This is a genomic window from Enterococcus sp. LJL51, assembly GCF_054871795.1.
Map to the genome: position 1 here is coordinate 57,672 of NZ_JBTXLW010000011.1, position 82,638 is coordinate 140,309.

At 38.6% G+C, this 82,638-nt stretch carries 78 protein-coding genes and 1 other annotated feature (1 of these 79 cut by a window edge); of the genes, 62 read left to right on the forward strand and 16 right to left on the reverse strand.

All coding sequences use genetic code 11. The features are described from left to right. The 3 genes in view from ACYSNQ_RS11195 to ACYSNQ_RS11205 are tightly spaced (at most 17 nt apart) and all read left to right on the forward strand, a layout consistent with a single transcriptional unit that may run on beyond the window. On the forward strand, window positions 1–771 hold the 3' portion of the coding sequence (locus tag ACYSNQ_RS11195) for a carbohydrate ABC transporter permease (protein ID WP_426083345.1). The gene continues 144 nt to the left of window position 1, outside the view; 771 of the gene's 915 nt are visible here — the last part of the coding sequence; its start codon lies beyond the left edge, outside the window; its stop codon occupies window positions 769–771. 2 nt (window positions 772–773) lie between these two features. Continuing rightward, window positions 774–1,610, forward strand: coding sequence for a carbohydrate ABC transporter permease (locus tag ACYSNQ_RS11200; RefSeq protein WP_426083347.1), 837 nt, complete (start codon window positions 774–776; stop codon window positions 1,608–1,610). Window positions 1,611–1,627: 17 nt separating this feature from the next. After that, a complete protein-coding gene (locus tag ACYSNQ_RS11205) occupies window positions 1,628–2,953 on the forward strand; it encodes an ABC transporter substrate-binding protein (protein ID WP_426083349.1) in 1,326 nt (441 codons plus the stop codon). Between the two features lie 139 nt (window positions 2,954–3,092). Here the strand turns inward: ACYSNQ_RS11205 and ACYSNQ_RS11210 are convergent, their stop codons facing one another. Beyond that, a complete protein-coding gene (locus ACYSNQ_RS11210) occupies window positions 3,093–3,527 on the reverse strand; it encodes a VOC family protein (protein WP_426083351.1) in 435 nt (144 codons plus the stop codon). A 359-nt stretch (window positions 3,528–3,886) separates the two neighbouring features. On the opposite strand from ACYSNQ_RS11210, the gene ACYSNQ_RS11215 reads away from it, so the two are divergent. Continuing rightward, complete coding sequence (locus ACYSNQ_RS11215; protein ID WP_426083353.1) at window positions 3,887–4,432, forward strand: helix-turn-helix domain-containing protein; 546 nt, start codon at window positions 3,887–3,889, stop codon at window positions 4,430–4,432. A gap of 132 nt (window positions 4,433–4,564) precedes the next feature. Here ACYSNQ_RS11215 and ACYSNQ_RS11220 read toward each other — a convergent pair whose 3' ends face one another. Together ACYSNQ_RS11220 and ACYSNQ_RS11225 are read right to left on the reverse strand one after the other, a co-directional pair. Continuing rightward, on the reverse strand, window positions 4,565–5,665 hold the full coding sequence (locus tag ACYSNQ_RS11220) for a mandelate racemase/muconate lactonizing enzyme family protein (protein ID WP_426083355.1): 1,101 nt from the start codon (window positions 5,663–5,665) through the stop codon (window positions 4,565–4,567). A gap of 152 nt (window positions 5,666–5,817) precedes the next feature. Continuing rightward, on the reverse strand, window positions 5,818–6,249 hold the full coding sequence (locus tag ACYSNQ_RS11225; RefSeq protein WP_426083357.1) for a GNAT family N-acetyltransferase: 432 nt from the start codon (window positions 6,247–6,249) through the stop codon (window positions 5,818–5,820). 592 nt (window positions 6,250–6,841) lie between these two features. Between ACYSNQ_RS11225 and ACYSNQ_RS11230 the strand changes: the two genes are divergently transcribed. The 3 genes from ACYSNQ_RS11230 to ACYSNQ_RS11240 all read left to right on the forward strand — a co-directional run bounded on the left by ACYSNQ_RS11230 (window position 6,842) and on the right by ACYSNQ_RS11240 (window position 11,278). Continuing rightward, a complete protein-coding gene (locus tag ACYSNQ_RS11230) occupies window positions 6,842–8,140 on the forward strand; it encodes a protein kinase family protein (protein WP_426083359.1) in 1,299 nt (432 codons plus the stop codon). Between the two features lie 284 nt (window positions 8,141–8,424). After that, on the forward strand, window positions 8,425–9,537 hold the full coding sequence (locus ACYSNQ_RS11235) for an AI-2E family transporter (RefSeq protein ID WP_426083491.1): 1,113 nt from the start codon (window positions 8,425–8,427) through the stop codon (window positions 9,535–9,537). Window positions 9,538–9,898: 361 nt separating this feature from the next. Next, window positions 9,899–11,278, forward strand: a complete 1,380-nt coding sequence (locus ACYSNQ_RS11240) for a hemolysin family protein (protein WP_426083361.1) — start codon at window positions 9,899–9,901, stop codon at window positions 11,276–11,278. A gap of 162 nt (window positions 11,279–11,440) precedes the next feature. Here ACYSNQ_RS11240 and ACYSNQ_RS11245 read toward each other — a convergent pair whose 3' ends face one another. Further along, window positions 11,441–12,907, reverse strand: coding sequence for a helix-turn-helix domain-containing protein (locus tag ACYSNQ_RS11245; RefSeq protein WP_426083363.1), 1,467 nt, complete (start codon window positions 12,905–12,907; stop codon window positions 11,441–11,443). Window positions 12,908–13,221: 314 nt separating this feature from the next. Between ACYSNQ_RS11245 and ACYSNQ_RS11250 the strand changes: the two genes are divergently transcribed. Continuing rightward, window positions 13,222–14,799: a peptide chain release factor 3 gene (locus ACYSNQ_RS11250; RefSeq protein WP_426083365.1), complete on the forward strand. Its 1,578-nt coding sequence runs from the start codon at window positions 13,222–13,224 to the stop codon at window positions 14,797–14,799. Between the two features lie 55 nt (window positions 14,800–14,854). Here the strand turns inward: ACYSNQ_RS11250 and ACYSNQ_RS11255 are convergent, their stop codons facing one another. Both ACYSNQ_RS11255 and ACYSNQ_RS11260 read right to left on the reverse strand, forming a co-directional pair. Next, a complete protein-coding gene (locus tag ACYSNQ_RS11255; protein ID WP_426083367.1) occupies window positions 14,855–15,172 on the reverse strand; it encodes a DUF1827 family protein in 318 nt (105 codons plus the stop codon). 263 nt (window positions 15,173–15,435) lie between these two features. Continuing rightward, the gene (locus ACYSNQ_RS11260) at window positions 15,436–17,685 is read right to left on the reverse strand and encodes an ATP-dependent Clp protease ATP-binding subunit (RefSeq protein WP_426083369.1); all 2,250 of its coding nucleotides are present in this window, start codon (window positions 17,683–17,685) and stop codon (window positions 15,436–15,438) included. Window positions 17,686–17,915: 230 nt separating this feature from the next. Between ACYSNQ_RS11260 and ACYSNQ_RS11265 the strand changes: the two genes are divergently transcribed. The 11 genes from ACYSNQ_RS11265 (at window position 17,916) to ACYSNQ_RS11315 (ending at window position 28,801) form a co-directional block, all read left to right on the forward strand. Then, on the forward strand, window positions 17,916–18,098 hold the full coding sequence (locus ACYSNQ_RS11265) for a hypothetical protein (protein WP_426083371.1): 183 nt from the start codon (window positions 17,916–17,918) through the stop codon (window positions 18,096–18,098). 167 nt (window positions 18,099–18,265) lie between these two features. Then, window positions 18,266–18,532 (forward strand): phosphocarrier protein HPr, encoded by a 267-nt coding sequence (locus ACYSNQ_RS11270; RefSeq protein WP_086349025.1) that lies wholly within the window; start codon window positions 18,266–18,268, stop codon window positions 18,530–18,532. Continuing rightward, a complete protein-coding gene (ptsP, locus tag ACYSNQ_RS11275) occupies window positions 18,532–20,259 on the forward strand; it encodes a phosphoenolpyruvate--protein phosphotransferase (RefSeq protein ID WP_426083373.1) in 1,728 nt (575 codons plus the stop codon). Before ACYSNQ_RS11270 ends, ptsP begins: the two co-directional genes overlap by 1 nt. Before the next feature lie 180 nt (window positions 20,260–20,439). Beyond that, the gene (locus ACYSNQ_RS11280) at window positions 20,440–21,408 is read left to right on the forward strand and encodes a DUF1002 domain-containing protein (protein WP_426083375.1); all 969 of its coding nucleotides are present in this window, start codon (window positions 20,440–20,442) and stop codon (window positions 21,406–21,408) included. Window positions 21,409–21,672: 264 nt separating this feature from the next. After that, the gene (locus ACYSNQ_RS11285; RefSeq protein ID WP_426083376.1) at window positions 21,673–22,074 is read left to right on the forward strand and encodes a DUF1398 family protein; all 402 of its coding nucleotides are present in this window, start codon (window positions 21,673–21,675) and stop codon (window positions 22,072–22,074) included. Window positions 22,075–22,223: 149 nt separating this feature from the next. Then, window positions 22,224–23,507 carry a trigger factor gene (gene tig / locus ACYSNQ_RS11290; protein WP_426083378.1) on the forward strand — a complete coding sequence of 428 codons (1,284 nt, stop codon included), beginning with the start codon at window positions 22,224–22,226 and terminating at the stop codon, window positions 23,505–23,507. Between the two features lie 274 nt (window positions 23,508–23,781). Beyond that, window positions 23,782–25,116 carry a hypothetical protein gene (locus ACYSNQ_RS11295; RefSeq protein WP_426083380.1) on the forward strand — a complete coding sequence of 445 codons (1,335 nt, stop codon included), beginning with the start codon at window positions 23,782–23,784 and terminating at the stop codon, window positions 25,114–25,116. A gap of 360 nt (window positions 25,117–25,476) precedes the next feature. Next, window positions 25,477–26,169 carry a response regulator transcription factor gene (locus tag ACYSNQ_RS11300; protein WP_426083382.1) on the forward strand — a complete coding sequence of 231 codons (693 nt, stop codon included), beginning with the start codon at window positions 25,477–25,479 and terminating at the stop codon, window positions 26,167–26,169. Window positions 26,170–26,171: 2 nt separating this feature from the next. Beyond that, window positions 26,172–27,089 carry a sensor histidine kinase gene (locus ACYSNQ_RS11305; RefSeq protein WP_426083384.1) on the forward strand — a complete coding sequence of 306 codons (918 nt, stop codon included), beginning with the start codon at window positions 26,172–26,174 and terminating at the stop codon, window positions 27,087–27,089. A gap of 61 nt (window positions 27,090–27,150) precedes the next feature. After that, on the forward strand, window positions 27,151–28,077 hold the full coding sequence (locus tag ACYSNQ_RS11310) for an ATP-binding cassette domain-containing protein (RefSeq protein ID WP_426083386.1): 927 nt from the start codon (window positions 27,151–27,153) through the stop codon (window positions 28,075–28,077). Next, the gene (locus tag ACYSNQ_RS11315) at window positions 28,070–28,801 is read left to right on the forward strand and encodes an ABC transporter permease (RefSeq protein WP_426083388.1); all 732 of its coding nucleotides are present in this window, start codon (window positions 28,070–28,072) and stop codon (window positions 28,799–28,801) included. The genes ACYSNQ_RS11310 and ACYSNQ_RS11315 overlap by 8 nt, the downstream gene beginning before the upstream one ends. A 440-nt stretch (window positions 28,802–29,241) precedes the next feature. Here the strand turns inward: ACYSNQ_RS11315 and ACYSNQ_RS11320 are convergent, their stop codons facing one another. Genes ACYSNQ_RS11320 through ACYSNQ_RS11330 form a run of 3 tightly spaced genes read right to left on the reverse strand, consistent with a single transcriptional unit; the run spans window position 29,242 to window position 32,840 of the window. Further along, entirely contained in the window at window positions 29,242–31,167 is a 1,926-nt protein-coding gene (locus ACYSNQ_RS11320) for a PTS fructose transporter subunit IIABC (protein WP_426083390.1), read from the reverse strand. Between the two features lie 12 nt (window positions 31,168–31,179). After that, complete coding sequence (pfkB, locus tag ACYSNQ_RS11325; protein ID WP_426083391.1) at window positions 31,180–32,091, reverse strand: 1-phosphofructokinase; 912 nt, start codon at window positions 32,089–32,091, stop codon at window positions 31,180–31,182. Then, the gene (locus ACYSNQ_RS11330) at window positions 32,088–32,840 is read right to left on the reverse strand and encodes a DeoR/GlpR family DNA-binding transcription regulator (RefSeq protein WP_426083393.1); all 753 of its coding nucleotides are present in this window, start codon (window positions 32,838–32,840) and stop codon (window positions 32,088–32,090) included. Before ACYSNQ_RS11330 ends, pfkB begins: the two co-directional genes overlap by 4 nt. Before the next feature lie 310 nt (window positions 32,841–33,150). Here ACYSNQ_RS11330 and ACYSNQ_RS11335 point away from each other — a divergent pair, with 310 nt between their 5' ends. The 19 genes from ACYSNQ_RS11335 (at window position 33,151) to ACYSNQ_RS11425 (ending at window position 56,316) form a co-directional block, all read left to right on the forward strand. Further along, the gene (locus ACYSNQ_RS11335; RefSeq protein ID WP_426083395.1) at window positions 33,151–34,347 is read left to right on the forward strand and encodes an EpaQ family protein; all 1,197 of its coding nucleotides are present in this window, start codon (window positions 33,151–33,153) and stop codon (window positions 34,345–34,347) included. A gap of 183 nt (window positions 34,348–34,530) precedes the next feature. Next, the gene (gene pcrA / locus ACYSNQ_RS11340) at window positions 34,531–36,774 is read left to right on the forward strand and encodes a DNA helicase PcrA (RefSeq protein ID WP_426083396.1); all 2,244 of its coding nucleotides are present in this window, start codon (window positions 34,531–34,533) and stop codon (window positions 36,772–36,774) included. A gap of 12 nt (window positions 36,775–36,786) precedes the next feature. Then, complete coding sequence (gene ligA, locus ACYSNQ_RS11345; protein WP_426083398.1) at window positions 36,787–38,823, forward strand: NAD-dependent DNA ligase LigA; 2,037 nt, start codon at window positions 36,787–36,789, stop codon at window positions 38,821–38,823. A gap of 174 nt (window positions 38,824–38,997) precedes the next feature. Next, window positions 38,998–39,303, forward strand: a complete 306-nt coding sequence (gene gatC, locus ACYSNQ_RS11350; protein ID WP_426083400.1) for an Asp-tRNA(Asn)/Glu-tRNA(Gln) amidotransferase subunit GatC — start codon at window positions 38,998–39,000, stop codon at window positions 39,301–39,303. After that, window positions 39,303–40,772, forward strand: coding sequence for an Asp-tRNA(Asn)/Glu-tRNA(Gln) amidotransferase subunit GatA (gatA, locus tag ACYSNQ_RS11355; RefSeq protein ID WP_426083402.1), 1,470 nt, complete (start codon window positions 39,303–39,305; stop codon window positions 40,770–40,772). Before gatC ends, gatA begins: the two co-directional genes overlap by 1 nt. Then, window positions 40,772–42,202 (forward strand): Asp-tRNA(Asn)/Glu-tRNA(Gln) amidotransferase subunit GatB, encoded by a 1,431-nt coding sequence (gene gatB, locus ACYSNQ_RS11360; RefSeq protein ID WP_426083404.1) that lies wholly within the window; start codon window positions 40,772–40,774, stop codon window positions 42,200–42,202. The genes gatA and gatB overlap by 1 nt, the downstream gene beginning before the upstream one ends. Before the next feature lie 18 nt (window positions 42,203–42,220). Continuing rightward, the gene (locus ACYSNQ_RS11365) at window positions 42,221–43,294 is read left to right on the forward strand and encodes a diacylglycerol kinase (protein ID WP_426083406.1); all 1,074 of its coding nucleotides are present in this window, start codon (window positions 42,221–42,223) and stop codon (window positions 43,292–43,294) included. A 463-nt stretch (window positions 43,295–43,757) separates the two neighbouring features. After that, complete coding sequence (rlmD, locus tag ACYSNQ_RS11370) at window positions 43,758–45,122, forward strand: 23S rRNA (uracil(1939)-C(5))-methyltransferase RlmD (protein WP_426083408.1); 1,365 nt, start codon at window positions 43,758–43,760, stop codon at window positions 45,120–45,122. A 368-nt stretch (window positions 45,123–45,490) separates the two neighbouring features. After that, complete coding sequence (locus ACYSNQ_RS11375; protein WP_426083410.1) at window positions 45,491–46,165, forward strand: response regulator transcription factor; 675 nt, start codon at window positions 45,491–45,493, stop codon at window positions 46,163–46,165. Next, entirely contained in the window at window positions 46,150–47,061 is a 912-nt protein-coding gene (locus ACYSNQ_RS11380) for a sensor histidine kinase (protein WP_426083412.1), read from the forward strand. Before ACYSNQ_RS11375 ends, ACYSNQ_RS11380 begins: the two co-directional genes overlap by 16 nt. Before the next feature lie 115 nt (window positions 47,062–47,176). Next, window positions 47,177–47,887, forward strand: a complete 711-nt coding sequence (locus ACYSNQ_RS11385; RefSeq protein WP_426083414.1) for an ABC transporter ATP-binding protein — start codon at window positions 47,177–47,179, stop codon at window positions 47,885–47,887. Next, a complete protein-coding gene (locus tag ACYSNQ_RS11390; protein ID WP_426083416.1) occupies window positions 47,868–50,456 on the forward strand; it encodes an ABC transporter permease in 2,589 nt (862 codons plus the stop codon). The genes ACYSNQ_RS11385 and ACYSNQ_RS11390 overlap by 20 nt, the downstream gene beginning before the upstream one ends. Window positions 50,457–50,669: 213 nt before the next feature. Next, the gene (locus tag ACYSNQ_RS11395; RefSeq protein ID WP_426083418.1) at window positions 50,670–51,074 is read left to right on the forward strand and encodes an SRPBCC family protein; all 405 of its coding nucleotides are present in this window, start codon (window positions 50,670–50,672) and stop codon (window positions 51,072–51,074) included. Between the two features lie 557 nt (window positions 51,075–51,631). Next, complete coding sequence (locus tag ACYSNQ_RS11400) at window positions 51,632–52,456, forward strand: HAD-IIB family hydrolase (RefSeq protein ID WP_426083420.1); 825 nt, start codon at window positions 51,632–51,634, stop codon at window positions 52,454–52,456. Window positions 52,457–52,568: 112 nt separating this feature from the next. Then, on the forward strand, window positions 52,569–53,651 hold the full coding sequence (locus ACYSNQ_RS11405; protein WP_426083422.1) for an endonuclease/exonuclease/phosphatase family protein: 1,083 nt from the start codon (window positions 52,569–52,571) through the stop codon (window positions 53,649–53,651). A 148-nt stretch (window positions 53,652–53,799) separates the two neighbouring features. Further along, window positions 53,800–54,114: a rhodanese-like domain-containing protein gene (locus ACYSNQ_RS11410; protein WP_426083424.1), complete on the forward strand. Its 315-nt coding sequence runs from the start codon at window positions 53,800–53,802 to the stop codon at window positions 54,112–54,114. Next, complete coding sequence (locus ACYSNQ_RS11415; protein WP_426083426.1) at window positions 54,114–55,766, forward strand: FAD-dependent oxidoreductase; 1,653 nt, start codon at window positions 54,114–54,116, stop codon at window positions 55,764–55,766. The genes ACYSNQ_RS11410 and ACYSNQ_RS11415 overlap by 1 nt, the downstream gene beginning before the upstream one ends. Continuing rightward, on the forward strand, window positions 55,766–56,065 hold the full coding sequence (locus ACYSNQ_RS11420) for a rhodanese-like domain-containing protein (protein WP_426083428.1): 300 nt from the start codon (window positions 55,766–55,768) through the stop codon (window positions 56,063–56,065). Before ACYSNQ_RS11415 ends, ACYSNQ_RS11420 begins: the two co-directional genes overlap by 1 nt. Then, a complete protein-coding gene (locus ACYSNQ_RS11425) occupies window positions 56,062–56,316 on the forward strand; it encodes a metal-sensitive transcriptional regulator (RefSeq protein WP_426083430.1) in 255 nt (84 codons plus the stop codon). Before ACYSNQ_RS11420 ends, ACYSNQ_RS11425 begins: the two co-directional genes overlap by 4 nt. Before the next feature lie 399 nt (window positions 56,317–56,715). On the opposite strand, the gene ACYSNQ_RS11430 is transcribed toward ACYSNQ_RS11425, so the two are convergent. From ACYSNQ_RS11430 to ACYSNQ_RS11440, 3 genes are read right to left on the reverse strand one after another with little or no spacing between them, the layout of a single operon-like run. Then, the gene (locus tag ACYSNQ_RS11430; RefSeq protein WP_426083432.1) at window positions 56,716–57,510 is read right to left on the reverse strand and encodes an ABC-2 family transporter protein; all 795 of its coding nucleotides are present in this window, start codon (window positions 57,508–57,510) and stop codon (window positions 56,716–56,718) included. Beyond that, entirely contained in the window at window positions 57,510–58,295 is a 786-nt protein-coding gene (locus ACYSNQ_RS11435) for an ABC transporter permease (protein ID WP_426083433.1), read from the reverse strand. The genes ACYSNQ_RS11430 and ACYSNQ_RS11435 overlap by 1 nt, the downstream gene beginning before the upstream one ends. Next, window positions 58,279–59,262, reverse strand: a complete 984-nt coding sequence (locus ACYSNQ_RS11440) for an ABC transporter ATP-binding protein (RefSeq protein WP_426083435.1) — start codon at window positions 59,260–59,262, stop codon at window positions 58,279–58,281. Before ACYSNQ_RS11440 ends, ACYSNQ_RS11435 begins: the two co-directional genes overlap by 17 nt. A 785-nt stretch (window positions 59,263–60,047) precedes the next feature. Here ACYSNQ_RS11440 and ACYSNQ_RS11445 point away from each other — a divergent pair. The 9 genes from ACYSNQ_RS11445 to ACYSNQ_RS11485 all read left to right on the forward strand — a co-directional run bounded on the left by ACYSNQ_RS11445 (window position 60,048) and on the right by ACYSNQ_RS11485 (window position 67,403). Beyond that, entirely contained in the window at window positions 60,048–60,935 is an 888-nt protein-coding gene (locus ACYSNQ_RS11445) for a helix-turn-helix transcriptional regulator (protein WP_426083437.1), read from the forward strand. A gap of 61 nt (window positions 60,936–60,996) precedes the next feature. Beyond that, a complete protein-coding gene (locus tag ACYSNQ_RS11450; protein WP_426083439.1) occupies window positions 60,997–61,398 on the forward strand; it encodes a GyrI-like domain-containing protein in 402 nt (133 codons plus the stop codon). Between the two features lie 358 nt (window positions 61,399–61,756). Then, the gene (locus ACYSNQ_RS11455; RefSeq protein WP_426083441.1) at window positions 61,757–62,188 is read left to right on the forward strand and encodes a hypothetical protein; all 432 of its coding nucleotides are present in this window, start codon (window positions 61,757–61,759) and stop codon (window positions 62,186–62,188) included. A 133-nt stretch (window positions 62,189–62,321) separates the two neighbouring features. Next, complete coding sequence (locus ACYSNQ_RS11460) at window positions 62,322–62,711, forward strand: MerR family transcriptional regulator (RefSeq protein WP_426083443.1); 390 nt, start codon at window positions 62,322–62,324, stop codon at window positions 62,709–62,711. Between the two features lie 85 nt (window positions 62,712–62,796). Then, entirely contained in the window at window positions 62,797–63,378 is a 582-nt protein-coding gene (locus ACYSNQ_RS11465) for a DJ-1/PfpI family protein (protein ID WP_426083445.1), read from the forward strand. 105 nt (window positions 63,379–63,483) lie between these two features. Then, window positions 63,484–63,750 carry an ACT domain-containing protein gene (locus ACYSNQ_RS11470; RefSeq protein ID WP_426083447.1) on the forward strand — a complete coding sequence of 89 codons (267 nt, stop codon included), beginning with the start codon at window positions 63,484–63,486 and terminating at the stop codon, window positions 63,748–63,750. 234 nt (window positions 63,751–63,984) lie between these two features. Further along, window positions 63,985–65,328, forward strand: coding sequence for a PFL family protein (locus ACYSNQ_RS11475; protein WP_426083449.1), 1,344 nt, complete (start codon window positions 63,985–63,987; stop codon window positions 65,326–65,328). Window positions 65,329–65,404: 76 nt separating this feature from the next. Beyond that, on the forward strand, window positions 65,405–65,797 hold the full coding sequence (locus ACYSNQ_RS11480) for a DUF1149 family protein (RefSeq protein WP_426083451.1): 393 nt from the start codon (window positions 65,405–65,407) through the stop codon (window positions 65,795–65,797). 217 nt (window positions 65,798–66,014) lie between these two features. Then, on the forward strand, window positions 66,015–67,403 hold the full coding sequence (locus ACYSNQ_RS11485; RefSeq protein WP_426083452.1) for an L-cystine transporter: 1,389 nt from the start codon (window positions 66,015–66,017) through the stop codon (window positions 67,401–67,403). A gap of 80 nt (window positions 67,404–67,483) precedes the next feature. Here ACYSNQ_RS11485 and ACYSNQ_RS11490 read toward each other — a convergent pair whose 3' ends face one another. After that, on the reverse strand, window positions 67,484–68,293 hold the full coding sequence (locus tag ACYSNQ_RS11490; protein WP_426083454.1) for an MBL fold metallo-hydrolase: 810 nt from the start codon (window positions 68,291–68,293) through the stop codon (window positions 67,484–67,486). A gap of 98 nt (window positions 68,294–68,391) precedes the next feature. On the opposite strand from ACYSNQ_RS11490, the gene ACYSNQ_RS11495 reads away from it, so the two are divergent. Next, on the forward strand, window positions 68,392–68,766 hold the full coding sequence (locus ACYSNQ_RS11495) for a VOC family protein (protein ID WP_426083456.1): 375 nt from the start codon (window positions 68,392–68,394) through the stop codon (window positions 68,764–68,766). 305 nt (window positions 68,767–69,071) lie between these two features. Beyond that, window positions 69,072–70,013 (forward strand): oxygen-dependent tRNA uridine(34) hydroxylase TrhO, encoded by a 942-nt coding sequence (gene trhO / locus ACYSNQ_RS11500; protein WP_426083458.1) that lies wholly within the window; start codon window positions 69,072–69,074, stop codon window positions 70,011–70,013. Window positions 70,014–70,608: 595 nt separating this feature from the next. Here trhO and ACYSNQ_RS11505 read toward each other — a convergent pair. After that, a complete protein-coding gene (locus tag ACYSNQ_RS11505) occupies window positions 70,609–71,085 on the reverse strand; it encodes a hypothetical protein (protein WP_426083460.1) in 477 nt (158 codons plus the stop codon). 258 nt (window positions 71,086–71,343) lie between these two features. Next, window positions 71,344–71,605 (forward strand) — a binding site (T-box leader). Between the two features lie 172 nt (window positions 71,606–71,777). On the opposite strand from ACYSNQ_RS11505, the gene ACYSNQ_RS11510 reads away from it, so the two are divergent. Both ACYSNQ_RS11510 and ACYSNQ_RS11515 read left to right on the forward strand, forming a co-directional pair. Next, window positions 71,778–73,049, forward strand: coding sequence for an O-acetylhomoserine aminocarboxypropyltransferase/cysteine synthase family protein (locus tag ACYSNQ_RS11510; RefSeq protein WP_426083493.1), 1,272 nt, complete (start codon window positions 71,778–71,780; stop codon window positions 73,047–73,049). A gap of 3 nt (window positions 73,050–73,052) precedes the next feature. Continuing rightward, a complete protein-coding gene (locus ACYSNQ_RS11515) occupies window positions 73,053–74,003 on the forward strand; it encodes a homoserine O-succinyltransferase (RefSeq protein ID WP_426083462.1) in 951 nt (316 codons plus the stop codon). A 69-nt stretch (window positions 74,004–74,072) separates the two neighbouring features. Here the strand turns inward: ACYSNQ_RS11515 and ACYSNQ_RS11520 are convergent, their stop codons facing one another. Further along, complete coding sequence (locus tag ACYSNQ_RS11520) at window positions 74,073–74,231, reverse strand: hypothetical protein (RefSeq protein ID WP_426083464.1); 159 nt, start codon at window positions 74,229–74,231, stop codon at window positions 74,073–74,075. Between the two features lie 460 nt (window positions 74,232–74,691). Between ACYSNQ_RS11520 and ACYSNQ_RS11525 the strand changes: the two genes are divergently transcribed. From ACYSNQ_RS11525 to ACYSNQ_RS11575, 11 genes are all read left to right on the forward strand, one after another. Further along, on the forward strand, window positions 74,692–74,997 hold the full coding sequence (locus ACYSNQ_RS11525; protein ID WP_426083465.1) for a TIGR04197 family type VII secretion effector: 306 nt from the start codon (window positions 74,692–74,694) through the stop codon (window positions 74,995–74,997). 4 nt (window positions 74,998–75,001) lie between these two features. Further along, a complete protein-coding gene (locus ACYSNQ_RS11530) occupies window positions 75,002–75,373 on the forward strand; it encodes a hypothetical protein (protein ID WP_426083467.1) in 372 nt (123 codons plus the stop codon). Beyond that, on the forward strand, window positions 75,363–76,775 hold the full coding sequence (locus tag ACYSNQ_RS11535; protein WP_426083469.1) for a T7SS effector LXG polymorphic toxin: 1,413 nt from the start codon (window positions 75,363–75,365) through the stop codon (window positions 76,773–76,775). Before ACYSNQ_RS11530 ends, ACYSNQ_RS11535 begins: the two co-directional genes overlap by 11 nt. A gap of 11 nt (window positions 76,776–76,786) precedes the next feature. Beyond that, window positions 76,787–77,119: a hypothetical protein gene (locus tag ACYSNQ_RS11540; RefSeq protein ID WP_426083471.1), complete on the forward strand. Its 333-nt coding sequence runs from the start codon at window positions 76,787–76,789 to the stop codon at window positions 77,117–77,119. Between the two features lie 280 nt (window positions 77,120–77,399). Then, window positions 77,400–77,693, forward strand: coding sequence for a hypothetical protein (locus tag ACYSNQ_RS11545; RefSeq protein WP_426083473.1), 294 nt, complete (start codon window positions 77,400–77,402; stop codon window positions 77,691–77,693). 170 nt (window positions 77,694–77,863) lie between these two features. Further along, the gene (locus ACYSNQ_RS11550) at window positions 77,864–78,217 is read left to right on the forward strand and encodes a hypothetical protein (protein ID WP_426083475.1); all 354 of its coding nucleotides are present in this window, start codon (window positions 77,864–77,866) and stop codon (window positions 78,215–78,217) included. Between the two features lie 11 nt (window positions 78,218–78,228). After that, on the forward strand, window positions 78,229–78,744 hold the full coding sequence (locus ACYSNQ_RS11555) for a hypothetical protein (protein ID WP_426083476.1): 516 nt from the start codon (window positions 78,229–78,231) through the stop codon (window positions 78,742–78,744). Window positions 78,745–78,777: 33 nt separating this feature from the next. Next, entirely contained in the window at window positions 78,778–78,954 is a 177-nt protein-coding gene (locus tag ACYSNQ_RS11560; protein WP_426083478.1) for a hypothetical protein, read from the forward strand. Window positions 78,955–79,525: 571 nt separating this feature from the next. Beyond that, window positions 79,526–79,894 (forward strand): hypothetical protein, encoded by a 369-nt coding sequence (locus tag ACYSNQ_RS11565; RefSeq protein ID WP_426083480.1) that lies wholly within the window; start codon window positions 79,526–79,528, stop codon window positions 79,892–79,894. A 142-nt stretch (window positions 79,895–80,036) separates the two neighbouring features. Next, a complete protein-coding gene (locus tag ACYSNQ_RS11570) occupies window positions 80,037–80,567 on the forward strand; it encodes a hypothetical protein (protein ID WP_426083482.1) in 531 nt (176 codons plus the stop codon). A 608-nt stretch (window positions 80,568–81,175) separates the two neighbouring features. Further along, window positions 81,176–82,273 carry a glycerol dehydrogenase gene (locus ACYSNQ_RS11575; protein WP_426083483.1) on the forward strand — a complete coding sequence of 366 codons (1,098 nt, stop codon included), beginning with the start codon at window positions 81,176–81,178 and terminating at the stop codon, window positions 82,271–82,273. Window positions 82,274–82,333: 60 nt separating this feature from the next. Here the strand turns inward: ACYSNQ_RS11575 and ACYSNQ_RS11580 are convergent. Continuing rightward, window positions 82,334–82,638: transposase (locus tag ACYSNQ_RS11580; protein WP_426083485.1), on the reverse strand; the 305-nt coding region annotated here is incomplete at its 5' end.

The window sequence follows — 82,638 nt, forward strand, 5'->3', positions numbered from 1 at the left end:
CAAAATTATGATATTTCGGCACCTTTTTACGATTCATTTGCCGGTTTCGATAATTTTGTGAAGATTTTTACAGAAGACAAATATTTTATTCCCAGTTTGATTAATAGCTTGAAATGGGTTGTATCTCAGGTAGCCTTGCAGTTAGGTCTGGGAATGGGTGTTGCCTTGCTTTTAAACAAAAAATTTAAGTTTAGAGGACTGACAAGAGGGTTTGTCTTTGTGCCTTGGGCAATTTCCGGAGTACTTACCTCTGTAATGTGGAGTTTGATGTACAACGAGCATATGGGGGTTTTCAACGATATACTGATGAATTTGGGAATCATTAGTGAACCTCATGCTTTTCTGGCTAGTACCAATAGTGCGTTTATTTCAGTAGTTGTTGCAGAGCTGTGGCGGGGGGTTCCGTTCTTCGCTGTTACTATTCTGGCTTCCCTGCAAAGTATTCCAGATGAGCTTTATGAAGCAGCCGCAATGGATGGATCAAACCGCTGGACATCATTTTTAAACATCACTTTACCCCAGCTGAAAAGAACTATCGTACTAACGACGCTGTTGAGAACAGTTTGGGAATTCAACAATGTGGATTTGATGTACAACTTGACTAACGGCGGACCAGCCAATTCGACAATGACCTATGCCATGTATATCGCAAAAACAGCGGTACATGGAAGTGATTTCGGTTACGGTTCTGCATTAACTGTTGTTGCATTTCTGATTTTAACCATCATTGCCTTAGTTTATCTGAAAATTTCTAAATTCGAGGAGGAATAGTCTTGTATAATAGACAGGGGAAACTAGACAAAACATTAACTTTTTATATTCCATTGGCCTTGATGTTGGTATGGACATTATTTCCAATCTATTGGACATTGAATACTGCATTGAAGCCAGAGGGCGATATCATCAAAACACCACTGCAGTATCTGCCTTCCAGTCCGACTTTCCAGAATTTTATTAATGCTTGGAATGATGTTGGTTTTGAAAAGTACTTTTCAAATAGTGTGCTGGTTGGTGTAGGAACAGTTCTGCTAACGCTGGTCTTGTCTGTATTAGCAGGCTATGCATTAGCTCGATATAATTTTAAAGGAAAAAGAATTTTCATGTTGATTCTTTTAATGACACAATTTATTCCACGCTCTATGCTGATTATCCCATTGTTCGTTATGTTTAGTAATATTGGGATGATTAGTAATCCGATTTCTTTAATGCTGGTATATTCAGCAGTGCAGATTCCGTTTTCAGCTATTTTGATGAGCGGATTCATCTCGGGAATTCCTTCGGAGCTGGAGGAAGCGGCTGCGATTGATGGGGCAACAAGAATGCAGGCGATTCGCCAGGTAATCGTTCCATTGCTGCTGCCGGGAGTAGTAGCTACAGGAATTAATATCTTTGTATATGCATGGAATGAGTTTTTGTTAGCGCTGATGTTGACAAATAATCAGGCGAAGTTTACTTTGCCGGTTGGATTGAGTTTCATGATGGGTGAGTTTAACGTTAATTACGGAGCATTGGCGGCAGGCAGTATTATTGCTTTGATTCCATCAATTATTCTCTTTATGTTTGCACAAAAACATTTAGTGAACGGTATGGGCGGAGCTGTTAAAGGATAAATTAGGAGGAATAGAAAATGTCAAAGAAGTTTCTTAAAGTGGCAAGTGCGCTGGCACTTACTGGACTATTGGTTGCTGGATGCGGTTCAGGAAAAAGCTCTTCAGGAGCAGCGAAAAGTGGATCATCCGAAGGAAAAGAAGTTAAATTAATCTTCTGGGATGAAAACTCAGGACCAGATAGAACACCGATATGGGAAAAACTAATCGATGATTTTGAAAAGGAAAATCCTACTATTAAAGTTGAATATGTAGGATTGCCAAAAGATGAAGCGAAATCAAAACTCGATGCAGCGATTGCAGCCAATGATACACCGGATGTAGCCTCCCTTCAGTCAAGCTGGCTGCCAGAGTTTTCAATTCGCGGAGCACTGCTGCCGCTGGATGATTATTTAAAAGATTCTGATTTAAATGATTTAATCAACGAAGGAGCTATTGAGTTCAATAAAGAAATTGTACAAGATGGGAAGCTATATGGTATTCCGTATACACAAAATTTAGACATTCTATGGATTAGAGAAGATGTATTTGCAGAAAAAAACTTGAACGCACCTGAGACATGGGATGATTTCTTTACAGATGTGGATAAACTGACAACTGATGACATGTATGGTTATACAATTCGTGGTGGGGCGGGCGGCTCACTACAGCTGCAGCGTTTAATGTATGCGTACTCAGGTCTGACAGAGTATGTGGATAAGGATGGCAAAGCAACTGTAAATGATCCAAAGCACGTTGAATTTTTAGAAAAATACTTTGCATTGTATCAAAATAATACACCGAAGAGTGATATCACGAACGGCTATAAAGAAATGGTTGCTGTATTTGATACAGGAAAAGCGGCAATCCTGCACCATAACATTGGTTCTTTTGGGGAACACAGTAAATCGTTGGAGGCAGATCAATTTGAAGCAGTACCGCTGCCTAAATCAGAAAACGGAAACTATGTTGCAGAAGGCGGTAATACGATTGGTATCTCAGCATTTGCTAATTCTGATCATCCAGAAGAAGCATGGAAGCTGGTTGAATATTTGAATTCTGCATCCAGTCAAAGCTACTGGAATCAAAATATCGGACAAATTCCAACGAACTCCGATGTTTTAAACGAAGATTGGATTAAGGATGCGCAGCACATTAAAGCCGCCTTCGAAGTATATGACAACCCGGAAACAGAACTGTATCAACCACCATTCTACTTACCTGATTATCGTTCAATTCTGGATAATAAAGTGGATCCTGGAATTCAGGCAGTAATGAGCGGGGATACAACAGTTAAGGCATTTCTTGATGAATGGGCAAAGGCCATTGAAGATTCTAAAGTGAAGTATGACGAGGCTATGAATTAAGCCAAATCAGGAAATGAAGAGTGAGCTATAGTTTGACAAAATATATGGTGAAGTGAAGATAAAAAGCTGCTGGCTATCTGTAAGAAGATGGCCAGCAGCTTTTTAAGCCTCTTATAGAGCGGGGACTTGATAAATTAACTTATTCATTTGGATAATGAAATATTTCAAAGCGAATACCATCTGGGGCTTCAAAAAATAGTGCATAATAGTTTGGTGCAATTCTTTCTGTATATTCTTTAGGTTTGCCATGAAGTATTTTAACGTCTAAATGACTAATTTTATTGAATATTTCGTCAACCTCTGCTCTAGAATCTGCTTTGAAAGCGATGTGCTGTATAGCACCTGGTTTTCGTGGATGTATTTCTTCGTTTTGAAAAGCGGCGGCTGGGGAGCAGATACCAAAATCAAAGCCATCACCAAGATACTCCACAACATGCATATTCGCATGTTCCAAATACCCTTTGTACTTTTTCTTAAGATCATAGCCAAGAAAAGAAAATAACTGATCATAAAATATTTCTGATTCTGCAATATTAGCAACAGTGACTTGAACATGATGAAAATGATAACTCACTGACGCCCCCTCCTTTCGATAAATTTATTCTACTATATCAAGCTGTTCAAAGAAACTATCTGTTGGTTCATACTATTTAGAGCAACGAAAGTAAACATATTTTGTTTTAGCTTCAAAGCTGTCGAACGGCTACGTGCTATACTAATGGTACCAGTCAGAACTGTCAGGGCTCGATTGCTGATTTTCACAGGATTTAAAAAGTAGCTGTTATTTCTTGAAAAGCTTTAATTCTACTGCAATGCAACGATAAGTTGCTTTTGAAAAGGCAAGCGGGCAACGAAAAAGTGACAAGAAATTTAGATTTTACAATTGATAAAAAATAAAAAAAAGTTATGGTTGATTTATGGGAGGAAGCTATTATGACAGATATTGGCGCCAATATCCAAGTATATCGAAAATTGAAAAAAATGACTCAAAATGATTTAGCGGAGAAAATGCATGTCTCAAGACAAACGATTTCCAAATGGGAGTTAAACAAAAGTACCCCAACTATCGATTATCTTATCCAGCTAAGTCAGGAGCTGAAGGTTACTTTGGATCAGCTGATTACGAGTCAAAAAATAGTTGAAAAAGATAGGAAGGAGAATATCATGAAAAAAGGACTTCTATTCGTTCAAAATTATACACCGTCTAATGACACTACCTGGGGAAATGAAGCGAAAGACTATGGAACCAGGGACTTTCTTGCCAATCTGGCACATGATTACCCTGAAATTTCCTGGCGTCCGGTAAGATTCAATGAGCTGGATGCCGTTTTAGCAAAGGCGCAAATAGACTTTATTGTTGTTACTCCTGCAGTAGAAAGATTATTAAACCAGCTGCAAGAAAAATATTCAGGAAAAATTAGAGTACTAAAACCAAATGAATATGCTCAAATCACACTAAACCGTATTTTAGAGAAATAATTTTAGAAAAGATAGGTAGACATTGGGGAATAACGAAGTAGCATCTGTGAATATAAACAAACTAATTGAATAGTTAAACAAGCTAGAAAGCGGCAGTAATACCAGTTTTCTAGCTTGTTCAGCAGTCTGTAATTAGAAGTTCATTTTATGAGGAGCCAGCTTCTCCCAGTCAAAGGTCACACCAATACCTGCCTCTTCTGATGCAACAGCAAGTCCGTCTGCCTTATCAATGACCAGAGGGCGCATAGTATACTGATCGATTGGGAAGCTGTGCATTTCGAGATAGCCTGCATTAGGCATAGCTGCTAAAAGACTTACATGAAGCTCCTGCATACCATGAGTGGACACACTAAGATTGTGAGCCTGAGCTAAATAAGCCACCTTTAGCCAGCCGGTAATACCACCAACATTCGAAGCATCCGGTTGTGGAAAGTCTACATGACCATACTGTAGCATGTGTCGAAATTCAGTCAGGGTCCTTAGATTTTCTCCTCCGGCTACAGCAATATGCCCTTCTTCTGCAATTCGCGCGTACCCTTCATAGTCTTCAGGGATTGTCGGTTCTTCCAAGAAGAAAATATCATAGGGCGCCATTGCCTTAGCTGCTTTAATGGCTTTTTCGACTGACCAGCTCATATTGGCATCTACCATAAATGTTGTTTCGGCACCAATCAAGTTGCGGACCGCAGCGATTCGTTCAATATCTTCTGTCAGTGTTGGCTGTCCCAATTTGATTTTGACAGCTTTTAGTCCCATATCCAAATACTTTTGATTATTACTTAGCAGCTTTGTCAAAGGAAAATTTAAATCAATCGCTCCTCCATAGCACTTCACTTTGTTGCTGATACCGCCCAGCAGCTTGTAAAGAGGTTCGTCTGCTTTTTTTGTACGTAAGTCCCATAAGGCAATATCACAGGCTGCAATGGCGAAGCTTGCCAATCCTCCCCGGGCGACATAGTGAATTCCCCAGTTCATCTCATCCCAAAGAGCCTCCACACAGCTAGCATCTTTTCCGAGAAGAATCGGTTTTAGTTCGTTTTCAATCAGCGAGCAGATTGCCCGGCCGCCAAATCCGCCTGTATATGTGTAGCCAACACCTTCACGACCATCATTTGCCTGGATTTTGACGATAGGTACCTCAAAATGAGTATGCAGACCATGTTTCGCATCTTCCATCAGTTCAGGTAAAGGGATACGATAATATTCAGTAGTAACAGCAGCAATTTTGGACATGATAATTCCTCCTAATTCAATAAATGTTAACGTGTGCATTTTTTCGTGTAAAAAGAATTCGCTTACATATAGTGTAACAGAATCTAGAAAAGGGGTCAACAGAACACGATAAGGCTTTGGTATTCTGTTGACTAAAAGACTAAAAATAACGTCTAAAAATGTTTTTCCATCTGGAAATGGGGAATATTTGCGTCCATGAATTGTTCGCCATGTTTGATATAGCCAAGTTTTTGATAAAATTCTACAGCGGTGAGCTGTGCCCCCAGCGTAATCGTATTATAGCCCTGCTTTTTAGCTAAATCCTCTACAGCATCAATTAGTAGTTTGCCATAATTTTTCCCTCTATATTGACTTAAAACAGCCATTCTCTGCAGTTTGAACACACCATCAGTTAATGGCAGCAGTCTACAGGTTGCTACGGGATCCTTATTCTCATAGAGCACAAAATGAATACAGGCGGCTTCATTTTTATCGATTTCGATATCTTTTGGAACGCCCTGTTCAATCATAAATACTTGATGACGAATACGAAGAGCATCCAAATAAATATCACTCATTGTGTCTTTTGTATGAACAATTTTCATATAATTCCTCCTAATGCAATTTCTATGTGATTGATTAATTATACTATAAATTTAAGTAACAACTAAAAGCAAACAATTAGTGTTGTTTTAAATAGTTTTCGAATTGTCATTTTCACTGTTAAACAGAGCAGATAATTTCAGAAATTAGTAAAAATATAAAATTTTTATTTAGAATAATTGTAATTTGTCTGAATTTTCTATTTTCAGAATAAAGAACAGAAGTAAATAATTAATTTGATGGTATAAATAAAAATAAATTAGGTAGAAATATAATTAAAAAAATATAACGAATGTAATTTTATGCGTATATCATTCTATAGATATGAATTTTGGAAAGTATATATATTAAGATTTTAACGATATAGAACAAGTGAAAATAATAATTTTAAATGCTCTTTTGTCCATAAAATAAAGATTGAAAGTGTAGATATTATCTGTTTGATATCTGTTTTTTATAGAGTTTACACCTTCTATCATTTTTTTAAGATTCTACATGAAAAAGTTGATAAAAAGAAAAAAATAAAGGTGGTATCATTAGTAGTGACCAATCAAATAAAAAACAAATAAAGAAAGAAAAGAGGGCTTAGGAAAAATGAAAACTTGGACAAAGACAGTGATGTTTTCTGCAGCAGTTTTAGGATTTAGTTTATTGGGCGCTGTTGAAGGAGAGGCTGCATCAGTTTTGACGTCTAGTACAGACTTGAAGGGCTACGATACAAAGATTACAACAAAGAGCGATGGAACGAATGTTTTGACGAACAAATTAGGTGAGTTCATTTTAAATGAGGATTCAGCAATTTATAGTTCAAAGTCAATCAAAGTTACGCTTAACAATTCTGTACCAGTGACAATCAATTCCATTAATGCTAAAAAGTCATTAGAGTTTGTTGGTAAAGGTGAAATAAACGTTGAAACAAATGGCGATGTCGGAATTAATGTGGGAAATCATTTTAAAGCTTTTAAAACAACAAAATACGGTGTTGGTAAAGTAACAACAGAAGGGTCTAAAATTGGACTACGTGTTCATAACGAGATTCAAATGGAAGGCGGTTCTGTGGAAGCAGAGGGAGCTGAGTACGGTATTTATTGTGAAAATGATATCAAACCTTACTACAGTTCTGTTTTGAGAGGGATTAGTTCTAATGGTACTGGTATCTGGGCATACCGTGATATTTATTCTTGCAAAGGCGCTACAGTATACGGTGAAGGAAAAGTTTCTGGTGCCCGTTCAATCATTGCGCATATTCAGGCGGATGGTGCTGGAAGTTCTATTACAGGAGTTTCATATGATATTAACAGTTCATTGTCTGCATTACATGCCGATAAGGAAATGCTAAGAGCATATTCAGGTGCTGTAGTACGTGAAGAATACAAAAACCCTGGTTTTGTAGTTACAGATGACGACCCGCTAAACCTAGTTAAAAACTATAAGACAGTTGCCCGTAATATGAGCAACATGGCAAATTACTCTTGGTCATCTAATCCGGAAAGCGTATTTTATGGTAATAATGGATTACTGGGTAATGTTGAAAATCCATTTAAAGATGGAACAATCAGAGGGGTACGTGTTGATAAATCTGTCAGAAAAGATGAAGTAACACAGCTGAAGAAAAATGGCATGCATGAAGTTCTTTTCTCTGGCGTAGACAGCTACTTTATGGTTCCAGTTATTACTCGTCACTATGTAAATAACTACGAAGGTAATGAGTATCCATTGTATGAAGAAAAAATTCATATGATCGAAGTTGGTAGCTTACTGAAAGTGGATGACTTGCAAATTGATTTGTCATTTACAGAATATGAGTACAAAGGCGCTGATAAAGAAGATTTTGTAGTTGTAAAAGATGGAAACGACATTGTTATTAATTACTACTACAGAGCAGATATCTAATATCTAATTAAATTAGTAGAGCATTACAAGGCTAGTGAAGCAGTGGTCTTGTAGTGCTCTTTTATTTTGAAAAGTGAAAATAGATATTTCTGCATCAAGTGTAGATAATAAACAAGTAAGACAATAGCCATACATAGGAATAATTGGAGTAATTATTCAGTATTTTATAACATAGTCAAAATGATATTGCTATCCTTAGGAATAAAAGATATGCTAAAATCTAAAAACAAGCTTTATTGTAGGGAGGGAATGTATTGTTTGATAAATTAAAGGAGTCAAAATTGATGTTCTGGTCTGTTGAGCTATTGGTTTTAGCAACGTTGATTTTTGTTTCCACAAAGATAAATTTTCTGTTTGAGCCAATCGGGACGTTTTTCTCAACGCTGTTTGCACCAGTTTTAGTTGCAGGTTTTCTTTATTATATTTTGAACCCGTTAGTTAAACTGCTGACCAAACTGAAACTCAAAAGAATTTATGCTATTATGCTGGTTTTCATATTATTGATAGCTTCATTAATTCTAATTTTAGTTAGTGTGATACCAAGCTTAGCAAATCAGCTGGCTAGTTTGGCAGCCAGTATGCCTACCGTGTTCAAAAATATCGAAACATGGGTATACCAAATGGCTGAGCTACCAATTTTTAAAGATTTAGATTTAACAAGCTATGTTGATCAGCTGGATATTTCATATGGCAATATCATTCAGCAGTTTCTGAGCGGGCTGTCAAGCAGTTTGGGCTCATTAGTGTCTACGGTTGCTTCAACAACAATTGTGATTGTTACAGCACCGTTTATTCTGTTCTATATGTTAAAGGATGGAGACCGGCTGGTTCCGGGAATTCAACGCTTTATGCCGGAAAAACGTAAAGCGGATATTGTTACACTGCTGGATAAGCTGGATAAAACCTTATCGAATTACATTAGCGGACAGGCAATTGAGTGTTTATTCGTCGGCACATTTACAATTATCGGCTATTCATTAATTGGTGTACGCTATGCCTTCCTTTTCGGTGTTATCGCTGGATTGACCAACCTTATTCCATATTTGGGACCCTATCTTGGCTTGGCACCAGCAGTTTTAGTAACCGTTTTTGATGAACCATTCAAGGCGTTGCTATGCTGTGTGGTGGTTTTAATTGTACAGCAGCTGGATGGAAACATTATTTATCCTAATGTAATCGGGAAAACATTGAAGATTCATCCACTAACAATTATTTTGATTTTACTTGTTGCTGGAAATATCGCAGGTTTATTAGGAATTTTTCTAGGGGTACCTTTTTATGCGATTTGCCGGACAATTGTTCTGTATGTCATAGAAATGGTTCGAAAGAGCAAAACAGAAGAGCGGACAGCCTTAGTTTTGGAGAATTCAAATGAGACGAAAAACAGTGGACAATGATTGAAATAATTGTCCACTTATGATACGCTTTTATCGTGACTACTGGGAAAAGTAGTCACGTTTTTTATCATCTTTTCCAGGGTTGGTATTTTCAGTGAGTTGGACATAAACGACCTCGGAAATAGTGATAAGAAAGTAAGCCCTTATGATTGGAAGAAGTTTGGTATTCCGGTTGATTTCACAACCTAGGATTAACAAGCAGCGGACCAGGAAGAAGGAGAGCCGCTATTCTAGCTGCTTTAGCAGTATAGAGATAGAGGACATCGGACCACGAAGAAGAAGGAGAGCCGTTATTCTAGCTGCTTTAGCAGTGTAGAGATAAGGGACATCGGACCATGAAGAAGAAGGAGAGAACACAATTATGAACAATGCTGACCCCGAGAGTCAGTCGCTTATCGCACAAATTTTATTGCTTGTCGTACTAACATTAATCAATGCATTTCTAGCGGCGGCTGAAATTGCAGCGGTTTCTGTAAATAAGAACCGCTTGGAACAAAAATCAGAAGAAGGAGATACAAAGGCTAAGAAGCTGTTGAAAATTTTGGAAGATCCCAATAATTTTCTTTCAACAATTCAGGTAGGGATTACACTGGTAAACATTTTATCAGGGGCCTCTCTAGCAGATAACTTAGCAACCAAACTAGCACCAATTCTAGGTGGTGGTGCCTTTGCTAAAAATCTGGCGAGCATCATTGTTTTAGCTTTACTGACCTATGTATCGATTGTATTTGGTGAATTGTATCCGAAACGAATTGCCATGAATAAGTCGGAAGAAGTAGCGAAGTTTACTTCTGGACCCGTTCGTTTTCTGGGAATGATTGCCCGGCCATTTGTTTGGCTGCTTTCTGCTTCTACAGATTTAATTTCACGACTGACACCAATGAAATTTGATGATGGAGATTCTAAAATGACAAGGGACGAGATGCGCTATATGCTTGAAACAGAGGGCGTCTTGGAAAATGATGAGTTGGAAATGCTGCAGGGAGTTTTCTCATTGGATACAAAAGTAGCCCGTGAAGTAATGGTTCCCCGAACAGATGCGTTTATGATTAACATTGAAGACAGCGTAACTGACAACATCAACCTTATTCTTTCAGAGAATTACTCCAGAATACCTGTTTATAATGATGATAAAGATAAAATTGTTGGTGTCCTTCACACAAAGAATCTTTTAAAGGCTGCTCACAGCCAGGGGTTTGATCATCTTGATTTATTAGATATTGTGCAGGAGCCATTATTTGTCCCGGAAACTATTTTTATTGATGATCTACTGTATGAATTGAAGCGAACACAAAATCAAATGGCTATCTTATTGGATGAGTATGGTGGCGTTGTGGGTCTAGCAACATTGGAAGATTTGCTGGAAGAAATTGTTGGAGAAATCGATGATGAATCCGATGAGATTGAAAATCTCTATTCTAAAGTCAACGACCACGAATATCTGGTTCAGGGACGGATGCTGATTGATGAGTTTAATGAAGCCTTTGATACAGATCTTCACATGAGTGATGTAGACACGATGGCTGGTTATCTGATTACTGCTCTTGGAACAATTCCTGATGAAGGCGAGAAGCTTTCTTTTGACATTGGAAATATCACGCTTATTTCTGAAGAAATGGAAGGTGCAAGAATATTGATTCTGCGGGTGATTTTCCATGATGAAGAAGTGGTAGATGAAGAACCGGAAGAAGGGCGCCGTCTTTTCCGAAAAGATGTAGAAGACGATGAGCCAAGAAGATAAATAGGCATAAAAAGAGAGAGCCAGCAATTGTGGCTCTCTTTTCTTATGTAGTCAACGAGCATAGAAATAAAATGTTGCAAGACATGTGTGAAATAAACTGTTGCGCCAATAGATGTCACCGATTAAGGACTATAGCTTCTTCAACAAAAAAGATTACTTTGTTCATTCATTTTTTGTTTGCTGGACTTCTTTTAATGTTTGATACAGCTCAGTAAATTGCTTTTGATTATCAAGAGAGTATCTAAAAACAAAAGCTGGCAGTGAACAGTTTGGCGGCAAAAGATAAGAAGATGTGGCGATAATTAAATCAAAATCCGTACAATTATCGTTCAATGCATCTAGTTCAACAAATACCAGTTCATCAAGAAAATTAATCAGCTGCTGTGTTAGTAAATAATTGGACTCAGCAATCAAACCAATTTTTATAACTTTATTTTTCGTCATTGTTTCCCATGACGGGAATAAGAGCAGTGCAAGAGTGATTGATAAGGGTTTGACTTGCTCATTAAGCCAGCTAAAATGTTTTCTTTTGGCTATTTTTCTGAAAAAAGCTTTAAATGATTTATGCAGATCAAGAAAATATTTATTCTGCAGCAGACTGGAGCTCTTATTTAGTGTGAGAATTCCCGGCATTGATTTTTTTAAGACAGCAATTGGGAAGATGATATTTGCCACATTACCATAAAGAATTTTATGTTTTTTTTGAGTGAATCCGTAAACATCGGATAAATAGTCCCAGAACTCATTCAGCAATGTAGCAGCCTGATTATTTTCCCGCTTAAGATAATTTTCCAGAAACCTAAAACGTATATCCTCCTCATCATAATAATTTGGTGTGATTACAAGTAATAGTGCTGAAAACTGTGATTCTGCTTCAAGGACTTTTGCATCTGTAACAATTGGTTCTAGAAAGTCCTTTCCTAGTTCGACATCTGTGGGAACGTAAGAAGAGATTTTTGTTTTTTCCGTTAGGAAATAGCCATTAGTAATCCGCAAATAAATGATGTCCAGCATTAATTTAATTTGGATAGTGCCGGAATAGCTGTGGTGTTTTGGAAAGCATGAGCTTATATTATTTCGAATTTTTTCATAATCCAAGCGGATATCGGTATTCGGCAGATTCATACTTTGAGAGGTAAACCAAATTAGCGCATACAAAACAATGCGAATCAGCCGCTCTTCTCCAGTCAGCTTTAACTGAGAAATGTTTAGTTTAATATTGAACTGCTTAAAGTAGTCATTAAGCGGTTTCGCCTTTCTGATGACTGAGGCTTTACTCAAAAAATTTTTCCTGCAGAAATCATCCAAATTGTCTTTAGGATAGTAGACAACGGATAGAATGAGTAAATATGGAATACTTTGTGTTATTAAATACTGGTAATACTGATCGTAAGAAACTGAACGATCATAGTGAATCCCCTGATCAGTGATAAACTCGGCAGAGGTCTGTGTAAGATCATCAAGATCTTGTTGAATTAGTTCTAGAAGATACGAGACCCGGCTATAAGAATAATCCAGATTGCTTTCAAGGAAATTAATACTGTAATAATCATCCGGCAGCTTTGCCAGAAGATTAAACAAGGTCAGCTTCCTTTTCGTTATATCTTCCAGAATTAGCTCTTCAAACATGAAAAGTCCCTCCTTGTATTGTGTTATTCCAAAAATAATTCTGACAATTCGATTGGCTTTGTGTTGTCAAATAACTACTCCCCATACAAGTAACATGTCTAAAACAACTATGTGATATAACGATTATATATTATTTTGAAAGAAATTGCTTCACAAAATAAGTTTTTTATAATTTTGAAATTATGCCCTGTTCCATGATATACTACACTAGTTGAAATTTATTTATAGGAGAAACGCGATGTAAATCATAATTATTACTGCTGAAAAACAGAAAACATAGACAATTTTTGAAGAAGAATGGAGTTAAAATGTATATGAACAATCCAAATTTAGAAGAGCAGGTGGATAGCCGCCGTACGTTTGCGATTATTTCCCATCCGGATGCCGGAAAAACGACAATTACAGAGCAGCTGCTGCTCTTTGGCGGAGCGATTCGTCAAGCAGGAACAGTTAAAGGAAAGAAAACTGGGAATTTTGCGAAATCAGACTGGATGGAAATTGAAAAGCAGCGGGGAATTTCTGTAACAAGCTCTGTTATGCAGTTTGATTATGATGGAAAAAGAGTAAATATTTTGGATACACCTGGCCATGAGGACTTCTCTGAAGATACTTACCGGACATTGATGGCAGTGGATAGTGCAGTGATGGTTATTGATAGTGCGAAAGGGATTGAGGCACAGACCAAGAAGCTGTTTCAGGTTGTAAAAAAAAGAGGAATTCCGATTTTTACATTTATTAATAAGCTGGATAGAGATGGACGTGAACCTCTTGATTTGCTGGAAGAGCTTGAAGAAGTTTTGGAGATTGAATCTTACCCGATGAACTGGCCGATTGGCATGGGTAAAGGTCTAGAAGGACTGTATGATATCTATAATGAACGGGTAGAGCTGTACCGTTCAGAAGCACATGGGCAAGACAAATTTATCCCGCTAAAAGACGGTGAAATTCCTGATAATCACCCATTGAATGAAAATAATCTATATCATCAGGCATTAGAAGATGTGGAACTGCTTTTGGAAGCAGGGGATGCATTTGATGAAGGAAAAATCGCTCAGGGAAATCAAACGCCGGTTTTCTTTGGATCAGCCTTAACAAATTTTGGTGTTCAGACTTTCCTGGAAACATTTTTGCAGTTTGCGCCTGCACCCTATGCACATCGAACAGAGGATGGGGAAGAAGTCAGTCCTTATGAAGAAGAATTCTCTGGTTTTGTTTTTAAAATTCAGGCGAATATGAATCCGGCCCATCGGGATCGGATTGCTTTTGTACGTATTTGCTCAGGTACGTTTGAACGGGGAATGGATGTTACTCTTGAAAGAACCAGTAAAAAAATTAAGCTTAGCAATGTGACTCAGTTTATGGCAGATGCCAGAGAAAACGTTGAAGAAGCGGTTGCTGGAGACATCATTGGGGTCTATGACACTGGGAATTACCAGATTGGAGACAGTCTTTACGAAGGTAAGCTAAAGGTTAAGTACGAAGAACTGCCGTCATTTACGCCAGAGCTGTTTATGAAGGTTACAGCAAAAAATGTCATGAAGCAAAAATCATTTCATAAAGGCATGTATCAGCTTGTTCAAGAAGGAGCTATTCAGTTATACAAGACATATCTGACAGAAGAATATATCATCGGGGCAGTCGGACAACTGCAGTTTGAGGTTTTCCAGCATCGAATGATGAATGAATACAATTCTGAGGTGATAATGACACCAATGGGATCGAAAATCGCCCGGTGGATTAAACCAGAAGATTTGGATGAACGCATGAGCTCAAGTCGGAATATTCTGGCCAAGGACCGTTTTGATCAGCCGCTGTTCTTATTTGAAAATCAGTTTGCTATGCGTTGGTTTGCGGACAAATATCCAGAGGTCGAGTTAAGTAGTCTATTATAAGCAAAAACATCCGGCAGCTGTTGAGCTGCTGGATGCTTTTTTGTTTTAGTTCATTTCAGGAGCTTCTGATTAAAGCACCGGCTAAAGGAATTGAAATTTCTGTGATGCCCTTCAGTTCAATAACTTCTATCTTATCATTTTGAACCAATTCTTTCGGCAAGCGTTTCAAAAAGAATTTCAAGATTTCGTTGGCCTCGGCTTTTCTAATTGCCCGCTTTTGGTTCAAAATTAGAATCTCTACATGGCTTTCTGCTTCAGAGTAGACTACTGTAGTATTCCCTGCGGAATATACTTTGACAAATTGAGCGTCTGTATTTTCCAGCTGCTTATTTACCAAGTTTCTGTGACTGTTGGTAACATTAACTAATTTCATACATCTCACCTCTATTTCTTTCCTATTTTTCTTCGAAATATGTAAACTATAACGCACGTTAATTATAAATGGCTTTTTTTCAAATAAAAAGAATTATGCTTAAATTTTACCATAAAACTTGGGTCAGGTATAAAAAATTGGTTTATTTTTTTGTTTTTTTATCCATTTCCTTTAATTTGTAAAAAAACCCCAATCAGTCTTGTTTATGGACAGGTTGGGGCTTAGTATATTCTTTTCTAATAAACGGAGCTGTTATTCTTTATTTACTCAGTTTTTGTATCGACAGCATCATCTGCTTTAAGTTCTTCAGCAGCAGACTTTTGTGTTGTCACAATAATCTTGTCTTCATCTGTTAATTCAGCTGCTAGAGCTGTATCTTCGGGATGGTCCAAATAGTACTCTGCGATACCATCTTCTATTTGTTCCTGAATGGTCCGTCTTAATGGTCTAGCACCCATTGCAGGATCATAGCCAAGGTCAACGAGTTTTTCCTTCACCTCGATTGGCACCTCAATATGAAGCTTTTGCGGAGCCAATAGCTGGTTCACTTCGTTCAGCATTAATGTGACAATTTTCAACAGGTCTTCTTTGCTCAATGCACTGAATTCTACAATGCCGTCAAATCTGTTTAAAAATTCTGGTGTAAAGAAATTATTCAGCTGACCAAGAATAGAGCGGGTTACGCCTTCACGGGCAGCACCAAAACCGACATTAGCTTCAATTTTTCCGCTTCCGGCATTACTAGTCATAATGATGATAGTATCCTTGAAACTGACTGTTCGTCCCTGAGCATCTGTCAAACGGCCATCATCCAAAATCTGTAAGAACATATGCAGAACATCCGGATGGGCTTTTTCAATTTCATCCAATAGAATCAGACTGTAAGGATTCCGACGGACTTTTTCAGTCAGCTGACCGGCTTCATCATAGCCGACATAACCTGGAGGAGAACCAATCAGTTTTGATACACTGTGTTTCTCCATGTATTCACTCATGTCAAAGCGGACCATCGTATCTTCTGAACCGAATAATTCAAAGGCTAACTGTTTAGCCAGCTCAGTTTTACCCACACCAGTTGGTCCAACAAAAAGGAAGGAGCCAATTGGACGGTTCTTTTTGCCTAAGCCTACCCGATTTCTACGAATCGCTTTCGCTACTTTATCAACAGCCGCATCTTGCCCGATTACATTTGCTTTCAAATCATCAGACAGATTTTTCAGCTGTGTTTGCTCTTTTTCTTTCAGCTCGCCGACTGGAATTCCTGTCCGCTGCTCAACAATCGCTTCAATAACTTTTTCTGTGATAACCGGCATTTCATCATCGCTGACTTGTTTTTCCTTCATAACCTGCAGCTTGTTAATCTGATCACGGTAGTAAGCAGCTTTTTCAAAATCTTCTTCGGCAGAGGCTTGTTGTTTTTGCTGTTCTGCTTCCGCTAATTTCCGCTCAATGGTTTTTGGATCAGCAATCTGAATTGTTAGGTTCATTTTTGAACCAGACTCATCAAGCAAGTCAATTGCTTTATCAGGTAGAAAACGATCTTGAATGTAACGGTTGGAAAGATAAGCAGCAGCCTTAATCGCTTCATCAGTGTATTTCACATGATGATAATCTTCATAGCGCTTTTGAAGTCCTTGCAAAATTGCAATAGTTTCCTCTACTGAAGGCTCGTCTACACGAACTGGCTGCATTCTACGTTCTAATGCGGCATCTTTTTCAATAATCCGATATTCGGTTAATGTAGTAGCTCCGACCATCTGCAGCTCACCTCTAGCAAGTGCCGGCTTCAGGATATTTCCTGCATCCATATTTCCATCACCAGCTGCTCCGGCACCAACTAATTCATGAACTTCATCAATAAACAGGATAACATTTTCCGCTTGTTTGATTTCCTCAATCAATTTTTGCATTCTTTCTTCAAACTGACCTCTGATACCTGTTCCTTGAACAAGAGAAGCAACATCTAAGCGAATCACTTCTTTTTCAAGCAGCTTTTGAGGAACATCGCCATCGATTATTTTTTGGGCTAGTCCTTCTACAACTGCAGTTTTACCAACACCAGGCTCACCAATCAAAACAGGGTTATTTTTGGTTCTTCTGTTTAGGATTTCAATTACACGTTTGATTTCGTCATCACGTCCGACTACGGGGTCGATGTCGCCTTTTCTGGCAGCTTCAGTTATATTGATGCCATACTCGCCTAGTAAGCCGGAAGCTTGTCCTCCTCCTCGCGGCGGTTGTCCGTTAAAGCCGTTGCCATCGCCAAATTGTGTTGGCGGCGTCTGCTGACCTAAGCGGTCTCCCTGCTGCATTTGCTGAGAAAGAGAGCGGTATAAATCATCTAAGCTTCCAAAGCCAAACGGGTCCTGAGACATCGTAGGGGAAGTATTATTTGCTTGTGCTTTTAATTTTTGATAGCAGCTTTGGCAATAGTCCAGCTGTTTCCTTTGACCATTGACATTTGCATATAAGTGAATCGTAGCTTCATTTTGCTTACAGTTTTGACAAATCATCTACTAAAACACGTCCTTTCACTTTTAAAAGAAATCAGTCAAATAAAAGGTCAAAAAAACAACTGACCTTTATTGACCTTTGAGATTATTATAGCATGTTTTATTGAAGAATCAAGTATTTCAACTCGTTATGTATAAGTAATAAACCTTGCTAGAATCTCAAGTTTAGACAAATCAGCGGCTTTCATTTAAAATAATAGAGATTTCAAAAAGGGAGGTGGAAATTTCCTATGTTCGAAAACCCGTTTGAGGAACGAATTCAGCAGCTGAAAGAGGGGGAAATCAGCGAAATAGTCGTTGAGAGAAACGATTTCAATCTATTCAGAGAGGCCTGGAAAGTTCTTCCTGATCGGACTAAAATTATCGGGGAAGCTGGGCTGAACGGAGAAATTATTTACCGATTCGTTAAATAGTTTGAAAAGGTTTACGTGATTCCTTAAAAAATCGTTGAAAACAGTTGTAACAATATCAAAAAAATGGTAATCTTAAAAATTGAAAGGGTTGTTCCAAAGGCGCTTTTGTGTTGTTAAGAAAACCCTAACATAAAAAAATATTTTACTTACGAAGGAGACCGATTCATATGGAAAAGAAAGACTTTCACGTTGTAGCAGAAACAGGGATTCACGCACGTCCAGCTACATTACTAGTACAAACTGCAAGCAAATTTAACTCTGATATTAACTTAGAGTACAAAGGTAAATCAGTTAACCTTAAGTCAATCATGGGAGTTATGTCTCTTGGTGTAGGCCAAGGCTCTGACGTAACTATCACTGTAGACGGTGTTGACGAAGCGGACGCAATTGCTGCAATCGTTGAAACAATGAAAAAAGAAGGATTGTCTGAATAATGTCTGAGATGCTTAAGGGAATTGCCGCAAGTGATGGTGTTGCAATTGCTAAAGCCTATCTTCTTGTACAACCAGACCTTTCTTTCAGCAAAACTTCTGTAGAAGATACTGCAGCTGAAGAAGCTCGTTTAGATGATGCATTAGCAAAATCTACAGTAGAACTTCAGGCTATCAGAGAAAAGGCAGCACAAAGTCTTGGTGAAGAAGAAGCACAGGTTTTTGATGCACACTTAATGGTTTTGGCTGATCCGGAAATGATCGGACAGATCAAACAAAATATTCAAGATAACAAAGTAAATGCTGAAGCCGGTTTGAAAGAAGTTACTGATATGTATATCGGTATGTTCGAAGCAATGGACGATAATGCGTACATGCAGGAACGTGCTGCTGATATCCGCGACGTAGCAAAACGTGTTTTAGCACATTTACTAGGGGTAACTTTACCAAACCCTTCAATGATCAACGAAGAAGTAATCGTCGTTGCTCATGACTTAACTCCAAGTGATACAGCTCAGTTGGATAGAACGTATGTAAAAGCCTTTGTTACCGACATTGGCGGACGTACATCGCATTCAGCGATTATGGCTCGTTCACTGGAAATCCCTGCAATCGTGGGAACAATGGAAATCACTGCTAAAGTTAAAGCCGGCGACATTTTAGCTGTTAACGGTATTGATGGAGATGTGATTTTAGATCCTACAGATGCAGAAAAGGCTGACTTTGAAGCTAAAGGGAAAGCATACGCTGACCTGAAAGCCGAGTGGGAAAAGCTGAAAAATGCAAAAACAGAAACTGCTGACGGCAAACATTTTGAGTTAGCTGCCAACATTGGTACACCAAAAGATTTAGAAGGTGTTCATAATAATGGCGGTGAAGCGATTGGTTTATACCGTACAGAATTCTTGTATATGGATTCACCTGATTTCCCAACAGAGGAGGATCAGTACGAAGCATATAAAGCTGTTCTTGAAGGCATGGATGGCAAGCCAGTTGTTGTTCGTACGATGGATATCGGCGGAGACAAAGAGCTTCCTTACCTGCAGCTGCCTCATGAAATGAATCCATTCTTAGGTTACCGTGCATTGCGTATCAGCTTATCTGAACAAGGAGACGATATGTTCCGTACACAAATGCGTGCGTTGCTTCGTGCTTCAGTTCATGGTAATCTGCGAATCATGTTCCCAATGGTTGCTACTCTGAAAGAATTCAGAGCAGCGAAAAAAATCTTTGATGAAGAAAAACAAAAATTAGTAAGTGAAGGAAGCACAGTTTCTGATACGATTCAAGTTGGTATCATGATTGAGATTCCTGCAGCAGCAGTGATTGCTGACAAATTTGCTAAAGAAGTTGACTTCTTCAGTGTTGGAACAAATGATTTGATTCAGTATACAATGGCTGCTGACCGTATGAATGAACGAGTTTCTTACTTGTACCAACCATATAACCCATCAATTCTACGTTTGATTAAAAACGTTATTGATGCAGCACACGCTGAAGGAAAATGGGCTGGTATGTGTGGAGAGATGGCAGGAGATCAAACAGCTGTACCTCTATTAGTTGGTATGGGACTGGATGAATTCTCTATGAGCGCAACATCAATCCTGAAAACTCGCAGTTTGATGAAACGTTTGGATACTACTAAGATGGCTGAACTAGCGGATCGTGCTCTTAACGAGTGTGATACTATGGAAGAAGTCGTTGAATTGGTTGAAGAATACACAAAATAAGTCATATTTAAATCATTACCTAGACAGATTCACTCTGACTAGGTAATGATTTTTTGTATTCAATTAGAGCGATTTTTAAGATTCAACACAATAAAATTTTATTAAAATGATTTATTCTTAACAAATAACTAATCTTCTTGCTGTATAGTGAAAGCCAGTAAAATTTTTAGGAGGACTACTATGAAACGTAAACAAAAAATCAGTGCAATCGCTTTGGCGATGCTTTTATTATCTGTCGGTTTATATAACGGAAAAACGGCTTTAGCAACAGAAGAAAGTACTGGAGCAGCAACAGAGAGCTCAAGTACGACTGAGACCTCCAGCAGCTCTGAAGAAGCGCTGCAGATTAATGCTGTTGCATTGGGAAATGCTCTGACAAAGGAACAGCAGGACTACACACTGGAGAAGCTTGGTATAAAAGGAGAAACCCCAATCTATACAACTAATGGTCAGGATTTGATGAGCTTTATTCCCGATGGGGGATTCAATGCGGAATGGGCTGTTTATAGTTCTGTGCGTATGGAGACGGAGCAGAAGGGCTCGGGGATTACTGTGGATATTGCCACACCTGAGAATATCACTAGAATTACTGCTGCACAGTATCAAAATGCCGCTTTAACAGCAGGAATTTCTGATGCGAAACTGACAGTTGCTTCGGCCGTGCCAATCGACGGTTCCGGCGCGTTAGCCGGCGTCTATAAGATTGTTGAAGAATCAGGCGGAATAATCAACAGAGACCGTGTAGAGGTCGCTCAGGACGAAATGGACGTACTCTCTAAAATCACTGAAGAAAATAAAGAAAAGGACGGCTATACAGATGAAGCGTTAAATGCTGCACAGGAACAAGCCAAAACGGAATTGGCAGCTAAAACAGCCGATGGTCAGACGTTAACTCAAAAAGATATCCAGGAAGCTGTAGAAAAGGCTTTGAAGAGTCAAGGAATAGAAGATGTGATGACCTCAGATCAGGTAACTGAGTTGACTACCTTAATGAGCGACATGAAAGACAAGAATATTTTTGAGGATTTCGTAGGAGAACTGGACTTAACCAAAGCTAAGGAACAGCTCCAAGAGAAATCAAAAGGTGTGTGGGAGCATATTAAGAGCTTCTTTACTGGGATTTGGAACGCTATTACTGGCGGGGAATAGCAAGCCTAATTAAGCTCAATGAAGTGAAGAACAAAGTAGATATATGGCTGCAGAGGTTGTTACAAAAGTGTTCAGCTCCGAGAAAGCTGCTTTTGGAATACCGTTTATTCGGTTTTAGGGATGTCAAAAGTCTGGGATTTTGTTTATGTCCCGGACTCTTTTTTTCGGATAAAACGGCAGCTGGATAATTGGTTTTAATACGGAATAATTGCTGACAAAATCAAAATATGCTTCAATAGGATGAAAAGCATCGGAGGAGTAGCAATGACATTGAATTATCAAGATATTGAAAATGCTGTGAATCAAGAGGAAAATGCAGGAGGTTTTGCTTTGTTGATTCAGCGCTTTAAGAATCTAGGGGTCAAGCGATATGATTACTTTGTAGAAGAAGGAGTCTACCGCTACTATGATGAAAATTCAACTATTGATTTGCGAATGAACGGTGTTGCTAAAACTGTTGCAGAACAGCCTTCAGCTTCAGGCATAAAGGCAGCTGTGACAAAGGCTCAGGCAGGTATGATTGATTTTGAGGGCTTCTGTCAGCTCGCCGGAAAAGCGGGGATTAGTTATTGGATAACTGATTTAGAGCAGATGGTAGTTTCTTATCGGGATGTTAAAAAAAATGAGATACTAGCTGAGCCGATTCCGCTGATTACTGAACAATAATTGAAGAATTGTCTTGAATCATAAAAAAACAGAAATTCTTCTGATGGATATCATCTAAAATATTTACATTTATCCAGTGATAGTGTACTATTTAAAGGTATGCATAAAGCAAATATGATGTATAAATAATGTTATTCGGAGGGAATTTAATGTCTGCGAAATGGGAAAAAAAGGGCACGAATGATGGTGTGTTAACTTTTTCAATCGATAGCCAAACAATCGAAAAAGGCTTAGTACAAGCTTTTAACAAAGTAAAGAAAAACCTGAATGTTCCAGGTTTCCGTAAAGGGAAAGTATCTCGTCAAGTATTTAACCGTATGTATGGTGAAGAAGCATTGTACGAAGATGCATTGAATGCTGTTTTACCAGAGTCATATGAAGCAGCGGTAAAAGAAGCAGCTATCGAACCAGTTTCTCAACCTAAAATTGACGTTGAAAGCATGAATAAAGGTGAAGACTGGGTTATCACTGCAGAAGTAACTGTAAAACCAGAAGTAAAACTTGGTGAATACAAAAATCTGACAGTTGAAAAACAAGACCGTGAAGTAACAGAGGAAGATGTTGATGCACGTTTGAAGCGTGAACAGGAATCTTTAGCTGAACTGGTTATTAAAGAAGATGAAGCAGCTGTAGACGGCGATACTGTAGTTATTGACTTTGAAGGCTTCAAAGATGGTGAAGCATTTGAAGGCGGAAAAGGTGAAAATTACGCTCTTGAGTTGGGTTCAAACTCATTTATTCCTGGCTTTGAAGCACAGCTGGTAGGTAAAAAAGCCGGTGAAGAAACAGAAGTAAAGGTTACTTTCCCAGAAGATTACCAAGCTGAAGATTTAGCTGGTCAAGATGCTGTATTCAATGTTAAAATCCATGAAGTGAAAGCAAAAGAATTACCTGAACTGGATGATGATTTTGCAAAAGATGTAGATGATTCAATTGAAACATTAGCTGAGTTGAAAGAAAAATACCGTACAGAGCTGACTGATGCTAAAGTAGCAGCTGCTGAAGAAGCGAAAGATGAAGCAGCTATTCGTTTAGCCGTTGAAAATGCTGAAATCGTTGATTTACCACATGTGATGGTGCACGATGAAGTTCACCGTTCGATGGATGAATTCCTAAACAACATGCAGCGTCAAGGAATCGCTCCTGATATGTACTACCAGTTAACTGGTACAACTGAAGCAGACCTGCATAAGCAGTTTGAAGGGGAAGCGGAAACTCGTACAAAAACCAATCTTGTGATTGAAGCAATTGCAGATGCAGAAGCTATTGAAGTATCTGAAGCAGATATTGAAGCTGAAATCAAAGATTTGGCTGAACAATACAATATGCCGGAAGATCAAGTTCGCCGTGTGCTGACTGAAGATATGCTGAAACATGATATCCGCATGAAGAAGGCTGTTGAAGTAGTAACTGAAACAGCGACTGAAAAATAAACCAGGTATGCTGAATTGAAAATGAGGTCGGGCTTCGTCCGGTCTCATTTTTTGTTTCATTCATACAAGTCAGCATAAATAGCATAATCGATAACCGTATGCTATAGTTTAATTATGTAGTTTTGCTTGTACAAGTTGTTTCGGCACATTTAATTATTTGTTATAGTACTTTTTTGAAACAGATTGATAGACTAAACAAAACCAATGAGATAGTCACTGTCTGATAGAGATTGCTATCGATAATTTACTAACTAATGATGAAGGAGGGGATAGAATGAAAAAAACTGGAAAAATGTACATGATGGCTCAATTGAGAAGCAGCTCTTCTGAAGAATTAACAGAGCTGTTGAAAGACTGGCTAAGTTTTATAAGAATTCTGACAGATCCCCAATACTATCGGATAGACGATGATGATACACAGCCGTTTGATTTATTCGCAATCAAGGATCGATTTGAACAATTGACAGAAAAGGATAATCTCTGGCTGAAGCTCCACGCAGATGGTGGAGAATTTCAAATACATGTTTCCGGTTTATCTATCATGGAGCGAAATATTCTTGATGCTGAGGTATTCTCAAAGTATCAAGGAATGATAGAGAACTATTGTGACACTAGAATGGAAAAATGTGGTATTTACGGGTATGTACGCTCTTTGGATGAGTATCTTTACAATAATGTAGAACGTCCGGATAAACGTGATTTTGAGACTGCAGACGAGCTTAGGCAGCTGCCGAAAAGATACAACAATAACAAAGAAGTGGTTGTTGACTGCAATCAGCTAGCCGGCTATGATATATTTTTTAAAGGTCTTTGTCTGACTTCTTGTTGGAAAATGTATTACTCCAGCTTGTATTATCAGATTATTCCCAAACAAATTTTTCAGGAAGTACAACGTGTCCAGACGATTGAAGAATTGAAAAACGATGTAGTGAAAATCTCATTGTTTATCAATCCGTTCAAATGGGATGCAGAGGTCAATCAAGATTTTCAGCAATTCTATAGAGAACAGATTGGCGTGGATCAGCTGGTTTGGAATAACGGCGTAGGAATCCTGAAGGCACCGGTTATTGAATTTGCTTTTATTGACCAGGTTGTTCAGACTGTTCAATATCAGAACGATCAGCTCCAGCCTGTTGAAAAGAAGAAGGCTACTTTTTTTGTAACACGCAGCAGCGATTACCTGCGGAATCTTTATTCAGAAAATCGAACAAAGGGGATTTTAAATGTTCAGGCATACTTCCCTTGGATTGATCATCCTGGTAAGAAAATGATGAATTATCGTGTAGTTAATCCTGAATTGGCTCTAGATAGAGGCGTTTCAGCGTATGAATTCTACATAAGACAATATCTGGAAATCAAGGTAGTAGATGAGAAATATGAATCTTACTTAGCAGTTTTACGCTTTTACTTGCCGGATGATGCACTTAAAGAGCTTCCGTTGGATGAGCTTCAGCATAGATTGTTTGATGCGAATATCAGTAATATGAATCAGAAAGAAGAAGCTGTGTATTTTGATTTGAAAAAAGCAGAAAATCATCTGAGAGTAGCGTTTTTAAGCGCAGATCAGTTAGATCCGGATGAGTTAAGTCTTGTACACAGAGAAGAATAATTGCATGATTAGAGATAAAAGGCTAGGATAAAAGTGCTTTATTTTAAGAAATAGACCGTTTATTTGGATTTAGGCAGACTAAGGGTTTGGGAATTTGTTATTATCCCAAACTCTTATTTTTTTATTTATTTATATTATGAGTATTTTATTTGGGAGGTTTCCCAAGTTGGTTTCGTGATTTGGCTAAGGTCAATTTGAGTTTACTAAGCAGACTTTATATAATAAAAGTGAGCTTGTCTGAGAAAATTTTGTAAAGCAGCATTTTTATCGATTATTATGAATGAGGCTGGTTGCTAAAACTTGCAAATATGGCAAGAATGTTAAAAACTTGATAATTTAAAACAGGAAGAAGAGGATTTGATGACAAAGAACATTTTGATAGTAGACGATGATAAAGAACTTTGTCAGCTCTTGAAAAGGCAGCTACAGCTGGAAGGCTACCATGCAGTCGTTAGTTATGCTGGTCAAGAAGGTTTGACTGCGTTTCGTAAAGGTCGTTTTTCTCTAGTTTTACTGGACGTAATGCTGCCGGATAAAAGTGGTTTTGAACTGTTGACAGAGATTAGAAAAACCAGTACAGTTCCAGTTTTGATGCTTACAGCAAGGGATTCCGAGATAGATAAGGTATCTGGACTACGCATGGGGGCTGATGATTATTTAACGAAGCCTTTTCTGCTTAACGAGCTGATTGCCAGAGTTCAGTCGATGATTCGCAGGTATACAGTTTTCAGTCAGCCGGATGAAGGAGAACAGCTGCATTTTCCTGGTCTTATACTAGATTATTCTAAGCGGCAGGCCAAGCTGAATGATTCTCTGCTGCGGCTCACTGCAAAAGAGTTCGAGCTGCTCTATTTTCTCGCCTCTGAACAGGGACGGGTTTACACAAAAGAACAAATCTATACCTATGTGTGGAAGGGGACTTATGCTTACGACGACAGCAATATTATGTCGTTCATTAGTAAACTGAGGAAGAAAATTAGAAATGAACAGCTTCAGCTTGATTATATTGAAACGGTGCATGGTATTGGCTACAGATTTAACCCGGAGGTATAAGGATGATTTTATATACTATGTTGATTGGCTTGTGCGCAATTATCGTGCTTCAGTACCTGGCAGCTGGAAAAACGAAGAAACAGCTAGCGGCTATTTCTGAAACACTGGATGATGTGGCAGCTGGTAATCTTGACCGCAGATTATACGCTTGTGAAGGGGATATAACGAGTGAAGTCGTTTATAAAATCAACGAAGTTGTTATTCAAGCTAAGATACGGGCGGTAGAACTAGACAAAGCGGAAGCAGCTTATAAAAAGCTGGTTACAGGTCTATCTCATGATATTCGGACACCGTTGACTTCATTAATGGCTTATTTGGATGTTTTAAGCAGTGAACCTCTTTCACATGAACAGCAGCAGCTTTTTGAAACTGCTAAAAATAAGGCGATACATTTAAGCAAGTATGTAGAGACACTGTTTGAATGGTCCAAGTTGGAATCTGGCGAAGAGGTTTACACGTTTGAAAAGGAAAATTTGAGTGAATACACCAGACAGGTAGTAGCGGATTGGCTGGCAGATTTTGAGGCTGGAGGACTGCAGCTGCAGTTTGACATTCCTGAAGAGCCCATTTTCATATGGACAGACAAGACAGCATATCATCGGATTTTGAGCAATATTTTTTCCAACATCCTTCATCACAGCGAAGCAAGCTGCTTGTCTCTATCAATCGGCAATCGTTCCGATTCAGTTGTAATAAAAATATCAGATAATGGAGTAGGTATAGCGGCAGAAGAACTGCCGCATATTTTTCAAAGATTATATAAATGCGATAATGCCCGCTCCGTTCATAGTAACGGCTTGGGACTTTCAATTGCGCAGGAGCTTGTTTATAAATTAGCTGGGCAGCTTTCTGTCGAGAGTGAGCAGGGGACAGGGACGACCTTTAGTATCGTATTTTCAAAAAGTATGATTAAGTCATGATTTCAGCAAGGTTTTAACAAGGTGTGTTTGCTATGATTTGATTGAAGGGAGGAAAAACAATATGGAAAAACCTCTTGTACTATCAACAAGTCGTCTTACCAAAAAATATGGAGATCAGGTAGTTATAGGCGGTATTGACATGTCTGTGAAAAAAGGTAGAATTTATGGTCTCATAGGAAGGAACGGTGCAGGAAAAACAACAATAATGAAAATGATTCTAGGCTTGACGGCTGTTTCATCGGGGGATATCTGGTTGTTTAACCAGCCACTTAAACAGAATGAAGAAAAACTGTATCCAAGAGTTGGTTCAATCATTGAGACGCCTTGCTTTTACGCACATCTAACAGGCACAGAGAATCTGAAAATATTTGCCCGGCTTCGTGGAACGATTAGCAAATCTGCAGTAGAACAGGCATTGACAGTGGTGGGACTGCCTTTCGAGGACCAAAAACCCTTTTCAGCGTATTCTATGGGGATGAAGCAGCGGTTAGGAATTGCTAATGCTATACTGAATGACCCAGAGCTTTTGATTCTTGATGAACCGACCAATGGACTTGATCCAATTGGAATTGCTGAGATGCGCGTCTTTTTAAAAGACTTGAGCCGAGAACAGGGCAAAACTATTATTATCTCCAGTCATATTCTTTCAGAAATTACTTTGCTTGCGGACGATATAGGGATTGTTCATAACGGTGTTTTACTGGAAGAATGCTCAGTTGCTGAGTTAGAAGAACGGGCAGTAGAGTATATCTTGCTAAAGACAGAAGATATAAAGAGGACTGTTTATCAGTTGGAAAACGAGCTTGGCATCGAGAAATATACTGTTGAAGAATCTGGTTTTATCAAAATATATGATAAAAAAGTCTCTATTTCTTTTATTGGGAAAGCGTTGATTGATAATGGGATAGGTATCACCCATCTGGAGCAGAAAATCAGTAATTTAGAAGATCATTTTAAGCTGCTTACAGGAGGTGGTATTAGTGGATAATGTACTAGCTGCTGAACTGCGAAAGGTTAAGAAAAATAGAATGATAGGTATTGGGTTTCTGATTGTTTGTGCAGTTCCTGTACTGTTTATATTGAAAAGCCTGTTGATAGATGAAACCCTCTTTTCATATCAAGAATGGATGCAAGGCATTTCGATGTTCCTCTACATGATTTTTCCAGTGATAAGCGGACTCGTCATCACTCAGCTGATTCAAAAAGAATATGAAGAAAAGACAGTGATTAATAATTTGACTGCTCCAGTGAAGCGTAGTTATTTTATTGCAGCGAAGCTTATTGTTTGGGCTATCTGGTATCTTTTGACGCTGGCATCAACCGTTTTAATTACCATAATCGGCAGCTTTTTATTCTATGACTCAAGTATAGTTAGTCAAGGCATATCTTTAGTTTGGACAGGTCTTGTAAAAACTGGGACTTTTAGTTTTGTAGCTTTCATGCCGGTATTGTGGATAGCTGTCAAACAAAGAACACTTTTTTATCCAGCGATTCTGTTCACCTTACTGTTTACCGGACTTCAGGTAGCTGGATCACAAATATCTCTGGAGATGCTTCCATTAGGAAGTGTAGTTCCTTGGTCAGCTGTCAGTATCTTACAATTGATAGACGACGGAAGTATTTACTGGTATGTGTGTCTGGCTTCAATTGTGATATCAGGACTTTTAGGCTGTCTGCTGGCTATTTGGACATTTAAAAGGCAGGATTTATGAGTAGGGAGGATTTGGGATGAGAGAGGAAAATGCTGATAAGCAGACACCCCTCATAGAAAAGGATAGTTCTTTCCTTTTCGGAAAAAAAACGAAGATAGATGAAACTATGTTTTCTCTTTTCTAAAAAGAAAAGATCATCGCTGTTTTATCTCTACGCTACTTTTCTTTACTTAAAGCTGCGTTCTTCAAGGTTTTTCTTTAGTTTTTTCCTTTTAACGATACTTATTAAAATAGGGGCTGTGACATTAGTATGCCTCAGTCCCTTAAATCCGGATAAACGGTGTTTCAGAAGTAACTTCTTCGACAATAAGGCGGAAATTCGCAAAAATTTGTGGAACAATTTTCGGAATTTCCGCCTTATTGCTTGAAGCTGAACACTTCTGTCACAACCTCTATTTTAGACAGTTCATTCATTCACTAATTTTATCAAAATTTTGTAATTAAACCGCTGTTTTAGCTACAGGCTTTTTTATTAAACCGACGATTACTGCTGATACTGCTGCACCAATCGCAATAAAGAGTAAATACATCACGGGGTTGGATAATAATAATGCAACGAAGATTCCGCCGTGAGGAGCTAAGAGACGAATCCCCATTCCGCCAACTAAAGCACCAGTTAGTGCAGAGCCGGCAACAAAACCAGGGATGACACGCAGCGGGTCAGCAGCAGCAAAAGGAATCGCTCCTTCTGTAACAAAGGATAGACCCATAACTAGATTTGTCAAACCGGCATCTTTTTGATCTTGTGTAAACTTATTTTTAAATAGCAGAGTAGCAATAAAGATTGCCAATGGAGGAACCATGCCACCAGCCATTACAGCTGCCATGATGACACTGCCGCCTTCTGTCAGAGAAGCTGCAATAGAGGCTGTCCCAAAGACATAAGCTGCTTTATTAATTGGACCACCTAGGTCAATTGCCATCATGCCGGCCAACAAAGCTCCCAGTAAAGCAGCATTGGTTCCGTCAAGACTCAGTAGGAAACTATTTAGGCTGTCATTGATAAATTTCATTGGAATATTAAGTAATAGCATGGCACCACCAGTAATCAGCAAACCAAATACTGGGTAGAACAAAATTGCTTTAATCCCATCTAATGATTTTGGCAGATAGCTAAATAGTTTTTTCAGACCAATAATAATATAGCCGGCCAGGAAACCGCCGATTAAAGCGCCTAGAAACCCAGCACCGCCAGTATTTGCTAACGCTCCAGCAGCAAAGCCGACAATCAATCCGGGGCGATCTGCAATACTTGATGCGATAAAACCAGCCAAAACAGGAAGCATAAAACCAAAGGCAGCACTACCGATTTGATTGAACCAACTGGCTATTTCGTTATAATTTCCCAAACTAGAAAGCTGATCCTGAGGAACGCCAAAAAACTGGTCAATCATGAAGGATAGGGCAATAGCAATTCCGCCGCCGATAACAAATGGCAGCATATGAGAAACTCCATTCATCAAATCTTTGTAAATACGTGAACCGATAGAACCATCAGCTGCAGAGTCTTCAGAGGAAGAGTCTGATCCGTGGCCGTGAAAGACCGGAGCGCTGCCATTAAGAGCTGTTTCAATTAGTTCCTGCGGTTTCCGAATGCCATCGCTAACTGGACGATTGACTAGTTTTTTTCCATCAAACCGATTCATTTCTACTTTCTTATCAGCCGCAACAATCACACCTTCTGCACGTTTAATGTCTTCGGCGGTTAGTCGATGTTTGATTCCTTCAGAACCGTTTGTCTCTACCTTGATATCGACACCCATTTCCTTCGCCATTTTCTTTAAAGCGTCTTCTGCCATATAGGTGTGGGCAATTCCAGTAGGACAAGCCGTAACAGCAACGATAAATTTCCGATTGCTGTTCGTTGCTGCTTGTTCCTGTTCCAACTCCAGCTGTTCTTCTTTTGCTTTTTGCTGTTCAGCCTCCTGAAACAGGTTTTGAACTTCTTCAGGTGTCTGTGTTTCTTTTAGCTGAGCTACAAATTCAGGATTAACAAGCAATCTTGATAATGCAGCAAGAGCCTGCAGATGAGTATCGTTTGCCCCTTCCGGTGCAGCAATCATGAAGAACAGATAGGTCGGTTGTCCATCTAAAGCCTCGTAATCCACGCCGGCACTACTTTTTGCAAAAAGGACAGTAGCTTCTTTGACTGCTTTGTTTTTGGCATGGGGCATGGCAATGCCGTCTCCTAAGCCGGTAGAGGTTTGGGCTTCACGATCGAGTATACCTTGTTTGTAGGTTTCGATATCTGAAATACGACCGCCTGCATACATCTTTGCAACCATCTCATTAATAGCTCCCTGCTTATCCGTAGCTTGAAGGTCCATAATCATTACGTCTTTGACAAGTAAATCTTTGATATTCACATTAATTCCCCCTTATAATTGTTCAATTTCTACTTCATGCAGCAGTTCATTTATAAAATCGCCAGAAGCCAAATCGTCTGAGAAAGCTGTGGCACTGCCGGAGGCAACACTCCATTTAAATGCTTCAACTGGATCATTGGTTTCTACAAATTTTCCTACAAAGCCGGCAATCATCGAATCTCCGGCACCAACAGAGTTTTTCAAAGGCCGTTTTAAGATATTGGAGCGGTAAACAGCTTGATTAGTAAATAAGAGTGCCCCGTCTCCAGCCATTGAAACGATTGCATACTGAGCACCAGTCTTTAGCAAGGATTTTCCGTAAGGTAGAATGTCATCCACCGTTTGAAAGGATGTCTGATATAGCTCAGCTAATTCATGATTATTAGGTTTAACCAATAGTGGTTTATGAGGAAGAGCATTTTTTAAATCCGCTCCAGTTGTATCAATAACAAATTGAGCGTTGCATTGCTTAATCAATGCAATTAATTCGCCGTAAAAACCTTTTTCAAGAGCAGCTGGCGTACTGCCGGATAGGATGACAACATCTTCAGCGGTTAAGTGGGACAGTTGGTTTTTCAGCTGTGTCATTTCTGCTTCAAGGATGATTGGTCCCGCTCCGTTTATCTCGGTTTCAACAGTGGATTTTAGCTTGATGTTAATTCGGGTATCCGCTGCAATAGAAACAAAGTCTGTTGCTACTTTTTCTTTGTGGAGCCAGTCGTTGATGAAGTTTCCTGTGAAGCCGCCTATGAATCCCAGAGCAGTAGACTCAATTCCTATTCTTTTTAGAATTCTAGAAACGTTGATTCCTTTTCCACCTGGAAGCTTCAAATCGGATTTCATTCGATTCAATTTTCCAAGATTGACTTCATCTATATGGACAATATAGTCAATTGAAGGATTTAAAGTTATGGTATAAATCATTTTTCTACCTCCTGGATAATCGTTTTCTTTTGAAATTCAGGTAATAAATCTTTCGGACAGTGATCTACAAGTAAAATGACCTGTTCGATGTCTGCAACCTTAGTAAAAGTAACTTTATTCAGCTTGGTATGATCTGCCAGGATAAATGCCTGCTCGCCATGCTGAATGGCTAGTCTTTTTACAGAGGCCTCTTCCGGATCAGGAGTGGTCAAGCCAAACTCTGAATGGATGCCGTTCATGCCCATAAATACTTTGCTGAAACGAAACTGTCTTAATTGCTCTAAGCTGGTTGCACCGACAATTGCTTTAGTTGAAAGCTTCAATGTTCCACCTAAGATGATTGTGTTGATATTTAAATCAATGAGCTTGGCTGCATGATGTACAGAGTTGGTCACAGCTGTAATTTTCTTTTCAGCTAGATAAGGAATCATTTCAAGGGTAGTTGAACCAGCATCAAGATAGATAACATCACCATCCGTTACCTTTTCAGCAGCTAGTTTAGCGATTAATTGTTTTTCTTGAATGTTTTTGATTGTTTTTTCGTTCATCGTCTGTTCAGTACCCAAATCTGAGCGAAGCTTGGCGCCTCCGTGAATTCGTTCCAATAAATCAGCGGCTTCCAGTTCTTGTAAATCTCGTCTTATTGTTGATTCTGACGCGTTTAAAACTAAGGAAAGTTCCTGGGATTTAACGATTGAGTGCTTGTTCAGCAGCTCCATTATTTTTTGATGACGCTCTTCTGTAAGCATTTACATCCCTCTTTTCATTTGCTATCATATCATGATGCTTTATCTAAATCAATCAAAAACGTTCATTTAATTTCAAAAACATTCATTTGAGAAGAAATTATAAATGTTTTTTTGTTTTGAAATTTATTTGCGATTTTTTACAAAAAAATCTTTTTTGGTCTGGTGTGTTGGATGATTGTTTGTTAAGCTAGATAAGGAAAAAAGGTAATAAATCAGAAATACATAGCTCTATTTTTTATTTTTAAATGTTTGATAAATGAAAACTGGTTTATAACCGAATTAACAAAATAAGGATGTTAGGATGTTGAAAATGAAAGAAGAAATACGTGTCAAAGAGATTGCGAAGCTTGTGTCGCTGTTCCTCATGGTGGCCACCTGTGCAGTAGTCTGGAGCGGCTACGGTATACTGACTAGTGCAGCTAGTCAGCATATAGGGACAATTTTTACTATTGCCTTTTTAGTTATACTAGGGACCTCTCTGTCTGACTTTACTAAAAAAGATTGGTTATGGACTGGATTTATTACTATATTGATGGCAGTGCCTATTATTTTTTATCAAGACAATATGGGTTACCTCCGTTTTTATTCACAAATTCCATTTGTTTTAGCTTTCATATTTTTTGGCAGCAAAGTAAAAATGGATAAGAAATATTGTTTTACTTTTTTAGGTTTTAGTAGTTTGTATTCGGTTATTGCTTTGGTAAAAATGATTTTGGCAACATTTGAAATTGGCAGCAGTTCTTTGTGGATGAATGTAAATCTAATAGCTGGTTCAGTACTCTTTGTAACAATGCTGGGAATTATTATGCTGGATAAATTGGAAACAGAATATACCGTGATTTTTCAATTGATACTTGCTGTTGTTGCTATGATGACTGTTTTACTTTGTAAATCATGGACTTCGATGATTGCCCTCTTCATTTTTGTTGCTCTTATGTTTATAATCAAATTTGTACCGGCTATTCAAAAAATCGCAAAAAAAAGAAATTTTTGGCTAAGTATCTATAGTGGTCTGTTTATTTTTGCTCCAGTAATTTCCTATGTTGTTGTCGCTTTTGATGGATTTGGAACATCATTTAGCGGACGTGTAGATATTTGGATGTACTTTTTCAGAGCATGGAAGAACTCTACTAGTAGCATACTTATTGGAATGAAAGGAACATTTCACGATCCTGTACTCAATTTACCTGCACACAATGCGTATCTTGATGTTTTAGGTGCCTATGGCTTAATCGGCTATATTCTTCTTTTTGGCGGTATCTTAGGTCTCTTGTTTTGGCGAAAGCAGAAAGAATATTCGATAAATCAGGTTATTAGCTTATCCGCTTTTCTGATGGTGGGTCTTCATGCGTTTATGGAAAACTACCTAAATTCTTTCCATTGGATATCTCTTCTGTTTATTTTCTTAGCTGTCTTTATCAGCCAATCAAATGAAGCTGAATTACCAGTTTCAAATGAGCGTGTAGCTGAAGCGGCAAAAGCAGAAAGTACTGACATCGAAATTTAATGGTTCATTTATAATGTAAGTCTGGACAGCGGCTGTTTTACGCGCTGTCTTTTTTGTTTTCTTAGCTAATTTGGTATTTAAGCGTTTTTAGAATAAAATCCTATCAGAGTAATTGTTTTTAGAGAATTTCAGGGCTACTTTTGGTATAATAGTAAGGATTGAAATTAAAGGGAGGACGTTGAAATGGCTCCAAAGAATACCTTGGTTCAGGGAATGAATCCTAGACAAGCAGAAGCTGTTCTTCATACGGAAGGACCTCTTTTAGTGATGGCCGGCGCCGGCAGCGGCAAAACCAGAGTGCTGACACATCGAATTGCTTACTTGATAGAAGAAAAAGGAGTGAATCCCTGGAATATTCTGGCGATTACCTTTACGAATAAAGCTGCAAAAGAAATGAAGGAACGGGTTGTACGCCTTATGGAGCATGGAGGAGAAGATGTTTGGATTTCGACTTTTCACTCGATGTGTGTGCGGATTCTTCGTCGGGATATTGATCAGATTGGTTATAATCGAAATTTTACGATTATTGATTCTTCAGAACAACGGACACTGATGAAGCGGGTACTGGCAGAATTGAATATTGACCCAAAGAAGTACGATCCGCGGACAATTCTTGGGACCATCAGCAATGCGAAAAATGCCTTGCAGACACCGGAAAAAATGGCGAAGCTTCAGGGGAGTCTTTATGAGGAAATCGCAGCCAAATGTTATGCTTTTTATCAAAGAGAGCTTCGAAACAATCAGTGTATGGATTTTGATGATTTGATTATGAATACGATTCGGTTGTTTGAAGAACATCCAGATACGCTAGCATACTATCAAAACAAGTTTCACTATATTCATGTAGACGAGTATCAAGATACGAACCATGCGCAGTACATGCTTGTTAATATGCTGGCGGAACGTTTTCGCAATCTTTGTGTTGTAGGAGATGCGGATCAAAGCATTTATGGCTGGCGGGGAGCTGATATGCAGAACATTCTTGATTTTGAAACTGACTACCCCAACGCCTCTGTCATTCTTTTAGAACAGAACTACCGTTCAACCAAGAAAATTTTGGCAGCAGCAAACAACGTGATACAAAATAATAGAAACCGTAAAGATAAAAACTTATGGACTGACAATCTGGACGGGGAAAAAATTGTATATTACCGAGGGAACAGCGAGCGGGATGAGACTCAGTTCATTGTCCAGCAGATACAAAAAGAAATACAGGAAAACGAACGGATTTATGGTGATTTTGCAGTCTTGTATAGAACCAATGCTCAGTCACGTGTAATGGAAGAAATGCTGTTGAAATCAAATATTCCGTATACAATGGTCGGCGGGCATAAATTCTATGACCGGAAAGAAATTAAGGATATTCTTGGTTATTTAAATATCCTTTCTAATCCTATGGATTCGCTAAGCTTTGAACGGATTGTCAATTCTCCAAAACGGGGAATTGGAAAAACCTCGATTGAAAAGCTTCGACAATTTGCAGATATGCACGGCTGGCCAATGCTGGAAGCTGCTCAAAATGTTGAGCTTGCAAACATTTCTGGAAAGGCAGGCAAGGAGTTAGGCGGGTTTGGATTGATGATTCAAGAATTAACTCAAATGATTCCTTACTTGACAATTACGGAGCTGGTTAAAGAAATATTAGACCGCAGCGGCTACAAGGATGACTTGATTAGACAGAATAATTTGGAATCTCAGTCACGTCTGGAAAACTTGGATGAGTTTCTGACAGTTACACAGGAGTTCGATAAGCGTTATGCTCAGCAGGACGAGGAAAATGCTGAAGCACCGGAAGAAAAATTAGCGGTTTTTCTAAACGATTTAGCACTGGTATCAGATATTGATGACTTAGAAGAAAGTTCTTCTCAAGTAACACTGATGACTCTTCATGCAGCCAAGGGTTTGGAATTTCCAGTGGTGTTCCTAATTGGTATGGAAGAAGGGATTTTCCCGCTATCTCGTGCGATGCTTGAGGAAAGCGAGCTGGAGGAAGAACGGCGTCTGGCTTATGTAGGCATTACAAGAGCAGAAGAAGTATTGTTTATGACTAACGCTTACTCCCGGACTCTATATGGAAAAACACAGTATAATCGACCAAGCCGATTTTTAGAGGAAATTGAAGAGGAACTGTTTGATCGTCGGGGAATTGATTTCGCTGCGCAGCAGAGAGCAGTGCCTGCACGTGATCCTAAAATATTTAAGCCGATTTATAACCAACCGGTACAGAAATCGGTTTCTGCAAAAACAGCCAGTGGGGGCGAAGCACTGGATTGGAATGCCGGAGATAAGGTGAAGCATAAAGCCTGGGGAACAGGAACCATTGTCAGAGTTGGCGGCACAGGCAAAGACTTAGAGCTGGATATTGCTTTTCCAGAAAAGGGAATCAAGCGTTTACTGGCAGCTTTTGCTCCAATAGAGAAAATCTAGGAGGTTAGTTAGATGGAAAAAAATCAGCCGTTGACTTTAAGTGATGCAACAGAACGCGCAAAGGAATTACGGGTACAGCTGAACAATTATTCCCATGAATATTATGTAGAAGATCAGCCAACAGTAGAAGACTATGTTTATGATCGGCTGTATCAGGAGCTGGTAGACATAGAAGAAGCCTTCCCGGATTTGATTACCTCTGATTCGCCTACTCAGCGGGTTGGAGGCAAGATTCTTGCCGGCTTTGAAAAAGTAACTCATGAGGTACCGATGTACAGCTTGAACGATGGTTTTTCAAAAGAAGATATCTATGCATTTGATGAACGGGTTCAGAAACTGGCTGGCAAACAAGTCAGCTACTGCTGTGAACTGAAAATCGATGGTTTAGCTATTTCTCTCAAATATGAAAATGGGAATTTCGTTCAAGGAGCAACGAGGGGAGACGGGACAGTAGGTGAAAACATTACTGAAAATTTGAAAACCGTTAAATCGATTCCTTTAAAGCTGAAGCGTCCCATCTCTATTGAAGTCCGTGGAGAGTGCTACATGCCTAAGAAATCATTCGTTAACCTTAACAAAGAACGGGAAGAAGCCGGACAGGATATTTTTGCTAATCCAAGAAATGCGGCAGCAGGTAGTCTACGGCAGCTGGATTCGGCTATTACAGCAAAGCGAAACTTGAGTACATTTTTATATACAGTGGCTGATTTCGGACCTATGGAGGCTGAAACACAGTTTGATGCGCTAAATGAGCTGGGAGAAATTGGTTTGCGGACAAATCCGGAGCGAACGTTATGCAAGGATATCGATGAGGTATGGCGGTATATCGAAGAATATCATGAAAAACGGGAACAGCTGCCCTATGAGATTGATGGTATTGTTATTAAGGTTAATGATTTTGCCGTTCAGGATGAACTAGGCTTCACTGTAAAAGCACCACGCTGGGCAATCGCTTATAAGTTTCCGCCAGAAGAGGCCGAAACAGTTATTGAGGATATCGAATGGACGATTGGCCGAACAGGAGTGGTGACGCCAACAGCAGTAATGACCCCTGTACGTGTCGCTGGAACTACTGTTAGCCGGGCTAGCCTTCATAATGTTGATTTCATCAACATGAAGGGCATTCGCTTAAAGGATCATGTGATTATCTACAAAGCCGGAGATATTATACCAGAGGTTTCTCAGGTACTTGTAGACAAGCGTCCAGCAGACAGCAAGGCATTTGAAGCGCCTACTCATTGTCCTATCTGTGACAGCGAGCTGGTACATTTAGATGAAGAGGTTGCTTTACGTTGTATCAATCCAAAATGTCCGGCTCAAATTAAAGAAGGTCTTAGTCACTTTGTCTCAAGAAATGCCATGAATATTGATGGTCTGGGTCCTCGTGTTTTAGAGCAGATGTACGATAAGGAATTAGTTGCAGATGTTGCCGACTTATATTTTCTGACAGAAGAACAGTTAATGACTTTGGACAAAATTAAGGAGAAAGCAGCACATAATATCTACACAGCAATTATGGCAAGTAAAGGTAACTCTGTAGAGCGGTTAATCTTTGGATTAGGAATTCGTCATGTTGGTGCGAAAGCTGCGAAAGTACTAGCTGAACATTTTGGTGATTTACGTACAATAGCTGCAGCTGGGAAAGAAGAGGTGGTTGCTCTTGATTCTATTGGTGAAATTATTGCCGATAGTCTAGTAACTTACTTCGAAAATGAAGAAGTTCATGAGCTGATGAGCGAACTGGAACAGGCTGGAGTAAATCTGGAATATAAAGGGCTGCGTGCTGCACAGCTGGAAGCAGTTGAGTCTCCTTTTAAGGATAAAACGGTTGTACTGACTGGCAAGCTGGAAAAATATAATCGAGAAGAAGCAAAAGAAAAAATTGAAAGTTTAGGCGGGAAGGTCACGGGTAGCGTATCGAAAAAAACAGATATCGTTGTGGCTGGAGCAGAAGCTGGAAGCAAGCTTGCTAAAGCAGAGAGTCTAGGTGTGGAAGTCTGGTCGGAAGCTCAGATGGTAGAAGCATTGGATAACAGCCATGTAGAATAAAAATTGGCTTCGGCACTTCAGCAGCCAGCTAAATAGAAGTAAGAAATAAAGAAATCAGAAGATTTTCATGTTTTTCTGTATCTCTTTCAAATATCAGATATTTTTTATGATAGAATATAAAAAAATGTCTTTTTAAGACGAACACTCGCACTTATAGAGGAAAGAAGGGTATTTATGGCAATCAGTGAAGAACAAGTAAAGCATGTGGCCAAGCTGGCAAAGCTGTCATTTTCACCAGAAGAACTGACAGGTTTTACTGAACAGTTAGGGAAAATAATCGATATGGTTGAACTTCTTGAGGAAGTGGATACGGAAGGCGTTCCTTTTACGTCAAATGTTGTTGAAACAATTAATGTGATGAGAGAAGATCAGTCAGTGCCGGGAACAGATAGAACTGATTTGATGAGAAATGTACCTGATTCACAGGACGGTTATATTAAAGTGCCGGCAATCATGGACAACGGGGAGGCTGGTGCATAATGGCGAAATTACATGATAAATCATTAACAGAGCTGCATGATCTGCTTGTATCAAGGGAGATTACAGCAGTCGATTTGACAAAAACTACATTAGACCGCATCAAAGAGACTGAAAAAGACGTCGATGCTTTTATTACCCTTAATGAAGAAAAGGCAATGAACTTGGCTGAGGCAATTGACCGCAAAGGAATTACTGAGTCAAATCCTCTTGCCGGAATTCCAATTGGTATTAAGGATAATATTGTAACGAAAGATATCAGAACAACCGCAGCATCTAAAATACTGCATAACTTTAATCCTATTTATAATGCTACAGTTATGGATAAAGTGTATCAGGCTGATTTGATTCCTGTTGGAAAACTAAACATGGATGAATTTGCTATGGGCGGAAGTACAGAAAATTCTGCTTTCAAGAAAACTAAAAATGCTTGGGATGCGACTAAGGTTCCCGGCGGTTCATCCGGCGGTTCAGCAGCAGCAGTAGCAGCCGGCCAGATTCCTGTTTCTTTGGGGAGTGATACAGGCGGAAGTATCCGTCAACCAGCTGCGTTTAATGGTATTGTAGGAATGAAGCCCACTTATGGCCGGGTTTCCCGTTATGGACTGATTGCATTTTCTTCCAGTCTCGATCAAATTGGACCACTGACTAGAAACGTTAAAGATAATGCATTGGCATTAAATGCAATTAGCGGATTTGATCCAAAAGACGGCACGTCCGCCGGCGCTTCTGTTCCTGATTTTACAGAAGGATTAACAGGAGACATCAAGGGAATGAAAATTGCTCTTCCAAAAGAGTACTTAGGCGAAGGCGTTGCTCCAGATGTTCGGGAAGCAATAATGAAAGCCGTCGATACCTTCAAAGCTTTAGGAGCAACAATTGATGAAGTTAGCCTGCCGCACTCTAAATATGGTGTAGCTGTATACTATATTATTGCTTCTTCAGAAGCCAGCTCTAACCTGCAGCGTTTTGACGGCATCCGCTATGGCTACCGTTCAGAAAATGTCCAGAATTTAGAAGATGTCTATGTTAACTCACGGACAGAAGGCTTCGGTATGGAAGTGAAACGCCGGATTATGCTTGGTACCTTCTCGCTAAGTGCAGGTTATTATGATGCACACTTTAAGAAAGCGGGTCAGGTTCGGACACTGATTATGCGTGATTTTGACAAGGTATTTGCAGATTATGATTTAATCATTGGACCAGCAGCTCCTACGGTGGCTTATGGACTTGGTGAAAACATCAATGATCCGATTACAATGTATATGAATGATATTTTGACTATCCCTGTTAATTTGGCTGGTCTGCCTGGGATGTCTATTCCAGCGGGATTTTCAGAAGGTCTGCCGGTTGGTCTGCAGCTGATTGGGAAAGCCTTTGATGAACAAACAATGTACAAGGCTGCCTATGCATTTGAACAGGCAACCGATTTTCATAAAAAGAAACCAGTGATTTTAGGGGGGAACGATTAATGAATTTTGAAACAGTTATTGGTTTAGAAGTCCATGTAGAATTGAAAACAAACTCTAAAATCTTTTCACCGGCTCCAGCTCATTTTGGCGCTGAACCAAATAGTAACACAACTGTCATCGACTGGGGATATCCTGGGGTATTGCCTGTTATGAATAAAACAGCTTTAGAGTTCGGAATGAAAGCTGCACTGGCATTAAATTGTCAAATTTCCAAAGATACTCATTTTGACCGTAAAAATTATTTTTATCCGGATAATCCGAAAGCTTATCAGATTTCTCAATTTGATCAGCCTATCGGTCATGACGGCTGGATTGAAATTGAAGTCGAAGGCGAAAAGAAAATTATTCGTATTGAACGCGTACATTTAGAAGAAGACGCTGGGAAAAATATCCATGGAACAGACGGGTACTCTTATGTGGATTTAAATCGTCAGGGAACACCACTGATTGAAATTGTTTCTGAAGCTGACATGCGTTCTCCTGGGGAAGCTTATGCTTATTTGGAAGCACTACGTTCAATTATTCTGTTTACGGAAGTATCTGATGTGAAGATGGAAGAAGGCTCTATGCGTTGTGATGCCAATATTTCTCTACGTCCATATGGTCAGGAAGAATTTGGTACAAAAGCAGAGTTGAAAAATCTGAACTCCATGAGCTTTGTAAAAAAAGGATTGGCTTTTGAAGAGAAACGTCAGGCAAAGGTTTTACTTTCCGGCGGAGAAATCCAACAGGAGACACGCCGTTTTGACGAAGCAACCAACAAAACTCTATTAATGCGTGTAAAAGAAGGATCAAGCGATTATCGTTATTTCCCTGAGCCTGATATTCCTCGTTTTGTCATTGATGATGCATGGATTGAAAAGGTGCGGGAAAGTCTGCCTGAACTACCGGCTTCTCGACGTCAACGTTATGTTGAAGAGCTGGGCTTACCGGAATATGATGCAATGGTCTTAACACTAACAAAAGAAATGTCTGACTTTTTCGAAGACACATTAGCTGCTGGAGCCGATTCAAAGCAAGCCTCCAACTGGTTAATGGGTGAGGTTTCGGCTTATCTGAACAGTGAAAAGATGGAGCTGCTTGATACAAAACTGACACCGGAAAATCTCGCTGAAATGATTCAGCTGATTGCTGATGGTACAATCAGTTCAAAAATTGCGAAAACAGTCTTTAAAGAACTGATTGAAAACGGCGGAGCTGCAAAAGAAGTCGTTGAAGCAAAAGGTTTGGTTCAATTATCTGATCCTGCACAACTTCTGCCAATCATCAATGAAGTACTGGATAACAATCAACAGTCTGTTGATGACTTTAAAAATGGAAAAGACCGTGCGGTTGGTTTCCTTGTTGGACAAATTATGAAAGCGACCAAAGGCAAGGCTAATCCGGGCATCGTGAATAAGCTATTGCAAGAAGAGTTAGCCAAACGATAAGAAAGCAGCTGACAGCATATGAAAAAAGCAAGAGTCATTTATAATCCAAAATCAGGAAAAGAGCTGGTGAAAAGAAATCTGGCGGATATTCTGAATGTATTGGAGGAATCTGGATACGAAGCAAGCTCTTTTGCGACAACACCAGAACCGGATTCCGCAAAAAATGAAGCTAGAAGGGCCGCTTTACAAGGATTTGATTTGATTGTGGCTGCTGGTGGAGATGGAACGATTAATGAGGTTGTGAACGGGATTGCACCTCTTGATAACCGTCCGCTGATGGCAGTCATTCCCGCCGGCACCACCAATGATTACGCCCGGGCACTAAAAATTCCAAGAAACAACATTTTGGAAGCAGCCAAGGTTATTAAGAAAAACCAGACAGTTAAGATGGATATAGGCAAAGCAGCAGAGAACTATTTCATCAATATTGCTGCTGGCGGTCATCTAACTGAATTAACTTATGAGGTTCCTTCAGAGTTGAAAAGCATCTTTGGCTATCTTGCTTATCTTGTAAAGGGAGCGGAAATGCTGCCTAGAGTCAAGCCAATTCGGATGCGGATGACCTATGATGAAGGAGTTTATGAAGGAAATGCTTCAATGTTCTTTCTAGGATTGACTAACTCTGTGGGCGGTTTTGAGCAAATTGCTCCGGACGCAAAGCTGGACGATGGAAAGTTCTCTCTTATTATTGTTAAAACAGCCAATATCTTTGAAATTGTTCATCTGGTTGCTCTGATGATGAATGGCGGGAAGCATGTAGAGGATAATCGGGTAATCTATACAAAAACAAATTATCTTCATGCGGAAACATTGGATGAAGAAAACCGTATGCTGATTAATCTTGACGGTGAATATGGCGGCGAAGCACCGATGACCTTTAAGAATCTGCATCAGCATATTGAGATGTTTGCCAATTTAGATGATATTCCTTCGGAAGCTGTGATTGGCGCTGAAGATGATACGTCGGAGGATGACGGTGATTATCAGGAAATCACGAAGGATTTCGTTAAAGAGGTAGAACGGTTAACTGACCAGGATATTGATGGAGACGGAAAAATAGCTGGTAAAGAAGATGAAACAGTTGAAAAGTAATAGCCTATTGCTGATTGAAATAACCAGCACACAAACATAATTGATTGCGTTCCGAGACATTTTTTAGAAAATGTCTCGGTTTTTTTTTCTGTAAGAAAGAGTTAGAAAAGCAGAACGAGATTATCAAAAAAGTATTCAACTCTGAGAACCGAGTTGCTGTTGCTTGAGATATACTTGGAGTTTTTCCTATTTTGGGACTTATTCGGCTTATTTCCAAAGACTTCATTTAGCAAAGAGATAGGTTCCTGCAAGCGCGTCTAACGTTCTCGCTACGTTCCAGTCATCGAAGCATGCAAAGACTGGGATACTGTTTATTCGGTTTTAGAGTAAAGGAAGAAGTGAAAACTGATTATCTCCTGTCCTATTTATATGATGAGAAACTTTCAGACTTAATTGAAAGCTGGTTGCTTTTCTGATACTTTTTCATTAGAATGAAACAAGCGATAAAAAGAAGGGGCTAATTATGAAGACATATCCTGTAAAAAAGAATGAGACAATTGAAATAGAAATTATTGACCTGACCCATGAAGGGCTTGGTGTTGGAAAAGTAGATCATTATCCATTATTTATTGAAAATAGCTTACCGGGAGAAAAAGTAAAAGTACTGGTGCTGAAAGTAGGAAACAAGTTTGGCTATGGAAAAGTTTTGGAACGTCTGACAGAAAGTCCGGATCGAGTTGCGTTAACCGATGAGAGCTTGCTGCGGACAGGAATTGCACCTTTACAGCATATGACCTATGAGGCACAGCTTTTATTCAAACAGAGACAACTGGAAAATGTTTTAAGCAAAATCAGTAAATTGCCGGACGTACCTGTGCTTCCAACGATTGGGATGGCCGAGCCGAAAGGCTATCGTAATAAAGCCCAGATTCCTGTTCGGAAAATTGATGGACAGCTGGAAACAGGTTTTTACAGAAAAAATAGCCATGATTTAGTGCCGATTCAGGATTTCTATATTCAGGATCCGGTAATCGATCAGGCCATATTAACCATTCGTGATATTTTGGGACGTTTCAGCGTGAAAATTTATGACGAAAAATCACACGTAGGAAACCTGCGGCACATTATTATTCGCCGTGGACATTATTCTCATCAGATGATGGTGGTACTAGTAACCAGAACTGGAAAAATCTTTAAGCATGAGCAAATTGTCGAAGAGATTCTTAAAGAGCTTCCGGAAGTAGTTTCAATTATTCAAAATATTAATCCAGATCAGACAAATGTTATTTTAGGTAAAGAGTCTAAAGTGCTGTACGGCAAAGAATACATCGAAGATCAGCTGCTTGGAAAAACCTACCGTATTTCGGCTCCTTCATTTTATCAGGTGAATACTGAGCAGACTGAGTACCTTTATCAGACAGCAATGGACTTTGCCGGTTTGACAAAAGAGGATATCGTAATTGATGCTTACTGCGGTATTGGAACCATTGGGTTGTCAATGGCTGACCGTGTGAAGCAGGTTTATGGTGTAGAAATCGTTAAAGAAGCGATTGATGATGCGAAAATTAATGCCTTTACCAATGGCATCGAAAACGCGACATTCAAAGTTGGTGCTGCTGAGAAGGTGATGCAGAAATTGAAAGAAACTGGAATTCATCCGACTGTATTGGTCGTTGACCCGCCAAGAAAAGGTCTAACAACTGCTTTTATTGAAACATCAATGGAAATGAAGCCGGAACGAATTATCTATATCTCTTGTAATCCGGCAACCCTGGCAAGAGATTTAAAACAGTTTAATGAAGAGTACGAAGTGAAAAAGATTCAGCCGGTGGATCTCTTCCCACAAACGCACCATGTAGAATCTGTAACACTGTTGGAAAGAAAATAGAAAAATGAAAATGAGGAGCCTGTAAACCCAGGTTCCTTTTTTTGATTAGTTCAGATGAAAGATGCAAGTAGAGTGTGATTATTTAAAGATTTAAGAAAGGAATTATAAAAGCAAGCTTAAATCGATATAGCTCAGTATGATGGATTCATGTAAAATAGAGTTATTTAGTAATAGTTAAAGGAGAGCTAAGAGAGTCTTTAGCATTTCCATAAAAGCCTAACGAGTGGTTTACCTTATACTGGGCGAAAATGCTGCTTTTATTCAATATATTAGTTTTTACAGTCTTATCAAAAAAGATAATAAATTAATCAAATAAACTTAAAATGAACTATACTACCATAGTTAAATTAAACGGATGGAGTTTAAAAATGAATACAATTCTAATTATCGAGGATGACAGAAAATTAAATGATGGAATCAGGTTGTCTTTAAAAAAAGATAGCATCAGCTTTATTCAGTGCCAAACGATAAAATCAGCTAGAGAAGTATTAAATAAAAATAGTATACAGCTGATTTTGCTGGACGTTCACTTACCAGATGGGAATGGTTTAGATTTTCTCAAGGAGCTACGGCAAAAATATGATATGCCAATAATAATTATTACCTCAAATAACTCGGAATTAGATATCGTAGTGGGATTGGAGTTAGGAGCCAATGACTACATCACAAAACCGTTTAGTTTGATGGTACTGCGTGCACGTGTTGAGGTACAGTTGAGACAACAAAATTTGTCTCCTGCCCAGTACGTTACAGATACATTCAATTTTAATTTTGATAAAATGCTGTTTTTTGTTCAGGGCATTTCTGTAGAACTAAGTAAAACTGAGCAAAAATTATTAAGAATTTTGATAGAAAATAAGGGCGCAACAGTGAAGAGAGAATACTTAATAGATAAAATTTGGGATGGAGACAGTGAATATGTGGATGAACATGCATTAACAGTAAGTATAAAAAGATTGAGAGATAAACTTGAATATGAAGCAAAAAATCGGGAATATATCAAAACAGTATATGGAGTTGGCTATACATGGACAATAATGTAATAAGGATAGCTTTAATCTTAATACTTTCGGCAATAACAGTTTTGTTTTTTATGATGAGGTTATATTATAGAAAACGGGAAAACAAATTGATAGATGTATTGCAGGAGATGGTCGATTCATCCATGAATGGGAAATTTTCGGATATAACATTCGATGAAACGAAATGCTCATATTTAGAAAATTCTTTGAAGCATTATGTTTTAGCAAAAGAGGCCTCTGTTTTAAAACTTGAAAAGCAAAAAGAAGCTGTTCACATGCTGATTACAGATATTTCCCATCAAAGTGCAGTTCCGATTTCTAACATATTGCTGTATACAGAATTAATAACTGAACAAGTCGACAGCTGTTCTAATGAGTTATCCATTGTAAAAGAACAAGCCCAAAAATTAGATTTTCTTATTCAGTCATTAGTAAAAACAGCACGGCTGGAAACTGACATGATTACTATTAACAGCAAAAAAGAGAATATCAATCTTATTCTTCAAGCAATAGGTCAGCAGTTCACTTCATCCGCAAAGAAAAAAGCGGTTAAATTAACGATAGAACCGACTTCTGTATCTGCAGAATTTGATTTGAAATGGACAATTGAAGCAGTTTCTAATATTGTAGACAATGCCATAAAGTATACGCCAAAAGGTGGGAATGTAACCATTCGTGTTATTCCATACCAAATGTTTGCCCGGATAGATGTAATTGATACAGGGATAGGGATATCAGAAGAGGAGCAAGGAAAGATTTTCTCACGCTTTTACCGCTCTCTAGATGTTGAAAACAGTGATGGTATTGGTGTTGGATTATATTTAGCACGAAAAATAATTCAAATGGAACAAGGCTATATAAAAGTGAAATCGGCTAAAGGAAGTGGAAGTACGTTCTCAATTTTTTTATTATTATGAAGTTAAATATTTCAATACTGTGATTTTTTCGAAACGAACTGAACACTTTTATATGATAGCCTATATTGTAAGAAGAGCAATATGGGCTATTTTTTAGTGAGGAGATGGGGACCCAATGGAGATGTTAAAAACGGAAAAGCTGAAGAAAATATATGGAAAGGGGGAGACTGAGGTTCAGGCACTGAAAGGAGTTGATTTAACGGTAGCTAAGGGTGAATTTCTAGCCATTGTTGGAACCAGCGGATCTGGTAAATCTACGCTGCTGCACATTATTGGCGGATTAGATACGCCGACAAGCGGAACCGTTACTGTTGATGATAAAAAAATTAATCAGCTAGCAGATGAAGAGCTGACGATTTTTAGAAGAAGAAGTATTGGATTTGTTTTTCAAAAATTTAACTTAATTTCAATGCTGACTGTTCAGGAAAATATTATACTGCCAATCAAATTAGACGGTCAAAAGGTAGATATGGAGTATGTTGGACAAATCATAAAAATGTTAGGGCTTGAATCAAAAACGAATAGCTTTCCTAATACGTTATCGGGAGGTCAGCAGCAAAGAGTAGCGATTGCTCGTGCATTAGCAGCAAAGCCTGCTGTTATATTAGCTGATGAGCCCACAGGTAATTTAGATTCACAGACTAGTCAAGATGTGATTGGTCTTTTAAAAATAACTGCCAAGCAGTTTACTCAAACAATAATTATGATCACGCATAATGAAGAAATTGCTCAGCTAGCTGATCGCATCATTCGAATTGAGGATGGACAGATTGTCAGGTCAACTAAAAAAGATTGGGGTGATTCTAATGGTGAAGGTAGAGAATGATAAAACAATTCAAGCCCTAACGAAGCGTTTTATTAAAAGCTACAAAAAAAATACGATAACAATTCTACTTGCAGTTACCTTGATTATTACGTTGATAGTTAGTTTACTAACCCTTTTTCATACGAATCATAGAATTGAAGCAAAGCAAAATCTTTTTATATACACAGATATTGACTATCAAATCAGCAATCTTAAAAATTCTCAATTACGTGAATTAGAAGGTGATAAAGCAATTGCTAAACTGGGAATCAGGCGTTTTCAGGCGACAATAAAAACCGATTATCAGAGCGCTGCTCTTATTTCCGCAAATGAACCTTCGATACTTGCAACATCAAAACTATTATCCGGCGCTATGCCTACAGCGGAAAACGAAATTGTTGCTGAAAAATGGGCATTATTAAATTTAGGTATAAATCCTGTCGTTGGTACAGATGTTCAGCTAGAAACAATAGCTACTGAATCAACTGATTCAGAGCTGAAAACCTATACTATTGTGGGAATAATTAATGATGTATCATTAAATAAATTATCTGGGAGTCTTAACCTTTATACTAGCTTAAATGAAGACGTAGCGGATGATTATTACGCTGAGGTAAAATTTAAAAATAATGTGGATAGTCGGCAAATAATCCAGAATAAAAAAAAACATCTAGGAATAGCACAAAAAGATATTTCCCTCAATCCTTGGAAAGAAAATAAGCAGGAGTTGCTTATTTTGGATATCCAAATCACTACTTTACTACTAATTGTCTGTTTTGTTATTATCTGGGGAATTTATAGGATTTCATTATTAGCAAGAGAAAACCAATACGGCATACTTCGCGCAGTGGGAGTGACAAAGCGACAAATTAGAAAAATGATAGTCTCTGAATTACTTGATATATATGTTATTAGTATTCCTTTAGGAATCATATTTGGACAGCTGTGTTCTTATCTGGTTACGTATATTTCAAAAAATAATGAGAGTGACATCTTTTTTTGGGGAGAAAGGGAGCCCTTTGAAATGGTAGTTCCCATACTTCCAATTATTTTATGTATAGCAGGAGTGGGCGTGGTACTATTTATTATTTCATTATTAGGTGCTCGAAAAATAAATAAGCAAACAATTATGGAAGTTATTATAGGTGAAAAAGAAGATGACAACAAAAATACGGCTGTTTTTACTATTAGTGACAAATCAGAGCGGTTTCTATATGTAAAATTAGGATGTAGGTATATTTTTGCTAAGTTCAGAACATCAATTGTCATTGTTGTCTCTTTAATTATTGGCGGAAGTTTATTTTACGGACTTGCCTATAAAGGAATATTAGCATCACACGAGACAGTTATACAAAAAGAAGCAAATTTTTATAATAGCGATTATATACTCACAGCAACAAATGATAGGACAGCGAACCAAGGAATTACAATTGAAACAGTAAAACAAGCGCAACAGATTGAGGAAATAGTCAAGACTGAAACACAAATGGCTATGCCTATCAAAGTACTAAACGATGAAACCAAAAGAAATAATAAGTATTTTGAAGAGATGGAAAAGAGAGTAGAAAATATTTATGGATTTTCTTTGAGAGGAAAATTAGGCTCTAACTCTATTTATCAAACGAAGTTAAAAGGTTACAATACAGAAACTTTAAAAAAGTTGAAAAACTATTTAGTTGTCGGCAACTTCAATCCTGATAATATGGAAGCAAATGAGATTATTATTGCAATGCCTAGAATAAGTGAATATGGGAAGTCAAAAGGTACGGTAGGATTCTTTAAAAAAGGAACAGCAATTATGGATTATCAGTTGGGGCAGACAATAAAGATTAGCTACCGTTCAGACTTTGATACAACTTCTAATAAGTATTGGCAAAGTGAGGATGATGAACAATACTATTCGAAGCTAGATTATAAAATTGTGGCGATTGTTTATTATCCTTATATGAAGGAGGTCTCTGTACTTGAACAGGTATACCCTTTATTAATTACAAGTGAAACGAATTACAGTAAAATAAATCCTTCTGGTGTATATGAAACTGCCAACTTTACTGTTACAGATAGTAGTTCGAAAAAAAGGAAAGAAGAAATTGAACAAGAATTAATTCGGTTAGCTGTAAAAAATCAACAAGTGACCGCAAGAAGCTTAATTGAAGAAAACTCGAAGTTGGATATGCTATATCAAAAAGAACTAGTTTATATATATGGAATTGCAGTTGTTGCTTTCACGTTATTGCTAATAAATTTAGTAAATAGTCTCAAGTATAGAGTGGAAACAAGAAAAAGAGAACTATATATTTATAGAGCAATTGGGATGAGTTTGCATTCGCAATCCAAGATGATCCAAATAGAGAACATGATTTTTGGATTAGTATCTGTAGGTATAGTATTCCTAGCTTCACATGCTATTGCTCAATTTCTATATGTAGAGTCGGAAATATATATTTATGGTCAATCATATGAATACGATTATTTCATCTATCTGCTTTTAGCTGCTGCAATATTGGTAATTTGTTATGTGGTTTCAATATTACTAAATCGCCGGCTAAAAGATGAAAGCATTCTTAATGAATTGAATAAAATAGAATAAAAAGTAGAAACACTAGGCTGGGATGTTAGTTGGAATGAGACACTTAACATTCTAGCCTTTAAACAGGTAAAAATCCTACGGAAAATGTGAGGTTAGAAGAATTTAGATAGTATATAATTGAACTGTAGAAAAAATTGTTTCTTATTAGACTAAACCAGTTTTACAGTTAATTTGTGTGTAGAAAATTAACTGGTAGGAAAGGACAGAAAAAGTATGACGATAGCAACGATTAAAGCTGTTTTTGATCAGGAGCTGCCGCTTGTTTGGCAAATAGTTACCTCTTTAGAGGAGTACAGCTGGAGGAGTGATTTAAGTAGAATAGAAATTTTAGAACCAGGAAAAACCTTTGTGGAATACACGAAAGATAACTATGGAACAACCTTTACAATCACTGCGTTGGAACAGTATTCATGCTATGCTTTTGATATGGACAATGACAAGATGAGGGGACATTGGATAGGCCGCTTTGAAGAACAAGGTGGGAAGACAGCAGTAGAATTTACAGAAGATATTCAGGCAAAGAAATTTTTTCTGAAGCCTTTTGTTTCAACCTATTTAAAAAAGCAGCAGAAGACCTATATTCAGGATTTGAAAAAATATCTTGAAAAAGTTAAATAGAATAACCAGTTCTTTATTAGAACCTGTCAGAGGATGCTGGAGGCAAATATTGGAGTGGCTTTTCAATCAAGCAGTCTCATAATTTTTTGCAAGTGTTCTTTAGCCGGTAATGCTGGATCTTACTGAAAAATTGATTTTTTTTAAGCTGTTATTACTCTTTGATTGTCATAAGCCTATTGTTGTTTGAAGGCAGAAAAAAGCTATTGAAAATGAATTTTAGCTTTTTAAAAGACGTTAACTAACTATTTATCTGTTAAAATGAGTAGGAATAAGTAAACAAAGTTTCATAGATAAAGGAAGAAAAGTTTATACTGGGGAACAAGCTTGGAATAACCAATCAAATAGAATGGACGATCGCCAAAGTAAAGCTTAGTAACCAACAAGCTGAGCAGCTCTAAATGAACATTCAGGATACTGTTCAAAAGTGCAGATGAGGCATTTCATTTATTGATTTAACTTTGTGACAAAAAAAATCAATCCGGCATTCCGTTTTAGACTGATTTCGTAAAATATGATACAGATTTAGTGGAAAAAGCTGCGAGAGGGAGCGTTGTGTAGTGAAGCAAAAGCAAGGATTTAAAGTACTAGTATGCGACATGGATGGAACATTAACGTATGAGGAGAGCGAGAGCTCTACCTATACACCGTCAAAAAAAGGATTGCCGGTTCGCAACCATGAACAAATTACACAATTTATTGATGACGGCGGATTTTTCTGTGTAGCAACAGGACGTCTAGCTGCGGATGTTCAAGGCGTCATTGGAGCTGAGCTGTTTGGGAGAAGCTATAAGATTGTGCAGAATGGTTCGTTTACAATTGATCCGGAGGGCAATATTTTAGGGCAGGATCAGTTTTCAAAAGAACAGTCAGACAGAATTTATCAAAAGCTGCGTGCGCTTCAGCTGCCATTTGCCTGTTCAGTTGCTGATCAGCATACATATGAGGCTGAGATAGCTTTGGAATTGATGGAGAGTGTCTTTGGCGATGTTGTTGAAAAAGTTCAGGTATCTGAACAAGCTGCTCATCCGGAAAATCCGGCAAATATCTGTATTGTTCGTGAGGATAATCAGGCGTTGCGTCAGGATTTGCTAAAGCTTCAAAAGGCTTTAGCTGATGAAGCTGTTAACTTTCAAATAACTAGTCCTTATACAATTGATATAAATCCAGTATCGGTGAACAAAGGCGCTGCTGTAAAGAAACTAGTGGAACAGCTGGCTGTACCCATACAACAGGTAGCGGTTGTTGGGGATTCCTATAATGATATTAGCATGTTTAAGGTTTTTCCTGAGTCTTATGTCATGAGTCACGCAGAAGCACCAGTTAAAAAACAAGCGAAGTATCAGGTAGCAATGGTGGCAGATGTATTTGAAGGCGAGCGTTAGTTCAGAAACGTGCAGACAAGCTGCACTGCAGAGAGAAACAGGCGGTAAACTAGCCCCTGTTTCCTTTTTTTGTTATGATTTGTAGGTAAGAATAAACTAAAGGAGTTTGGGAATGAAAAAATCAATCAAAGTAATTGGTGCGGTTATCGGGCTGATTTTGTTAATCGTCTTAATTTATGTAGGATACGTTTTTTTCAGCTATTCAAGAATTGAAGATGACTTGAAAATTGATGTAGAGCAAAAGGCAGAGCATCAGTCAGTTGAAATAGGAAAAGACTACAAAGCTGTCACCTTTAATATTGGCTATGGAGCTTATCCGCCGGACTATACATTTTTTATGGATGGCGGCAAAGAATCCAAAGCACGGAGTAAAGAAGCTGTTAATAAAAATATCGATGGCGTAGTAGACACATTGGGCAAAATTGACGCCGATTTTGCAGTTCTTCAAGAGGTGGATGAAAAAGCCACACGAAGCTTCGGTGTGAATGAAGTGAAGAAAATCAGCGACAGCTTCAGTACCTATTCAGCAGCAAGTGCAACGAACTATGATTCTGCTTATTTAATGTATCCGGTTTTTGACCCGATTGGAAAATCCAAGTCCAGCATTTTAACATTGAGCAGCACGTCGATTGATGAGAGCATCCGCTACAGTCTGCCAATTGAAACCAGCTTTAATAAATTTTTCGATCTGGATCGGGCATTTACTGTTTCTGAGCTTTCGGTAGAAAATGGTAAGAAGCTAATGCTCTACAATGTACATTTATCCGCATATATGAAGGATCAGGCTGTACAGAAAAAGCAAATCATGACGCTATTTAATCATATGAAGGCTGAGTATGAGAAAGGCAATTATGTAGTGTGCGGCGGCGACTTTAACCATGATTTATTGCCTTCGTCCTCAGATACATTCGGCAATGATACAAGTAAAGACTATTCATGGCTGCAGGCCTTTCCTAAAGAAGAATTGCCGAAAGGGTTAACAGTCACAGACTTTTCTAATGATGGCGAGGCCGTTCCATCTACTCGGAATCTTGACACGCCATATAAAAAAGGTAAATCTTTTGTAGCTTTAATTGATGGTTTTATTGTCTCTGACAATGTGAAAGCCTTGGAGACGAAGGTGTCGGATGAAGCCTTCCAATACTCTGATCATAATCCGGTAATATTAAGCTTCCGTTTGCAGGAAGAAAAATAATTTTTTGAAGAACGAGCGTTTTAAAGACTGCACTACAGCAGCTTTAGAGCGCTTTTTTTATAAAAAAACAAAGTATCTGCTTTACAAAAGAATAAGAATCGTTTATGATTAATTTTGTAAATACCCTACAGGGTATAAAGGAGGAGTTATGTTTTTATTTAATAGAGTATCAGCTATTTCAACAAAAGATTTAAACGGAAAATTATCAGAAAAGCCCACAATTTTGGATGTTCGTGAGAAATCAGAATTCATCGGCGGACATATACCTGGAGCAGTTAACGTCCCCCTTAGTAAAATTCGTCAGTATAAGACGAAAAATACCCATGGGGTGTATGTGATTTGCCAATCTGGAATTAGAAGTAAGCAGGCTGTGAAGATGCTTGAAAAGAAAAATATTGAAGCCGTGCATGTTAAAGGCGGAATGAATCGTTGGCAAGGAGAAATCAGAGGAGGAATTTACTAATGAGAGTAGTAATTGTCGGTGGAGTTGCCGGAGGAATGTCAGCTGCAACCAGATTAAGACGGTTATCTGAGGAGATAGAAATCGTTGTTTTGGAAAAAGGACCCTATGTGTCATTTGCAAATTGCGGTCTGCCTTACTATGTTTCAGGAGAAATCAGTGAACGTGAAGAGCTGATTCTGCAAACGCCAGAACAGTTGAAAAATAGATTCAATATCGACGTGGTAACCGAAACCGAAGCAACAATGATTCAGCGTGAAAAGAAAACCGTTCAGATTAGCCAAAAAGGGGAGAGAAAGGAACTAGCTTATGATAAATTGATTCTTTCACCTGGAGCAGAGCCGGTAATACCGCCAATTCCTGGTCTCAACGAGGCAAAAAACAGCTATACACTTAGAAATGTTCCTGATGTGGATAAGATTACTGCAGCCGTTAAAGAAATAAAACCGAAAAATGCAGTAGTGATTGGTGCCGGCTTTATTGGCTTGGAGATGGCTGAAAATTTGAAGCAATTAGGGATTGAGGTAACCATTGTGGAAGCTGCTCCTCAGCTTTTGCCTCCTCTCGATATTGAAATGGCTCAGATTGTAGAAAATCGGCTGATAGAGGCTGGTATAAAGGTCTATAAAAATGCTGGAGCTCAATCTTTTGAGAATCAGGGAGAAATCATTCATTTGAGTACTGGTGAACGTATTCCTAGTGATTTTACAGTTTTATCTATTGGAGTAAAGCCAGCTAGCAGTTTAGCAGCAGACGCTGCTTTAGAAACAGGAATTAGAGGAGGAATCGTGGTCGATGAAAAGTACCAGACCACCGATCCTGATATTTTTGCGGTAGGAGATGCGATCATTGTTAAACAGCAGATCACTGGAGCAGATGCTCTGATTTCATTGGCATCACCAGCTAATCGTCAAGGGCGTCAAGTAGCTGATGTGATTTTAGGAGCGGAAAGGAAAAACCTAGGCAGCATTGGTACTGCTATTGTTAGAGTATTTGATCTTGCTGCAGCGAGTACAGGCTTGAATGAGCGTCAGCTGAAGGAGCTGCAGCTGGATTACAGTGCAGTTCATATCACGGCTAAAAGTCATGCAGGGTATTTTCCCGGAAGTCAGCCAATTGCTTTCAAGCTGCTTTTCAATCCGGTTAATGGTAAAATTTATGGGGCGCAGGCAGTTGGAAAAGATGGGGTTGATAAACGAATCGATGTACTGGCGACAGCAATCAAAGCTGATTTAACTGTAATGGATTTACCCGAGCTGGAATTAACTTACGCACCCCCATTTGGTTCAGCTAAAGACCCTGTCAATATGATAGGCTACGCTGCGTTGAACATTGTAGAAGGCTTTTCTGATAATATTCAGTTTTATGAGCTCGCACAAGCCAGAGAAAGTGGTGCTGTCCTTTTAGATGTGCGTAGTTCGGAAGAATTAAAAACAGCTGGAAGTATTGGTGAAGATATCAATATACCGTTGGATGAGTTGCGGAATCGTCTTAGTGAGCTGCCGCAGGACAAGCTAATAATTGTCAGCTGTCAAAGTGGTCAGCGGAGCTATCTGGCTGAAAGAATTTTAAAGAATCATAATTTTAATGTGAAGAATCTGGATGGAGCATTCCAGCTATACAGTACGATGTACCCTGAGGAGGTAAAAAAATAATGTATCATACAGTAATGATTCCTGAGTTTGAGCAGCTGCTGAAGCAGCAGAGCTTAACTATTTTGGATGTCAGAGAGTTAGACGAGTTTGAGGCAGGACATATTGAAGGTGCAGTACACCTGCCTTTAAGCAGTTTTCCAGAAGGGGTATCGGAATTGAAGCAGGAGCAGGAATACTACATCATCTGTCATTCCGGCAGCCGATCGCAAATGGCCTGCAGTTATCTAGGCGGGGAAGGGTTTACAACGACAAATGTTATGGGCGGCATGTCTGCTTGGCGAGGTGAAATCGTACGATGAAATGTGATAAGAAAATAGGCAACCGTCTTAAACGCTCTGAAGGACAAATTCGGGGTGTCCTCAAAATGATGGAGGAAGGCAAGGATTGCCGAGAAGTAGTAACTCAGTTAATGGCAGTTCGTTCAAGCATAGATAAGGTTATCGGGCTAGTAGTTACTGAGAATCTGGTTCAATGTATGCAGGAAAAAGAAGTTGATCTTTCTAGTGAAGAAATTGAGAAAGCATTGGAAATGATTGTTAAAACAAGATGATTTGCAGTTTTTGAAATGTTAAGAAAAGCAATGAAGTAAAAAGGTTGGCTGATATCGAGGCGGTGACAAAGTCTATCGACTCGAGAAATAAAGTGAACCAGTCAAAAACAGCTTCATGAAGAGGTTGTGACAGAAGTGTTCAGCTTCAAGCAATAAGGCGGAAATTCCGAAAATTGTTCCACAAATTTTTGCGAATTTCCGCCTTATTGTCGAAGAAGTTACTTCTGAAACACCGTTTATCCGGGTTTAAGGGACTGAGGCATACTAATGTCACAGCCCCGCATTTTTTATTTTCAATATTGCTCAATTTATTTGTAAAGACGCAGACGTACCATTGTTCTCGTCTCTTTAACTCCAAGCCTTGTATGGTCTATAAAATAGGCAAGTAGTCATTTATTATTAACTGCTGACGCTGTCATATTGCCGGCAGCCAATGCGCCAAATCCGTAGAGATAGAAATGAGAAAGCAGAAGGCACAGTAAAACACAGTAGCCAGTGCTGCCAGCTGAGTGTTCCAAATAAAGCCATAGCCGGCATATTGGCAATTAAACCGTAAGGCAGAACAATCAGTAAAATTAATTTCCAAAAACTGGTAATTGCTGGATATGGAAGCCGGAAAGAAGTTTCCAAGATAGTATTTTCCAGTGTATTGATAGCGGAGATTCTAGTTAGCCAAAATGCAGCAGACCGCAGCAGCAGCATAAGTGAAAACATCAGCCAGTACATTAAGAGAAAGAGAATAATGTATTGAAATAATTGAACAGCAGTTATGGCTTCTAAATGACTGGCTCCATAGCTGACAATCCCAATACCTAATAAAAATAAAAGAAACGAACTGATATTAATATTCCCAAAAGCGATATAAAGCAAAGCATTAACAGGCTTTACAAAGATTTGATCTAGTCCGCCGGTTCGAATTTTTTCCGGCAAAGAGAGAATACCAAAAAAATAAGTGGCCATATATAAGGCGTCTAATGTAATAAAAGTGCCAATAAAAACAGTGATTTGATGAATGTTCCAGGTACCGACCATGCCATCCTCAGCAATAACATGAAAGAAAAGCAGCTGTATACCAAAGAAGATTGAGTCAATCAGAAATGCTCCCCAGAAGTTAAAGCGATAGATCATCGCAGACGAAAGCTGAACTTTCATTAAGGTGTATAGGATTTTTACTGTGTAAACGATTGTTTTCATTAAATACCCACTCCTTCAAAGTTATGTTGAACTTTGTGTTGTAAAAATCTGGCTGTACAATATAAAAGCGCTATCCAGAGGATTAATACGAAAAGAACAGATGAATAAGGCTCTTCATTTTTTCCTAAACAGAGAGCTGCCGGATAGTAAAGGGTGTAAGAAAACGGCAGCCATTTAATTAAAACCGCAGGCAGTATCAGACTCAAAGGAATTAAAGAACCGGACAAAAAGGTTTTTATCGTACTTTGCAGGACAGATAAAAAACTGATGGCTGTCAGCTTAAAGGCAGCCAGTGAAATAATATAGCTTATGAGTATATTTAATAGACTTCCTAGAAGAAGAACGGGTAAAGCCAAAAGCAAATTTTGCAGCTGTATAGGCTCAAAATACTGGTTCAAAGAAAAAAAAACTGTGAGGAGCACACTGCCGGTTATGAGAAAAGGAAATAGCGCCTGAGCGTAGCTGGCAGTAATAAAATAAGTAAGCGGAGATATAGGTCGAACCAAGTATTTTGAATAGGTTCCCTGTCTGATTTCTTCCGCAAAGGTATTTAGCAGTCCATCTGTATTTGTAAATGGCGTCATCAGGTTGACGAATAAATAGTAGGTGACCATCTGTGCTAAAGTGCTGCCGTTAAACGTTTCTCTGCCGTTGAAAATAGTTTGCCAAAGCAGATAGGAAAGCAGAATGGAGAAGATACTAAGCACGGCGGTTAATCCCACATCGCTGCGGTAGATTAATGAATGCTTCCATTCAATCTTAAAAATTTCAAGATATTTTTTCATCTGACTGAAACATCCTTTCTACCAATGTACTGACATCTTCTTCAGAAATTTTTATATCTAGAACCTCAGTTTTTTTGAAAATAAGCGCTAGACAACGACTGATATTTTCTTTAGGTGTTTTAATTTTTACAGCGTACCCGGTTTGTTCAATAATCTCTACATTACTGAGAGCCGGCAAACTTGGTTTTTCTGAAAAGATTAGCTCCAATGTACTTTCAACTTGATAACGGGCTAACAATGGCTGCAGCAGACCATCGTAAATCAAAGCACCGTCCCGTAAGACTAAGCTTCGTTCAGTAAGATCCAGTAAATCCTCTGTGTAATGGGAAGTCAGTAATAGAGAAATACCGCGCTCTTTTCCAGCTGTTTTCAGCATTTCCCGAATTTGCCGCTGGGCAACGACATCTAGCCCAATGGTTGGTTCATCTAAAAGCAGCAGCTTCGGCATGTGGAGTAAAGAGGCAATCAGTTCAAATTTCATGCGTTCGCCTAAGGATAATTTTCTGACTGGTACAGAAAGGAGTGTTTCGACTGCAAATAACTCAGTAAAATAATGGACGTTTTCCAAGTATAGCTTTTCAGGAATATCGTAAATCACTTTATTGAGAAGTAGTGAATCACTGGCGGGTAAGTCCCACCAAAGCTGTGATTTTTGTCCCATAACAACTGCGAAGCTTTTCTTAAACGCATCTGCTCCCTCAGCAGGATTGAATCCGTTGATGGAAATTTCTCCTTTAGTCGGTTGAATGATTCCCGTCAGCATTTTTATCAATGTTGTTTTTCCTGCACCATTAGTTCCGATTAATCCTACAAATTCCCCTTCATCTATTGAAAATGAAACATCGTTTACTGCATTTTTTATTTTTGTTTCCCGTCTAAATAGGTCTTTAACTGCACCTTTAAAACCAGGTGTCTTCTCAAAATAAGAATAGCTTTTTGATACATTCTTTACATGGATAGGCTTCATAGTTTTTTCCTCCTCAAACAAAATATACGCCCGCAAAAGACAGGTTCCTCTGCTGTAGGAAGACAGCGAAGAAAACTTCTGCGGGCGTATAGCAAAAAATAAAGAGATCAGTCCAAACACTGATCCCTGAATATAAATAATCTCCTGTAAAACAGCAGACTGCTACATATATTATTTCAGGCGAAGTCTTCTTGTAAGGTCCATGTCGAATAACACTAGGCAGACCTAGTGTTGAAAACAAGCTCAATAAAGCTGCTTTCACAACGATTTAGTTGCTGAAATTATTCAACAATGACAGACAAAAAGACACTCCTTCCATTTCATTCTGCTTTAACTATAAGGGACAATCACTTTTTCGTCAACGTTTGATTTTTGATTCTCCGAGCGGATTTACAGGCTTCCTTTTTTCTAAATAAAAATTGAGGTGAGTTGTGTTAAACTATCAGAGAATGAGCGCACAGTAGTATTAGAACAAACCTGAAAGCATCGATGAAATTATGAATATATTGCATCCTGAAGATGCGACAAAAGTGCTGAGCTACAGGAAATAAGAAGGAGCGGAGCGTCCGAAAATTGTCAAGAAACACTATGAGGGAACCGAGTAGCTGTTTCTCGATACCTACCTAGAGTTCTTTATATTTGAAGAACTATTCGACTTGTTTTCAAAGTAGTTGTTTCTGAAACACTATTTTTCGGATTTTAGAGAAAAAAGAGTTCGGGCATTTACTCATGTCCCAAGCTCGTTCATCCTTAGGGGAGAATAAATTTAAAGAGGAGTATTGCCAATGTCCAGACAATCCAGAATGTTTTATATCATGCACTATCTAAGTGCCCATCAGGAAGCAACAGCTCCTTTTTTAGCGGCGAAGCTGGAAGTGTCAGTCCGCACGATTTATCGGGATATTGATCATCTGTCAGTATTAGGCTTTCCAATCTATGCTCAAAATGGCCGGAACGGAGGGCTCCGATTACTGGAAAATCATCAGCTTCCGGCAACCTTTGTGACTGAAGCTGAACAGGAAACCATCCTTTCTGGTCTGGAAAACTTGTCTGTCACAAATTTTGGTGCAGCGGATGAGGTTATGGTTAAGCTATCCTCTTTATTTAACCGCAAGACAACCCCTTGGTTATCCATTGATTATTCCAGCTGGGGAAAACCAGAAGAAAAGCAGTTAGTGGATCAGTTGACAGCAGCTAAGAAGCAGCAGCGGTGTGTGATCATTACCTATGAAAATACACGGGGAGAAGTTTCTAAAAGAGAAGTTGCGCCCAATAAGCTGTTTTTTAAACAGCACAGCTGGTATTTATCTGCCTATTGTTATCTGAAAAATGATCATCGGATTTTTAAACTAAAACGCGTCAAACGAATTGAACCTTCGGATAAAATAATTGATCCGGCTGTTTTAACGGATGAGTATCTGCCGGTCTATGAACTGGGGTTGCTGGAATTTTTTATTGAAAATGAGCAGTTGGCTAGATTACAGGAAGAATTGTCGAACTTGACGATTGAACGGTCTGGGGAACGACTGAAGGTTTCGACGTACCAGTCGTTGGGAGACTGGTTATTTTCTTATTTACTTTCTTACGGAGCCAGTATAGAGGTTATTCAACCAAAAGAACTCAGAGAACAGCTGAAAGAAGAAATTGAGAAGTATCAGACGCTTTATTTTTAACATGACAAACTGTTGTCATGTTTTTTTGTTTATGATTAGGAAAATGTGAAGGAGAGATACTATGAAAATTTATGAACTTGATTCAGTAAGAGCAAACAACTTTTCAGAGGATGTAGGACAAAAAATTGGATATTTATGGCAGCAGACTATGACAAAAATTGAACCAGGTGAGGTAGTTTATGCTGTTTATCATGAGTATGCTGGAGATTTCACTGCTGACTATACCTTGTCATTAGCGGTGGAAAAAGCTGAGAAAGGAAAAGAGCTGGTGTTAGATGATGGGACCTACAAGGCTTTCCCTGTTGTACCAAGTTCAACTGGATTTTCTCAGGATAATGTTCTGCAAGCTTGGCAGGAAATCTGGGCACTGGAAAAAGCCGGCAAGTTGAAGCGGCGCTATGAAAAGGATTTTGAAAAATACGAGGCAGATGATCAGGTTTGTATTTACATTTCTGTATACTAAGCATTCTATAAAAAAAGAATGGCACAGCCCGCTTGCTTTAGCTAGGTCAGAAATAAAGAAGAGGGATAGCGAGACATAAATAAAGCTTCAACTCTGTCTACTTTTAAAACCTAAATAAATGACAGTCTAAAAGCGACCTCTTCTTTTTCTATTTCTTGAGATATACCGGTTCTTCTGCGAGCTCGCAGCTGTTTTTTAGAGAAGCAAACAAAAATCAGACTTTCGCCGGTTGCAAAATCACTTGATTGATAGTAAGCTGTTTACTATTCAAAAGATTTGAAAGCTGTACTGAGGCAGAAAATGTTTAAGGCTTCTGTCGAATGAATACAGCGGAGAAAAGAAAGAGGCGGTAGAAAACATGCGGAATGTCTGGCTGGCACGGCTGATGAAATGGAATATGAAGCTGCAAAAGTATATGAGAGGACGTTATGGACAATTTGACAAGCTAAGTAGAGGACTGCTGCTGCTTAGTCTGGTTCTGGTAGTTGGGAATATGTTTCTGGGGTATGCATTGTTAAGAGCATTAATCGCTTTGCTGCTGATACTTGTGTACTATCGGTTCTTTTCAAAAAAAATCTATGTTCGAGCAAATGAGAATCAGAAATTTACCCACTGGCTTGAAAAGATTCAAAAGAAATTTAATCGAATTAAAGAGCGTTTTCAGCACCGGAAAACTCATACGTATTTCTCTTGTCCAGAATGTCGACAGCAGCTGCGGGCGCCAAAACATAAAGGGCAGATAAAAATAACCTGTTCTAATTGTAAAGCACAGTTTATTAAGAAGGTATAATCTTTTTTTTAATAACATTTCAGAGCTATCGGAAGGTGAGACATTATGGTGTCCGCCTTTTTTTGTTTTGATAAACAATAAAACAGAGAAGCGTTTATCTGTTACAATAAAATAAAAAGTAAAGGAGTTTCTTATGAAAATTAATGAAGTAAGCAGTAAATACCAGCTTTCCTTATCTACTCTTCGTTATTATGAGAAGATAGGCTTGCTGGATCCTGTAGCAAGAATTAGCGGAATTAGAGACTATCGAGAACCCGATTTAGACCGCATTGAGTTTATCTTATGTATGAAGGAATCCGGAATGAGTTTGGAAACAATTAAAGAATATTTTGATTTATATAAGGCGGGAGATGACACTTTAGAGGAGCGGCTGGCGCTGCTAGAAGCACAGGAACAAAGAACTAAAGCAAAACTCGATCGAATCCAAGCCTCTCTTGATTATCTCCAGTATAAAATGGGCTTGACCAAAGGCAATATAGAAAAAAGAGAGTCAAAGACTTTGAATCCTAGCACTGCAGGCTAGTGCAAAGGTTGCTTGAAAGTATTTTAGCTGTGAAATGCTTAGTTGTTTTGAATTCAAAAAATTTATGAGAAGGCGGGAAATAAGAATGAAGGTATTGGTGTTATTGGCTAAAGGCTTTGAAACGATGGAATTTAGCGTATTTATTGATGTGCTTGGCTGGGCAACAGCTGACTATGAGGCGGATATTGAAACGGTTGTCTGTGGGATAGAGGAAACGACGTTGAGTACATTTAATGTATCGATGAATATGGACGTACTGCTTAAAGATGTTAATGTGGATGAATATGCTGCGTTGGCAATTCCAGGAGGCTTTGAGGAATACGGGTTTTATGAAGAAGCGTATTCAGCACCATTTTTAGCTCTTATCAGCGCTTTTGAAAAGCAAGGAAAACCAGTGGCTTCTATCTGTGTTGCTGCTTTGCCTTTGGCGAAAAGCGGTATTCTCGCAAATCGACAAGCAACTACTTATCACCTAAATGACGGAGTGCGGCAAAAACAGCTGGCAGAAATGGGCGTTGATGTACTGAAGGATCAGCCAGTAGTTGTTGATAATAAAGTAATCACTTCGTACTGTCCAGAGACGGCCGTACATGTCGCTTTTGAATTGTTAGAGATGCTGACGGATCACTCGCTGCGTCAAAAAGTTATGATAGCGATGGGCTATTAAGGAAAGACGAACGATTGTGAAAAATTATGCTATTTTGTTCTGTATTTTCAAGGTTATTTCAGAAAGATATGCTATAATAGGTCAAACAAATCAGGAGGTTGAATTATGAGAGCTGTTTTGACAGTAATTGGTAAAGACAAAGTAGGAATTATCGCAGGGGTAAGTGTGAAGCTTGCAGAGCTAAACATTAATATTTTGGATGTATCGCAAACAATTATGGACGACTATTTTACGATGATGATGGTTCTGTCTTTGGCAAAAGAGACAAATTTTGAAGAGCTTCGTGACACGCTGAACACTCTTGGTGATCAATTAGGTGTGAAAATCAGTATTCAGAATGAAGAAATTTTTAATGTCATGCACAAATTGTAAAAGTATATTTTTCCGTAAATACTGGGGTAGGAAACTACTTTCTTTGCCTATAGGCACATTTTTCACTAACTATTATCAGAAAATAAAAAGATGTCGTTTTTAGATTTCTGATTTCTCATGTCAGTTTGAGGAAGAAGCACAAAATAGCAGTATTGAAGGCAGTATCAAACATAAAAAAGATGATTTGAAAGGGTTTATAGAGTAGTCTATCCATTCAAAATAGAGGTGAAAGCTTTGGAGACAAAACAAATTTTAGAAACAATTCGAATGATTGAAGAAGAAAATCTAGATATACGTACCATTACGATGGGGATTTCTTTATTAGACTGTATTGACAGTGATAGTGATAAGGCTTGTCAGAAAATCTATGAAAAAATTACCCGAATGGCAGCAAATCTAGTACGTGTTGGGGAAGATATTGAAGCAGAATACGGCATTCCCATTATTAATAAGCGTATTTCTGTCACCCCAATCAGTATTATCGCTGCAGCCAGCGCAGATGATGATTATGTGAAATATGCTAAGGCGCTGGACCGGGCTGCTCAAACAGTGGGCGTTAACTTTATCGGCGGCTTTAGTGCTTTAGTAGAGAAAGGGTATCAATTTGGCGATGACCGTCTAATTAATTCTATTCCACAAGCGTTAGCTGAAACGGATTTTGTGTGTTCTTCTGTCAATATCGGCTCGACCAGAAGCGGCATTAACATGGATGCGGTTCGTCATATGGGCTACGTGATTAAGGAAACAGCAGACAAGTCAGACATGGGCTGTGCCAAGCTGGTTGTATTCGCAAATGCGGTGGAGGATAATCCATTCATGGCGGGAGCTTTTCATGGTGTAGGTGAAGCGGATTGTGTCATCAACGTTGGTGTCAGTGGTCCTGGTGTTGTAAAACGGGCACTGGAAAAAGTAAAGGGTGAACCGTTTGATGTTGTTGCAGAGGTTGTAAAGCAAACTGCGTTTAAAATTACCCGTATGGGACAACTGGTTGGACGAATTGCTTCAGAACGCCTGAATGTTCCTTTTGGAATTGTCGATCTTTCTTTAGCTCCAACTCCAGCAGTTGGAGACAGTGTAGCTTATATATTAGAGGAGATGGGTTTGGAAAGTGTAGGAACTCATGGTACTACGGCTGCATTGGCTCTGCTAAATGATGCAGTAAAAAAGGGCGGCGTGATGGCTTGTAATCATGTCGGCGGCTTATCCGGTGCATTTATCCCAGTTTCTGAGGATGCCGGAATGATTGATGCTGTTAACAATGGTGCACTGAATTTGGAAAAATTAGAAGCCATGACAGCTATCTGCTCTGTAGGTCTGGATATGGTTGCTATTCCGGGAGATACATCAGCTGAAACAATCGCAGCTATGATTGCCGATGAAGCCGCGATCGGAGTGATTAATCATAAAACAACGGCTGTCCGGATTATCCCTGCTAAAAATACCAAAGTCGGTGATATGGTCGAATTCGGCGGGCTTTTAGGAAGGGCACCAGTAATGAAGGTGAATGACTATGCTTCAACTGACTTTATTTTAAGAGGCGGACGTATTCCGGCACCTATTCATTCGTTTAAGAATTAGTCTGTTTTTTATCAATTTTTGAGCAATATTTGAAATATGAGTATGTTATAATATGGTGAAAGGAGAGTGATATTCATTGGAACTTAAACGCCAACAAGAAGTAGTGGAAGGCTTCCACTATGATATGCGTTCGCCGGAAGCAGAAGTTGAAACTGAATTACGTGTGGGCTTTTCACCTATGGAATCAAAGGATGAAAATTACCCTGCTGAAAATACAATCATTGCCGCTCGACTAGAATTTCGTTTGGCATTTGATGAGTATGTACTGTCAGGCGCTGTCAGCCAGATTTCTCATATCATCAACCAAAAGATTGAGAAACAGGAAGACTTAAGTCAGGCTGATGTAGATGAGCTGATTGCACCATTATTTGATATCGTAAAACGTCTGGCCTATGAGGTAACTGAAATTGCCTTAGACAAGCCGGGAATTCAATTGAACTTTCAGTCAAATGAACCAGAAGAAAAGTAAAGACTTGAACAATAGTGGCGATAGCTTTTAGCTATTGCCACTATTGTTTTGCTATCAGACTTCAAGCAAAAAAATAGCTGTTGTCTTCCTTTATCAGTTAGAATAGGTATATCACTGAAAAATCCTTTTTCAGGGCAGCTGTTGAAGAACAGCTGCCGGGAACCTTTACTTCCTTTGATGGACTTGTCATTAAAATAATTATTACAGGAGGAAGAAAATGACAACACTCATCACAGTTTTAGTGGTTCTGGCGTTTCTTGGCGTCGTTTACGGCTTTTACCGGATGCAGGCAAAGCATATGAAATTTTCAACACGTGTTTTTGCAGCGTTAGGTGTAGGAATCGTATTAGGTGCAATTATTCAGGTAGCGTTCGGTACACAAAGTAAAATCACCAGTCAGGCGATGGAATGGATTGGCATTATCGGAAACGGCTATGTGGCATTGCTTCAAATGCTTGTCATGCCGCTAGTATTTGTTTCTATTGTAGGAGCATTTACAAAAATGAAGGAGTCAAACAAGCTTGGAAAAATCAGCTTTAATGTTTTGGCAACTTTACTGGGAACAACAGCAGCTGCTGCACTTATTGGATACGGCAGTACAGTTTTATTTGGATTACAAGGTGCCCAGTTTACGCAAGGAACTGCAGAAACAGCGCGGATAGCTGAGCTGGCAACAAGACAGGAAACCATTGAAAATCTTTCAATTCCTGAGCAGATTTTGTCCTTTATTCCCAGAAACGTTTTTGCAGATTTAGCAGGGACTCGTGCGACGAGTACTATTGGCGTGGTAATCTTTGCTGCTTTCGTAGGAATTGCCTTTCTTGGAGTGAAACGCAAAGCACCGAAGGAAGCTCAATTCTTTGCAGATTTAATTGATAGTCTATATAAAATTGTTATGAGAATTGTTACACTGGTTTTACGCTTAACGCCGTATGGTGTATTGGCACTCATGACTAGTGTTGTCGCTACAAGTGATTTTGAAGCAATTTTGAATTTGGGCAAGTTTGTACTTGCTTCATATACAGCTCTAATTATTGTCCTGTTACTTCATCTGTTGATTCTTACTGCGATTCGAATCAATCCGTTAAACTATCTGAAAAAGGCATTTCCAGTTTTGAGTTTTGCCTTCACTTCAAGATCTAGTGCGGGTGCACTGCCTTTGAATATTGAAACACAGACAAAGGCTTTAGGCGTGGATGAAACAACAGCGAATTTTGCAGCCAGCTTTGGATTGTCAATTGGACAAAATGGCTGTGCCGGGGTTTATCCGGCAATGCTGGCAACTATTGTGGCGCCCAGCGTAGGGATTGACGTTTTCAGTCTGGAGTTTGTTCTAATGCTGATTGCCGTTGTAACCATTAGTTCATTTGGGGTTGCAGGTGTCGGCGGCGGTGCTACCTTTGCATCTCTAATCGTTTTAGGTGCAATGAATTTACCGGTAGCAATCGTTGGCTTAGTAATTTCAGTTGAACCGCTGATTGATATGGCAAGAACAGCAGTTAATGTTAGTGACAGTATGGTAGCCGGCATGGTAGCCAGCTCACGAATTGATCAGCTGGACCGTTCTGTAATTTCAGACGATGAACTAGTAGTCGAAGCTAAATAATAAAGAACCATGACTGGAGAAAACAGGAATCCAGTCGTGGTTCTTTTTTATTTTTTGATAGTAGTTGGCGAGCTGGAGACTCAGTGCCATTCGAGTGTCATGCCAACACCTACTTCACCAATAGGAATTTCCTGATGAATAGCAGCCTTAGCATTGAATGATACGCAATGACAAGGATAGAGCTCAGTAATTTGGTTTTCTTTGAAATAGGCAATCGTTTTATCCAGCTGCTCATTTTCTTCAAATAAATGGAAGCCCCCAATTACACCAGCAATTTTTGTTACTCCTGTCGCCAATTTTGCATATTCACAGATATTACAAATGCCGCTATGGGAACAGCCGGTGATGATATAGAGACCGCTGCTGCCTTTATAAACAATGGCAGAATCGTCTATTACGTAGTCTGCCGTGTATTCTTCAGAGCATCTGGTTTCACCTACTTGCTGCCGCGGCTCGAAGTCAACAAGCTGAGGAATTTCTCCTAGGAAAAGGAGATTATCTGAGAGAGGCAGAGGCTCTTTAGCTAACGTGAGCGGGTAGTTTCTTTGCAGATCATCTACAGTCAGTGGTGAACCAATTACCCCTTCTTCAGCTCTTTTTGGAAAAAAGGCTAACGGATGAGCAACGATTTCCGGTTTAGTCTCTGTAAATAATAAGTCAATGTAGCTCAGACCGCCAGTATGATCATTATGACCATGAGAAAGAACCAGTTTTTGAGTTGAAGCTAAATCAACTGCTAGCTTTGCAGCATTTTTATAAAAAATATCGCTGTAGCCAGTATCAAAAAGGATGGCTGTTTCGTTATCTTCTAAAAAAAAGGACAGAGCAGGCTCTCCGTAATAATAGTGGTCAATATAGACGTTGTTGTCGACAAGGACGGTTAATTTCATTGGCTGCCTCCTTTAAAACAAATGTGTATTTTTTTAGCATAACATAAGTTAGAATGTTAAGGGAAGGTTAAAAAGAGAATTTAGGAGGAATTAGTGAGATGTTCTCAGATCAAGTAAAGATTATGTTGTATGTAAATAATGTAGAGGAGTCAAGCAGGTTTTGGCAAAGTATCGGCTTTGTGGAATTAGAAAGGGATGCAGTGGACGGCACGCTGGTAGTAGAAATCGCTCCAAAGAATTCCTCAAGTGCTAAAATCGTTTTATATGAGCTGGCTTTTATTCAAAAGCATTCACCTGAAGTTGCAGGCAACACGCCTTCGTTGATGTTTTTCAGTGAAGGGATTGAGGAGCTGTATAAAGATATGAAGGACAAACATGTAACTGTGGGAGAGCTGGTTCAGCTTCCCGGAGGAGAGCTTGTCTTTAATTTTTCAGATAATGATGGAAATTATTTTGCCGTTTCCGGTCAATAAAGAAATCGCTGCTCCCTTCAGTTAGACTTAAAAATCTAACTGAGGGTTTTTTAATAAGTCACTCCAAGAATAAATTTGGAAAATGTGACGCTGAAGCCTACTTGCTAGAGAAAGGAAACTATGCAAATTTGCCTTGTTTCTTTAATACTCCAGCTGCTTTTTTGTATCAAGAATGACACTAAGTATTTCAATGTTCCTCATTTTCTTAAAAACTTCTTGTGTAGAAAGCTACAAGCATAAAGCTGGCGCTTTGGTTTTTTCCTTTTATATACTGATAAGGTATGATTTAGAAAAGGAGAATTATCATGGACTATCAAGTGCTTCTATATTACAAATATGTACAAATTGACAATCTGGAGCAGTTCGCTAAAGAACATCTGGCTTTATGCAAAGAGCTGAACTTAAAAGGCAGGATTCTAGTGGCAGAAGAAGGAATCAATGGGACACTGTCTGGTACAACGAATGAAACGAATCGCTACATGACGGTTATGCTGGCAGATAAACGTTTTAAGGATACGTTTTTTAAGATAAATGAAGCGGAAGAGCATGCATTTAAGAAAATGTTTGTTCGTCCCAGAAAAGAGCTAGTTGCTCTGAATTTGGAGGACGATATCAATCCGTTGCAGCTAACAGGCGATTACCTTGAACCAAAGGAGTTCCGGGAAGCACTAATTGATGAAAATACGATTGTGCTGGATGCACGAAATGATTATGAGTATGATTTGGGACACTTTAGAGGAGCAGTACGTCCAGATATTCGCAACTTTAGAGAGCTGCCGAAGTGGATTCGGGACAACAAAGAACAGCTGATGGATAAAAAAATTGTCACTTATTGTACCGGTGGTATCCGGTGTGAGAAATTTTCCGGCTGGCTGCTTCGCGAAGGCTTTGACGATGTCGCGCAGCTTCATGGAGGAATTGCAAATTATGGGATGAACCCGGAAACCAAGGGGGAATTTTGGGACGGTAAAATGTATGTGTTTGATGAACGCATCAGTGTAGAGATTAATCAAGTGGATAAGCAAATTATCGGAAGAGACTGGTTTGACGGAACCCCTTGTGAACGTTATATTAACTGTGCCAATCCTTACTGCAACAGACAAATTTTAAGCTCAGAAGAAAATGAGGAAAAACATCTTGGCGGCTGTTGTGACGAATGCAGTAAACATCCAGCCAACCGCTATGTAAAAGAACATGGATTCAGTGAAGAACAAGTAGCTGATTTTCTGACTGCTGGAATAAACTAGCTTTATATGGAGAAAATCAAACGGCTTTTCCGAGCTCTTCTATTAACCAATCAAAGCATTTTTTTGTTTCTCTAAAAAGAAAAACTAGTAGATGAGTATGGAAATGGAAAATCTGCTGTTGAAATAGGTTGATAAAACCAATAACTGAATAAAATCATAGAACTTGAAACAAACAGCGAAAACTGGCTGGTTTTGTTTCAGGTTTTTTTATTCGAAGTATAGAGCAGGCAGGAGGTTGTGACAAAAGTGCTCAGCTCCGATAATCAAGTAGGTACTGTTTAACATCAGCTTGTCCCTCACTGTGTTTCACAGCAATAAGAAGAATAATCCGAAAATTGTCAAGAAACACTACGAGGGAACCGAGTGGCTGTTGATTGATACCTACCTGGAGCTTCTCATATTTTTGAGATTATTCGGCTTATTTCCGAGAAAGCTGCTTTTGGAATACCATTTATTCGGTTTTAGGGATGTCAAAAGTCTGGAATTTTGTTTATGTCCCAGACTCTATTTTATTCTATAAAAAAACTCGAAAAGCTGATTTTTCAGTCTAGCTCTTCGAGGTTGATAGGATTATCTGTGCCAGTTTTTTATTATCTTATAAAGTATGCAGAATATCGATATACTTTTGAATCAGCGGATTTTCAGCGGTGAAATCAGCTTTCTTATGGATATCTTTTAAGCTTGCCAGTAATTCTTCAACTGTTTTTTCTCCGGTTAAATCCTTCCAAATAGTTACTTTCGCTTCTCCGTTATTCACAATCTCCACGCCAGAAATAAAACCAAAGCCAGTTAGCAGGATAAAGAAGCGACCAGACTCAGTTCCGTAAATCTCCAGTTCTTTTGACCATAAAAGATAGCCGATAAATGATTTTTCACCAAGGGTAAAAGAGAATACTCTGGTGTCTTTATATGCTAAATTCGAAAATTCATTCATATAAAAGCTGCCCATTTCTGAGCTGATTTTTTCACTAAGCTGTGTATATGTCTCGTTTTTATCGTAATAAGCATGATAGGCGTCAATTAAGGCCTCTGTAATTTGTTGTTCTAATTTCGGATTAATTTGTGTGTTCACAATGAAGCTCCTTTACCGGTAACTCTTTTTTTAGTTACTCTTTTTCTATTATAGCATGGTACTGAAAGGATTAGGGAGATAGAAACCAATGCTTTTTAGATTTAGAGCTGCCTGGAAATTAGATAGTGAAAGGACTACAGAGCTGAAGAAAGTATCCTGTTTCATTATGAGAAAATGATGATGATTTTTCATTAAAGACTCATTTTTGTTATTGACTGACTATGAAAAATCGAGTATAGTTGTAAACAATAACATAGAGTAGTTGCTTTGAAAAGAAGAGTACAAATCAATAGGTTTCTAAGAGAGCTTCGGGTGGTGAAAAGAAGCAGACGGGTTGATTTGGAAGATGGCCTTTGAGCAGATGAACGTGAGTTTGAGGATAAGCGTTCGGCGGGAGTGCCCGATACAGCACAGCAGTATGAACTGGGAGTATTTCTATACAGTTATACTGGTTAAGGCTGTTTCTGTGAAGAGACAGTGAATAAAGGTGGTACCGCGGAGTTTAACTCCCGTCCTTTCGGAAACGAAGGATGGGAGTTTTTTTGTATTCGGTTTTGACTGCTGTAGTTTTTTACCGAAATACTTCGTAAAGGGCGGGTTGAGAAAGCGTGAGCTTGTTTGATAAACCTATCTAAAAAAGTATGAGCAGAGCAAAACAAGAATAAAATGAAAAAATACTGGAGGAATCAATGATGGAATTTGAAACGAAATGTCTACATGCTGGATATCAACCGGGAAATGGCGAACCAAGGGTAGTACCAATAGTACAAAGCACGACTTATACGTATAACTCAACAGAAGCAATCGGCAAGCTGTTTGATTTAGAGGAAGCAGGATATTTTTACACCAGAATTGGCAATCCGACAACAAATGCAGCTGAAGAAAAGATTGCTGCCTTGGAAGGAGGCGTGGCTGCATTGTGTACATCTTCTGGGCAGGCTGCTACTTTCTTTGCAATTCTGAATATTTTAGAGTCAGGAGATCACTTGATTTCTTCTTCCTATGTTTATGGCGGCACCTTTAATTTATTCGCTCATACGTTTAGAAAAATGGGGATTGAAGTTACGTTTATTGATCAGAGTGCTCCACTGGAAGAACTTAAAAAGGCAATTCAGCCAAATACCAAAGCAGTTTTTGCTGAGACTATCGCTAATCCGGCTATGCATGTACTGGATATTGAAAAATTTGCAGCGCTTGCCCATAGTGCTGATTTGCCATTCATTATTGATAATACATTTGCTACACCGTATTTCTGTCGTCCAATAGAATATGGGGCTGATATCGTTATCCACAGTACAACGAAATATCTTGACGGTCATGCGGTTCAGACGGGTGGGGTTATAGTTGACAGTGGAAAATTTAATTGGAATAATGGGAAATTTCCGCAGTTGAGTGAACCAGATGTAACTTACCATAATTTGGTTTATACCGAAACTTTCGGACCAGCAGCCTATATTACAAAGGCTAGGGTTCAGTTGATGAGAGACCTAGGAGCCACACCGTCGCCTCAAAATTCCTTTTTATTAAATCTGGGGATGGAAACTTTGGCAGTTAGAATGGACCGGCATTATGGAAATGCATTAGCTGTTGCAAAATTTTTGAAGGAACAGCCTAGTGTATCCTCTGTTACCTATCCAGGATTAGAAACCGATAAAAATTATGAGCTGGCACAAAAATATGTTCCAAATGGGTTATGCGGCGTCATTTCATTTGAAATTAGGGCAGGAAAAGAAGCTGCGGCTAAGTGGCTGGATGCACTTAAGCTTGTTTCCTTGGAGGTTCATGTGGCTGATATTCGAACCTGTGCGCTTCATCCAGCAACATCAACACACCGTCAGTTATCAGATGAAGAGCTGACGGCTGCCGGTATCTCAGCCGGACTAGTTCGGATTTCCTGCGGCATTGAAAATGTTAATGATATTTTGGCTGATTTAAAACAAGCTTTTGAGCAGTTGGAGGCTTAAGGAATGCCGATTAAACTGATTGAAAATTTTCCAGCTAAGCAAGTATTAGAAACGGAGAATATTTTTGCTATTGATAATGAGCGGGCCGCTGCTCAAGATATTCGTCCATTAAAGCTGTTGATTTTAAATCTGATGCCAAACAAAATTGATACAGAAATTCAGCTGCTGCGCTTAATAAGCCAGAGTCCGCTGCAAATTGATGTAGATTTTTTAAAGATTTCTTCCCATGTTCATAAAAATACTAGTATAGATCATTTGGCTAAATTTTACCTTTCTTTTGAGGAAATTAAGAGCAGTACGTACGATGGAATGATTATTACAGGAGCACCTGTAGAAAAGCTGCCTTTTGAAGAGGTGAATTACTGGCAGGAGCTGGTTCAGATTATGGATTGGAGCCAAACAAATGTGACCTCGGTTATTCATATTTGCTGGGGAGCACAGGCGGGGCTGTATCATCATTATCAGGTCTCTAAAACCAGCTATGACAGAAAACTCTTTGGCATTTACAGTCAGGAAATGAAGCATAGTCATCGGCTGTTCAGAGGGTTTGACGATTGTTTTAATGCCCCGCAGTCAAGATACACAGGGATTAATGAAGCTCAAATAGACAGCAGCCGCTTAAAAGTTATTGCTGAAAATCAGGATATTGGCGCAACGGTCTTGGTTTCTACTGATGACCATGATATTTTCTTGCTGGGTCATTTTGAATACGATACAAATTCATTGCAGCAGGAATATCTGCGGGATCAGGAGAAAGGGCTGGATACGGCGCTGCCACACAATTATTTTACCGATGATTGTGTGGACCAGAGGGTGGTCAATACTTGGCGAGGACATGCACACCTGTTGTATCATAATTGGCTGAATGATGTCTATCAGCTAACTCCTTATAAGCTGGAAGCAATAATCGATGAACAGCAAAAACGTTTGAACAGTCGTAAGAAGAGAGACTAGAGGGGGTTGAAAAGTAGAGAGGCATCCGATTTTTCAGGGATTATTGTGGAAAACAAGCAAAACCACAAGCTAGCTCATTTCAGAGTAGTCATTCTTAATACTATTGATTGAAAAATGACGTTTACTTTCGTACGCATACCATTCTGTCAGCAAGTCTTTAGGCAAACAGAACTGGCAATGTGGCGCATAAGCGAAAATTTCTGCCGACGAGACAAGTTTCGTAACCATCTCGGAAATATTCGCCGCTAGGGTTTCAGATACGCTCTAAAATTAGGAAATGATTCTGTTGAGCAGATTCATAAGCGGAGGTCGGTCATAATAGAAAAAATGCTATCGATGCCTGGTTGAGTGATGAAGAATTTGCTGAAGAGTATATAAAGAATAAAATGCAAAACTTATAAGTAAAGTTGTCTAAATGAAAGTCGATAAAAATGTTTTCGCCAATTAAATTGAATAGACATACAAAATGGACGTGTGAGAACAGTAGAAATACTGGATTCTTATATGTCCATTTTTCGTACGCTCTTATTAAACAAAAACTGCTTCAACGTATACACGCTTTCTGACTGAATCTCATGAACTTTAAGAAGACATGAAAAATCTGATGGTTAATTGTATTTCCTATATGGTAAGATAAATATACAAATAGTGTTTTTCATTTGTATAACAACAAGGGAGTGATTACTTAATGAGCAATTTGAATGTATCAGGTTCTATTGCTGGAACAGTTTCGTCAAGATTTAGCCAAGCAGCTAGTGCCTTAAATAGTATGTCACAGCCAGGACCAGCTGCTAATAGAACAAATGTCTCCGGTCAGAGCAGCGCACAAAACGTTATAAGCCGGATGAGCGGTGTTGGTGGACAGATTTCAAATGCATTAACCAGGGATGGAAACAACATTCATTCCGTTGCGAGTGAGTTTGCTGCTATTGACCAGCAGCTAGGTAAAGGATTTAACGGCTTAAGCATTCTTGCGGGACCAGGGAGAAGGTGAGAGATTGACCATGAATGAAGGTCAAATTAATCGACAGCTTTCTCGGGTTTCGGAGGATCAGGAACTAAATCGGAAGCAGCGGTGGCAGCTGGAGGAACTGGAAGAGGACTGCCAGCGTTTATCAAGCCAACACCAGGAATATCTTGCTGATGTTCTTCAGTTTAATGAAGAGGAAGATATACGGCAGTATTTTAGTTTGGAAGAGGATGAAGTAACCGCTGCTCATAAAAAGAATTTCTTTGAACTGGAGGAGCAGAAAGAAGTGCTTTATAAGGAATCAAAGCAGCTGCTCGTTACTGAAGAGGAATTACTTCAGGCGAGAAAAGATCAATTGTTCGAGAATACGAAGGAAAAGGAGAAGGTAGATGGGACTTAGTTTTTTTGTTGGTGAAATTCAGGAACAAACCAATGTCGCCGTGACCCTTGCAAACGAATATATTCAGGATGCCGGTCTGCTAAAAGATGCGATGAATGCCTATTTAAATGCACCCTTGTCCGGCAAAACCTATGATTCTGCAAGACGTTATTTTATGGCTGTCTATCCCCCACTTTCTAATGCCTTAATCCTTGCAGCTGAGTCATTAAGTGAAGCCCACCAAAAATACCCGGCAAAGTTTCAGGAAATAGTCGGTGGCGGGGATATCGAAGAAGACCGGTTGCGTGATCAGATCCAACAAGGACAGAGCTTATTGCGCTCGTATGCAAATGTAATGGATAAGCTGGAGGAACAGAACGTACACCTAGAACGGTGCTATATGAGTGTTCAGGGAAGCATTGCTAAACTAGAAGAACGACTGCAGAAGTTGTATACTTTTGATAGTGTATCTGCCGGTATATTTTCTGAAGCAGAGGCAAACATTGAAAACCTGGAGCGAGCGATTGCAGAGTTGAACAAAGGCGGTGCCTGGAATCCAGCTTCAGGAACTTTTGATGTGACCAGACTTGATATGACCTGGGTAAAACCGATTCAAGAGAAGTGGCAAGAGCGGGAACAGGCGATTCAAGAAAAACTGATGAAGAATTTGCTGGACTACGAATTACGACCCACGCAAGGACCCAACGGGACAGTGATTTATGAGGTCTATGTAAATGGAGAATTAGATCCGGAAGCAACGCTACAATACAAAACGTATCTTGCCTTGAAGAAGCGGCAAGAACTGTTGGAAAATCCATTAACCACTGAAGAAAAGTTGTTATTAGCAACTCTTTTTGTCGGCGTAGCGTTTGCAATAGGTGGGTCAATAGTGACAATCACTGGCGTAAAAGGTATGCTTGATGGAATGCCGGTTATAGCAACAAATGCAGGAGGTACTGCTATTCTGGCGCAAACCCTGACAGTGAACAAAGAAGCCTTACTAAAAACAGTAGAAGGTTTTGTGATTACTAGCGGTGGTGTTGTTACGATTATGGCGAGCGGAAAAGGTCAAGGTAGTACTTCTGGAAAATTTGACCAAGCTATTGCACGCCAGACTGGAAAAAATTATAAATTAAGTGAAGGTACGTATAATAATCATATACTTCATGAACATTCAAATAACTCATTGAATACAACGAAATCTAAATTCAATTCAAATATAGATATAAAAAAGACAATTGATGACGTTTTAAAGAATAGTCAGTCAGTTGTTAAGCCAAATACTTCTGGAAGATCAGGTTATATTTTTGAATTAAAGTACAATCATATAGTCGGTACAGATATTTATGGCAGAACACTAAACAAAGTGAAAGTAGTTATAAATAACTTTGGAGATGTTATTACAGCATACCCAATAAAATAAGGATGATTAACGTGAGTATAGCATTTTTAAAACAAGATAAAGATGGTAAATTATGTTTTCAATCAGATTTTTCAATACTGGATGAAAACTTTTTAGAGTTAGTTTATCAAAACAGATACCTTTTTGATGATAAGATTCAAGAACTGTTCGATTTGGATCCATATGGAGATACTGTGCTAAGTGTATCAAAGCAAAAAACATTATTATCGGTTTTTCAAGAAATCAAGAAAAAACAAAGTTTATTGAATTACAAAGATGATGATGATCCTGGCTTAGATAAAACAATTCAGTTTTTAAATGACACAATTAAAAATAGTAATATTGTCGTTGCTAATGGAGATTAGACTTGCGAGAAATGGTTATACAAAAAATAAACTTCATTGTTTATATCATCATAGATATCATTTGGTTAGTCAAAGGTTAAAACGGGCGAGTCCATGTGTTAGAAGCTAATGGTGAAATCGTAACTACCATGAATAATGTAACTAAGAGCAATCTTCAAATGAGATTACAGGGTAATAGGTGGTCAAAATTGACATTAGAACAGATAAATAAATTCAAAACAGATTTCAGTAACTATGTAAATTGGGACTAAAGGAGATAGCAAATATAGATAATGATTTGATGTATGAAAAATATATAGTCAGCATAGAAGATGTCGCTTTAGATGTCAGTCAGACGGACTATTGGCGTAAAAAAATATTCGCAAGTGATTATGACCAAAGAATTTTGATAAGCAAATTTAATATAGACGAAATTCCTGATTACATTAAACCAATATTTATTGAAGAAGGGCTCACATTCCTAGTATCAAAAGTTAAAGAAAGTCCAGAATCAGACTCCTTTGATGAAGGAAGTATCATTTTTAAATTTGAGGCAGTTCCCTTTCCAGATATTGTGAGGTATACGGGAAACTAGCATAGATTAATTAAATTATTTAGTTGGCAACATTATGCCGATTGCGAAAAAAAAGAAAATGATTCTCTTATTATAATAAGAAGTGCTTTGAGACCCTATTTTGAATGACACGATTAAAATCGATAGAATTGTAGTTGCTACTAGAGATCAGTTATGATAAGGAGAAAATGATGTATAAAGACACAAATAACGAGATAGTATGCCCCTATTGCAACTATAATGGCATAGTAGAAAAATTCAAATCTAAAATGAACAATGAAATAATTTACAGGTGTGATGAATGCTTTGGTATTTATGAGTCTCTAGTTGATTTGGAGTATACGGTCAAAGTAGAGGTAGGCTCAGGTTATGCAGCTATGATAGGCGTTGATGTTGATAACTTTGAACGTGATACAATTAAAATAGGCAGATTGACAACAAAAGATTTAGAGAAATACAGAGTCAATTATAAGGAACTCCCCCCTTTAAAAGAAATTGATTATTACGCTAAAGGTTACATTAATGGGCGATTGATAATAAAGTAAGGAGGAAAACAGTGCAGTCAAATGAAGCATGGAAAAAAGAAATAGGTGAACTTGAAAACTTTGAAAATTCACAAGCATTAAAATTTACCTTAGATGAACTGAACAGCTTTTTTAATAAACGTTTAGTTGATGTATATGGATGCTTAATATTTTCAAACAGAGAATTTAGTATGTCACAGGAAAATTTTGAAGCTCATTTAAAAAATTTTCTTGATCGAACGGGGTATGAAGCTTCTGCAAATGAAATTCGAATGATTGATTTTTTTGAACAGTCGCTAACTATTCAAGAACAAGTGCAGCTTGCGAGGATATTTGTTCAAAATATTAACGCTCGCTTGCAGTTATTAACCTCCAAAAGGATTATTTATATATTTGGAATTAATGATAATATACTAACAACCAGATTTCACCAAGAGTGGGAGGGTGAGAGTAGTTGGTTAGGCGAGTTAGAAGGTTTTTCAAGCCCCGTTGCTGTCTTTTCAAGTGATGAATTAACAGAAACTTTTTTCAAAGTTACTAGTGAGTAAATGCAAAGCGATCCTATTTAGGAGGTCCCAGTTATGCGAAGTGCTGAATTACTGAGTGCTCTTTCAATCGATCTCGATTATTTAGATATTCAAAAAATCGGTGTAGAAGTCGATGGAGATATATTGCCGATTTGGAAGGTAGAAAAAGAAAAGGACGTTCTTACTGTAATAGGAAATGTTCCAGGGAATTTGACTGTAAAAGAGTGCTAGTATCATTAATGTTAAGTAAGCAGCTGAAGCTACGCAAAAAAGGTGACGGACAATCTGAAAACATATATGGGTACAAGATAAAAGATGAGCTCGAATAACAGAAAAGAGAATGTTTTCAGCGGCATTCCGAAAAGATGGATGTGTGTTTCCAACAAGCGTATTATATAGAGTAAGGTAAATAGAGGATGGTATGTTCATTATGTGAGCATATTCTCTTCTATTTCTTCATTTAGGAATCTTTCTCTTTACTGATTTTATTTTGTCCAATATATGAATGTCATATCATAGAAATAAGAGTGGATATTTCCTTTCAAAAAAATGATTAATGGTATCTCATTGAATAGCACGGAACTCACCATTGCTTTAGACGGAGAGCTACTGTGAGCCGTTTTAAAAATATCAAAAAAATAGTGGAAATCAAAAGAGATTCCTGTGTTCAGAACAACGTGAAGTATTTAGAAATTCCTTGGAAAAGGAGATAACAGATGGGACTTATTTTTTTGTTGGTGAAATTCAGGAACAAACCAATGTCGCGGTAACCATGACAAACGATACTTTAAGGAGTGATTAAATGTATAAAAATGAATTTAACGATATAATGTGTCCCTTTTGTGGTGAATATGGCTTGATAGAAGTGTTTCGCTCAAAAATGAACAATGAACCTATTTATCGTTGCTATGAATGTCTGGGTATTTATGAATCTTTGGCTGATTTAGAATATACTATACAGGCAGAAGAAGGCTCAGGTTATGCCAAAATGATAGGTGTTGATGTTAAAAACTTTGAACGTGATACAATTAAAATAGGTAGACTGACAACAAAAGACTTAGAATCTTATGTAATCGAATATAAGGAATACACTAATTTAAAAGATATTAATTATTTTGCAAAAGGATACTTTGATGGAAAGCTAATAATAAAAGGTGGAGCCAGAGAATAAGGAAATTAGGGAAGTATTTTCATGTCCATGTGGCATGAATCAGAAGAAGAATGAAAGCATTATAGGGGGGCAACGTTATGCGTAGTGCGGAGCTGCTAATATCGAGTCTGGATATGGCTAAAAGCAAAATAGGGGTGAGCAAATGCGAATATATGTTGAAACGAACGGAAAGAAAACGTCTTGGGGATATCGTGAACTAGCTGAAGTCATGTGGTTTAAAGAAAAGAATGGAAAAGAGTTAGAAATATCTCACGTTGGAAACGATGAAACACTGAGAAATAGTTTCTATTTGAGTTTATCATTAGATAAGTGGCTAAACGATGAAAGATGGAAAAAAGAAAAATCACCACTTCAGTTTCAAGATATTGAGTTAAATTATCATAAAGAGAAAAAGATTATTGAAATTGTCTCAAAGCATGTAAAAATACTTACAGTAGATGAACGTGCTATGTATATTCTGACAATAGAACTAGCAAAAGATTTAGGCGGAAGAATAAGCGAAAATGGTTCGGAAAATTGGCAATCAGTAGCAGAATTTGAAAAAAATCATAAAGATATACTGAGCTTAACCTATGATAAAGCTAATGATTTAAGTTTAAAAGAAGCAGTAACAATGGTAGCAGAAGAGGAACCCTGGGAGTATGATGAAGATTTTGAGGTCGAGGATGAATAATCGTACTTATGCGTTTACCGAATGTTTAAATATCCTATGCAAACCAGAAGATGAATAAATAAAATTTTGGAGGTCAGCGTTATGTGAAACGTTGATTTGCTGGGTGCTCTTTCAATTGATATAGAGTATTTAGATAGTAAAAAAATTGGTGTAAAAGTAGAGGGGAACATTTTGCCAATCTTGAAGACAGAAAAAGAAGCAGTTGTTCAAATCAAAAAACTAGAATAAATTTTTTGGATGCTGTGTCAAGTTGTGTTGGCAAGGGAAAAACTGAATAAATTGGAAAGCTTGGAATAAAGATCAGAGATTTTCTGGTTTTGTACTGAGCTTTTTTATTACCAAAAGAGGATTTTACCAATCCTGCTGATATTGTTATTTTCATGAGCAGTCGACTTCAATTTAATATTTGAAATGAGTAGCTGCCTATTCAATCAATCACTGCTTGTTTACGATTCGATTAGAATTTTTCAGGTAAGTGGAGCTGGCTCAGTCAGTATTATTTTATGTCTGTTATTTCACCGTCTCATTTTTTCGATAGTGTGATTATTTGAACTTTTTATTGCTTGAAGATAGTATTTGTGCCAAACTGAATGAAAGAGGTGATTGCATTGGAAAAGTTATTTATCAGCCCATCTAAATATGTGCAGGGGAAAGGCTGTTTAAAAGACAGTAGTAAATATATAGAAGAATTGGGGAATCGGGTTCTCATACTAACAGATGAGTTCGTCTGGGGAATGATTGGTGAAGGCTATAAGAACTACTTGACTGAAGGCGGATTGTTGGTTGGAACGGCTGTTTTTTCTGGCGAGGTTTCAGAGGAGAATATTCAGGAGCTTTTGAAAGGGATAGCAGATAAAGAGATTGAGGTTGTAATTGCACTGGGCGGCGGTAAGGTTATCGATTTGGGTAAGGCTGTGGCGGCAAAACAAAATCTAAAGATGGTTGTACTGCCGACAACAGCTTCTACCGATGCTCCAACGTCTTCAATATCAGTGTTGTATGAAGAGGACGGCCGCTTTAAAGAGTATCAATTCTACCGAAAAAATCCTGACTTAGTTATTGTAGATACGGAAGTCATTGTCAATGCTCCGGCTCGACTGCTGGCAGCTGGGATTGCAGATGGACTTTCAACAGCGGTAGAAGCAAGAGCTGTTAAAAAGAAGCACGGAGAAAATGTTTTAGGGAAAAAACCGACGCTGACGGCGCTGGCAATTGCTGAGAAATGTGAAGAAGTTCTTTTCACCTACGGTTTGCAGGCATATGAAGACAATAAGAACAAACAAGTAACAGAAGCTTTTGAGGCAGTTGTCGAAGCGAATACGTTGATGAGTGGATTGGGATTCGAGAGCGGCGGACTAGCAGCGGCTCATGCGCTGCATAATGGCTTTTCTGCTATTCAGGGCAAAGTCAATCAGCTGATGCATGGAGAAAAGATTGCATATACGACATTAGTTCAGTTGGTTCTTGAGAAGCAGCCGGAGGAAGTACTTAAACGCTATCTAGTATTTTTCCGGCAATTGAATCTGCCAACTACTTGTGAGGCACTGGGGCTAGATGTTCAGAATGAAAAAGAGCTTTCAAAAATAGCGGAGCAATCTCTTTCAATCGGAGACAGCTTACGGCAAATGCCATTTACATTGACTAAAGAAGATATTGTACAGGGGATTCGCCAATTGGATGCTTTTGTTCGCAGTTGTTCAGTTTAAAAAAATAAGTCGGGCTTATTGAAAATAGAGGTATCCCGAATTATACAGTTTGGATTTTTTCTAAGGGAGTGGGACATAATCCACTCTCAAAAAGAAAACAAGCTCGATTTTGATGACGAATGTCAAAATCGGGCTTGTTTTTTCTTCTTCCCTTCTCTTTCTCTCCATATATTTTCCTAATTTTCTTAGATTTAGTGCCATGAGAGCCAAACCAACATCAATCTTCGCTCCTTGTTTTCCACGTAAATGGAAACGATGGAACGCCAAATGAGCCTTTAGATGCCCAAACACTGGTTCTACATCGATTTTCCGTTGTCGATAAATCGAACCTGTTTTTTCATCTGAAAGCTTCTTCTTGCATTCTG

Excerpts from the sequence above, each read along its gene's own strand:
- ACYSNQ_RS11515 (WP_426083462.1), top strand. The coding sequence starts at position 73,053 with ATGCCGATTAAACTGATTGAAAATTTTCCAGCTAAGCAAGTATTAGAA.
- ACYSNQ_RS11245 (WP_426083363.1), bottom strand. The coding sequence starts at position 12,907 with ATGTTTGAAGAGCTAATTCTGGAAGATATAACGAAAAGGAAGCTGACC.
- ACYSNQ_RS11415 (WP_426083426.1), top strand. The coding sequence starts at position 54,114 with ATGAGAGTAGTAATTGTCGGTGGAGTTGCCGGAGGAATGTCAGCTGCA.
- ACYSNQ_RS11425 (WP_426083430.1), top strand. The coding sequence starts at position 56,062 with ATGAAATGTGATAAGAAAATAGGCAACCGTCTTAAACGCTCTGAAGGA.
- ACYSNQ_RS11455 (WP_426083441.1), top strand. The coding sequence starts at position 61,757 with ATGCGGAATGTCTGGCTGGCACGGCTGATGAAATGGAATATGAAGCTG.
- ACYSNQ_RS11285 (WP_426083376.1), top strand. The coding sequence starts at position 21,673 with ATGACATTGAATTATCAAGATATTGAAAATGCTGTGAATCAAGAGGAA.
- ACYSNQ_RS11420 (WP_426083428.1), top strand. The coding sequence starts at position 55,766 with ATGTATCATACAGTAATGATTCCTGAGTTTGAGCAGCTGCTGAAGCAG.
- ACYSNQ_RS11490 (WP_426083454.1), bottom strand. The coding sequence starts at position 68,293 with ATGAAATTAACCGTCCTTGTCGACAACAACGTCTATATTGACCACTAT.
- ACYSNQ_RS11385 (WP_426083414.1), top strand. The coding sequence starts at position 47,177 with ATGGAGATGTTAAAAACGGAAAAGCTGAAGAAAATATATGGAAAGGGG.
- ACYSNQ_RS11335 (WP_426083395.1), top strand. The coding sequence starts at position 33,151 with ATGAAAGAAGAAATACGTGTCAAAGAGATTGCGAAGCTTGTGTCGCTG.
- gatC (WP_426083400.1), top strand. The coding sequence starts at position 38,998 with ATGGCAATCAGTGAAGAACAAGTAAAGCATGTGGCCAAGCTGGCAAAG.
- ACYSNQ_RS11470 (WP_426083447.1), top strand. The coding sequence starts at position 63,484 with ATGAGAGCTGTTTTGACAGTAATTGGTAAAGACAAAGTAGGAATTATC.
- ptsP (WP_426083373.1), top strand. The coding sequence starts at position 18,532 with ATGTCTGAGATGCTTAAGGGAATTGCCGCAAGTGATGGTGTTGCAATT.
- ACYSNQ_RS11225 (WP_426083357.1), bottom strand. The coding sequence starts at position 6,249 with ATGAAAATTGTTCATACAAAAGACACAATGAGTGATATTTATTTGGAT.
- ACYSNQ_RS11445 (WP_426083437.1), top strand. The coding sequence starts at position 60,048 with ATGTCCAGACAATCCAGAATGTTTTATATCATGCACTATCTAAGTGCC.
- ACYSNQ_RS11220 (WP_426083355.1), bottom strand. The coding sequence starts at position 5,665 with ATGTCCAAAATTGCTGCTGTTACTACTGAATATTATCGTATCCCTTTA.
- ACYSNQ_RS11305 (WP_426083384.1), top strand. The coding sequence starts at position 26,172 with ATGATTTTATATACTATGTTGATTGGCTTGTGCGCAATTATCGTGCTT.
- ACYSNQ_RS11450 (WP_426083439.1), top strand. The coding sequence starts at position 60,997 with ATGAAAATTTATGAACTTGATTCAGTAAGAGCAAACAACTTTTCAGAG.
- ACYSNQ_RS11205 (WP_426083349.1), top strand. The coding sequence starts at position 1,628 with ATGTCAAAGAAGTTTCTTAAAGTGGCAAGTGCGCTGGCACTTACTGGA.
- ACYSNQ_RS11215 (WP_426083353.1), top strand. The coding sequence starts at position 3,887 with ATGACAGATATTGGCGCCAATATCCAAGTATATCGAAAATTGAAAAAA.
- ACYSNQ_RS11390 (WP_426083416.1), top strand. The coding sequence starts at position 47,868 with ATGGTGAAGGTAGAGAATGATAAAACAATTCAAGCCCTAACGAAGCGT.
- ACYSNQ_RS11365 (WP_426083406.1), top strand. The coding sequence starts at position 42,221 with ATGAAAAAAGCAAGAGTCATTTATAATCCAAAATCAGGAAAAGAGCTG.
- ACYSNQ_RS11240 (WP_426083361.1), top strand. The coding sequence starts at position 9,899 with ATGAACAATGCTGACCCCGAGAGTCAGTCGCTTATCGCACAAATTTTA.
- rlmD (WP_426083408.1), top strand. The coding sequence starts at position 43,758 with ATGAAGACATATCCTGTAAAAAAGAATGAGACAATTGAAATAGAAATT.
- ACYSNQ_RS11535 (WP_426083469.1), top strand. The coding sequence starts at position 75,363 with ATGGGACTTAGTTTTTTTGTTGGTGAAATTCAGGAACAAACCAATGTC.
- ACYSNQ_RS11440 (WP_426083435.1), bottom strand. The coding sequence starts at position 59,262 with ATGAAGCCTATCCATGTAAAGAATGTATCAAAAAGCTATTCTTATTTT.
- ACYSNQ_RS11525 (WP_426083465.1), top strand. The coding sequence starts at position 74,692 with ATGAGCAATTTGAATGTATCAGGTTCTATTGCTGGAACAGTTTCGTCA.
- ACYSNQ_RS11520 (WP_426083464.1), bottom strand. The coding sequence starts at position 74,231 with ATGGTTACGAAACTTGTCTCGTCGGCAGAAATTTTCGCTTATGCGCCA.
- ACYSNQ_RS11545 (WP_426083473.1), top strand. The coding sequence starts at position 77,400 with ATGTATGAAAAATATATAGTCAGCATAGAAGATGTCGCTTTAGATGTC.
- ACYSNQ_RS11375 (WP_426083410.1), top strand. The coding sequence starts at position 45,491 with ATGAATACAATTCTAATTATCGAGGATGACAGAAAATTAAATGATGGA.
- pfkB (WP_426083391.1), bottom strand. The coding sequence starts at position 32,091 with ATGATTTATACCATAACTTTAAATCCTTCAATTGACTATATTGTCCAT.
- ACYSNQ_RS11565 (WP_426083480.1), top strand. The coding sequence starts at position 79,526 with ATGTATAAAAATGAATTTAACGATATAATGTGTCCCTTTTGTGGTGAA.
- ACYSNQ_RS11380 (WP_426083412.1), top strand. The coding sequence starts at position 46,150 with ATGGACAATAATGTAATAAGGATAGCTTTAATCTTAATACTTTCGGCA.
- ACYSNQ_RS11300 (WP_426083382.1), top strand. The coding sequence starts at position 25,477 with ATGACAAAGAACATTTTGATAGTAGACGATGATAAAGAACTTTGTCAG.
- gatB (WP_426083404.1), top strand. The coding sequence starts at position 40,772 with ATGAATTTTGAAACAGTTATTGGTTTAGAAGTCCATGTAGAATTGAAA.
- ACYSNQ_RS11270 (WP_086349025.1), top strand. The coding sequence starts at position 18,266 with ATGGAAAAGAAAGACTTTCACGTTGTAGCAGAAACAGGGATTCACGCA.
- ACYSNQ_RS11560 (WP_426083478.1), top strand. The coding sequence starts at position 78,778 with ATGCGAAGTGCTGAATTACTGAGTGCTCTTTCAATCGATCTCGATTAT.
- ACYSNQ_RS11260 (WP_426083369.1), bottom strand. The coding sequence starts at position 17,685 with ATGATTTGTCAAAACTGTAAGCAAAATGAAGCTACGATTCACTTATAT.
- tig (WP_426083378.1), top strand. The coding sequence starts at position 22,224 with ATGTCTGCGAAATGGGAAAAAAAGGGCACGAATGATGGTGTGTTAACT.
- ACYSNQ_RS11280 (WP_426083375.1), top strand. The coding sequence starts at position 20,440 with ATGAAACGTAAACAAAAAATCAGTGCAATCGCTTTGGCGATGCTTTTA.
- ACYSNQ_RS11460 (WP_426083443.1), top strand. The coding sequence starts at position 62,322 with ATGAAAATTAATGAAGTAAGCAGTAAATACCAGCTTTCCTTATCTACT.
- ACYSNQ_RS11405 (WP_426083422.1), top strand. The coding sequence starts at position 52,569 with ATGAAAAAATCAATCAAAGTAATTGGTGCGGTTATCGGGCTGATTTTG.
- ACYSNQ_RS11410 (WP_426083424.1), top strand. The coding sequence starts at position 53,800 with ATGTTTTTATTTAATAGAGTATCAGCTATTTCAACAAAAGATTTAAAC.
- ACYSNQ_RS11295 (WP_426083380.1), top strand. The coding sequence starts at position 23,782 with ATGAAAAAAACTGGAAAAATGTACATGATGGCTCAATTGAGAAGCAGC.
- ACYSNQ_RS11230 (WP_426083359.1), top strand. The coding sequence starts at position 6,842 with ATGAAAACTTGGACAAAGACAGTGATGTTTTCTGCAGCAGTTTTAGGA.
- ACYSNQ_RS11510 (WP_426083493.1), top strand. The coding sequence starts at position 71,778 with ATGGAATTTGAAACGAAATGTCTACATGCTGGATATCAACCGGGAAAT.
- ACYSNQ_RS11495 (WP_426083456.1), top strand. The coding sequence starts at position 68,392 with ATGTTCTCAGATCAAGTAAAGATTATGTTGTATGTAAATAATGTAGAG.
- gatA (WP_426083402.1), top strand. The coding sequence starts at position 39,303 with ATGGCGAAATTACATGATAAATCATTAACAGAGCTGCATGATCTGCTT.
- ACYSNQ_RS11485 (WP_426083452.1), top strand. The coding sequence starts at position 66,015 with ATGACAACACTCATCACAGTTTTAGTGGTTCTGGCGTTTCTTGGCGTC.
- ligA (WP_426083398.1), top strand. The coding sequence starts at position 36,787 with ATGGAAAAAAATCAGCCGTTGACTTTAAGTGATGCAACAGAACGCGCA.
- ACYSNQ_RS11395 (WP_426083418.1), top strand. The coding sequence starts at position 50,670 with ATGACGATAGCAACGATTAAAGCTGTTTTTGATCAGGAGCTGCCGCTT.
- ACYSNQ_RS11255 (WP_426083367.1), bottom strand. The coding sequence starts at position 15,172 with ATGAAATTAGTTAATGTTACCAACAGTCACAGAAACTTGGTAAATAAG.
- ACYSNQ_RS11265 (WP_426083371.1), top strand. The coding sequence starts at position 17,916 with ATGTTCGAAAACCCGTTTGAGGAACGAATTCAGCAGCTGAAAGAGGGG.
- ACYSNQ_RS11235 (WP_426083491.1), top strand. The coding sequence starts at position 8,425 with ATGTTCTGGTCTGTTGAGCTATTGGTTTTAGCAACGTTGATTTTTGTT.
- ACYSNQ_RS11570 (WP_426083482.1), top strand. The coding sequence starts at position 80,037 with ATGCGAATATATGTTGAAACGAACGGAAAGAAAACGTCTTGGGGATAT.
- ACYSNQ_RS11310 (WP_426083386.1), top strand. The coding sequence starts at position 27,151 with ATGGAAAAACCTCTTGTACTATCAACAAGTCGTCTTACCAAAAAATAT.
- ACYSNQ_RS11330 (WP_426083393.1), bottom strand. The coding sequence starts at position 32,840 with ATGCTTACAGAAGAGCGTCATCAAAAAATAATGGAGCTGCTGAACAAG.
- ACYSNQ_RS11465 (WP_426083445.1), top strand. The coding sequence starts at position 62,797 with ATGAAGGTATTGGTGTTATTGGCTAAAGGCTTTGAAACGATGGAATTT.
- ACYSNQ_RS11250 (WP_426083365.1), top strand. The coding sequence starts at position 13,222 with ATGAACAATCCAAATTTAGAAGAGCAGGTGGATAGCCGCCGTACGTTT.
- ACYSNQ_RS11430 (WP_426083432.1), bottom strand. The coding sequence starts at position 57,510 with ATGAAAACAATCGTTTACACAGTAAAAATCCTATACACCTTAATGAAA.
- ACYSNQ_RS11550 (WP_426083475.1), top strand. The coding sequence starts at position 77,864 with ATGTATAAAGACACAAATAACGAGATAGTATGCCCCTATTGCAACTAT.
- trhO (WP_426083458.1), top strand. The coding sequence starts at position 69,072 with ATGGACTATCAAGTGCTTCTATATTACAAATATGTACAAATTGACAAT.
- pcrA (WP_426083396.1), top strand. The coding sequence starts at position 34,531 with ATGGCTCCAAAGAATACCTTGGTTCAGGGAATGAATCCTAGACAAGCA.
- ACYSNQ_RS11435 (WP_426083433.1), bottom strand. The coding sequence starts at position 58,295 with ATGAAAAAATATCTTGAAATTTTTAAGATTGAATGGAAGCATTCATTA.